The organism is Klebsiella sp. TF21-TM (genome assembly GCF_019753495.1).
In the GTDB taxonomy this organism is placed as follows: domain Bacteria; phylum Pseudomonadota; class Gammaproteobacteria; order Enterobacterales; family Enterobacteriaceae; genus Klebsiella; species Klebsiella quasipneumoniae.
The window spans coordinates 1-102,597 of sequence record NZ_JAIJYL010000019.1 but is presented as its reverse complement, the minus strand read 5'-3'; the positions used below and the strand labels follow the sequence as shown (position 1 = coordinate 102,597).

The 102,597-nt window shown below is 56.9% G+C and carries 93 protein-coding genes and 1 riboswitch; of the genes, 43 read left to right on the top strand and 50 right to left on the bottom strand.

Annotated elements, in window-relative coordinates:
• Positions 1 to 394: 394 nt before the first annotated feature.
• Both murI and btuB read right to left on the bottom strand, forming a co-directional pair.
• Positions 395 to 1,246 carry a glutamate racemase gene (gene murI / locus K5R89_RS18090; protein WP_044520945.1) on the bottom strand — a complete coding sequence of 284 codons (852 nt, stop codon included), beginning with the start codon at positions 1,244 to 1,246 and terminating at the stop codon, positions 395 to 397.
• Positions 1,191 to 3,029, bottom strand: coding sequence for a TonB-dependent vitamin B12 receptor BtuB (gene btuB, locus K5R89_RS18085; RefSeq protein ID WP_032454489.1), 1,839 nt, complete (start codon positions 3,027 to 3,029; stop codon positions 1,191 to 1,193). Before btuB ends, murI begins: the two co-directional genes overlap by 56 nt.
• Positions 3,030 to 3,093: 64 nt before the next feature.
• A riboswitch (cobalamin riboswitch) is annotated at positions 3,094 to 3,281 on the bottom strand.
• A 114-nt stretch (positions 3,282 to 3,395) separates the two neighbouring features.
• Here btuB and trmA point away from each other — a divergent pair.
• Positions 3,396 to 4,496: a tRNA (uridine(54)-C5)-methyltransferase TrmA gene (gene trmA / locus K5R89_RS18080; RefSeq protein WP_004203692.1), complete on the top strand. Its 1,101-nt coding sequence runs from the start codon at positions 3,396 to 3,398 to the stop codon at positions 4,494 to 4,496.
• Between the two features lie 51 nt (positions 4,497 to 4,547).
• On the opposite strand, the gene K5R89_RS18075 is transcribed toward trmA, so the two are convergent.
• Positions 4,548 to 4,907: a YijD family membrane protein gene (locus tag K5R89_RS18075; RefSeq protein WP_004203691.1), complete on the bottom strand. Its 360-nt coding sequence runs from the start codon at positions 4,905 to 4,907 to the stop codon at positions 4,548 to 4,550.
• Between the two features lie 15 nt (positions 4,908 to 4,922).
• Positions 4,923 to 5,558 carry an HTH-type transcriptional repressor FabR gene (gene fabR, locus K5R89_RS18070; protein ID WP_004151856.1) on the bottom strand — a complete coding sequence of 212 codons (636 nt, stop codon included), beginning with the start codon at positions 5,556 to 5,558 and terminating at the stop codon, positions 4,923 to 4,925.
• A 196-nt stretch (positions 5,559 to 5,754) separates the two neighbouring features.
• On the opposite strand from fabR, the gene sthA reads away from it, so the two are divergent.
• Positions 5,755 to 7,155, top strand: coding sequence for a Si-specific NAD(P)(+) transhydrogenase (gene sthA / locus K5R89_RS18065; protein ID WP_002883016.1), 1,401 nt, complete (start codon positions 5,755 to 5,757; stop codon positions 7,153 to 7,155).
• On the opposite strand, the gene oxyR is transcribed toward sthA, so the two are convergent.
• The 4 genes from oxyR to argC all read right to left on the bottom strand — a co-directional run bounded on the left by oxyR (position 7,138) and on the right by argC (position 11,576).
• Positions 7,138 to 8,055 (bottom strand): DNA-binding transcriptional regulator OxyR, encoded by a 918-nt coding sequence (gene oxyR, locus K5R89_RS18060; protein WP_002883015.1) that lies wholly within the window; start codon positions 8,053 to 8,055, stop codon positions 7,138 to 7,140. The genes sthA and oxyR overlap by 18 nt on opposite strands.
• Positions 8,056 to 8,314: 259 nt before the next feature.
• On the bottom strand, positions 8,315 to 9,688 hold the full coding sequence (gene argH, locus K5R89_RS18055) for an argininosuccinate lyase (protein ID WP_044520936.1): 1,374 nt from the start codon (positions 9,686 to 9,688) through the stop codon (positions 8,315 to 8,317).
• Between the two features lie 100 nt (positions 9,689 to 9,788).
• Positions 9,789 to 10,565, bottom strand: coding sequence for an acetylglutamate kinase (argB, locus tag K5R89_RS18050; protein WP_085955164.1), 777 nt, complete (start codon positions 10,563 to 10,565; stop codon positions 9,789 to 9,791).
• Between the two features lie 6 nt (positions 10,566 to 10,571).
• On the bottom strand, positions 10,572 to 11,576 hold the full coding sequence (argC, locus tag K5R89_RS18045; protein WP_025710967.1) for an N-acetyl-gamma-glutamyl-phosphate reductase: 1,005 nt from the start codon (positions 11,574 to 11,576) through the stop codon (positions 10,572 to 10,574).
• A gap of 113 nt (positions 11,577 to 11,689) precedes the next feature.
• On the opposite strand from argC, the gene argE reads away from it, so the two are divergent.
• Entirely contained in the window at positions 11,690 to 12,841 is a 1,152-nt protein-coding gene (gene argE / locus K5R89_RS18040; protein WP_023291537.1) for an acetylornithine deacetylase, read from the top strand.
• Between the two features lie 258 nt (positions 12,842 to 13,099).
• Complete coding sequence (gene ppc / locus K5R89_RS18035; RefSeq protein WP_023291536.1) at positions 13,100 to 15,751, top strand: phosphoenolpyruvate carboxylase; 2,652 nt, start codon at positions 13,100 to 13,102, stop codon at positions 15,749 to 15,751.
• 47 nt (positions 15,752 to 15,798) lie between these two features.
• On the opposite strand, the gene zinT is transcribed toward ppc, so the two are convergent.
• A complete protein-coding gene (gene zinT / locus K5R89_RS18030) occupies positions 15,799 to 16,449 on the bottom strand; it encodes a metal-binding protein ZinT (protein ID WP_023291535.1) in 651 nt (216 codons plus the stop codon).
• Between the two features lie 69 nt (positions 16,450 to 16,518).
• Between zinT and K5R89_RS18025 the strand changes: the two genes are divergently transcribed.
• The 3 genes from K5R89_RS18025 (at position 16,519) to K5R89_RS18015 (ending at position 19,486) form a co-directional block, all read left to right on the top strand.
• Entirely contained in the window at positions 16,519 to 17,460 is a 942-nt protein-coding gene (locus K5R89_RS18025; RefSeq protein ID WP_223825690.1) for an AraC family transcriptional regulator, read from the top strand.
• A 205-nt stretch (positions 17,461 to 17,665) separates the two neighbouring features.
• Positions 17,666 to 18,328 carry a fructose-6-phosphate aldolase gene (gene fsa / locus K5R89_RS18020; protein WP_044520931.1) on the top strand — a complete coding sequence of 221 codons (663 nt, stop codon included), beginning with the start codon at positions 17,666 to 17,668 and terminating at the stop codon, positions 18,326 to 18,328.
• A gap of 54 nt (positions 18,329 to 18,382) precedes the next feature.
• On the top strand, positions 18,383 to 19,486 hold the full coding sequence (locus K5R89_RS18015) for a glycerol dehydrogenase (RefSeq protein WP_032454483.1): 1,104 nt from the start codon (positions 18,383 to 18,385) through the stop codon (positions 19,484 to 19,486).
• A gap of 89 nt (positions 19,487 to 19,575) precedes the next feature.
• Here K5R89_RS18015 and metF read toward each other — a convergent pair whose 3' ends face one another.
• Both metF and K5R89_RS18005 read right to left on the bottom strand, forming a co-directional pair.
• Positions 19,576 to 20,463: a methylenetetrahydrofolate reductase gene (metF, locus tag K5R89_RS18010; RefSeq protein WP_023291532.1), complete on the bottom strand. Its 888-nt coding sequence runs from the start codon at positions 20,461 to 20,463 to the stop codon at positions 19,576 to 19,578.
• A gap of 194 nt (positions 20,464 to 20,657) precedes the next feature.
• Positions 20,658 to 21,599: a LysR family transcriptional regulator gene (locus K5R89_RS18005; protein ID WP_087826987.1), complete on the bottom strand. Its 942-nt coding sequence runs from the start codon at positions 21,597 to 21,599 to the stop codon at positions 20,658 to 20,660.
• Positions 21,600 to 21,690: 91 nt separating this feature from the next.
• Between K5R89_RS18005 and K5R89_RS18000 the strand changes: the two genes are divergently transcribed.
• On the top strand, positions 21,691 to 22,062 hold the full coding sequence (locus K5R89_RS18000) for a carboxymuconolactone decarboxylase family protein (protein ID WP_023291530.1): 372 nt from the start codon (positions 21,691 to 21,693) through the stop codon (positions 22,060 to 22,062).
• Between the two features lie 38 nt (positions 22,063 to 22,100).
• On the opposite strand, the gene K5R89_RS17995 is transcribed toward K5R89_RS18000, so the two are convergent.
• Complete coding sequence (locus tag K5R89_RS17995; RefSeq protein WP_087826988.1) at positions 22,101 to 24,533, bottom strand: bifunctional aspartate kinase/homoserine dehydrogenase II; 2,433 nt, start codon at positions 24,531 to 24,533, stop codon at positions 22,101 to 22,103.
• 2 nt (positions 24,534 to 24,535) lie between these two features.
• On the bottom strand, positions 24,536 to 25,696 hold the full coding sequence (metB, locus tag K5R89_RS17990; RefSeq protein ID WP_004203678.1) for a cystathionine gamma-synthase: 1,161 nt from the start codon (positions 25,694 to 25,696) through the stop codon (positions 24,536 to 24,538).
• A gap of 267 nt (positions 25,697 to 25,963) precedes the next feature.
• Here metB and metJ point away from each other — a divergent pair, with 267 nt between their 5' ends.
• Positions 25,964 to 26,281 carry a met regulon transcriptional regulator MetJ gene (metJ, locus tag K5R89_RS17985; RefSeq protein ID WP_002882924.1) on the top strand — a complete coding sequence of 106 codons (318 nt, stop codon included), beginning with the start codon at positions 25,964 to 25,966 and terminating at the stop codon, positions 26,279 to 26,281.
• A 101-nt stretch (positions 26,282 to 26,382) separates the two neighbouring features.
• Here the strand turns inward: metJ and rpmE are convergent, their stop codons facing one another.
• Positions 26,383 to 26,595: a 50S ribosomal protein L31 gene (gene rpmE / locus K5R89_RS17980; protein WP_002882922.1), complete on the bottom strand. Its 213-nt coding sequence runs from the start codon at positions 26,593 to 26,595 to the stop codon at positions 26,383 to 26,385.
• A 252-nt stretch (positions 26,596 to 26,847) separates the two neighbouring features.
• On the opposite strand from rpmE, the gene priA reads away from it, so the two are divergent.
• The 7 genes from priA (at position 26,848) to rraA (ending at position 34,812) form a co-directional block, all read left to right on the top strand.
• On the top strand, positions 26,848 to 29,043 hold the full coding sequence (gene priA, locus K5R89_RS17975) for a primosomal protein N' (RefSeq protein ID WP_087826989.1): 2,196 nt from the start codon (positions 26,848 to 26,850) through the stop codon (positions 29,041 to 29,043).
• A 150-nt stretch (positions 29,044 to 29,193) separates the two neighbouring features.
• A complete protein-coding gene (gene cytR, locus K5R89_RS17970; RefSeq protein WP_004203676.1) occupies positions 29,194 to 30,222 on the top strand; it encodes a DNA-binding transcriptional regulator CytR in 1,029 nt (342 codons plus the stop codon).
• Between the two features lie 93 nt (positions 30,223 to 30,315).
• Positions 30,316 to 31,278 carry a cell division protein FtsN gene (gene ftsN, locus K5R89_RS17965; RefSeq protein ID WP_087826990.1) on the top strand — a complete coding sequence of 321 codons (963 nt, stop codon included), beginning with the start codon at positions 30,316 to 30,318 and terminating at the stop codon, positions 31,276 to 31,278.
• Between the two features lie 91 nt (positions 31,279 to 31,369).
• Positions 31,370 to 31,900: an ATP-dependent protease subunit HslV gene (hslV, locus tag K5R89_RS17960; RefSeq protein WP_002882918.1), complete on the top strand. Its 531-nt coding sequence runs from the start codon at positions 31,370 to 31,372 to the stop codon at positions 31,898 to 31,900.
• Positions 31,901 to 31,909: 9 nt separating this feature from the next.
• Complete coding sequence (gene hslU, locus K5R89_RS17955; RefSeq protein ID WP_002882917.1) at positions 31,910 to 33,244, top strand: HslU--HslV peptidase ATPase subunit; 1,335 nt, start codon at positions 31,910 to 31,912, stop codon at positions 33,242 to 33,244.
• Between the two features lie 69 nt (positions 33,245 to 33,313).
• Positions 33,314 to 34,234 carry a 1,4-dihydroxy-2-naphthoate polyprenyltransferase gene (menA, locus tag K5R89_RS17950; protein ID WP_004203673.1) on the top strand — a complete coding sequence of 307 codons (921 nt, stop codon included), beginning with the start codon at positions 33,314 to 33,316 and terminating at the stop codon, positions 34,232 to 34,234.
• Between the two features lie 92 nt (positions 34,235 to 34,326).
• Positions 34,327 to 34,812 (top strand): ribonuclease E activity regulator RraA, encoded by a 486-nt coding sequence (gene rraA / locus K5R89_RS17945; protein ID WP_002882913.1) that lies wholly within the window; start codon positions 34,327 to 34,329, stop codon positions 34,810 to 34,812.
• Positions 34,813 to 34,873: 61 nt separating this feature from the next.
• Here rraA and pfkA read toward each other — a convergent pair whose 3' ends face one another.
• The 3 genes from pfkA to cpxP all read right to left on the bottom strand — a co-directional run bounded on the left by pfkA (position 34,874) and on the right by cpxP (position 37,597).
• Positions 34,874 to 35,836, bottom strand: coding sequence for a 6-phosphofructokinase (gene pfkA / locus K5R89_RS17940; protein WP_002882911.1), 963 nt, complete (start codon positions 35,834 to 35,836; stop codon positions 34,874 to 34,876).
• 196 nt (positions 35,837 to 36,032) lie between these two features.
• Entirely contained in the window at positions 36,033 to 36,935 is a 903-nt protein-coding gene (gene fieF / locus K5R89_RS17935; RefSeq protein ID WP_008807873.1) for a CDF family cation-efflux transporter FieF, read from the bottom strand.
• Between the two features lie 158 nt (positions 36,936 to 37,093).
• Complete coding sequence (gene cpxP / locus K5R89_RS17930) at positions 37,094 to 37,597, bottom strand: cell-envelope stress modulator CpxP (RefSeq protein WP_023291526.1); 504 nt, start codon at positions 37,595 to 37,597, stop codon at positions 37,094 to 37,096.
• Positions 37,598 to 37,746: 149 nt separating this feature from the next.
• On the opposite strand from cpxP, the gene cpxR reads away from it, so the two are divergent.
• Both cpxR and cpxA read left to right on the top strand, forming a co-directional pair.
• A complete protein-coding gene (cpxR, locus tag K5R89_RS17925; protein ID WP_004203671.1) occupies positions 37,747 to 38,445 on the top strand; it encodes an envelope stress response regulator transcription factor CpxR in 699 nt (232 codons plus the stop codon).
• Positions 38,442 to 39,815, top strand: coding sequence for an envelope stress sensor histidine kinase CpxA (gene cpxA / locus K5R89_RS17920; protein ID WP_008807874.1), 1,374 nt, complete (start codon positions 38,442 to 38,444; stop codon positions 39,813 to 39,815). The genes cpxR and cpxA overlap by 4 nt, the downstream gene beginning before the upstream one ends.
• Before the next feature lie 113 nt (positions 39,816 to 39,928).
• Here the strand turns inward: cpxA and yiiM are convergent, their stop codons facing one another.
• Positions 39,929 to 40,603 (bottom strand): 6-hydroxyaminopurine reductase, encoded by a 675-nt coding sequence (gene yiiM / locus K5R89_RS17915; RefSeq protein ID WP_044520917.1) that lies wholly within the window; start codon positions 40,601 to 40,603, stop codon positions 39,929 to 39,931.
• A 72-nt stretch (positions 40,604 to 40,675) separates the two neighbouring features.
• On the bottom strand, positions 40,676 to 41,296 hold the full coding sequence (gene sodA / locus K5R89_RS17910; protein WP_004203668.1) for a superoxide dismutase [Mn]: 621 nt from the start codon (positions 41,294 to 41,296) through the stop codon (positions 40,676 to 40,678).
• A gap of 289 nt (positions 41,297 to 41,585) precedes the next feature.
• On the opposite strand from sodA, the gene rhaT reads away from it, so the two are divergent.
• Positions 41,586 to 42,620 carry an L-rhamnose/proton symporter RhaT gene (gene rhaT, locus K5R89_RS17905; protein WP_023291524.1) on the top strand — a complete coding sequence of 345 codons (1,035 nt, stop codon included), beginning with the start codon at positions 41,586 to 41,588 and terminating at the stop codon, positions 42,618 to 42,620.
• A gap of 32 nt (positions 42,621 to 42,652) precedes the next feature.
• Here rhaT and rhaR read toward each other — a convergent pair whose 3' ends face one another.
• Both rhaR and rhaS (K5R89_RS17895) read right to left on the bottom strand, forming a co-directional pair.
• Complete coding sequence (gene rhaR, locus K5R89_RS17900; RefSeq protein WP_004203666.1) at positions 42,653 to 43,498, bottom strand: HTH-type transcriptional activator RhaR; 846 nt, start codon at positions 43,496 to 43,498, stop codon at positions 42,653 to 42,655.
• 73 nt (positions 43,499 to 43,571) lie between these two features.
• The gene (gene rhaS / locus K5R89_RS17895; protein ID WP_004203665.1) at positions 43,572 to 44,408 is read right to left on the bottom strand and encodes an HTH-type transcriptional activator RhaS; all 837 of its coding nucleotides are present in this window, start codon (positions 44,406 to 44,408) and stop codon (positions 43,572 to 43,574) included.
• Positions 44,409 to 44,718: 310 nt separating this feature from the next.
• Here rhaS (K5R89_RS17895) and rhaB point away from each other — a divergent pair, with 310 nt between their 5' ends.
• The 9 genes from rhaB to rhaM all read left to right on the top strand — a co-directional run bounded on the left by rhaB (position 44,719) and on the right by rhaM (position 54,740).
• The gene (rhaB, locus tag K5R89_RS17890) at positions 44,719 to 46,185 is read left to right on the top strand and encodes a rhamnulokinase (RefSeq protein WP_217259505.1); all 1,467 of its coding nucleotides are present in this window, start codon (positions 44,719 to 44,721) and stop codon (positions 46,183 to 46,185) included.
• A complete protein-coding gene (locus K5R89_RS17885; RefSeq protein ID WP_124074429.1) occupies positions 46,182 to 47,441 on the top strand; it encodes an L-rhamnose isomerase in 1,260 nt (419 codons plus the stop codon). Before rhaB ends, K5R89_RS17885 begins: the two co-directional genes overlap by 4 nt.
• 149 nt (positions 47,442 to 47,590) lie before the next feature.
• Complete coding sequence (rhaD, locus tag K5R89_RS17880; RefSeq protein WP_217259504.1) at positions 47,591 to 48,421, top strand: rhamnulose-1-phosphate aldolase; 831 nt, start codon at positions 47,591 to 47,593, stop codon at positions 48,419 to 48,421.
• Positions 48,422 to 48,502: 81 nt separating this feature from the next.
• A complete protein-coding gene (gene rhaS / locus K5R89_RS17875) occupies positions 48,503 to 49,489 on the top strand; it encodes a rhamnose ABC transporter substrate-binding protein (protein ID WP_004203661.1) in 987 nt (328 codons plus the stop codon).
• Between the two features lie 113 nt (positions 49,490 to 49,602).
• Positions 49,603 to 51,114 carry a sugar ABC transporter ATP-binding protein gene (locus K5R89_RS17870; RefSeq protein ID WP_135719589.1) on the top strand — a complete coding sequence of 504 codons (1,512 nt, stop codon included), beginning with the start codon at positions 49,603 to 49,605 and terminating at the stop codon, positions 51,112 to 51,114.
• Positions 51,111 to 52,118 (top strand): ABC transporter permease, encoded by a 1,008-nt coding sequence (locus K5R89_RS17865; RefSeq protein WP_072096694.1) that lies wholly within the window; start codon positions 51,111 to 51,113, stop codon positions 52,116 to 52,118. The genes K5R89_RS17870 and K5R89_RS17865 overlap by 4 nt, the downstream gene beginning before the upstream one ends.
• Positions 52,115 to 53,119: an ABC transporter permease gene (locus K5R89_RS17860; RefSeq protein WP_217259503.1), complete on the top strand. Its 1,005-nt coding sequence runs from the start codon at positions 52,115 to 52,117 to the stop codon at positions 53,117 to 53,119. Before K5R89_RS17865 ends, K5R89_RS17860 begins: the two co-directional genes overlap by 4 nt.
• 161 nt (positions 53,120 to 53,280) lie before the next feature.
• Positions 53,281 to 54,429, top strand: a complete 1,149-nt coding sequence (gene fucO / locus K5R89_RS17855; protein WP_217259502.1) for a lactaldehyde reductase — start codon at positions 53,281 to 53,283, stop codon at positions 54,427 to 54,429.
• On the top strand, positions 54,426 to 54,740 hold the full coding sequence (gene rhaM / locus K5R89_RS17850; RefSeq protein ID WP_023291515.1) for an L-rhamnose mutarotase: 315 nt from the start codon (positions 54,426 to 54,428) through the stop codon (positions 54,738 to 54,740). The genes fucO and rhaM overlap by 4 nt, the downstream gene beginning before the upstream one ends.
• A gap of 47 nt (positions 54,741 to 54,787) precedes the next feature.
• Here rhaM and K5R89_RS17845 read toward each other — a convergent pair whose 3' ends face one another.
• From K5R89_RS17845 to K5R89_RS17805, 9 genes are all read right to left on the bottom strand, one after another.
• The gene (locus K5R89_RS17845) at positions 54,788 to 56,167 is read right to left on the bottom strand and encodes a carbohydrate porin (RefSeq protein WP_032429039.1); all 1,380 of its coding nucleotides are present in this window, start codon (positions 56,165 to 56,167) and stop codon (positions 54,788 to 54,790) included.
• A 157-nt stretch (positions 56,168 to 56,324) separates the two neighbouring features.
• Complete coding sequence (locus tag K5R89_RS17840) at positions 56,325 to 57,686, bottom strand: NosD domain-containing protein (RefSeq protein ID WP_023291513.1); 1,362 nt, start codon at positions 57,684 to 57,686, stop codon at positions 56,325 to 56,327.
• 59 nt (positions 57,687 to 57,745) lie between these two features.
• Positions 57,746 to 59,434: a glycoside hydrolase family 32 protein gene (locus K5R89_RS17835; protein ID WP_048296389.1), complete on the bottom strand. Its 1,689-nt coding sequence runs from the start codon at positions 59,432 to 59,434 to the stop codon at positions 57,746 to 57,748.
• Entirely contained in the window at positions 59,418 to 60,839 is a 1,422-nt protein-coding gene (locus tag K5R89_RS17830; protein ID WP_217259501.1) for a glycoside-pentoside-hexuronide (GPH):cation symporter, read from the bottom strand. Before K5R89_RS17830 ends, K5R89_RS17835 begins: the two co-directional genes overlap by 17 nt.
• A gap of 70 nt (positions 60,840 to 60,909) precedes the next feature.
• Entirely contained in the window at positions 60,910 to 61,920 is a 1,011-nt protein-coding gene (locus K5R89_RS17825) for a LacI family DNA-binding transcriptional regulator (protein WP_101997128.1), read from the bottom strand.
• Between the two features lie 459 nt (positions 61,921 to 62,379).
• The gene (locus K5R89_RS17820; RefSeq protein WP_217259500.1) at positions 62,380 to 63,645 is read right to left on the bottom strand and encodes an MFS transporter; all 1,266 of its coding nucleotides are present in this window, start codon (positions 63,643 to 63,645) and stop codon (positions 62,380 to 62,382) included.
• A 41-nt stretch (positions 63,646 to 63,686) separates the two neighbouring features.
• Positions 63,687 to 65,810, bottom strand: a complete 2,124-nt coding sequence (locus K5R89_RS17815) for an alpha-galactosidase (RefSeq protein WP_217259499.1) — start codon at positions 65,808 to 65,810, stop codon at positions 63,687 to 63,689.
• Positions 65,811 to 65,924: 114 nt separating this feature from the next.
• Positions 65,925 to 66,920, bottom strand: a complete 996-nt coding sequence (locus K5R89_RS17810) for a substrate-binding domain-containing protein (protein WP_032454463.1) — start codon at positions 66,918 to 66,920, stop codon at positions 65,925 to 65,927.
• A gap of 90 nt (positions 66,921 to 67,010) precedes the next feature.
• Positions 67,011 to 67,559, bottom strand: coding sequence for a helix-turn-helix domain-containing protein (locus K5R89_RS17805; protein ID WP_002882865.1), 549 nt, complete (start codon positions 67,557 to 67,559; stop codon positions 67,011 to 67,013).
• A 100-nt stretch (positions 67,560 to 67,659) separates the two neighbouring features.
• Here K5R89_RS17805 and K5R89_RS17800 point away from each other — a divergent pair, with 100 nt between their 5' ends.
• The gene (locus tag K5R89_RS17800; RefSeq protein WP_044520898.1) at positions 67,660 to 68,319 is read left to right on the top strand and encodes an AzlC family ABC transporter permease; all 660 of its coding nucleotides are present in this window, start codon (positions 67,660 to 67,662) and stop codon (positions 68,317 to 68,319) included.
• Complete coding sequence (locus tag K5R89_RS17795) at positions 68,319 to 68,642, top strand: AzlD domain-containing protein (protein WP_008807893.1); 324 nt, start codon at positions 68,319 to 68,321, stop codon at positions 68,640 to 68,642. Before K5R89_RS17800 ends, K5R89_RS17795 begins: the two co-directional genes overlap by 1 nt.
• Here the strand turns inward: K5R89_RS17795 and K5R89_RS17790 are convergent.
• From K5R89_RS17790 to fdhD, 9 genes are all read right to left on the bottom strand, one after another.
• Positions 68,639 to 69,232, bottom strand: coding sequence for an ATPase AAA (locus K5R89_RS17790; protein WP_044520894.1), 594 nt, complete (start codon positions 69,230 to 69,232; stop codon positions 68,639 to 68,641). The genes K5R89_RS17795 and K5R89_RS17790 overlap by 4 nt on opposite strands.
• Positions 69,229 to 69,666 (bottom strand): PTS sugar transporter subunit IIA, encoded by a 438-nt coding sequence (locus tag K5R89_RS17785; RefSeq protein ID WP_004203645.1) that lies wholly within the window; start codon positions 69,664 to 69,666, stop codon positions 69,229 to 69,231. The genes K5R89_RS17790 and K5R89_RS17785 overlap by 4 nt, the downstream gene beginning before the upstream one ends.
• Positions 69,667 to 69,675: 9 nt before the next feature.
• Entirely contained in the window at positions 69,676 to 69,945 is a 270-nt protein-coding gene (locus K5R89_RS17780) for a hypothetical protein (RefSeq protein WP_017899833.1), read from the bottom strand.
• A 59-nt stretch (positions 69,946 to 70,004) separates the two neighbouring features.
• Positions 70,005 to 70,847, bottom strand: coding sequence for a class II fructose-bisphosphate aldolase (locus tag K5R89_RS17775; protein ID WP_177335917.1), 843 nt, complete (start codon positions 70,845 to 70,847; stop codon positions 70,005 to 70,007).
• Positions 70,834 to 72,201 carry a PTS sugar transporter subunit IIC gene (locus K5R89_RS17770; RefSeq protein WP_023291503.1) on the bottom strand — a complete coding sequence of 456 codons (1,368 nt, stop codon included), beginning with the start codon at positions 72,199 to 72,201 and terminating at the stop codon, positions 70,834 to 70,836. The genes K5R89_RS17775 and K5R89_RS17770 overlap by 14 nt, the downstream gene beginning before the upstream one ends.
• Positions 72,194 to 72,508, bottom strand: coding sequence for a PTS sugar transporter subunit IIB (locus tag K5R89_RS17765; protein WP_004203640.1), 315 nt, complete (start codon positions 72,506 to 72,508; stop codon positions 72,194 to 72,196). The genes K5R89_RS17770 and K5R89_RS17765 overlap by 8 nt, the downstream gene beginning before the upstream one ends.
• Positions 72,509 to 72,519: 11 nt before the next feature.
• Positions 72,520 to 73,500 carry a 6-phosphofructokinase gene (locus K5R89_RS17760; protein ID WP_023291502.1) on the bottom strand — a complete coding sequence of 327 codons (981 nt, stop codon included), beginning with the start codon at positions 73,498 to 73,500 and terminating at the stop codon, positions 72,520 to 72,522.
• Positions 73,501 to 73,889: 389 nt separating this feature from the next.
• Positions 73,890 to 74,102: a YdgH/BhsA/McbA-like domain containing protein gene (locus K5R89_RS17755; protein ID WP_023291501.1), complete on the bottom strand. Its 213-nt coding sequence runs from the start codon at positions 74,100 to 74,102 to the stop codon at positions 73,890 to 73,892.
• A gap of 128 nt (positions 74,103 to 74,230) precedes the next feature.
• Positions 74,231 to 75,067 (bottom strand): formate dehydrogenase accessory sulfurtransferase FdhD, encoded by an 837-nt coding sequence (gene fdhD / locus K5R89_RS17750; RefSeq protein ID WP_023291500.1) that lies wholly within the window; start codon positions 75,065 to 75,067, stop codon positions 74,231 to 74,233.
• A gap of 156 nt (positions 75,068 to 75,223) precedes the next feature.
• On the opposite strand from fdhD, the gene fdnG reads away from it, so the two are divergent.
• The 5 genes from fdnG to K5R89_RS17725 all read left to right on the top strand — a co-directional run bounded on the left by fdnG (position 75,224) and on the right by K5R89_RS17725 (position 81,942).
• Positions 75,224 to 78,274 carry a formate dehydrogenase-N subunit alpha gene (gene fdnG, locus K5R89_RS17745; RefSeq protein ID WP_109548395.1) on the top strand — a complete coding sequence of 1,017 codons (3,051 nt, stop codon included), beginning with the start codon at positions 75,224 to 75,226 and terminating at the stop codon, positions 78,272 to 78,274.
• Positions 78,275 to 78,286: 12 nt separating this feature from the next.
• Complete coding sequence (fdxH, locus tag K5R89_RS17740; RefSeq protein WP_002882822.1) at positions 78,287 to 79,189, top strand: formate dehydrogenase subunit beta; 903 nt, start codon at positions 78,287 to 78,289, stop codon at positions 79,187 to 79,189.
• Positions 79,186 to 79,821 (top strand): formate dehydrogenase cytochrome b556 subunit, encoded by a 636-nt coding sequence (gene fdoI, locus K5R89_RS17735; RefSeq protein ID WP_004203632.1) that lies wholly within the window; start codon positions 79,186 to 79,188, stop codon positions 79,819 to 79,821. The genes fdxH and fdoI overlap by 4 nt, the downstream gene beginning before the upstream one ends.
• The gene (fdhE, locus tag K5R89_RS17730) at positions 79,818 to 80,747 is read left to right on the top strand and encodes a formate dehydrogenase accessory protein FdhE (protein WP_004203631.1); all 930 of its coding nucleotides are present in this window, start codon (positions 79,818 to 79,820) and stop codon (positions 80,745 to 80,747) included. Before fdoI ends, fdhE begins: the two co-directional genes overlap by 4 nt.
• 277 nt (positions 80,748 to 81,024) lie before the next feature.
• A complete protein-coding gene (locus K5R89_RS17725) occupies positions 81,025 to 81,942 on the top strand; it encodes an alpha/beta hydrolase (RefSeq protein WP_110238352.1) in 918 nt (305 codons plus the stop codon).
• A gap of 10 nt (positions 81,943 to 81,952) precedes the next feature.
• On the opposite strand, the gene fabY is transcribed toward K5R89_RS17725, so the two are convergent.
• From fabY to typA, 5 genes are all read right to left on the bottom strand, one after another.
• Positions 81,953 to 82,894: a fatty acid biosynthesis protein FabY gene (gene fabY / locus K5R89_RS17720; RefSeq protein WP_004178031.1), complete on the bottom strand. Its 942-nt coding sequence runs from the start codon at positions 82,892 to 82,894 to the stop codon at positions 81,953 to 81,955.
• Between the two features lie 44 nt (positions 82,895 to 82,938).
• Complete coding sequence (gene dtd, locus K5R89_RS17715) at positions 82,939 to 83,376, bottom strand: D-aminoacyl-tRNA deacylase (protein ID WP_004203627.1); 438 nt, start codon at positions 83,374 to 83,376, stop codon at positions 82,939 to 82,941.
• Positions 83,373 to 84,233 carry a virulence factor BrkB family protein gene (locus K5R89_RS17710; RefSeq protein ID WP_004203625.1) on the bottom strand — a complete coding sequence of 287 codons (861 nt, stop codon included), beginning with the start codon at positions 84,231 to 84,233 and terminating at the stop codon, positions 83,373 to 83,375. Before K5R89_RS17710 ends, dtd begins: the two co-directional genes overlap by 4 nt.
• A complete protein-coding gene (gene yihX / locus K5R89_RS17705) occupies positions 84,227 to 84,826 on the bottom strand; it encodes a glucose-1-phosphatase (protein WP_017899838.1) in 600 nt (199 codons plus the stop codon). Before yihX ends, K5R89_RS17710 begins: the two co-directional genes overlap by 7 nt.
• A gap of 135 nt (positions 84,827 to 84,961) precedes the next feature.
• Positions 84,962 to 86,785, bottom strand: a complete 1,824-nt coding sequence (gene typA, locus K5R89_RS17700) for a ribosome-dependent GTPase TypA (protein ID WP_023291496.1) — start codon at positions 86,783 to 86,785, stop codon at positions 84,962 to 84,964.
• 378 nt (positions 86,786 to 87,163) lie between these two features.
• Here typA and glnA point away from each other — a divergent pair, with 378 nt between their 5' ends.
• The 4 genes from glnA to K5R89_RS17680 all read left to right on the top strand — a co-directional run bounded on the left by glnA (position 87,164) and on the right by K5R89_RS17680 (position 91,450).
• Positions 87,164 to 88,573, top strand: a complete 1,410-nt coding sequence (gene glnA, locus K5R89_RS17695) for a glutamate--ammonia ligase (protein ID WP_004203622.1) — start codon at positions 87,164 to 87,166, stop codon at positions 88,571 to 88,573.
• Between the two features lie 188 nt (positions 88,574 to 88,761).
• Positions 88,762 to 89,811, top strand: coding sequence for a nitrogen regulation protein NR(II) (glnL, locus tag K5R89_RS17690; RefSeq protein WP_004203621.1), 1,050 nt, complete (start codon positions 88,762 to 88,764; stop codon positions 89,809 to 89,811).
• Between the two features lie 8 nt (positions 89,812 to 89,819).
• The gene (glnG, locus tag K5R89_RS17685) at positions 89,820 to 91,229 is read left to right on the top strand and encodes a nitrogen regulation protein NR(I) (protein ID WP_002882749.1); all 1,410 of its coding nucleotides are present in this window, start codon (positions 89,820 to 89,822) and stop codon (positions 91,227 to 91,229) included.
• Between the two features lie 110 nt (positions 91,230 to 91,339).
• The gene (locus K5R89_RS17680) at positions 91,340 to 91,450 is read left to right on the top strand and encodes a YshB family small membrane protein (protein ID WP_004152951.1); all 111 of its coding nucleotides are present in this window, start codon (positions 91,340 to 91,342) and stop codon (positions 91,448 to 91,450) included.
• A 35-nt stretch (positions 91,451 to 91,485) separates the two neighbouring features.
• Here the strand turns inward: K5R89_RS17680 and hemN are convergent, their stop codons facing one another.
• A complete protein-coding gene (hemN, locus tag K5R89_RS17675) occupies positions 91,486 to 92,859 on the bottom strand; it encodes an oxygen-independent coproporphyrinogen III oxidase (protein ID WP_050534191.1) in 1,374 nt (457 codons plus the stop codon).
• Positions 92,860 to 93,047: 188 nt separating this feature from the next.
• On the bottom strand, positions 93,048 to 93,554 hold the full coding sequence (yihI, locus tag K5R89_RS17670; RefSeq protein WP_048296382.1) for a Der GTPase-activating protein YihI: 507 nt from the start codon (positions 93,552 to 93,554) through the stop codon (positions 93,048 to 93,050).
• Positions 93,555 to 94,138: 584 nt separating this feature from the next.
• On the opposite strand from yihI, the gene yihA reads away from it, so the two are divergent.
• Complete coding sequence (gene yihA, locus K5R89_RS17665) at positions 94,139 to 94,774, top strand: ribosome biogenesis GTP-binding protein YihA/YsxC (protein ID WP_023291493.1); 636 nt, start codon at positions 94,139 to 94,141, stop codon at positions 94,772 to 94,774.
• Positions 94,775 to 95,134: 360 nt separating this feature from the next.
• Here yihA and polA read toward each other — a convergent pair whose 3' ends face one another.
• The gene (gene polA, locus K5R89_RS17660) at positions 95,135 to 97,927 is read right to left on the bottom strand and encodes a DNA polymerase I (RefSeq protein WP_182962360.1); all 2,793 of its coding nucleotides are present in this window, start codon (positions 97,925 to 97,927) and stop codon (positions 95,135 to 95,137) included.
• 396 nt (positions 97,928 to 98,323) lie between these two features.
• On the opposite strand from polA, the gene K5R89_RS17655 reads away from it, so the two are divergent.
• Positions 98,324 to 99,232 carry an acyltransferase gene (locus tag K5R89_RS17655; protein ID WP_049014350.1) on the top strand — a complete coding sequence of 303 codons (909 nt, stop codon included), beginning with the start codon at positions 98,324 to 98,326 and terminating at the stop codon, positions 99,230 to 99,232.
• Positions 99,233 to 99,271: 39 nt separating this feature from the next.
• Here K5R89_RS17655 and dsbA read toward each other — a convergent pair whose 3' ends face one another.
• The 3 genes from dsbA to K5R89_RS17640 form a co-directional block, all read right to left on the bottom strand.
• A complete protein-coding gene (gene dsbA, locus K5R89_RS17650) occupies positions 99,272 to 99,895 on the bottom strand; it encodes a thiol:disulfide interchange protein DsbA (RefSeq protein ID WP_004203613.1) in 624 nt (207 codons plus the stop codon).
• 27 nt (positions 99,896 to 99,922) lie between these two features.
• Positions 99,923 to 100,909, bottom strand: coding sequence for a serine/threonine protein kinase (locus tag K5R89_RS17645; protein WP_004203612.1), 987 nt, complete (start codon positions 100,907 to 100,909; stop codon positions 99,923 to 99,925).
• Between the two features lie 75 nt (positions 100,910 to 100,984).
• A complete protein-coding gene (locus K5R89_RS17640; RefSeq protein ID WP_002882612.1) occupies positions 100,985 to 101,254 on the bottom strand; it encodes a YihD family protein in 270 nt (89 codons plus the stop codon).
• A gap of 71 nt (positions 101,255 to 101,325) precedes the next feature.
• Between K5R89_RS17640 and mobA the strand changes: the two genes are divergently transcribed.
• Together mobA and mobB are read left to right on the top strand one after the other, a co-directional pair.
• Entirely contained in the window at positions 101,326 to 101,907 is a 582-nt protein-coding gene (gene mobA, locus K5R89_RS17635) for a molybdenum cofactor guanylyltransferase MobA (protein WP_023291489.1), read from the top strand.
• Positions 101,904 to 102,410: a molybdopterin-guanine dinucleotide biosynthesis protein MobB gene (mobB, locus tag K5R89_RS17630; RefSeq protein WP_023291488.1), complete on the top strand. Its 507-nt coding sequence runs from the start codon at positions 101,904 to 101,906 to the stop codon at positions 102,408 to 102,410. Before mobA ends, mobB begins: the two co-directional genes overlap by 4 nt.
• Positions 102,411 to 102,597 lie beyond the last annotated feature (187 nt).

Genomic DNA, 102,597 nt, shown 5'->3' with positions numbered 1-102,597 from the left:
GTTTGATGCTCAAAGAATTAAACTTCGTAATGAATTACGTGTTCACTCTTGAGACTTGGTATTCATTTTTCGTCCGAAGACGTTAAGAATCCATGTCACTTTGAGTGCCCACACAGATTGTCTGATAAATTGTTAAAGAGCAGTTGCAACGCGGCTTTCAGCTCACCGTTGCGAGGTCCCGTATAATACGTTTTCCTCATTCAGAGTCAAGCCCTTATTTTGCTTTTCTCTGTCGGTTTTCAGCGCTGAACTTCATCGCCGAAACCCTGCTGACCCGGCGGCTTGCTTGCCGTTGTTCCGTGTCAGTGGAGGCGCATTATAGGGAGTTCTGAGACGTTGACAAGCCCTGTTTTCAAAAAATTATTCAACCGTCTCTTTTTTGTGCAAAACGCCGTTAAAGCGGTAATTTTTCCAGCGTCGAGAAGCCATAGCGATGCAAAACGGGTAAAAGTTGTTCCGTTTCTGCCGTCAACGCCATGCAGAATGCTTTATTCTCGTCGCTGGACTTCGCATCCGGCGCTTCATGCTCTAACAGCCAGGCGGTGCGACGGGCAATCGCCGCGCCGGAATCGATCAGCCGCGTGCCCTCGGGCAGAACGCGCTGCAGCTCCTCCTGTAAAAGAGGAAAGTGGGTGCAGCCCAGCACCACCGTATCCGGCGGCTCCTGCATCCGCAGCCACGGGCGCAGGATACGGCGCAGTTCTTCTAACGGCACAGGCTCGCCGTGCAGCTTCGCTTCCGCCAGCTCCACCAGCTCCGCCGACCCCAGCATTTCAATCCGACATTCATTGGCAAAGCGGTCGATCAGCTCACGGGTATAAGGACGCTTTACGGTGCCGCGCGTCGCCAGCAGGCCGACAATGCCGTTCGCCGTTAAGCGGGCGGCGGGCTTGATCGCCGGCACCACGCCGACAACGGGGAAGGCGAACTTTTCACGCAGAGCAGGCAGGGAGACGGTACTGGCGGTATTGCAGGCGATCACCGCCAGCGCCAGGGGATAACGCTGCTGGACAGCGGTGACGATTTCCACAACGCGCTCAACGATAAACGCCTCGCTCTTCTCGCCATAGGGGAAGGCAACGTTATCGAAAGCATAGATGTAATGCAGATTCGGCAGCAGCTGCCGAATCTCATTATAAACCGACAACCCACCGACGCCGGAATCAAACACCAGCACGGTGGGACGTGGATCAGAAGGTGTAGCTGCCAGACAAGGTGTATTCCCGTCCTGCAGATTGGTAGCCATAAACTGTCTCGTAATCTTTATCGAACAGGTTGGCTATTTTACCACGAACTGTCAGGTGTGAGGTGACGGGATACGATAAACCGACATCCCAGAGGCTCAACCCACCCATATTGACGGTACGCGAGTTGTCGTAATCATAATCGTAGCGCTTGCCGATGTAGTGATACGTCACATCCCACCCCAGATCGTAGACCTGGCCGTTCAGCTCGTATTTCACCTGCTGCTTCGCCCGGCGATAGAGGATCTTGTTAGTTTCATCATCGCGAGGGTCAACATACTGCAGCGTCAGATGGTGCTCCACCGGCCCTGTGGTGACATTCCCCGTCCACTCCAGCCCCTTGATCGTCGCAGACTTGACGTTGTAATAGGCGTTGTTGTCGTAATCGATGAGGTTTTGAATCTCATAGCGATACGCGGAGAGACGCCAGTCGACCGGCCCCGTCAACCCTTCGAGGCCCGCTTCCCACTGCTTCGACTCCTCTGGCTTCAGGTTCGGGTTAGAGGCGATGCCAAAACGTTCCGCGCCGTACTGCTGTCCGAGGGAGGGGGCGAGGAATCCTGTACCGTACGAGAGCGTTGTCCGATAACCCTCGATAAATTCCCAGCCTGCCGCCGTCTGCCAGGTACCGTGCCAGCCAAACTGCTCGTCATGATCCTCACGGCCGGAAGCTTCCAGCGTCACGCTGTCAATCTGCTGCTGGCCCGTCAGATAAAGACCGGTGGTATCGCGCTTATACACGTCGGTACTGGTCGTTCCGCTGGATTTCAGCTTCTCCTGTTTCCAGTCTACGCCACCGCTCACTGCGCCATGGCCCACCACAACATTATTTCCCCATTGGATATAGCGTTGTTCCATATCATCCAGGGTGGTGCCCGCGGCATAGCGGCCAGCGTCGCTGCTGTAGTTGTAATCTTTAATGCGCTGATAGTTCGCAATCAGCTGGGAGGAGTAAATTCCGGAATGGTAGTGCAGACCGGTGTCCCAGGATTGGGTATAGGACTGATCTTCATCGTTTCCACCTGCGTAGCCCCAGTTACCCTGGTCATAGTCAGCATTGGCGGAATAACCATAGCCGCGGAAGAACCCCGAGAAGTTGTCATCGAACTGATGCTGTACCCCGCCCCATAGCATTTTATTGCGGTAGCCGTCGCGATCGCTGTCGCCGCTATAAGAGGAGTTCGGCTGGACGTTAAACCCTTTGGTGGTCTGATAGGCGCCGGCAGCGGTAACCAGCGTATCGCCAAACCGCTTGTTAAAGGCGCCATCGTAGGACTGATAGCCGTTCGTTCCCGCGCCGGCGTTGATCTGCGAACGCTCAGCATCGGTCATGGTGATGATGTTCACCACCCCGCCGATCGCCCCGGAGCCGTACACCGCGGAGCGCGGGCCGCGAATGTATTCCACCCGCTGGACCAGAGAGATAGGGATCTGACTGATATCCACGCCGTTGGAGATCCCCGGACGCGCCATCGGCACGCCGTCGATCAGCACCAGCACGTGGCGAGCCTCCGTCCCCCGAACATACAGCGAAGCGCTCTGCCCCATGCCGCCGTTGCGGGCAATATCGACCCCGGGAAGACGACGCATGACATCGTTTAAATCTTTGGACTGCCAGCGGTCGATGTCATCGCGCGTCACTATATCGGTCGGCGCCAGCACGGTATTGACCGGCTGTTGAAAACGGTTTGCTGTCACCACCAACGTGTCTGAATTGCTGTCCTGCGCCCAGCCGGAAAATGCCGTGACGGATAAGGCCGTCATCAGCGAAGCTTTTTTAATCATTGTAAAAGCATCCGAAACAGAAAAAGGATGCCGCAGGTTTTATCAGTTGCTCGCGACGATAAAACCCAGTGCGACGTATTCCGGCAGGTCTTCGGGCTTGGAGGCTGTTTCAAGAAATAATGACTTCCCACGGCTAACCGCAGTGTCTGCACCGAGTGCGCTCATTTCTCACCTTCCTTACCGCTGCGCGTCAGCCCCAGATTTCCACTGGGTTCCCTTTTAACTCACAGGACCGGTAGGCGAATGCTACAATCAGAAACATATAGATGTCCAGACTGCTAATTATATTTCCCGCGGCATTCGAGGCTGGACATCCCCGGCGCTTTCCCTACAATCCCCGCGTACTTATTTTATTCAGGATACATCATGACCCCCGAACACCTTCCTACCGAACAATACGAAGCGCAGCTGGCAGAAAAAGTCGTCCGTTTGCAAACCATGATGGCGCCTTTTGCCGCGCCGGTTCCGGAAGTGTTTCGTTCGCCGGTCAGCCACTACCGTATGCGCGCCGAGTTCCGTCTGTGGCACGATGGCGACGACCTGTACCATATTATTTTCGATCAGCAGACCCGGTCGCGGATTCGCGTTGACAGCTTCCCGGCCGCCAGCGCGCTCATCAATCAGCTGATGACCGCTATGCTGGAGGGCGTGCGCAACAATCCCGTGCTGCGCCATAAGCTGTTTCAGATTGACTATCTGACCACCCTCAGCAACCAGGCGGTCGTCTCGCTGCTGTATCATAAAAAGCTCGATGATGCCTGGCGTGAGCAAGCGGAGGCGCTGCGTGACGCCCTGCGAGCCCAGGGGCTCAATGTGCATCTGATTGGTCGGGCGACTAAAACTAAAATCGAGCTCGATCAGGATTATATAGATGAACGCCTGCCGGTTGGCGGTCGGGAGATGATCTACCGTCAGGTGGAAAACAGCTTTACCCAACCGAACGCGGCCATGAACATTCAGATGCTGGAGTGGGCGCTGGATGTCACCAAAGGGGCGACCGGCGACCTGCTGGAATTGTACTGCGGCAACGGTAACTTCTCGCTGGCGCTGGCGCGTAATTTCGATCGCGTACTGGCCACCGAAATCGCCAAACCGTCGGTGGCGGCGGCGCAGTACAACATCGCCGCCAACCATATCGACAACGTGCAGATTATCCGCATGGCGGCTGAAGAGTTTACTCAGGCGATGAACGGCGTGCGTGAGTTCAACCGGCTGCAGGGTATCGATCTGCAAAGCTATCAGTGCGAGACTATTTTCGTCGATCCGCCGCGTAGCGGGCTGGACAGTGAAACGGAGAAAATGGTGCAGGCCTATCCGCGCATACTGTACATTTCGTGCAACCCGGAAACGCTGTGCCGTAATCTGGAAACGCTAAGCCAGACGCACAACGTTACCCGGCTGGCGCTGTTCGACCAGTTCCCGTATACCCATCACATGGAGTGCGGCGTTCTGCTGACCCGGAAATAGGCCAAAAAAAAACCGGCAACGTCATATTGCCGGTTTTTTATCACTGGCGGCTTATTCAGCGGCGGTATTTTTGCGGTTACGCATCTTGTAGCCAATCCAGAAGACCATCGCGACGGACAGAACGGCCGGGAAGAAGTTAGAGCCGATATCCGGGTACTCCGCACGCACGACGGTGCTGTACAACAGCACCCCGAGAATAAAAAAGGCGGCGGCCAGGCCCGGTAGCCCGACGGGCATACTGCGATTCTGATAGCGCTGATGCAGACAGTAGACCGTCAGCAGCAGGGATAAGATGGGGAAGACGGAAAACGGAACTATCGAACTGAACAGCGCCGCAAAGGCGCCATTAATAGATAACCCGGCAATCAGCGCCAGCAGCAGCGTACCTTTATCTTGAACTGAGTGTTTCATTGCTCGTCCTTCACGTTATTCGGAATGATGTGACATTTTTTCTTGTTCACGGCGATACCAGTAATACGCGCCTTTAGAGATCATTCTGAGCTGCAGTACCAACCGTTCTTCCAGCTGTCGGCGCTGTTCAGGGCCGACATCCAGCGCTTCAGCGCCAGCGCTAAAAACGATGGTGACCATAGCTTCAGCCTGCGCTTCGGTAAAGGCGCGCGGCATATGGTTTTCGAGTTCTAAATAGTCGGCGAGTTCCGCAATAAAATGCTGGATTTCGCGTGCGACGGCGGCGCGAAACGCCGCAGACGTTCCCGAGCGCTCGCGCAGCAGCAGGCGGAAAGCGTTCGGGTTGTTACCGATAAACTCCATAAAGGTCGAGACCGAGGTGCGGATCACGCTGCCGCCTTTGGCAATCCGCTGGCGCGCCTGGCGCATCAGCTGGCGCAGCATCAGTCCGCTCTCATCGACCATCGTCAGGCCTAACTCATCGACATCGCGAAAATGACGATAAAAGGACGTCGGCGCGATCCCTGCTTCCCGCGCCACTTCACGCAAGCTCAGGCTGGCGAAACTCCGCTCAGCGCTAAGTTGGCTGAATGCCGCTTCCACCAGCGAACGGCGGGTTTTTTCTTTTTGTTGTGCTCTTACGCCCATCACGATGTATGAATCCTTCCAATAGCCCTGCTGGCACTATACCAGAGATTAAAACTAATCGGTTTGCCCTGGATTGTGAATGATTGTTTACGAGCCGTTTCTGCTTTTATGCCGCAAAAAAGCACAACGATAATTGGGTTAAAGCGCAGCGAATGTTATCATCGTGTTTATTTTATGTATAAAACAGGTGAGTAATGCCATGTCACACTCTTGGGATTATGATGCAATAGTGATTGGTTCCGGTCCTGGCGGCGAAGGCGCAGCCATGGGACTGGTGAAACAGGGAGCACGCGTTGCCGTCATCGAGCGCTACCATAATGTCGGCGGCGGTTGCACCCACTGGGGCACCATCCCGTCGAAAGCCCTCCGCCATGCCGTCAGCCGTATTATCGAGTTTAACCAAAACCCCCTCTACAGCGACCACTCCCGCCTTCTTCGCTCTTCTTTCGCCGACATCCTTAACCATGCCGACAGCGTCATCAACCAGCAGACTCATATGCGCCAGGGATTCTATGAGCGCAACCACTGTGAAATTCTGCAGGGCAATGCCCACTTCGTTGATGAGCATACTCTGGCGCTGGAGTGCCATGACGGCACGGTCGAGACGGTGACCGCGGAGAAATTCGTTATCGCCTGCGGATCTCGCCCCTATCATCCGGCGGATGTCGATTTCCACCACCCGCGCATCTATGACAGCGATTCGATTCTCAGCCTGCAGCATGAGCCGCGCCATGTGATCATTTACGGCGCCGGGGTAATCGGTTGTGAATATGCGTCGATCTTCCGCGGCATGGAGGTGAAGGTCGATCTGATCAACACCCGCGATCGTCTGCTGGCCTTCCTCGATCAGGAGATGTCAGATTCGCTCTCCTATCACTTCTGGAACAGCGGCGTGGTCATTCGCCACAACGAGGAGTACGAAAAGATTGAAGGCGTTGATGACGGCGTCATCATGCATCTGAAATCCGGGAAAAAGCTCAAAGCGGACTGCCTGCTGTACGCCAACGGCCGCACCGGCAATACCGACACTCTGGCGCTGGAAAACATCGGACTGCAGACCGACAGTCGCGGCCAGCTGAAGGTCAACAGCATGTACCAGACCGCCCTTCCGCACATCTATGCGGTTGGGGATGTCATCGGCTATCCGAGCCTCGCCTCCGCGGCGTACGATCAAGGACGCATTGCCGCCCAGGCGCTGGTGAAAGGCGAAGCCTCAGCGCATCTGATTGAAGATATCCCGACCGGGATCTACACCATTCCGGAAATCAGCTCCGTCGGGAAAACCGAGCAGCAGCTGACGGCGATGAAAGTGCCGTATGAGGTGGGTCGCGCTCAGTTTAAACACCTGGCGCGGGCGCAAATCGTTGGCATGAGCGTGGGAACCCTGAAGATCCTGTTCCACCGGGAAACCAAGGAGATCCTCGGCATTCACTGCTTTGGCGAACGCGCAGCCGAAATCATTCACATCGGCCAGGCGATCATGGAGCAGAAAGGTGGTGGTAACACCATTGAGTACTTCGTCAACACCACCTTTAACTACCCGACCATGGCGGAAGCGTACCGGGTTGCCGCGCTGAACGGCTTAAACCGCCTGTTTTAACGCCTTGTCGAAATGGCCATCCATCGTGCCGCGGATGGCCTCCGCCAGATGTTCATAGCGGCTGCGCAGCGGTGAGCCCGGACGGTAAACCAGACCGATGGTGCGTCTTGGCTCTGGCTTAATGCACGGCAGGTAGACCACGCCATCGCGTTTTCTTTCTTGCGGCACTGCCAGCGCAGGCAGCAGGGTAATACCGCTGCCTGCCGCCACCATATTGCGCAGCGTTTCCAGGCTGGTCGCGCGGAAGTGGGTATCCTCATCCGCCCCCGCTTCAAAGCAGAAGCCCATCGCCTGATCGCGCAGGCAGTGGCCATCCTCCAGCATCAGCAGCTTTTCACCGGCCAGATCCGACATCGGCACCCGGTCGCGGTTTGCCCACGGATGATCTTCATAGATAGCCAGCATCATCGGCTCATCGAACAGCGGCACCTCGATAAAGGCCTCGCTCTCTTTGACCAGCGCCAGGATGGCGCAGTCGAGCTTACCGCTGTCGAGCTGAGCCAGCAGCTGATGGGTCTGCGCTTCGTGCAGATACATTTCCAGCTTCGGGAAGGTCTGATGCAGCATCGGAATGATGTGCGGTAGCAGGTACGGGCCAATTGTCGGGATCAAGCCGATATGCAGCGGCCCGGACATGGTTTCCCCTTGTTGGCTTGCCATCTCCTTGAGCACTTTTACTTCGCGTAACACGGTACGCGCCTGATCCACCAGCAACAGCCCCGCCTGGGTAAACAGAACCTTACGGCTGGTGCGCTCCAGCAGCATGACGCCAAGCTCATCCTCCAGCTTGCGGATCTGTCCGCTGAGCGTCGGTTGGCTCACATGGCATGAGTCAGCCGCCCGCCGGAAGTGGCGGTGTTCGGCGAGCGCTACCAGGTATTCAAGATCGCGAATATTCATTATTCATCCTCCATCGCCACGATAGTCCATGGCGATAGATAGCATAGCAACGAACGATTATCCCTATCAAGTTTTCTGTTCAATAATACGCCCATAAAGACGGTGAACCTGTGAAAACCACTGACTCGTCACACTGTTTCTCTACCCGAACAACTAAAGCCAACGTGAACTTTTGCGGACCTTGCGTCCGCTTTTTTTTTGCATAAAAAACCCGGCGTCGCTGGACTCGGCCGGGTCAGGGAAGGCAGATATCTGTGGATTAGCTCAGACGGGCCTTCGCCTCGTCGATAGCCTGCGCCACCTGCTGCGGCGAGACGCCGCCTTTTGCCGCACGTTTATCAAGGCAGGACTGCAGCGACAGAATCGGATAAACATCGTCCGCAATCACCGGGCTGAATTTCTGCAGGTCGGCCAGGGCCAGCGCTTCCAGCGGTTTCCCTTGCGCAATGGCTTCCACCACCGCTTCACCGACAATATGGTGCGCCTCGCGGAACGGTACGCCTTTCGCCACCAGATAATCCGCCAGCTCAGTGGCGTTGGCATAGCCCTGCTGCGCCGCTTCCGCACAGCGCGGACGTTTCACCTGGATACCATCCAGCACCAGGGTCGCCATATGCAGGCAGTCGAGCCAGGTATCCAGAGCGTCGAAAAGTCCCTCTTTATCTTCCTGCATATCTTTGTTGTAGGCCAGCGGCAGCCCTTTCAGGGTCATCATCATGCCGGTCAGCGCGCCCTGCACGCGGCCGCATTTGCCACGGATAAGCTCCAGGGCGTCCGGGTTTTTCTTCTGCGGCATCAGCGAGGAGCCTGAGGTTACGCGGTCGGAAAGCTCGACGAAATTCGCTTCGCCAGAGTTAAAGAAAATCAGATCTTCCGCAAAGCGCGACAGATGGACCATGCCGATAGAGGCATCGGAAAGCAGCTCCAGAACATGGTCGCGGTCGGACACGCTGTCGAGGCTGTTGCGGGTGGCGGAGGCAAAGCCCAGCCAGCCGGCCAGCTGCTCGCGGTCGATTTCATACGCCGTCCCCGCCAGCGCGCCGCAGCCCAGCGGGCTAACGTCGAGGCGCTTCAACGCGTCCTGCAGGCGGCTTTCATCGCGCGCCAGCATTTCGACATAGGCCAGACACCAGTGCGCGAACGTCACCGGTTGGGCGCGCTGCAGGTGGGTGTACCCCGGCATCACCGCGTCCTGGTTCTGCTGGGCCGTCTCCACCAGCGCGCTCTGCAGCTGGCGGTTCGCCGACAGCAGTTCGACAACGGTATCTTTGCACCACAGTTTAAGATCGGTAGCGACCTGGTCGTTACGGCTGCGGCCGGTATGCAGTTTCTTGCCCAACTGACCCACTTTGTCGATCAGTTTGCCTTCCACCCAGCTGTGAATATCTTCAGCATCGCTGGCGAGGATTTGCTGCGGATTGGCGCGCACCTCTTCCAGTAGCACGTTCAGCGCTTCTTCCAGCTGCTGTTGTTCATCGGCACTCAGTACGCCGACCGTTACCAGCGCTTTCGACCAGGCGACAGAGCCAACGATATCCTGCTCCGCCAGACGATAGTCGAAGCGCAACGAGTCGTTGAACTGTTTGAACCGTTGATCTGCTGCCTGTGTAAAACGCCCGCCCCAAAGTGCCATAACATGCTTCCTTTATTCGTTAGTTCCGCCGGTGGCGTTGTGCCTCCCCGGCCTACGGTCTTGTAAGCCCGGCAGACAACGCGCCGCCGGGCATGAAATCTTAAGCCAGAATACGAGTGCCGATAGGCGTGCCGTTAAACAACGCCGGCAGCTGCTCGGCGTGACGCCAGGAGGCGATATCCACCGGACGGCCCAGAGCACGCGCCGCGTCGAGGGCCGCATTCACTTTGACAATCATGCCGTCAGTGATAATCCCCTGCTCGATCAGCTGCTCCGCTTTCTCGGCGGTCATCTCGGCAATACGCTGCCCTTTACCGTCGAGGATACCGCTGACGTCAGACAGCAGGATCAGATCCGCCCCCAGGGTAGCCGCCAGCGCCGTCGCCGCCTGGTCAGCATTGACGTTCATCAGCTGGCCCTCGTCGGTCACGCCGATAGAGCTCACCACCGGCAGGTAACCGCCCGCCAGCAGGGTGTTGATCAGCGTCGGAGAGCCCGGCTGCGCCAGCCCGACATGACCCAGCTCAGCATCCAGCTGTGTCACCTTCACGCTATCGCCATCGCCGAGGAACAGGCCGACAGAGGCCAGACCGTGCTTTTTCGCCCACGCCAGCAGCGTCTTGTTGGCGGTTCCCGCCAGCGCGCCGGTGATGATGTCGATTTGCTCAGCCGGCGTCACCCGCAGACCATTTTTCTTCTGCACCGGCAGGTTGAGCTGCTTCATCAGCTCATCCACCACGCAGCCGCCGCCATGGACGATAATCAGCGGACGCTGGTGCGCTTCACGGTAATTGACCAGCGCGGTAAACAGACGCTCCAGCGCTTCTTCGCTATCGAGTAATACGCCGCCGAGTTTGATAATTAATGGGTTCATCATCACACCTTAAATAAGAGACTGCGTCTCAGCGAAGCCGAAACGAATATTCGCGCACTGCACCGCCTGCGCTGCGGCGCCTTTCAGCAGGTTATCTTCTGCCGCGACGACGATGAGATGGTCGTCCTGCACGGCAAAACCGATATCACAGAATGGCAGACCTTCGACGCTTTTCAATGCGGGCACGCCTTTATCATATAAACGTACCAGCGGTTTATCGGCGTAAGCCTGCTGGTAAACCGCCGCGATCTGCGCATGGCCAACGCCCGGCTTCAGGCGGCAGGTAATGGTTTCCAGAATGCCGCGCTTAAAATTACCCAGATGCGGGGTAAAAATCACCTTCGCTCCGAGGTGGCTGGCAATCTCCGGCTGATGACGATGGTTAAAGATGCCGTATGGCTGCAGGCTGACTTCACAGAAGCTGTTGCCGATCGCGGCTTTGCGTCCCGCGCCGCTCACCCCGCTGGTGGCGTTGATCACTGGCCACTGGTTGAGATCCAGCAGACTGGCATCAATCAGCGGCTTCAGCGACAGCTGCGCCGCCGTCGGGTAGCAGCCAGGCACCGCAATTAACTGCGCTTCTTTAAGCGCATCCGCGCTCCACTCCGCCAGACCATACACCGCCTGTTTGAGCAGGTCGGGATGCTGATGAGTGAAACCATAATATTTTTCGTAGAACGCCCCATCGTTAACGCGGAAGGCACCGGAGAGATCGAACACCACGCAGCCGGCGGCAAGGAACTGCGGCGCCAGATCGTGACTCACTTCGTGCGCGGTGGCGAGAAACACCACGTCCACGCCAGCGCTGAATTCGCTGATATCGGACATCGGCTGCAGCGGCATATCGACAATGCCTTTGAGCTGCGGATGCAGGTCGGAAATTAATTTTCCCGCATCATTACTTTGCGCGGAGACCGTCAAAGCGGTTATGTTCATATGCGGATGACGATTGATATAGGTCACCAGCTCTGCGCCGGCATAACCACTGGCACCCACAATCAGCGTATTTAACATTGGAAGCGCATCTCCTTACATTCGATGGGTTTTCTTACGCTCAACGATATTGTATTTTTATTCACAATAAATGCATGAATATTGATACTATCACGACCCAAGGTGTGTCAACAATGAAAAACAATTTACCGCCCTTTATCGAGATTTACCGCGCGTTGATCGCCACACCGTCCATCAGCGCGACCGAAGAGGCTCTCGATCAGAGCAATGAGTCTTTAATCAATTTGCTGGCCGGCTGGTTCCGCGATCTCGGCTTTAATGTCGAGGTACAGCCGGTGCCGGATACGCGCCATAAATTCAACCTGCTGGCCAGCACCGGACACGGCGCCGGCGGCCTGCTGCTCGCCGGGCATACCGATACCGTGCCGTTCGATGACGGCCGCTGGACGCGCGATCCGTTCACCCTTACCGAACACGATAACAAGCTCTACGGCCTCGGCACGGCCGATATGAAAGGCTTCTTCGCCTTTATTCTCGACGCCCTGCGCGATGTCGACGTCACCACGCTGAAAAAACCGCTGTATATTCTGGCCACCGCCGACGAAGAGACCAGCATGGCCGGCGCGCGCTATTTTGCCGAAACCACCCGGCTGCGCCCCGACTGCGCCATCATCGGCGAGCCCACCTCCCTGCAGCCGATCCGCGCCCATAAAGGACATATGTCCAACGCGATCCGTATTCAGGGCCAGTCCGGCCACTCCAGCGATCCGGCGCGCGGGGTCAACGCGATCGAGCTGATGCACGACGCCATCGGTCGGATTATGCAGCTGCGCGATTTGCTAAAAGAGCGCTACCACTTCGAGGCGTTCACGGTCCCTTACCCGACCCTCAACCTCGGCGCCATCCATGGCGGCGATGCCTCAAACCGTATCTGCGCCTGCTGTGAACTGCATATGGACATCCGCCCGTTGCCGGGGATGACCCTCAACGACCTCAATGGTCTGCTGGACGAGGCGCTGGCCCCGGTAAGCGAACGCTGGCCGGGCCGCCTGACGGTCTCGGAGCTGCATCCGCCGATCCCCGGCTACGAGTGCCCGCCGGACCATAAGCTGGTGCAGGTGGTTGAGAAACTGCTTGGCGCCCAGACCGACGTGGTGAACTACTGTACCGAAGCGCCGTTTATCCAGACGCTGTGCCCAACGCTGGTTCTCGGCCCGGGCTCGATCAATCAGGCCCATCAGCCTGACGAGTTTCTGGAGACGCGCTTTATCAAGCCGACGCGGGAGCTAATTAGCCAGGTGGTTCACCACTTCTGCTGGCACTAAAATCGCCCTCTTTTTCCGCCCCGCTCTCCCGGGGCGGAACGGTGACGATCGTCACATTTCCATAAGCGATGCTTATCCAGCGCCCCCTGAGTTAAATTTCGCAAATTACGGGTATTTACTCGTTTGCTGAAGCGATTTCGCAGTAATTGACGTGGGGGTATTTACGTGGCTTTATAAAAGACGGGTTGCTTATCCGTTGCTCACGTTCCAGCGCAGCGGATATAACAAAATAAAATGAGATGGGGTGTCTGGGGTAACATGAACGAACAATATTCCGCATTGCGTAGTAATGTCAGTATGCTCGGCAAGGTGCTGGGCGATACCATCAAGGATGCATTGGGAGAAAATATTCTTGATCGTGTCGAAACTATCCGTAAGTTGTCCAAATCTTCACGCGCCGGCAACGAAGCTAACCGCCAGGAGCTGCTGACCACGCTGCAGAATTTGTCTAACGACGAACTGCTGCCGGTGGCCCGTGCCTTCAGCCAGTTCCTGAATCTGGCCAACACCGCTGAGCAGTACCACAGCATTTCGCCGAATGGCGAAGCGGCCAGCAATCCGGAAGTCATTGCGCGCACCCTGAGAAAGCTCAAAGACCAACCCAATCTCAACGAAGACACCATCAAAAAAGCGGTGGAATCTCTGTCCCTGGAGCTGGTGTTAACCGCCCACCCGACCGAGATCACCCGCCGGACGCTGATCCATAAAATGGTGGAAGTGAACAACTGCCTCAAGCAGCTGGATAACAAAGATATCGCGGACTACGAGCACCACCAGCTGATGCGCCGCCTGCGCCAGCTGATCGCCCAGTCCTGGCATACCGATGAAATTCGTAAGCACCGCCCTTCCCCGGTCGATGAAGCCAAATGGGGCTTCGCGGTGGTGGAAAATAGCCTGTGGGAAGGGGTGCCTAACTACCTGCGCGAGCTGAACGAACAGCTGGAAGCCAACCTCGGCTATCAGCTGCCGGTGGACTTTGTCCCGGTGCGTTTCACTTCGTGGATGGGCGGCGACCGCGACGGCAACCCGAACGTGACCGCCGATATCACCCGCCACGTGCTGCTGCTCAGCCGCTGGAAAGCGACCGATCTGTTCCTCAAAGATGTGCAGGTGCTGATCTCCGAGCTGTCGATGGTGGAGTGTACTGACGAATTGCGCGCCCTGGCCGGCGCCGAGGGCGCTCAGGAACCGTACCGTTACCTGATGAAAAAACTGCGCACTCAGCTGATGGAAACCCAGGCCTGGCTGGAAGCGCGTCTGAAAGGTCAGAAGCTGCCGAAACCGGCGGGACTGATCACTCAGAACGAGCAGCTGTGGGAGCCGCTATACGCCTGTTATAAATCGCTGCAGGCCTGCGGCATGGGCATTATCGCCAACGGCGAGCTGCTCGACACCCTGCGCCGCGTGAAGTCTTTCGGCGTACCGCTGGTGCGTATTGATATCCGTCAGGAAAGCACCCGCCACACCGAAGCGCTGGGCGAAATGACCCGTTACCTCGGGATCGGCGATTACGAAAGCTGGTCAGAAGCCGACAAACAGGCTTTCCTGATCCGCGAACTAAATTCCAAACGTCCGCTGCTGCCGCGCCAGTGGGAGCCAAGCGAAGAGACCCGCGAAGTTCTCGACACCTGTAGAGTGATCGCCGAGGCGCCGCGCGGATCGATCGCCGCCTACGTGATCTCGATGGCCAAAACGCCGTCCGACGTGCTGGCGGTTCATCTGCTGCTGAAGGAGGCCGGGATTGGCTTTGCCCTGCCGGTGGCCCCGCTGTTCGAAACGCTGGATGACCTGAACAACGCCAACGACGTCATGACCCAGCTGCTGAATATCGACTGGTACCGCGGCTTTATCCAGGGCAAACAGATGGTCATGATCGGCTACTCTGATTCCGCGAAAGACGCAGGCGTGATGGCCGCCTCCTGGGCGCAGTACCAGGCGCAGGACGCGTTGATCAAAACCTGTGAGAAAGCCGGGATCGAACTGACGCTGTTCCACGGTCGCGGCGGCTCCATTGGCCGCGGCGGCGCGCCGGCCCACGCCGCGCTCCTCTCACAGCCGCCGGGAAGCCTGAAGGGCGGCCTGCGCGTTACCGAGCAGGGTGAGATGATCCGCTTTAAGTACGGCCTGCCGGAAGTCACCATCAGCAGCCTGTCGCTCTATACCAGCGCGATCCTCGAAGCCAACCTGCTGCCGCCGCCGGAACCAAAACCGCAGTGGCGCGACATCATGGCCGAGCTGTCCGACGTGTCGTGCAAGATGTATCGCGGCTACGTGCGTGAAAACAAAGATTTCGTGCCTTATTTCCGCTCCGCCACTCCGGAGCAGGAGCTGGGCAAACTGCCGCTGGGTTCGCGTCCGGCAAAACGTCGTCCGACCGGCGGCGTCGAGTCGCTACGCGCCATTCCGTGGATCTTCGCCTGGACCCAGAACCGCCTGATGCTTCCAGCCTGGCTGGGCGCTGGCGCTGCGCTGCAGAAGGTGGTTGAAGGCGGAAAACAGAGTGAACTGGAAGCGATGTGTCGCGATTGGCCGTTCTTCTCCACCCGCCTCGGCATGCTGGAGATGGTTTACTCGAAGGCCGACCTGTGGCTGGCGGAGTACTACGATCAGCGCCTGGTGAAACCAGAGCTGTGGGCGCTGGGTACCGAGCTGCGCAAGCTGCTGGCTGCCGATATCAACGTCGTGCTGGCCATCGCCAACGACTCTCATCTGATGGCTGACCTGCCGTGGATCGCCGAGTCTATCCAGCTGCGTAATATCTATACCGACCCGCTGAACGTCCTGCAGGCGGAACTGCTGCACCGTTCGCGCCAGGCTGAAGAAGAGGGCAAAGACCCGGATCCGCGCGTTGAACAAGCGCTGATGGTCACCATCGCCGGCGTCGCCGCCGGGATGCGTAACACCGGCTAATCGCTATCTTTCCCCCGGCCGCCCGGCCGGGGGATTTTTCACCCGTTCTAGTGGTGCAGCATCTCATCAACGATCTGCTCTTTATGCAGCGCATACGGATAATAGGTCGGCCAGTTATCCATCTCTTTCAGCAACGCTTCCTGTGATTCATTGCCCATGAAAATATGGAAATGCTGCGATTTACGCGGGCCAATGATGTGGTCGCTGAACTGGACATATTTTGGCGCGCTGGCATCGCCCTGCTGGCACTCGAACAGATAACGTACGCCCTTCTTACCGGAGGCGTAATGCAGGATTTTGTAGCCTGAATAGCGGTATTTGCAGCTGTTGACGGTCTCGCCAATGTGGAACTCAATCACGTCATCTTCAATGCCAATCTGTTCCACATCGGTGGCATAGCCCTTCTTATAATAGGCGCGATACTCCTCCACGCTCTTGCCGCCGGGCTTTTTCGCCTTCTGCTCCAGCACCGGATCGAGATCGCCGTTGAGCAGATACGGGTTCACCGACTGCCAGACGCCCTCCCAGTCGCTCAGCGCGCGGTCCTGCACATCTTTATCCGCAAAAATGCCTTCGCTGGCCTGACGCTCCACTTCGGTTAGCGCCGGCCCATGGCTATGGTTGCCGTGGGCGAACGCCTGGGCGCTGGCTAGCGCCATGCCGAGTCCCAAGGCCAGCAGGGGGATCTTTCTGGTCATTACTCTCTCCTGAGTTTGCTATCAATGGTGACAAATTGTTACGATATAACATATCGTAACTGAGAAGCAATAGCGACAGGCTGGCGCTTTTACCGCTGGAATAATGTCCGGTATGATGAAAAGGGTGATGCGCGGGGCGGAACAATGATGGACAACGATATCAATCAACTTATTGATGCATTGCTAAAAAAGCAGACCAGCCTCGGACGGGTTTATTTCGCCGGCGAGACGCGCTCGCCTGCTGAACCGGTGGTGCAGGTTGATTTTCCCCGTCTGAATATCCTCCTCGATGGGCAGCTGCGCGACCAGGCGCTCGGCGATAACGCCCCGCTCCTGGAGGCCCATGACGTGCTCTATATTCCTGGCGATAGCTGGAACTGCCCACAGTGGCAGGCGCCCTGCCTGCTGTTAAGCATCCTGTTCGCTAAGCAGCAGTTGGAGTGCTCGCTGCAGCGCTGGAATGGCAAGACGATCGCCGTTGTTGAAAAGCTACAGGCGCTGCGTCGCGGGCCGCGCGTCGGTTCCTTCCTGCTGCAGGCGCTCAACGAGATCCGGATGCAGCCGCAGGAGCAGCAAACCGCCCGCAGCATCGTCATCAGCCTGCTCAGCCACTGCCATGATCTTCTCGGCAGCCAGGCGCAAACCTCCTCGCGCAGCCAGGCGCTGTTCGAGGCAATCCGTCAGTACATCGAAGTCCATTACGCGGAGCCGCTGAGCCGGGAATCGGTCGCCCAGGCGTTCTATCTCTCTGCCAACTATCTTTCCCATCTGTTCCAGAAATGTGGGCCAATGGGCTTCAATGAATATCTAAACCACATTCGTCTCGAACAGGCCCGTATGCTGCTGAAGGGCCACGATATGAAAGTGAAAGACATCGCCCACGCCTGCGGCTTCGCCGACAGCAACTACTTCTGCCGCCTGTTCCGCAAAACCACGGAACGCTCGCCATCTGAATACCGCCGCCAGTACCATAGCCAGCTGACGGAAAAATCGTCCGCGGCAAAAAACTAGATTTTTGTGTGTTAACCCTGACTTTTGTGCGCGCTATAGTTTCCTGCCATCCCAGCCAGCGCCGATAAATGTGATCTAAATCATCCTTAATCGCGATGCGTACATTTATCCAGTTTTTGGCAAATTTGTCATCTGGCGATCCTTCGAACGAAAGCCGTATGCTTACCTCAACGACAGCACCGAATTAAGCATTGAGGAAAACACTATGGAACTCTATCTGGATACCGCCAACGTCGCCGAAGTGGAACGCCTGGCCCGCATCTACCCGCTGGCCGGGGTGACCACCAACCCGAGCATTATCGCCGCCGGTAAAACCCCGGTGTGGGATGTACTGCCGCGCCTGCAAAAAGCCGTTGGTCCGGAAGGGATTCTGTTCGCGCAGACCATGAGCCGCGATGCGCAGGGCATGGTGGCAGAAGCCAAACGCCTGAGCAACGCCGTGCCGGGCATCGTGGTCAAAATCCCGGTCACCGCCGAAGGCCTCGCCGCTATCAAGATGCTGAAGAAAGAAGGCATCCCGACCCTTGGCACCGCCGTCTACAGCGCTTCACAGGGTCTGCTGGCCGCGCTGGCTGGCGCAAAGTACGTCGCGCCTTACGTTAACCGCGTCGACGCTCAGGGCGGGGACGGCATCCGCATGGTGCAGGAACTGCAATCCCTGCTGGAAATGCATGCGCCCGAAAGCAAAGTGCTGGCGGCAAGCTTCAAAACGCCCCGTCAGGCGCTGGATTGCCTGCTGGCTGGCTGCGAAGCAATCACCCTTCCACTAGATGTAGCGCAACAAATGCTCGGCACCCCTGCGGTAGAGTCAGCTATAGAGAAGTTTGAACAGGACTGGAATAACGCCTTTGGCACGCTGAACCTGTAACCGGACCCGCGCGCCGCCTGCGGGCGGCATCACGGTCATCGAGGAGGAATCGAAATGGATCGCATTATTCAATCACCAGGCAAATACATCCAGGGCGCAGGCGCCATCAAGCGCCTTGGCGACTACCTGAAACCGCTGGCCGAACGCTGGCTGGTCGTTGGCGATAAATTCGTGCTGGGATTCGCGGAAGAGATGCTACGCAAAAGCCTGGCTGACGCCGGCCTGGCGGCGGAAATCGCGCCGTTCGGCGGTGAATGTTCGCATAATGAAATCAATCGCCTGCGCGATATCGCCGGCAGTGCGAAATGCACCGCCGTGCTGGGGATCGGCGGTGGTAAAACCCTGGATACCGCGAAAGCGCTGGCCCATTTTATGAAGGTGCCGGTGGCGATCGCCCCCACCATCGCCTCCACCGATGCGCCGTGCAGCGCGCTGTCGGTGATTTACACCGACGAAGGCGAGTTCGACAGCTATCTGATGCTGCCGCACAACCCTAATATGGTCATTGTCGATACGCAGATCGTTGCTGGCGCGCCGGCTCGCCTGCTGGCCGCCGGGATTGGCGATGCGCTGGCCACCTGGTTCGAAGCCCGCGCCTGCTCACGCAGCGGCGCCACCACCATGGCGGGCGGGAAATGCACCCAGGCGGCGCTGGCGCTGGCCGAGCTGTGCTACAACACCTTACTCGAAGAGGGTGAAAAAGCGATGCTGGCCGCCGAACAGCACGTGGTCACTCCGGCGCTGGAGCGGGTGGTGGAAGCCAACACCTATCTGAGCGGCGTCGGTTTTGAAAGCGGTGGCCTGGCGGCAGCCCACGCGATTCATAACGGCATGACGGCCATCCCTGACGCCCACCACTATTATCACGGTGAAAAAGTGGCGTTCGGCACCCTGACGCAGTTGGTGCTGGAAAACGCGCCGGTGGAAGAGATCGAGACTGTCGCCGCGCTGTGCCACAGCGTTGGGCTGCCGATCACGCTGGCGCAGCTGGATATCAAAGGCGACATCCCGACCAAAATGCGCCTGGTGGCGGAAGCCGCCTGCGCTGAAGGCGAAACCATCCACAATATGCCGGGCGGCGTCGACGCCGACCAGGTCTACGCCGCGCTGCTGGTCGCCGACCAATATGGCCAGCGCTTCCTGCAGGAATGGGAATAATCCAGAGCAAAACACCCGGCGTCAGCCGGGTGTTTTTTTATGTTTATCAGCCGGACGCGTCGCCCACTGACGGCGGAAACGGCAAGCACTCAGGCCGGACGCACGCCCAGCGTATGACAGATGGCGTAGCTCATTTCGGCGCGGTTAAGGGTGTAGAAGTGGAAATCTTTTACCCCTTCCCGACTTAAGATCTTCACCATGTCCATGGCGATATTCGCCCCCACCAGCTGACGGGTTTCGGCGTCATTATCCAGCCCTTCGAACATTTTCGACATCCACACCGGGATACGAACGTTGGTCATATCCGCAAACTTTTTCGCCTGTTTAAAGTTGGAAACCGGCAGGATACCCGGAATAATTTCCACGTCGATGCCCGCCGAGACGCAGCGATCGCGAAAACGCAGGTAGCTTTCCACATCGAAGAAGAACTGGGTGATCGCGCGGTTGGCGCCTGCCTCGACTTTGCGTTTCAGGTTGAGCAAATCCGCCTGCGCGCTTTTCGCTTCCGGATGCACTTCCGGATACGCGGCGACGGAGATATCAAAATCCCCCACCTCTTTCAGCAGAGTGACCAGATCGGCGGCGTACATCTCCGGTTTACCGCTGCCCGGCGGCAGGTCGCCGCGCAGAGCGACGATATGGCGGATGCCGTTGTTCCAGTAATCCTGGGCGATAGTGCGCAGCTCATCGCGAGTAGCATCGATACAGGTCAGGTGCGGCGCCGCTTCCAGACCGGTTCGCTCTTTAATACCTTTGATGATGCTGTGGGTGCGATCGCGCTCGCCGGAGTTCGCGCCATAGGTCACCGAGACAAACTTCGGTTTCAGACTGCTCAGGCGATCGATGGATTTCCACAGGGTTTGCTCCATTTCACTGGTGCGCGGCGGAAAGAATTCAAAGGACACATTAATCTGGCCCTGGACTTCCGCCAGGCTCTGATTCAGGGCTTCCCGCTGATTGGCGTGAAAAAAGCTCATACCTTACCTCATCAATCGCATGTAATGGCTGTTGTGTTGCGAACTTCTATACGTTTAGACGTCCAGATGTAAAAATGACGGAAAAGCGCCCGGGCGTCAATAGAAAAATCTGCGTAAAGAGTGAGGAAAAGGCTGCCAACATGAAAAAACTTCATCTACCGGCGCTTTGCCAGCCGAAAGAGCCCGCTCTGCGGTCAACATGAGGTAGAACGATGTTCAGCATGAGACGAGCGAGCCGTCAGGTGATCATCCAGCAGTGAGAGCCATTGCCGCACGGCTCCTGCCTGGTGAGGCGCGTAGATCACCCCAAGGCTTAACGGCATGCTGTCGCCTTCAGCGACAGGACAGAACACCACCCCCTGACGCTGGATCGCGGAAAAGGACGCCGGCAGGAGGATCATGCCTTCCCCACGCGCGATTCGCGCCAGCAGCACATCATGTTCGGCGGGCTCTTCCACATAAGCGGGGGTATAGCCAGCCCGGTCGAAAATGCGCCGCGTGTAGTCAAAGAAATCGGGGTTACGCTCGCGTTTAAACCAGAATAGCGGCCGATGATTGAGCGCGCTTAGCGTTAACGCTGGTGTGACGGCTTCCGGCCAGGAGGCTGGCACTGCCGCGATGAGCGGCTCCTGATACGGCAATGGATGCAGGTGCAGCCCTTCAGTATTGAGCGGCAGCGCGACCAGCGCCGCATCGAGTTTGCCTTTGCGCACCTGCTGCGCCAGCGCCGGTGAGGCGTGGCGGGTGATATGCAACCCGCGGGTATGTTCGCTCAGCGCAGATTCAACAGCAGCGAAAATGCCTTGTTCGAAGGCGGTGGTCACGCCCAGACGCAGAGACGGCGGCGAGTGAACGGAGAGCTCACTCAATGCCGCCAGCGTGCGTTCCTGGAGCGCCAGCATGGGCCGAATGATCGCCAGCACCTCTCTGCCCGCGTCGGTAAGGATCAGGCCTTTGCTATGGCGCTGAAACAGCGTCACCCCCAGCTGCGCTTCCAGATAGCGCATATGGCGACTCAGCGGCGGCTGCGAGATAAATAACCGCTGCGCCGCCCGGCTGATGTTATTTTCCTCCGCCACCACGGCAAAGGCACGCAGCAGGCGGATATCGAGAGAATGTAATCGCGAAGTTGTCATACTGAAAAGGTATCACGAAAAGGGTATTACTCAAGTCCGGTAAACTTCCCTACCCTTCCTCTCAACGCATCATCACAGAGAGGAAAAAACGATGTCCAGCGAACGTTATACCACCGGTCAGGAAATGCTTCAGCGCGTGGACGGTAGCGGCGGGGAGGCCGTCGTTAACAGCCTGCGGGATATCGCCCCCGACTTCGCCCGCTATCTGATTGAGTTCCCCTTCGGCGATATTTACGCCCGGCCAGGGCTTGATTTGCGTAGCCGGGAAATCGCCACCATCGCCGCGCTCACCGCGCTGGGTAACGCCGAGCCGCAGCTGAAAGTGCATATTGCCGCGGGATTAAATGTCGGTCTGACGCAAGAGGAAATTACGGAAGTGATCATGCAGATGGCGGTCTACGCCGGCTTCCCGGCGGCGCTAAACGGCCTGTTTGCCGCTAAAGCAGTTTTTGCGGCGCACTAACAAAAAAGACCAGGCCGCGCCTGGTCTTTTTCCCGGGACTACAGCAGCTGCGCCAGACGGTTAATATCCGACTGGATCGCCCCGGCGGTCACATCGCGCCCGGCGCCGGGCCCGCGGATCACCAGCGGATTATCGCGATACCAGCGGCTTTCGATAGCGAACACGTTATCGCACGGCAGCAGCGCCGCCAGCGGGTGCTCTTCGCGTACCGCTTCCACGCCGACGCGTGCTTTGCCGTTGGCATCAAAACGCGCCACGTAGCGGAGCACCAGCCCCATCTCGCGGGCCGCCTCCAGGCGCTGCAGCATCTGCTCGTTCAGCTCTTCGCCATTCTCAAAGAAGTGATCGACCGAACCCTCTTCACAGTGCGCCGGGACCAGTGATTCCACGCGCACCTGATCCGGCTCGATGTCGTAACCCGCTTCCCGCGCGAGGATCACCAGCTTGCGCATCACATCTTTACCGGACAGATCGACGCGGGGATCCGGCTCGGTCAGACCCTGCTGCCACGCCTGATCCACCAGATCGGTGAACGGCACAGTGCCATCAAACTGCAGGAACAGCCAGGAGAGCGTTCCCGAGAAGATACCGCTCAGGCCGAGGATGGTATCGCCGCTGTCGATCAGATCGCGCACCGTATGGTTCACCGGCAAGCCGGCGCCCACGGTGGCGTTATACAGCCAGTGGCGCCCTGTCTTCTCAAACGCGTCGTGGATCTGGCGATACTTATCGCTGCTGCTGGCCCCCGCCAGCTTGTTGGCGCTGATCACGTGGAAGCCATGGCTGGCGAAATCAAGATACTGGTCTGCCAGCTGCTCGCTGGCGGTGACGTCCAGCACCACTAAATCATCATACGGGTGCGCGCGCATCCACAGGAACAGCGACTCTTCATCCTGCTCCACCGCTTCATCGTTGAAGAAAGCCAGCGCCCGGCTGGCGTCCAGCCCGTCGTAGTTCAGCAGACTGCGTTTACTGTCGACCACGCCGGCGAGCACAAACTCAAAGCCGGTGCGCGCCGAGAGCGTGGTTTGTTCACGGGCGAACAGCTCCAGCCAGCGGGAACCGATGTTCCCTTTGCCGAACAACATCAGGCCGATACGCTTTTCGGCACGAAACAAGGACTGGTGCAGCCCCTGGATCAGGCTTTCCGTCGGCCCGGCGCGCAGGACGGCCACCAGGCTGATCCCCTCTTCCGACTGCCAGGTGAACTCCACCGGCTGCCCTTTCAGCTGCTGCCAGAAACGGTGGCAGTGCAGTGGGTTGCGGGTGACGCCCGCGCCCACCATCGCCACCAGCGCCAGCTTCTGACGCAGACGCAGCTCGCCCGGCAGACCTGCCTCATCGAGCAGCTTCAGCGCGCTGTCGGCCACCTCGGAGGTATAGCAGAACTGCAGCAGTTTGCGGTCTGCATGGACGCCAACGGCTAACGGGCGCAGCTGGGCGCGTTTGAGCAGGGCGTCCAGCTCTTTATGCGCCAGTTTGAAATCGTGACCGGCCGGCACCTGAAACTCCACCAGGCAGACATCGTCATGGCTGGTGACAATCCGGGCGCCAGTACCGGAGGCCAGCACGCGCTCAATGCGCGTGGAACCCTGTTCCGGCGTATAGCTGCAGCGTAACTGCAGATCGATATCGCTGGCGGAAACCGGCTGTAGCGTGCGGGCATGGAGCACCGGCGCGGCCAGACGCGCCAGCTCGCTGGCTTCGTCCAGACGCAGCAGCGGCAGCAGACAGGCGTCTTTCACCTTGCGCGGATCCGCGCTGTACACCCCGGCGACGTCGCTCCAGATAGTGACGCGGGAAGCGCCCGCCAGCGCGCCGATCTGGGTGGCAGAGTAGTCAGACCCGTTACGGCCCAGCAGGACGGTTTCACCGGCTTGGTTGCGGGAGATAAAGCCGGTCACCACCAGACGCTTGTTAGGATGCTGCGCCATCAGCTGCTGCAGCAGTGGATAGGATAATCCTTCATCCACCTGCGGCTGCGCGGCGCGTTCCGCGCGCAGGAACGCGCGCGCGTCCAGCCAGGCGGCTTCCATTCCCAGCTGGTTGAGAACCGCCGCCATCAGGCGCGCGGACCACACTTCCCCATGGCCGACCACTTCCGCATAGACCGCTTCGGAAACCCCGCCGTCCAGCAGACCAGCCAGACGCTCAAGTTCGTGGATAAAGGCGGCGATCAACGTATCCGCCGCCGCAGGCTCCACCAGACCGCCAATCAGCTCGGTGTGATAGCGGCGAAGCGACTGCTGAACCTGATGCGCAGCAAGGCGATCGCTCTGGCTAAGCTTAAGCCAGCTAATCAGCTGGTTGGTGGTGCTGCCAGCGGCGGAGACGACCATCATGTCCCCCGCCTGCGAATACTCCTTCATGATCCCCGCGACGCGCAGGTAACATTTCGCATCCGCTAAACTACTCCCACCAAATTTGTGCAGCTGACGACCCTTCGCCCCTGCCTGCGCAATCACACTCATCTTTATTCCTCGTTTGCTGCCCGGAAGCCATTTTCCAGGTCGGCAATTAAATCTTCACCATCTTCGATACCGGTCGAAATACGCAGGAGCGTTTCTGAAATTCCGGCGGCGGCACGCGCTTCAGGCGCCATGCCGGCATGCGTCATCGTTGCCGCATGGGAAATCAGGCTTTCAACGCCCCCCAGCGATTCCGCCAGTGTAAACAGCGACAGCCCGCTCAGGAAGCGGCGCAGCGTCTGCTCGTCACCGTCCAGCTCGAAGCTTAACATTGCGCCAAAACCTTTTTGCTGACGCGCCGCAATTTCATGCCCCTGGTTTTCGGGCAGCGACGGATGATACAGCTTTTTCACCAGCGGCTGGGTTTTCAGATACTCGACGATCGCCAGGGCATTACGTTGCGCCACTTCCATGCGGGGAGAAAGCGTCCGCAGCCCGCGCAACAGCAGATAGCTGTCGAAGGCGCTGCCGGTGACGCCAATGTTATTCGCCCACCATGCCAGTTCGGTGACAGTCGCCGGATCGTTGGCAATCACCACCCCGGCCACCACATCAGAGTGACCATTAAGGTATTTAGTACAGGAGTGCAACACCAGATCGGCGCCCAGCGCCAGCGGGTTTTGCAGCGCCGGACTCAGGAAGGTGTTATCGACCACGCTGATCGCCCCGGCTTCGCGCGCCAGACCACAGATTTTCGCAATATCCACCACCCGCAGCAATGGATTACTTGGGCTTTCGACCAGCACCAGCTTCGGTTTTTCCGCCAGCGCCGCCCGCAGCGCCTGCTCATCGTTTTGATCGACGAACTGAACGCGATAGCAGCCGCGCTTCGCCAGGCTATCGAACAGACGGTAGCTGCCGCCGTAGCAGTCGTGCGGCGCCACCAGCAGATCGCCAGGCTTAAGGAACACCGTCGTCACCAGTAGGATCGCCGACATACCGGTATTGGTCAGCACCGCGCCAGCGCCGCCCTCCAGCTCCGCTAAAGCGCGCTGCACCACATCACGCGTCGGGTTGCCGCGGCGGGAATAGTCGTGAGCGCGAGGTTCATTAAAGTCGGTGAAGTTATAGGTACTGGAGAGGTGGATCGGCGGGACAACGCAACCGTACTGCTCGTCGTCATTTAAACCGCTACGCACTGCGATGGTGGCCTGTTTACGCGTCATGTTGGGAAGTTCCTGGGCTGAATCGGTGAAAAGTCAGGCTTCAGAGTAAACATTGTCACAATAGACGTCAATACATCTGGACATCTAAACTTCTTTGCGTATAGATTGAGCAAAGTGCAAATAGCCGTTAAAATTATATGCATTAGCGCACGTCGGCGGCGGCTTATCTCATGTCAGAAAGCCCGCGCATACGGTAAACTACGCGCGATTATAGCCCGGGCGGAATATTCTGGCCCTTCACTAATAAACAGAGGATTAAGGTATCTCATGGCTGAATGGAGCGGCGAATATATCAGCCCATACGCTGAGCACGGTAAGAAGAGTGAGCAAGTAAAGAAAATTACGGTTTCCATTCCTCTGAAGGTGTTAAAAATCCTCACCGATGAACGCACGCGTCGTCAGGTGAATAACCTGCGTCACGCGACCAACAGCGAACTGCTGTGCGAAGCGTTCCTGCATGCCTTTACCGGACAACCGTTGCCTAACGATGAAGACCTGCGTAAAGAGCGCAGCGATGAGATCCCGGAAGCGGCGAAAGCGATTATGCGTGAACTGGGTATCGACCCGGATACGTGGGAATACTGAGACGATAAAAAGGGCGGAAGCACGCTTCCGCCCTTTTTCTTTCCCGCCCAGGCAGGCGAGAGACACAAAAAAGCCGCCCTGAGGCGGCTTCTTCTGGCAACTTACTTGCTGCCCGGGATGCTGAAGCGCTTGTTGAAGCGGTCAACACGGCCACCGGTAGCAACATCACGCTGTTTGCCGGTGAAGAACGGGTGGCATTTGCCGCACACGTCGAGGTTCAGGTCGTGACCTACGGTGGAGCGGATTTTCATGACATTACCGCAAGAACAGGTAGCAGTAATTTCGTCGTAATTTGGGTGAATACCTTTTTTCATGGGAGAACCTCAGTTAAGGCCGCGTCGCTCTTCCAGCCCTAACGCCAGACACCACGCGATATTAGTAATTTCCCGTCGCCCTCTACGCTGTTGACAGCGTGAAGCACGCGGTAATGGTCAATCTTCAATGCGATATAAAGCGCATCAAAGGCGGCGAATCATACAGAATTTGACCAGCATATGCAAACTGATCCGCGCCGCCTTATCGTAATGTGTATACTATCCCGCCAGATTTCAAGTCAGGAAGATGACATGCCCGTCGCCCACGTTGCCCTACCCGTTCCGCTACCGCGCACTTTTGACTATCTGCTGCCTGAAGGCATGGCGGTCAAAGCGGGCTGTCGGGTGCGGGTGCCGTTCGGCAAACAGGAGCGGATCGGTATTGTCGCGGCGGTCAGCGAACGCAGCGAGCTGCCGCTGGACGAGCTAAAACCGGTCGCGGAAGTGCTGGACGACGAACCGGTCTTCTCCGGTACCGTCTGGCGGCTGCTGATGTGGGCGGCTGAGTATTACCATCATCCGATTGGCGATGTGCTGTTCCATGCGCTGCCCATTCTGCTGCGCCAGGGCAAACCCGCCAGCGCGACGCCGCTGTGGTACTGGTTCGCCACCGAGCAGGGGCAGGCCGTCGACCTTAACGGTCTGAAACGCTCGCCGAAGCAGCAGCAGGCGCTGGCGGCGCTGCGCCAGGGAAAAATCTGGCGTCATCAGGTTGGCGAACTGGAATTTAATGAAGCGGCGCTGCAGGCGCTGCGCGGCAAAGGGCTGGCGGAGCTGGCCTGCGAAGCGCCCGCCCTCATCGACTGGCGCAGCGCGTATTCGGTTGCCGGCGAACGCCTGCGTCTTAATACCGAGCAAGCCACCGCCGTCGGGGCGATCCACAGCGCCGCCGATCGCTTCTCCGCCTGGCTGCTGGCGGGTATTACCGGCTCAGGGAAAACGGAAGTCTATTTGAGCGTGCTGGAGAATGTGCTGGCGCAGGGGCGCCAGGCGCTGGTGATGGTGCCGGAGATCGGTCTGACGCCGCAGACCATCGCCCGCTTCCGCCAGCGCTTTAACGCGCCGGTGGAAGTGCTGCACTCCGGACTCAATGACAGCGAACGTCTTTCGGCCTGGCTGAAGGCGAAAAACGGCGAAGCGGCCATTGTGATCGGCACCCGCTCCTCGCTGTTTACCCCTTTTAAAGACCTCGGCGTCATCGTTATCGACGAAGAGCATGACAGCTCCTACAAGCAGCAGGAGGGCTGGCGCTACCATGCCCGCGACCTGGCGGTATGGCGCGCCCACAGCGAACAGATCCCGATTATTCTCGGCTCGGCGACGCCGGCGCTGGAGACCCTGCATAACGTCCGCCAGGGCAAATACCGCCAGTTAACCTTAAGCAAACGCGCGGGCAATGCGCGCCCTGCCCAGCAGCACGTGCTCGATCTCAAAGGGCAACCGCTGCAGGCGGGTCTGTCTCCCGCGCTGATTAACCGTATGCGCCAGCATCTGCAGGCGGATAACCAGGTGATCCTGTTTCTTAACCGCCGCGGCTTTGCGCCAGCGCTGCTGTGCCACGACTGCGGCTGGATAGCGGAATGTCCGCGCTGCGACAGCTACTACACGTTGCACCAGGCGCAGCACCATCTGCGCTGCCACCATTGCGACAGTCAGCGCCCTATCCCGCGCCAATGTCCCTCCTGCGGCTCCACGCACCTGGTGCCGGTGGGTATCGGCACCGAACAGCTGGAGCAGGCCCTGGCGCCGCTGTTCCCTGACGTGCCTATCTCGCGTATCGACCGCGATACCACCAGCCGCAAAGGGGCGCTGGAGGAGCATCTCGCCGCCGTCCATCGCGGCGGGGCGCGTATTTTAATTGGCACCCAGATGCTGGCCAAAGGCCACCACTTCCCGGACGTCACCCTCGTCTCCCTGCTGGACGTCGACGGGGCGCTGTTTTCCGCGGATTTCCGCTCCGCCGAGCGTTTCGCTCAGCTCTATACCCAGGTCTCCGGGCGAGCGGGACGGGCAGGAAAACAGGGCGAAGTGATCCTGCAAACCCACCATCCTGAACACCCTCTGCTGCAGACCCTGCTGTATAAAGGCTACGACGCCTTCGCCGAACAGGCGCTGGCAGAGCGGCAGACAATGCAGCTACCGCCGTGGACCAGCCATGTGCTGATTCGTGCGGAAGACCATAACAACCAGCAGGCGCCGCTGTTTTTACAACAGCTGCGCAATCTGCTGCAGGCCAGTCCGCTGGCCGACGACAAGCTATGGGTGCTCGGTCCGGTTCCGGCGCTGGCGCCGAAGCGCGGCGGCCGCTGGCGGTGGCAGATATTGCTGCAGCATCCTTCGCGGGTACGCCTGCAGCATATCGTCAGCGGTACGCTGGCGCTGATCAATACGCTGCCGGAGGCGAAAAAAGTGAAGTGGGTGCTGGATGTCGATCCTATTGAAGGGTAAGCCTTCTCTTGCGAGCCGGATCGAAAAATTTAACAAGCATCACGTTTTTCATGAAAATTCTGTAACTCACTGCCGCGACTATCTGATAAAAATGATGCAGCAGTTAGCGCGCAAGGGAAATGCCAGCGCCATTCAGCGAGGAGAAACCAGGTGAAGCCCAAAAAACAAGTGGTTGCCGCCACCATGAAAGACGTCGCCTTAAAGGCAAACGTTTCCACGGCAACCGTGTCCCGAGCGTTGATGAACCCTGATAAGGTGTCGCAAGCCACCCGTAACCGGGTCGAGCAGGCGGCGCTGGAAGTCGGCTATTTACCGCAGTCGCTCGGACGCAATATGAAGCGCAACGAATCGCGGACGATCCTCGTGATCGTCCCGGATATCTGCGATCCCTTTTTTAGCGAAGTGATCCGCGGTATTGAAGTCACTGCCGCCGAGCACGGATATCTGGTGTTAATCGGCGATTGCGCCCACCAGAATCAGAAAGAAAAAACCTTTATCGACCTTATCATCACCAAGCAGATTGACGGCATGGTGCTGCTCAGCTCGCGCCTGCCGTTTGACGCCAGCGTGGAAGAGCAGCGCAATTTGCCGCCGATGGTCATGTCGAACGAGTTCGCGCCGGAGCTGGAGCTGCCCACCGTCCACATCGATAACCTGACGGCGGCTTTTAACGCGGTAAACTATCTTCACGAGCTGGGACACCAGCGTATCGGCTGCATCGCCGGCCCGGAAGATATGCCGCTGTGCCATTATCGCCTGCAGGGTTACGTGCAGGCGCTGCGCCGCAGCGGTATCACCGTTGACCCGCACTATATCGCTCGCGGCAACTTTACCTTCGAAGCTGGCGCCAATGCGCTGGAGCAGCTGCTGTCGCAGCCGGTACCGCCCACCGCGGTCTTTTGCCATAGCGATGTGATGGCGCTGGGCGCCTTATCGCTGGCGAAACGCCGCGGTCTGAAAGTGCCGGACGACCTGTCGATCGTCGGCTTCGATAACATCGCGTTGTCTGAATTTTGCGATCCGCCATTGACCACCGTGTCACAGCCGCGTTTTGATATCGGCCGTGAAGGAATGCTGCTATTACTTGAGCAAATGCAGGGTCATAACGTGAACAGCGGCTCGCGCCTGCTCGATTGCGAACTGATTGTTCGCGGCAGTACGCAAAAAATCAGACGATAACCATCAGGCTTTCGGGCCTGCTCTTCTGGTCAAAGGCCCGCCGCTTAAGTAACATGGCGGGCTGACGAACGAATATAAGACAGCGAAACGATAGTGGCACAACGAGATTATGTACGCCGCAGCCAACCGGCTTCTTCGCGGCGCAAAAAGAGCACTACCCGAAGCTCAAGGAATAAGCAAAGCAGCCTCCCGGCAATTTCACCGGCTATGGTGGCGATCGCGGCGGCTGTGCTGGTGGCCTTTATCGGTGGACTCTATTTCATTACGCACCATAAGAAAGAAGAAGCGGAAGCGATGCAAAATCGCCAGGCCGCCGGCAACGGCTTGCCGCCAAAACCGGAAGAGCGCTGGCGCTATATTAAAGAGCTGGAAAGCCGCCAGCCGGGCGTTCGCGCGCCGACCGAACCGACCGCCGGCGGCGAAGTGATGAAACCGGAGCAACTGACCGACGAACAGCGTCAGCTGCTGGCCCAGATGCAGGCCGATATGCGTCAACAGCCGACTCAGCTGACCGAAGTGCCGTGGAACGAACAAACGCCGGCCCAGCGCCAGCAGACGCTGCAGCGTCAGCGTTTAGCGCAGCAACAGCAGCAGGCGCAACAGCAACAGTGGGCGCAAACTCAGCCGCAGACCGCGCAGCAGCCGCGCGTTCAGCAGCCGAAGCCGGTCCAGCAGCAACAGCCGAAGCAGACCGCGTCAAACCAGCAGCCGTACCAGGATCTGCTGCAGACGCCGGCGCACACTACGACTACGCAGCCGCGCGCGCAGGCCGCAGCGCCGGTGACTCGAGTGGAGGAAGCGCCGAAAACGACCGCCGAGAAAAAAGACGATCGTAGCTGGATGATCCAGTGCGGCTCCTTTAAAGGCGCCGAGCAGGCCGAAACCGTCCGCGCTCAGCTGGCTTTCGAAGGGTTTGCTTCGCACATCACCACCAACAACGGCTGGAACCGCGTGGTCATTGGCCCGCTGAAAGGCAAAGAAAGCGCCAACGAGATGATCACCCGCCTGAAGATGGCTGGACACGCAAACTGCATTCGTCTCGCCGCCAGGGGTTGAAACCCTCAAAATCCCCCCCATCTATAATTGCATTCGGCCCCGCGGAAAGCGCGGGGCCCCTGTTCCGCTTTTGCAACCAAGGGGTCTGCTCGTGACTACAATTGTAAGTGTTCGCCGTAACGGCCATGTTGTTATTGCCGGTGATGGCCAGGCCACGCTGGGCAACACCGTAATGAAGGGCAACGTGAAAAAAGTGCGTCGTCTGTACAACGACAAAGTGATTGCCGGTTTCGCTGGCGGCACCGCCGACGCCTTCACGCTGTTCGAACTGTTTGAACGCAAACTGGAAATGCACCAGGGCCATCTGGTGAAGGCCGCCGTTGAGCTGGCTAAAGACTGGCGAACCGATCGGATGTTGCGCAAGCTGGAAGCGCTGCTGGCCGTCGCGGACGAAAACGCGTCGCTTATCATCACCGGTAACGGTGACGTGGTACAGCCGGAAAACGATTTGATTGCTATCGGCTCCGGCGGTCCTTACGCCCAGGCCGCGGCCCGCGCGCTGCTGGAAAACACCGATATGGGCGCGCGCGATATCGCCGAGAAAGCGTTGGATATTGCAGGTGATATCTGCATCTATACCAACCATTTCCACACCATCGAAGAATTACCTTCTAAAGCGTAAGGATCTCCCATGTCTGAAATGACCCCACGCGAAATTGTCAGCGAACTGGACAAACACATTATCGGCCAGGACGCCGCCAAGCGTTCTGTTGCTATCGCCCTGCGTAACCGCTGGCGCCGGATGCAGCTTAACGAAGAGCTGCGTCATGAAGTCACGCCGAAAAACATTCTGATGATCGGCCCAACCGGCGTCGGTAAAACCGAAATCGCTCGTCGTCTGGCGAAACTGGCCAACGCGCCGTTTATTAAAGTTGAAGCGACGAAGTTCACCGAAGTGGGCTATGTCGGTAAAGAAGTGGACTCTATCATCCGCGATCTGACCGATGCGGCGATCAAAATGGTTCGTATGCAGTCCATCGATAAGAACCGTTACCGCGCGGAAGAGCTGGCGGAAGAGCGCGTGCTTGACGTGCTGATCCCACCGGCGAAGAACAACTGGGGCCAGACTGAGCCGTCGCAGGAACCGTCTGCGGCGCGCCAGGCGTTCCGTAAGAAACTGCGCGAAGGCCAGCTGGACGATAAAGAGATTGAAATCGATCTCGCTGCGGCGCCAATGGGCGTTGAAATCATGTCCCCTCCGGGCATGGAAGAGATGACCAGCCAGCTGCAGTCCATGTTCCAGAACCTTGGCGGCCAGAAGCAGAAACCGCGTAAGCTGAAAATCAAAGACGCGATGAAGCTGCTGATTGAAGAAGAAGCGGCCAAACTGGTCAATCCGGAAGAGCTGAAGCAGGAAGCCATCGACGCTGTTGAGCAGCACGGTATCGTCTTTATCGACGAAATCGACAAAATCTGTAAGCGCGGCGGCAACACCTCCGGCCCGGACGTCTCCCGTGAAGGCGTACAGCGCGACCTGCTGCCGCTGGTGGAAGGCTGCACCGTCTCCACCAAGCACGGGATGGTCAAGACCGACCACATCCTGTTTATCGCCTCCGGCGCGTTCCAGGTGGCCAGCCCGTCCGATCTGATCCCGGAACTGCAGGGGCGTCTGCCGATCCGCGTTGAGCTGAAGGCGCTGACCACCCATGACTTCGAGCGCATCCTGACCGAACCGAACGCCTCCATCACCGTGCAGTACAAGGCGCTGATGGCGACCGAAGGGGTGAATATCGAATTCACCGAAGACGGTATCAAGCGTATCGCTCAGGCCGCATGGCAGGTAAACGAAACCACCGAGAACATCGGCGCGCGCCGTCTGCACACCGTGCTGGAGCGCCTGGTGGAAGATATCTCCTATGATGCCAGCGAGATGAACGGCCAGACCGTCACTATCGATGCCGAATATGTGAGTAAGCACCTGGATGTTCTGGTGGCAGATGAAGATCTGAGCCGTTTTATCCTATAATCCGGTGCAATGCATTTTCATCACTGTTGATGGGGGCTATCGCCCCCATTTTTATTGGCTAAAATAACTATGACTGATATCAGCCGTTCTCAGGCGTGGCTGGAAAGCCTGCGTCCTAAAACGTTACCGCTGGCGTTTGCCGCGATTATTGTTGGCACCGTCCTTGCCTGGGAGCAGGGGCATTTTGATCCCTGGGTCGCCCTGCTGGCGCTGATCACCGCCGGCTTGCTGCAAATTCTTTCCAACCTCGCCAATGACTACGGCGACGCGGTCAAGGGGAGCGATAAACCGGACCGCATCGGGCCGCTGCGCGGGATGCAGAAAGGGGTGATTACCCCCCAGCAGATGAAGCGCGCCTTGATTGTCACCGTCGCGCTGATCTGTCTGTTTGGTCTGGCGCTACTGTGCGTCGCCTGGCAGAGCGTCGGCGATTTCATCGGTTTCCTCGCGCTGGGTGGCCTGTCGATCGTGGCCGCCATCACCTACACAGTGGGCACCCGCCCGTATGGTTATATTGGCCTCGGTGATATTTCGGTACTCGTTTTCTTCGGCTGGCTGAGCGTCCTCGGCAGCTGGTATCTGCAAGCCCACAATGTGGAAGCGGCCATTTTTCTGCCGGCAACGGCCTGCGGTCTGCTGGCGACCGCCGTACTGAACATCAATAACCTGCGTGATATCGACAGCGACCGGCAGAACGGGAAGAACACCCTCGCCGTGCGCCTGGGGCCGGTCAATGCCCGCCGCTATCATGCCTGCCTGCTGCTCGGCGCCCTGCTGTGTCTGGCGCTGTTTAACCTGCTGGCGCTGCATTCTGCCTGGGGCTGGCTGTTTATTCTCGCCACGCCGCTGCTGGTCAAACAGGCGCGTTACGTCCTGCGCGAATCCGATCCGCTGGCGATGCGGCCGATGCTCGAAAAGACGGTCAAAGGGGCTTTGCTGACCAACCTGCTGTTTGTTATCGGGATTATTGCCAGTAAGCTGGCGGCTTAACTGACAAATATCAATTAACAATTGATGATTTTGCCAACAATGCGATTCGCGGGATATACTAAAAACTCTCGCAGCAACTGAACGTTAAGCCTATGAAATACGATACTTCCGAGCTTTGTGACATCTACCAGGAAGATGTCAACGTCGTGGAACCGCTGTTCTCTAACTTTGGAGGACGGTCGTCGTTTGGTGGACAGATCATTACGGTAAAATGTTTCGAGGATAACGGGTTGCTCTACGATCTGCTCGAGCAGAATGGCCGTGGTCATATTCTCCTGATCGACGGCGGCGGCTCAGTACGACGCGCGTTAATTGACGCTGACCTGGCGCGTCTGGCCGTACAGAATGAATGGGAAGGGTTGGTGGTCTATGGCGCGGTGCGCCAGGTTGACGACCTTGAGGAACTGGATATCGGCATCCAGGCGCTGGCGGCTATTCCGGTCGGCGCGGCTGGCGAAGGCATCGGCGAAAGCGACGTGCGCGTCAATTTCGGCGGCGTGACCTTCTTCAGCGGCGACCATCTGTATGCCGATAACACCGGGATGATTCTGTCGGAAGACCCGCTGGATATCGAATAAACCTTGCGCCATAAAAAAGGCCTTCTCCATGAGAAGGCCTTTTGTTTATCCGGCGCGTAACTTAGTACAGTTTCTTCGCGCAATCCAGCCAGTCGTTCTTGAACGGACGCTTCATGTTCTCGATGGCATCGATGATGTCGTGGTGCACCAGCTTCTCGTTCTGGATGCCGACGCAACGGCCGCCATGGCCCTGCAGCAGCAGCTCAATCGCATAGGCGCCCATGCGGGAAGCCAGGATACGGTCGTAAGGAACCGGGGAACCGCCGCGCTGAATGTGGCCGAGGACGGTAGCGCGGGTTTCACGGCCGGTCTCTTTCTCGATGTAGCTTGCCAGCTCGTCAACGTCGCACATGTGCTCGGTGATCGCCACGATAGCGTGTTTCTTCCCTTTTGCGATGCCGGCTTTGATTTCCGCTACCAGATCGTCACGGGTATATTCCACTTCCGGCACCATGATGAACTCACAGCCGCCGGCAATCGCCGCCGCCAGAGTCAGGTCGCCACAGTAACGGCCCATCACTTCCACCACGGAGATACGCTGGTGCGAAGAGGAGGTGTCGCGCAGACGGTCAATCGCTTCCACCACGGTGCTCAGAGCGGTGAAGAAGCCGATGGTGTAGTCAGTGCCTTTGATATCGTTGTCGATGGTGCCCGGCAGGCCGATGCACGGGAAGCCCATCTCGGTCAGGCGCATCGCCCCCATATAGGACCCGTCACCACCGATAACCACCAGCGCGTCCAGGCCACGCTTCTTCATGTTTTCGATAGCCACTGCGCGGATGTGTTCTTCGCGGAATTCCGGGAAGCGAGCGGAGCCCAGGAAGGTGCCGCCGCGGTTGATCATGTCGGAAACGCTGTAACGGTCGAGCTGAACCATACGGTCTTCGTACAAGCCGAGGTAACCGTCATAGATTCCAAAAACTTCCAGACCTTCCGTTAATGCCGCGCGCACAACGCCACGAATTGCTGCGTTCATGCCCGGCGCATCACCGCCACTTGTCAACACACCGATTTTCTTAATCATGACTACCTCTGAACTTAGGAAGCAAAAAATAATTCTGTTGCCTGAAGCGCTCCCTCACCAGGAGTGCACGACGCTAATGACAATAGTATATCAAACGCCTCAAGCTGAATTGATTCAGGTCAGACCAAACGGCGGTAATTTATACAAAAAATGCCGAGCTGACCCACATTTTTACATCGAGTTTACAGACTATAACCTAACGCTCAAAAAAGCCCTGCTGCGCCGCCGGCACCACAGAACTGGGATCCTGATGGATAATGACATCGGAACCCGGGAAACGGCGCAGAATCGCCTGCTCCACCTGGTCTGCAATCACGTGGGCTTGCACCAGCGGGAGGTTATCTTCCATTTCCAAATGAATCTGAATAAAGCGGGTCGGCCCTGACTGCCGCGTTCGTAGATCGTGCGCCCCGCGGATGCCGGGCCATGCGGTCACGATGGTGATAATGTCCTGACGCTCCTCGTCAGGCAAAGCGCGGTCGAGTAACGACTGAACCGCCTCATAGCCCATCCGCAGCGCGCTATATAAAATATAGATGCCAATTCCTAAGGCAAACAACGCATCGGCGCGATGCCAGCCGTACCAGGAGAGGCCCAGCGCCACCAGAATGGCGCCGTTCATCATAACATCAGACTGATAATGAAGCATATCCGCCCGCACCGCCTGGCTTTGGGTTTTTCGCACCACCCAGCGCTGGAAGGTCACCAGCGCCAGCGTGCTGAACAGGGCAATCAACGTGACGACAACCCCGACGCCGGCGGCCTGTAGCGGCTCCGGACGCACCAGGTGCTGAATACCGGTAAGAAACAGAAACAGCGCCGAACCGGAGATAAACATGCTTTGCGCCAGCGCCGCCAGCGACTCCGCTTTGCCGTGGCCAAAGGTATGTTCTTCATCAGCAGGCTGCAGCGAATAGCGCACCACCAGCAGGTTGGTCAGCGAGGCGGCAATATCCACCAGCGAATCCACCAGCGCGGCCAGAATACTGACTGAACCGGTATACCACCACGCAAAAATTTTGATCAAAAGTAACGCGGAGGCCATCGCCGTCGCAGCGATAGCGGCGCGGCTGACCAACCGGCCATAAGATTGATTCATATAGGCTCCTTCTCCTGCACTGCGCTTAGTATAACCTGAACTGGTGACGCTCACGGGACAGGCGAAGAAGTTGATTTGCCGAAAAAAGGACAAAAAAAACCCCCACATCATGTGGGGGAAGACAGGGATGGTGTCTATGGCAAGGAAAACAGGGTTTGTTACTGGGGTTGCAGGGTGTTGCTACTACTCGAAAGCATCATCGCTGAGCCTTTCTGCGTCCTTGCAACCTCACGCAACTGATCCATACGTTGCTGGTGCTTAGCATTTAAAACCGCTTGCTGCTCTGGCGTAAGCAGGTGGTACATCTGGTTGCGGACCTTAGCCATCTCGACCTGGCGAGCAACCTGTTCCTGCGCCATCTTTTCTGCCTGAGCGCGCACAGCGTTTTCATCAAAATTTTCTGCGGTGACAAGGCGATGCATTGTCTCCATTTCGCTAACATTAACGGGGAGCCTGTCGTGGCGTGCCCGTTGCATAAGATCCCGTAACTGCTGACGTTGCTGCTCGGTTAAACTTATGCCGTCAAACATATGGCTCTGGCTACCGCGCTGTCCCCCTTCGTCTCCGGGGAGCCAGTTAACGCTGGTAACGACTTCAGCGGCCTGGCTATATGCACTTAGCGCCAGCGTTGAGGCCATGACGGCAGCGATAACATTGCGCATCACATACTCCCAAAACGTTTGTGTCGCGATTCAACGAGAGACAGTCTACGATTCAGGCTGCAAACATGCGTCAGGGGGTGTAAAACAACGTAAAGTCATGGATTAGCGGGCCTTGATGACGTAATTTCTGCCTCGGAGGTATTTAAACAATGAATAAAATCCTGTTAGTTGATGATGACCGGGAGCTCACCTCCCTGTTAAAAGAGCTGCTCGATATGGAAGGTTTTAACGTGCTGGTGGCCCATGATGGGGAACAGGCGCTGGCCCTTCTGGACGACAGCATTGATTTATTGCTGCTCGACGTAATGATGCCGAAGAAAAACGGTATCGATACGCTTAAAGAGCTGCGTCAGACACACCAGACTCCGGTTATCATGCTAACAGCGCGCGGGAGCGAGCTGGATCGCGTTCTCGGCCTCGAGCTGGGCGCAGATGACTATTTGCCTAAGCCGTTCAACGATCGCGAACTGGTGGCGCGTATACGCGCGATTCTGCGCCGTTCCCACTGGAGCGAACAGCAGCAGACGACCGAAGCCGGCTCGCCGACCCTGGAAGTGGATGCCTTAAGCCTCAATCCGGGCCGTCAGGAAGCCAATTTCGATGGCCAGACGCTGGAGCTCACCGGCACCGAGTTCACCCTGCTCTATCTGTTAGCGCAGCATCTCGGCCAGGTGGTGTCACGCGAACATTTAAGCCAGGAAGTGTTAGGCAAGCGCCTGACGCCGTTCGACCGCGCCATCGATATGCATATTTCCAACCTGCGGCGTAAGCTGCCGGAGCGCAAAGATGGCCATCCGTGGTTTAAAACGCTGCGTGGCCGCGGGTATCTGATGGTTTCTGCTTCATGATTGGAAGTTTGACTGCACGCATCTTCGCCATCTTCTGGCTCACGCTGGCGCTGGTGTTGATGCTGGTGCTGATGCTGCCCAAACTGGACTCCCGGCAGATGACCGAGCTGCTGGAAAGCGAGCAGCGTCAAGGCATCATGATCGAGCAGCACGTCGAGGCCGAGCTGGCCAACGATCCGCCAAACGACCTGATGTGGTGGCGTCGTCTGTTTCGCGCCATCGATAAATGGGCGCCTCCGGGTCAGCGCCTGCTGCTGGTCACCAGCGAAGGCCGCGTGATCGGCGCAGAACGCAACGAGATGCAGATCATTCGCAACTTTATCGGCCAGGCCGATAACGCCGATCATCCGCAGAAAAAACGCTATGGCCGCCTGGAAATGGTGGGCCCGTTCTCCGTCAGGGATGGGGAGGATAACTATCAGCTGTATCTGATCCGTCCCGCCAGCACCTCACAATCCGACTTTATCAACCTGCTGTTTGACCGGCCGCTGCTGCTGCTGATCGTCACAATGCTGGTTAGCGCCCCGCTGCTGCTGTGGCTGGCGTGGAGCCTGGCGAAACCGGCGCGTAAGCTGAAAAATGCCGCTGACGAGGTCGCCCAGGGCAACCTGCGGCAGCATCCGGAGCTGGAAGCCGGACCGCAGGAGTTTTTAGCCGCCGGCGCCAGCTTTAACCAGATGGTGACGGCCCTGGAGCGGATGATGACCAGCCAGCAACGGCTGCTGTCCGATATCTCGCACGAGCTGCGCACGCCGCTCACGCGCCTGCAGCTGGGTACCGCCCTGCTGCGCCGCCGCAGCGGTGAGAGCAAAGAGCTGGAGCGTATCGAAACTGAAGCGCACCGGCTGGACAGCATGATCAACGACCTGCTGGTGATGTCGCGCAATCAGGCGAAAAACGCCCTGGTGAGCGAGACGGTCAAAGCCAATCAGCTGTGGGGCGAAGTGCTGGACAACGCGGCGTTTGAAGCCGAGCAGATGGGTAAATCGTTCACCGTTGAGTATCCGCCGGGTCCGTGGCCGCTGTACGGTAACCCCAATGCGCTGGAAAGCGCGCTGGAGAATATCGTCCGCAACGCCCTGCGCTACTCGCACACGAAGATTTCCGTCAGCTTCTCAGTGGATAAAGACGGGATTACGGTTAACGTCGATGACGACGGCCCGGGAGTCAGCCCGGAGGATCGCGAGCAGATTTTCCGGCCATTCTACCGGACCGACGAGGCGCGCGACCGCGAGTCCGGCGGCACCGGCCTGGGGCTGGCGATTGTCGAAACCGCTATTCAGCAGCACCGTGGCTGGGTGAAGGCCGACGACAGCCCGCTGGGCGGTCTGCGCTTAACCCTCTGGCTGCCGCTGTATAAGCGGACCTGACGCTGACCCGGCCTGCGCTGCGCCGGGTTACCGCCAGGAACGGTCAGGTCGCCCGGGTAAGGCGCTTGCGCCGCTACCCGGGAGACGCTGCGGAAAGCGCCAATATGGGGGAATTATTTCCCCCACAATCGCCGCGAATTATCCTCGATCTTGCCGCTTAAACGGCGCTTCTGCATGGTTCGACTCCAGCTTACCGACAGGCCCGCTGCCGACAATAAGCGGTGGTACTGATCGTCATCAAACGGCATCTGCCAGGCAATCGCCCCGGCCTCATGGACGCTGACATCGCTCAGGCGAGAGACCAGTTCGAGCGGCGCATCGCTGGAGACTTGCCCCCCGGCGATCACCCGGTACAACCAGCCGGTCTTCCCGCTGTTTTGCATCAGCTGCGCCATATCACCGATCGCAAAATGAAAGTTGAGCTTGAAGCACGGAGAGCGCGGCTGGGTGACCTGGATCAGCGCCTCGCCCCAGCGAAAGATATCGCCAATGTAGACGTTTTGTTCGGTGAGGCCGGTAGTGGAGAGGTTTTCGCCGAACGCCGGGGCGCAGAACCGATCGGCCTGCTGGGGGAATTCACGGATCCAGTCGGCATAGTGTTCGCGCGGATAGTGACACAGCGCGCGGTCCGGCCCGCCGTGTATTTTCTTCTCCGCCTGCTCATCCCCTTCGAGACCGAGATCGCCGAGCTGCAACTCGCCGTCAACCTGAATTTTGCCGATCGCGCTGGGACGACTGCCCGTGTAGTCCCTGATTTTGCCGACAAAGACATTCACCGGATAATGCATGTCTGCTCTCCTTGCTACCGATATAAAAAAAGCGAGCCATCAGACTCGCTTCTCTCTTAGCACATTGCAACCTTATTTTTTGGCGGCAAAACGCGCTGCAGCTTCGTCCCAGTTCACCACGTCCCAGAAGGCTTTGATGTAGTCCGGGCGACGGTTCTGGAATTTCAGGTAGTAAGCGTGTTCCCACACGTCCAGACCCAGGATCGGGAAGCCGGAAGCGCCGGAAATGGCTTCGCCCATCAGCGGGGAATCCTGGTTTGCGGTGGAGACAACGGCCAGTTTGTCACCTTTCAGGACCAGCCACGCCCAGCCGGAACCGAAACGGGTCGCAGCGGCTTTTTCGAATTCCGCTTTGAAGTTGTCCACAGAGCCGAAATCGCGCTCGATAGCCGCTTTCAGGTCGCCCTGCAGGGTGGTACCGGTTTTCAGGCCTTTCCAGAACAGGCTGTGGTTCGCGTGGCCGCCGGCGTTGTTACGCAGTACGGTTTTTTTGTCAGCCGGCAGCTGATCCAGCTTGGTGATCAGCTCTTCAGCGGACAGGTTAGCGAACTCCGGCAGGCTTTCCAGCGCGGCGTTGGCATTGTTCACGTAGGTCTGGTGGTGTTTGGTGTGATGGATCTCCATCGTCTGCTTGTCGAAGTGCGGTTCCAGAGCATCGTAAGCGTACGGCAGGGATGGCAGGGTATAGCTCATAATCATCTCCATTATTGTCGAGCGGCTCAAGTGTTAACGCCGCGTAAGCAGTTTGTCCATTATAGTTAATTAAATGGTATTGAAAATGCTTATCAATGCCGTATTTTTCATATGGATATAACCAGAAGAAATACCCGTCGTTTTGTGATGTAGAACAACTAATTAAGCCCATGGTTGCCAGAGTTCGCCATCCTGTGGCAACGTCCTGAAGGCGGCCAAAGCGGCTAATTTTTACACTCATCGCATCGGAAGCCGCCGTCTCCGATAAAAAAAGATGAGGATAAAATCAATGAACCACGCGATTACGATGGGTATTTTTTGGCATTTGATAGGGGCCGCCAGTGCCGCCTGTTTCTATGCCCCGTTCAAGAAAGTAAAACACTGGTCGTGGGAAACCATGTGGTCGGTCGGGGGGATCGTCTCCTGGCTGATCCTGCCCTGGGCCATCAGCGCCACCCTGTTACCCGATTTCTGGGCCTACTACCGCTCCTTTAACGCCTCCACGCTGCTGCCGGTCTTTCTGTTCGGCGCCATGTGGGGCATCGGTAATATCAACTATGGCCTGACCATGCGCTATCTCGGCATGTCGATGGGGATTGGCATCGCCATTGGCATCACGCTGATTGTCGGTACGCTGATGACGCCGATTATTAACGGTCAGTTTTCGGTGCTGATGCACACCCAGGGCGGTCAAATGACGCTGCTCGGCGTGCTGGTGGCGGTGGTTGGCGTTGGCATCGTCACCCGCGCGGGCCAGCTGAAAGAGCGCAAAATGGGCATCAAAGCCGAAGAGTTCAATCTGAAGAAAGGGCTTCTGCTGGCGGTGATGTGCGGTATCTTCTCGGCAGGGATGTCGTTCGCGATGAACGCCGCCAAACCGATGCATGATGCCGCCGCGGCGCTCGGCGTCGACCCGTTATATGCGGCGCTGCCAAGCTACGTGGTGATTATGGGCGGCGGGGCGCTGGTCAACCTTGGCTTCTGCTTTATTCGTCTGGCGAAAGTGAAGACTCTGTCAGTCAAAGCCGATTTCTCACTGGCCAAACCGCTCATCATCAGCAACCTACTGCTTTCCGCCCTCGGCGGCCTGATGTGGTATCTCCAGTTCTTCTTCTATGCCTGGGGCCACGCCAGCATTCCGGCGCAGTATGACTATATGAGCTGGATGCTGCACATGAGTTTCTACGTACTGTGCGGCGGTCTGGTGGGTCTGGTGCTGAAAGAGTGGAACAACGCCGGTCGTCGTCCGGTGAGCGTCCTGAGCCTCGGCTGCGTGGTGATCATCATCGCCGCCAACATCGTCGGTCTGGGAATGGCCAGTTAAGCACCGGATCATCTGCCTGACAAAGACGCTCTTCAGGCGGCGGCGCGACTGCGCTGCCGCCACTGCCCCGGCGACATGCCGATTTCCCGGCTGAACACCACCGAAAAGTAGTTACTGTCCTCAAAGCCGCACTGCATGGCGATATCGCCGATTAAGCGCTCGGTATGCTGCAACAGATACTGCGCATGGCAGATCCGTAGCTGGCGTAAATAGTGATTGATGGTCATGCCGGTTTGCTGGCGAAATTGCTGCCGTAGCGCCCGCTCGCTGCCGCCCTCCTGCTCGCAGAAACGCTCCAGGACAAAGGGTCGGCTCAGGCTGGCCGCCAGCGCGGCCAGCAGTTTGTCCAACAGCGCTTCGCGCTGCGTCGCCGCCAGATTATCCGTCGCGTAGCGATGGCGCTGGAGGGTCAGCGCCAGCTGAGCAAACAGCAGCTCGGCCATCGCATTCCCCTGCGCATCGTGCCGGGAACACTCATGCTCAAGCTGGCTAATTACCTGGCGCGCCTGCGCCATACCGGTGCTGCCCATGCGCCAGTGGGGCTTCCACGGCGTGCCGAAGAGGCCAGGGATCGCCCCCGCCCAGTCGAAATTGAGCTGCAGCCGCTCCGGGCAATAGATGATGTTCTGCAGAACCAGATCGTTAACGGAAGCATAGGAGTGTTTATCTTCGGCGCGAATATAGAACAGATCGCCACGGGTAATGCGCCAGGGACGGTCGTTGAGAACGTGCAGCCCGTTGCCCCGCCACACCAGCACCAGCTCGCAGAACTCATGAGTGTGTTCAGCGAAGACGTTTTGCGGGTAGCGGTCGGCCACCGCCACCGCCTGCGTGGCGGAAGGGAAAAACTCCTCTTTACGTAGAATCAGACCGGCCACGGCTCACACTCCCAACGCGGATAACGGCGCATTATTCGCGTTTTTGGTCCGCAATACGTTGACTCCTCTCGCGTTACTGAAGAATAGCGTCGCGCCCCTGGCGGATATCGCGCGGCGACCAGGAAAACTCGCGGCGAAAAAGCGTCGAAAAGTGGTTACTGTCGCCGAATCCGCAGCGATAGGCGATATCAGTCACGCTTTCATCGCTGTGGCGCAGCAGGTGGCGGGCTTTCATCAGGCGCACCCGGTTGAGATAGCGCTGCGGCGTCAGGCCGGTCTGCTGCTTCAGCTGGCGGTGTAGAGTACGCAGCGACAGCGAAAACTGCGCCGCCACCTCCTCCCAGCAGATCTCCTGCGCAAAATGGTCTTCCAGCCAGGCCAGCAGCTGATTCAGCCGCGCATCGTTGTTGGTGGCCTCTTCCGCAAGGCTGCTTTTCCGCAGCAGCACCAGCAGCTGCATAAACAGGATCTCACGGCTGGCGACGGCATGGGTATCCGTTTCGCTCCCCATGGCCTCCATCTGCGCCACGATATGCCGCACCTGCTGCAGGACCGTCTGGTTCACTCGCCAGTGCGACGGGTAGTTGCCCTCCTGCTCCTGGGGCAGCAGCTGGCTGACCCCGGCGAGAAAACGAAACGCATCCGGCGCGCGATAGAGCACGTTGGTCAGACACAGATTGTCCGTGTGCTCGTAAAGATGCCGGTCGTGATCGCGAATAAAGCAGACCGATCCGCCGCCAATGGTATAGGGCTGGCCATTGAAGACGTGAATGCCCGTGCCCTGCTCCACGATGACAATTTCATGGAAATCATGGTGATGCTCCGGAAAGGCCGACTGAGGGAGGCGGGGTTCAATAGCCACCGTCGAGATCCCGGCCTTAAAGAAATCCGTACTGTGCAATATGGTCATGATGCCACCCTCGTAATGAGAAAAATTATCAGTCACCGGCTGATAGTAATGAAGGGTTGGCTATCCGGCCTTCAATTTTTGACCGCGAAATTCGTAAATCCTGCCGCTTTTTCAAGAATCAGCCGGAAAGATGCGGAACTGCGGACCCCATCACATCCTCCTCACCACCGCCCAAAACCGCAATTTGTGATTTTCCTCACGGTCACCTTTGCTTTCTTGCCAGCGGCCAGTTTCGGCTGTCCGTAGCGAGAAGGTGTTAGTCAGCGCCCTTTTTTAGACTGCGGACAATGATTTTAAGAAGGGTCGTTCCATGAGTATTCGTCATTGTGTCGCCGTCGATTTAGGCGCCTCCAGCGGGCGGGTCATGCTCGCCAGCTATCAGTCCGGGCCGCGCGCCCTGACGCTGCGTGAAATTCATCGCTTCACCAACAGCCTGCAGAAGGTGGATGGCTTCGACTGCTGGGATCTCGATAGCCTCGAAGGCGAGATCCGCCGCGGGCTGGAGAAAGTGTGTGAGCAGGGCATCCTGATCGACAGCATCGGCATCGATACCTGGGGCGTGGATTATGTCCTGCTGGATAAGCAAGGTCAGCGCGTCGGGCTGCCGGTCTCCTATCGTGACGACCGCACCCAGGGCCTGCTACGTCACGCTGAAGAACAGCTGGGCCGGGCGGAGATCTATCGCCGCAGCGGCATTCAGTTTCTGCCGTTTAACACCCTTTATCAGCTGCGCGCCCTGGTGGAGCAGCAGCCGGAGCTGGTCAGTCAGGCCGCCCATGCCGTGCTGATCCCCGACTATTTCAGCTTCCGCCTGACCGGCAATCTGAACTGGGAATATACCAACGCCACCACTACCCAATTGGTCAACATCCACAGCGATAGCTGGGATGAGACGCTGCTGAACTGGACCGGCGCGCCGCGCGAATGGTTCGGTGCGCCGACGCATCCCGGCAACGTTATCGGCCACTGGATTTGTCCGCAGGGTAATAACATCCCGGTGGTCGCCGTCGCCAGCCACGACACCGCCAGCGCGGTGATCGCCTCCCCGCTGGCCGACCGCCACGCCGCCTATCTCTCCTCCGGGACCTGGTCGCTGATGGGGTTTGAAAGCCTGACCCCGTACACCTGCGACGCGGCGCTGCAGGCCAATATCACCAACGAAGGCGGGGCCGAAGGCCGCTATCGGGTGCTGAAAAATATTATGGGGCTGTGGCTGCTGCAGCGGGTGCTAAAAGAGCAAAACGTCAGCGACCTGCAGGGGCTAATCGCCCGCACCGCCGCGCTGCCGGCGTGCCGCTTCATCATTGACTGCAATGACGACCGCTTTATCAACCCGGCCAGTATGAGCGCCGAGATCCAGGCCGCCTGCCGCGGATCCGGTCAGCCGGTGCCTGACAGCGACGCCGAACTGGCGCGCTGCATTTTCGACAGCCTGGCGCTGCTCTACGCCCGGGTGCTTAACGAGCTGGCGGCGCTGCGCGGCCAGCCCTTCAGCCAGCTGCATATCGTCGGCGGCGGCTGCCAGAACGAACTGCTCAACCAGCTGTGCGCCGACGCCTGCGGGATCGCCGTTGTGGCCGGCCCGACAGAGGCCTCCACCCTCGGCAATATCGGCATCCAGCTAATGACCCTCGACGAGTTGGCCAGCGTCGATGAGTTTCGTCAGGTGGTGCGCGGCAACGCGTCCCTCACCACCTTTACCCCCAATCCTGATAGTGAAATTGCCCGTTTCGTGGCGCAGTTTCAGCCACAACAGACCAAGGAGCTTTGCGCATGACCACTCAACTTGAACAAGCCTGGGAAATTGCTAAGCAGCGCTACGCCGCCGTCGGCGTGGATGTCGAGGAGGCCCTGCGCCAGCTGGACCGTCTGCCCGTATCCATGCACTGCTGGCAGGGTGACGACGTCGCCGGGTTCGAAAATCCGGCGGGAAGCCTGACCGGCGGCATCCAGGCCACCGGCAACTACCCGGGCAAAGCGCGCAATGCTCAGGAGCTACGCGCCGACCTTGAGCAGGCGCTGAGCCTGATCCCGGGGCCAAAGCGTCTCAACCTGCACGCTATTTATCTGGAATCCGACGCGCCGGTGGCGCGCAATGAGATTAAGCCGGAGCACTTTAAAAACTGGGTTGAGTGGGCGAAAACCAACAAACTGGGGCTGGATTTCAACCCCTCCTGCTTCTCGCATCCGCTGAGCGCCGACGGCTTTACCCTGTCGCATGCCAACGCTGAGATCCGCCAGTTCTGGATCGACCATTGCAAAGCCAGCCGCCGCGTATCCGCTTATTTTGGCGAACAGCTGGGCACCCCGTCGGTGATGAATATCTGGGTGCCGGACGGCATGAAGGACATTACCGTTGACCGCTTCGCGCCGCGCCAGCGGCTGCTGAACGCGCTGGATGAAGTCATCAGCGAAAAATTCGACCCGGCGCATCACATTGACGCTGTGGAGAGCAAGCTGTTCGGTATCGGCGCCGAAAGCTACACCGTCGGCTCCAACGAGTTCTATATGGGCTACGCCACCAGCCGCCAGACGGCGCTGTGCCTGGATGCCGGCCACTTCCACCCGACGGAGGTCATCTCCGACAAGATCTCCGCCGCCATGCTCTACATCCCGCGTCTGCTGCTGCACGTCAGCCGCCCGGTGCGCTGGGACAGCGACCACGTGGTGCTGCTGGATGATGAGACCCAGGCCATCGCCAGCGAAATCATTCGCCATAACCTGTTTGACCGCGTGCACATCGGCCTCGACTTCTTCGATGCCTCCATCAACCGCATCGCGGCCTGGGTAATTGGTACCCGCAATATGAAAAAAGCGCTGCTGCGCGCCCTGCTGGAACCGACCGATCAGCTGCGCCAGCTGGAGAACGACGGCGATTACACCGCCCGCCTGGCGCTGCTCGAAGAGCAAAAATCCCTGCCGTGGCAGGCCATCTGGGAGATGTACTGCCAGCGTCACGACACGCCGGCGGGCAGCCAGTGGCTGGACAACGTGCGGGCTTATGAGAATGCGGTTCTGAGCCAGCGCGGGTAATGCACGGGCTTCCCCGGGTCGCGGCTGACGCCTTACCCGGGCTACGAACCGGTAGCCCGGATAAGCCGTTTACGGCGCAATCCGGGGGCACGCACATATTTAGGGTGAGGGGGTCAACCCCTCACCGAATCAACAGGAAAGACAAGACTATGCAGAACATTATCGACGCCTGGTTCGTCCAGGGCATGATCAAAGCCACCTCCGACGCCTGGCTGAAGGGCTGGGACGAGCGCAACGGCGGCAACCTGACGCTGCGTCTGGATGAGGTGGATATCGAACCTTACGTGGCGGATTTCCACGCTAAACCGCGCTATATCGCCCTCAGCCAGCCGATGCCAACCCTGGCTAACCAGCCGTTTATCGTCACCGGCTCCGGCAAATTCTTCCGTAATGTCCAGCTCGACCCGGCCGCTAACCTTGGCGTGGTGAAAGTCGACAGCGACGGCGCGGGATACCATATCCTGTGGGGTCTGACGGAGGATGCGGTGCCGACCTCCGAGCTGCCGGCACACTTCCTGTCGCACAGCGAGCGCATCAAACTGACCGACGGCAAGGACCGGGTGATCATGCACTGTCATGCCACCAATCTGATCGCCCTGACCTACGTCCTGGAGAACCACAGCGATCTGTTCACTCGCAAGCTGTGGGAAGGCAGCACCGAATGTCTGGTGGTCTTCCCGGACGGCGTCGGCATTCTGCCGTGGATGGTGCCAGGCACCGATGAAATCGGCCAGGCGACTGCGGAAACCATGCAAAAACACTCGCTGGTGCTGTGGCCGTTCCACGGCGTCTTCGGCAGCGGCCCAACCCTGGATGAGACCTTCGGTCTGATCGACACCGCCGAGAAGTCCGCCGAAGTGCTGGTGAAAGTCTTGTCCATGGGCGGTATGAAGCAGACCATCACTCGCGAAGAGCTTATCGCCCTTGGCAAACGCTTCAACGTGCAGCCGCTGCAGTCCGCGTTAGATCTTTATCCATAACAACATCGCGCCCCGCTCACCGAGACGGGGCGAAGCCTCACCTGCAAACCCTACAAAACTGACTCATGTGGAGTAAAAGCAATGAAAACAAAGACAAGCTTGATCCTCACCGTTGCCGCCCTGGCGTTGTCCGGTTCCGCCTTAGCAGAAGTCAAAATCGCCCTCGTGGCGAAATCGCTGGGAAATGGCTTCTTCGAAGCCGCCAACGTTGGCGCCCAACAGGCCGCCAAAGAGTTAGGTGATGTCAAAGTGATCTACACCGGCCCGACCACCACTACCGCCGAAGCGCAGATCGACGTGCTGAACGGGTTGATCGCCCAGGGGGTGGATGCGATCGCCATTTCCGCTAACGATCCGGACGCGGTGGTGCCGGTGCTGAAAAAAGCGATGCAGCGCGGCATCAAAGTGGTTTCCTGGGACTCCGGCGTGGCGCCGGCAGGCCGCCAGATCCATCTTAATCCTTCCAATAACGCCTTAATTGGCGAGACCAACGTCAAGCTCGCCGCCGATGCGCTGAAGGCGCTGAACGTGGAGAAGGGGGATGTGGCGGTGTTAAGCGCCACCCCGACCTCCACTAACCAGAATATCTGGATTGAGGAGATGAAAAAGGTGCTGCCGCAGTATCCGTCCGTCAATCTGGTGACCGTCGCCTACGGTGACGATCTGTCGGATAAAAGCTACCGCGAAGCGGTGGGCCTGCTGAAATCATATCCGGATCTGAAAGTCATAGTTTCGCCTTCGTCGGTGGGAATTGTTGCCGCCGCGCAGGCGGTGAAGGACCAGGGAAAAATTGGCAAAGTCTATGTCACCGGGCTGGGGCTGCCGTCGGAAATGGCCGGCGCGATCAAGTCTGGCGCCAGCAAAAGTTTCGCCATCTGGAACCCGATTGACCTGGGCTACGCCGCCACCTATCTGGCCGACGATTTAGTCAAAGGCACCGCGACCAAAACCGAAGCCAGTATGGGCAAGCTGGGCAAAGTGAAGCTGGATGCCGAGGGGAACGGCGCGATGGCCGAGCCGTTTGTCTACGATGCGAGCAACATCGATAAGTTCTCGAAGATTTTCTAACCCTTGTTCCCTCACCCCGGCCCTCTGCGCGATGCGGCCAGCGGGCGCCGGACCGTTCCCTCTCCCCTTTGGGGAGAGAGTTAGGGTGAGGGGCGATTTTACGGAGAACTATCATGTCAGCATCAACGCCACTGCTGTCGCTGAAGGGCATCACCAAGATTTTTCCCGGTGTGCGTGCCCTTGAGAACGTACAGCTTGATCTCTGGCCCGGCAAAGTGACCGCCCTCATCGGCGAAAACGGCGCGGGGAAATCCACGCTGGTCAAAGTCATGACCGGTATTTATCAGCCCGAAGAGGGGGAGATCCTCTATAAAGCGATCCCCATTCATCTGCCGACGCCGGAATCGGCGCACAAGGTGGGGATCACCGCCATTCACCAGGAAACCGTGCTGTTTGACGAACTCTCGGTCAGCGAAAACATTTTCGTCGGCCAGTATCTGTATAAGGGGCTGTTCAAAACGCTCGACTGGCCCGCGATGCATCGCCGGGCTGGCGAGATCCTCGCCCGGCTTGAAGTTCTGATCGACCCGCGCGCCACGCTGAAAACGCTCAGCATCGCCCAACGGCACATGGTGGCGATTGCCCGGGCGCTGGCTTTCGACGCCCAGGTGGTGATCCTGGATGAGCCGACCGCCGCGCTCTCGCAACATGAAATTCTGGAGTTTTATCAGATCGTTGAGCGTCTGAAGCAGGACGGCAAAGCGATCCTGTTTATCTCGCATAAGTTCGATGAAATTTTCGAGCTGGCCGACTATTACACCATCCTGCGCGATGGCGTGTACGTGAGCTCCGGGGCAATGAGCGATATCACCGAAGAGCGGATGGTGTCGATGATGGTGGGCCGGGCGATTACCCAAACCTACCCGAAAGTTGACTGTACCCCAGGGGAAACGGTGCTGGAGGTAAACGATCTTTGTCATCCTACCGAGTTTGCCCATATCAGCTTCAGCCTGCGCAAGGGAGAAATTCTCGGCTTTTACGGCCTGGTGGGCGCCGGACGCACCGAGCTGATGCAGGCGCTCTCCGGCGTAACGCATCCCTCCTCCGGCGAGATCCGGCTGAACGGCAGCCCCATGCGCTTTCGCCAGCCCGCCGACGCCATCCGCGCCGGCATCGTCTGCGTACCGGAAGAGCGGCAGAAACAGGGGGCGATCATCGCCCTGCCCATCGCCCAAAACATCAGTCTGCCGCAGCTCAGTAAGCTCAACCCTAACGGCGTCCTGAACGACGCCCGGGAATGGCGGCTGGCGGACGAGTACGCCTCGCGCCTGCAGGTTAAAGCCTTCAGCTGGCGGCAGCCGGTGGAGACCCTCTCCGGCGGCAACCAGCAGAAAGTGGTGATCGGCAAATGGCTGGCGACCCATCCCGAGGTGATTATCCTCGACGAGCCGACCAAAGGCATCGATATCGGCTCAAAAGCCGCCGTGCATCAGTTTATGTCCGAGCTGGTCAGCCAGGGGCTGGCGGTGATTATGGTCTCGTCAGAGTTGCCGGAAGTGATGGGCATGGCCGACCGGATTATCGTGATGCACGAAGGGCTGATGGTCGCCGAGTACCGGGCCGGGGAAGCGACGGCGGAAACCATCGTTAGCGCCGCCAGCGGCATTGGCCAGGAGGCAGCATGATGGGACACGCATGGCTGAAGCATCGCGAAGCGCTGCTGGCGGTGGTCATCATTTTGATGATCGGCGCCATTGGCAGCCGGGCGCCATCGTTCGTTTCACCGGGCAATCTGGTGGAGATGTTTAACGATACCGCCATCCTTATCATCCTCGCCCTCGGGCAGATGATGGTGCTGCTCACCAAAGGCATCGATCTGTCGATGGCCGCCAACCTGGCGCTGACCGGGATGATCGTCGCCCTGCTTAACGCCCACTATCCGGGTATTCCGGTGGTGGCGCTGCTGGCGCTGGCAACCCTGCTGGGCCTGCTGATGGGGGTGATTAACGGCCTGCTGGTCTGGCGCCTCGGCATTCCCGCCATCGTGGTGACCCTGGGCACCATGAGCATTTATCGCGGCATTATCTTTCTGCTGACCGACGGCGGCTGGGTTAACTCACATCAGATGAGCGCTGATTTCCTCAGTCTGCCGCGCAGCGCCCTCCTGGGATTGCCGCTGCTGAGCTGGTGCGCCATCGCCGCACTGCTGCTGGTGGGTTATTTCCTGCGCTACAGCCGCACCGGCCGGGCCTTATACACCGCAGGCGGCAACGCGACGGCGGCGTACTACACCGGTATTAACGCCGGGAAAATGCAGTTCGTCAGCTTCTGTCTCTCCGGCGCGCTGGCCGGCTTCTGCGGCTATCTGTGGATCTCGCGCTTCGCCGTCGCCTATGTCGACGTAGCGAACGGCTTTGAACTGCAGGTGGTCGCCGCCTGCGTGATCGGCGGTATCAGCACCATGGGCGGAAGCGGACGGGTGCTGGGCTGCCTGTGCGGCGCGCTGTTCCTCGGCGTCATCAATAATGCCCTGCCGGTGATCGGCATCTCGCCGTTCTGGCAAATGGCGATTTCCGGGGCGGTGATCGTCATGGCGGTGCTGCTTAACGAGCGCGGCAATCGCGGTCACGGGCGGTTAATCCTGCGTAACGCGGCGCTAGCCCGGCAGAAACAGGGGGTGAAATCATGAGCAAGATGATGGTATCTGAAGAGATGAAAAACACCCCGGCCGCGCCGTCGCCGCTGCGCCGCCTGCTGTGCTGGGAAGGGTTTTTACTGGCGGTCACCCTGGCGGTATTTATCGGCAACGCCCTGGCTTCCCCTTATTTCCTTAATATCTGGAACCTGTCGGACGCCACCTTCACCTTTACCGAGAAGGCGATCGTCGTCCTGCCGATGGCGATGCTGATTATCGCCCGGGAAATCGATCTGTCGGTAGCCTCGACGATGGCGCTCAGCTCAACTGTGATGGGCTTCTGCGCGGCGGCGGGGATGGATACGCCGCTGCTGGTATTGGTCGGGTTGGGGGTGGGTCTGCTGTGCGGCCTGTTTAACGGTATCCTGGTGACGCGTTTTAACCTGTCGTCGATCGTGATCACCATCGGCACCATGAGCCTGTATCGCGGCATCACCTATATCCTGCTGGGCGATCAGGCGCTCAACCACTACCCGGAGAGCTTTGCCTGGTTCGGCCAGGGGTACGTGTGGGGCGCGCTCTCTTTTGAGTTTGCGTTGTTTATCCTCCTCGCGGCCGCCTTCACCTTCCTGCTGCATAAAACCAACTTTGGTCGCCGGACCTACGCCATCGGCAATAATCCGACCGGCGCCTGGTACTCCGGGATCAACGTGAAGCGCCATAACCTGGCGCTGTTCGCGCTGGTCGGGCTGATGGCCGGACTGGCGGCGGTCCTGCTGACCTCACGGCTCGGCAGTACCCGCCCTACCCTGGCGATGGGCTGGGAGCTGGCGGTTGTCACCATGGCGGTGCTCGGCGGTGTCAATATTCTCGGCGGCTCCGGCAGCATGCCCGGAGTGATCATCGCCGCCTTTCTGATGGGGCTGGTGACCTTCGGCCTGAGCCTGCTCAACGTCCCCGGCATCGTGATGTCGGTGATTATCGGCGCGATGCTGATCGTGGTTATCTCCCTGCCGATTATGACCCGGCGGATGCTGCAGCGAAGACGATGTTAATTTCCCCCCTCGCCCTAAATCCCGGAGGCGGTGCTACGCACCTGTCCTGGCTACCGGCCTGCAGACGCCAGTGAACCTGTAGCCCGGGTAAGGCGCCAGCCGCGACCCGGGAGCGGGTGAAGGGAAACGGATTACCCAAATCAACATTAAGGAGAATTATCATGAGTTTTATGTTGGCACTACCTAAAATCAGCCTCCACGGCGCAGGCGCTATCGGCGATATGGTCAAGCTGGTAGCGGGTAAACAGTGGGGCAAGGCGCTGATCGTCACCGACGGGCAGCTGGTGAAGCTGGGCCTGCTGGACAGTCTGTTTTCCGCGCTGGATGAACAGCAGATGGCATATCAGCTGTTTGACGACGTGTTCCCCAACCCTACCGAAGCGCTGGTGCAGCAAGGCTATGCGGCATACCAGGCGGCCCGCTGCGATTACCTGATCGCCTTCGGCGGCGGCAGCCCGATTGATACCGCCAAGGCGATAAAAATCCTCACCGCCAACCCTGGCCCCTCCACAGCCTATTCCGGCGTCGGCAAAGTGAAAAACGCTGGCGTGCCGCTGGTGGCCATCAACACCACTGCCGGCACGGCGGCGGAGATGACCAGCAACGCAGTGATTATCGATAGCGAGCGTCAGGTAAAAGAGGTGATTATCGACCCGAACCTGATCCCGGATATCGCCGTCGACGACGCCAGCGTGATGCTCGACATCCCGCCAGCCGTTACCGCCGCCACCGGCATGGACGCCCTGACCCACGCCATTGAGGCCTTTGTCTCCGTTGGCGCCCATCCCCTGACCGACGCCAACGCCCTCGAGGCCATCCGCCTGATCAACCTGTGGCTGCCGAAAGCGGTAGACGATGGACACGATCTGCAGGCCCGCGAGCAGATGGCGTTTGGCCAGTACCTGGCGGGCATGGCGTTCAACAGCGCCGGCCTCGGGCTGGTACACGCCCTGGCCCATCAGCCTGGCGCCACCCACAACCTGCCGCACGGGGTGTGCAACGCCATCCTGCTGCCGATCATCGAAAACTTTAACCGCCCGAACGCCGTGGCGCGCTTCGCCCGCGTGGCGCAGGCGATGGGTGTCGATACCCGCGGCATGAGCGATGAAGCCGCCAGCATGGAGGCCATCAACGCCATTCGCGCGCTGAGCAAACGCGTGGGGATCCCCCAGGGCTTCAACCAGCTTGGCGTCAGCAAAGCCGATATCGAAGGCTGGCTGGACAAAGCGCTGGCCGACCCGTGCGCGCCATGTAACCCGCGCCCCGCCAGCCGCGATGAGGTCCGCGAGCTCTATCTGGAGGCATTATGATCCGTAAAGCCTTTGTCATGCAGGTGAACCCCGACGCGCACGAGGAGTACCAGCGCCGTCATAACCCCATCTGGCCGGAGCTGGAGGCTACGCTGAAAGCCCACGGCGCGCACCACTACGCCATCTATCTCGATAAAGAACGCCACCTGCTGTTCGCCACGGTGGAGATTGAATCCGAAGCGCGCTGGAACGCCGTCGCCGGGACCGAGGTATGCCAGCGCTGGTGGCAGCATATGCGTGATGTGATGCCTGCCAATCCGGACAACAGTCCGGTGAGCGCGGAGCTTAAAGAGGTGTTTTATCTGGAGTAAAACTACGGCTGCCCCGTAGTGCTGAGCGGGGCAGCCGTTTCAAGCTCTTAGAAGAAGTACTTAAAACGCACGCGCGCGCCGTAGCGATCGTCGTCATCGCTCTGGCTCAGCTTATTGTCGCTATCCAGAATGGAGTAATAGGCGCCGAGATAGATATTAAAGTTCTGCATATTCATCACGTTCGGAATTTGATACGACGCGTGGAAGGTATGAATATTGTAGGTGCCTTCATCCTTAATCCAGCAATCGTTATCGCAAATCACCCCGGCATAATCGCTGATTTTGTTATGCGCGTAGATATATCCCAGCTCGAAGCGCCGCCACAGCGCGTTCACCCCGGCGGTCAAATCCTGTTCGTTGCTGGCGTCCATATAAGCGGTGTTCAGATTCACCACCACCCCGTCCTCCGGGTCGCGCTTCAGGCCGTTCCAGGTCATGGTCAGGCCATAGCCGGTGCGCCCCGACTGATCGATAAAGTTGCCCTGGGCATCTTTATAGCCGTAGGCGTTCTGCACCACGTTCGCTTCCATGGCCGCGGCAACGGAAAATTCGTCTTTCGCCCATGACACCACCGGACGCAAATAGGCGACGTTCTTTTTCTGCTCCATATCTCGACCATGGTAGCCATCGTTGTCGTACAGCGACGTACCGTCTTCCAGCAGGGTGTTGAGCTCAAAATACCAGTTATCAAGCTGCTTGCTCAGCAGAAAGTTGCCGCCTGCGTCAGAGCGGCCGCGCCCCTCTTTCATCATATAGATATAGCCATGGCCGTCGCTGTAGAGGTCGTTGGCGGTATTACCGGAGTGCTCGACGAAGGTGTCCTGGTTCAGCGGGAACATATCGTACGCTTCAAAGCGCCCCACTTTCACCTTCCAGTCGTTCTCCTGACCAAAGAAGAAAACCGCGTCGTCGAGGTTCATCGAGCCGGTCATATCCGCCAGCGGCTGGACAGAGAAACCGGCAAAATAGCCGTTATCCGTTTTGCGGATACCGTCGAAGCCGAGCAGGATACGGCCGTTTAAATCCCACTTATCGTAGGTGGGATCGCTGCCGACATCGGCGTTGGTCATCGCCAGCAGACCGTGTTTGCTTTCCGCGTCCATGTTGAACTCCACGTCGCCGTAGATTTTCAGATCGCCATAGCCGGATAATTTCAGCTCCGGGACGCTAAGATTCTTTTTACTCTCCGCGGTTGCTGCCGCGCTGTTTACCGGCACACGAGTTTGCGCCGCCTGAATCGCGGCATTCTGCTTCGCCTGCAAATCCCGCACCTGGCCTTCCGCTACCGTCGCCCGGCTTTCCGCGGCGGCTAGCCGCGCTTCAAGCTGTTCCATTCGTTGTTCCAGCGTCAGTTGATTATTTTTTCCGACCGCCGATCCCGTCATTAAACACAAGCCTAGCGCTATTGATAATGTTGTTTTATTCATTTTTATTTTCCCAGAGGTAAAAGGTGGGATAAGGTGAATAAAAATATTCACCTTTTATATTTTGATTTTTATTTAGCAGAAGAATGAATGAAATAACGTGTAATCTGCCTCCTTAAATAACGTCATTCGCTATACGGATTAACAAACAGAGTGAATATTAATTTCCAGCAACCGGTGTCGCCCTGAAGGCATTACGCGCTCTGTCTATGACCACCTGTGCGTCACTGCCGCTATCAAGTATCGTGTTTTGCGCGGATTCTTTTTCTACCTGTACGGCGACCGCATCGAGTTCTTTTAACCTGGCCGTCGTCAGCAAAGCGCTGACCTGCGCCGCAAAGCAGGCATCCTCTTCAGAGGGCTGCGCCTGCGCCGCTGACGTCTCCGTGGTCGCCACGATATGGTTATTCACAATATAATTCCCTTTGCCGGAAACAAGGCGGATGATGACCGGTTTTATTCCCAGCGGCTTGAGATACTGGACATCAATCGTTTCGGAAATATGATTGGCAATAACCGAATTATTGCTGCCGTTTATATGCAGCAAGCCATAGGCGTCATCCAGGCCGTTGTCATAGGCCTGCATCGGCGGCCAGGGTTCACGATCGCGCAAGAAATGGTTTGCCGAGATCAGATTCTCCGCGCAGTTGTTCTCGAGAACGAGCATTCCCGGATAAAATGAATGGAATCGATTGCTGGTGATGCTAGAGCGGACCACGCCCGATAAGTGCACGCTGCTCGCGCCACGGGGAAAAATATTGTTGGTAGAAATCAATAACCCCCCGAAGTTTTGCGCGTAAATAGAATAGCCTTTATAGCCCGCGCCAATCAGGTTATCGGTTATTTTTGAAGCCTGCCCGGCGCCACGCAGCTCGATACAGTTACCGCATTCGGCGATAAAGTTATTATGGATCGCCATTGCATCGCTATTGTACGTGGTGAGGCCATGCTCCAGATAGATAAATCCCATCCCGGTAATGCGGAAAGCGTCCTGCGCGCTGGCGATATAAATGCCGGTTTTGCCGTTCGTATAGGTATTTTCCGGGTCGTTGTTTCCCAGCCCATCATCAACAAAGTGCAAACCATCAATACAGAAGTTTTCGAACGCCACCGAACTGATACGCGGCGCCCCGCTGCGTTTCACGTAAAATGCAGCGCCAGCATGTTCTTCATCGCCGGGCTGCGGGCAGAGATCGACCAGGATACGGCTCCCGCCCGGCCATATATCGTGCAAATTCGCCCACTCGTCCGCCGGCGTATTAAAGCGAATGCTCGAGGAGACAAAACCATGCCCGGAGCCCATAATTTTTAAATAACTGATATCAATTAAGACCTGCGTCTTCAGATGATAATCACCGGGCGGAATATAAATCGCGGCGCCCGGTTTACCCCCGTCGTTAATATCGGTTTCAGTTTGTCGCGATTTAATATCGGCGAGAATACTGTTAATGACTTCGCCAATATCCTCATACGGGTTGCCGACGTGCCACTGCGTAACATCATAATAATTTTTACGTACCATGAAAAACCGCCTCTAATGATAATAAGAAATCGAACATCAACGCTTAAATTTGACTTTGCTTATTCCTGCGAATACGTCGAGCGATATTGCGTAAGCTGTGCCGGCGCGCCGGAGAGCTGGATCCGGGTGAGCTGACTGCATGAGTAATAGCGTCGCGTACCGCATACGCTGCCCTGATTTGCGAAGACCTCAACAATCCCGGCATCAAAACACAGCGTGACGTCGCTGACGCCGGCCACCGGCGCGCGGTAACGCCCATCGTCCCGGCCTTTTTCATATAGCGTCAGATTTTTACCGTCCTGTTCGAGGATGATTTGCTGGCCGCTATCGCCCGTTAACGTCAAACGGAAACCATCGGCAGGCATAAAGGTTACAATGCCGGCTTTACAGCCTTTCTCATTAACCCAGATATCACCGTCATCCAGCGCATGGCGGCTGACGACCAATGATTCCGGCGGCAGCTCCGGCATCATGCATAGCCGCTGCTGCGCATTGAGATGAAAGCGACGCGGGAGCGACATTTCCCCCGAGTAAGCGGAGTCCACCGGTTTCTGCGTCGCCCAGTTATATAACCAGGCAAAGCCGATTCTTCGGTCGTCCTCACCCCAGGTTTGCAGGGCGTAGAAATCCGTACCGAAATCTAAAGTCTGCAGCGGCTGCTCGGACGGCGTGAAATAGCCGTTCCGGAAAGTACCGGTCTGGGCAAAAAGCAAATTATGTCGCCCGGTTGTCGGCTCCGTGTAGCCAACGACGCCGATAATTAATACCCATACGCCATCCAGGCAGAAGAAATCCGGGCATTCGACGCAGCGACCGCCGTTTTCGCGAAAATAGCCGGGAGCGACATACAGCACATGATGGAACGTCCAGCGTTCACTATCCGCCGAGTGAAATAGCAGCATCGCCGGATCGCCATTTACCGACGCGCCGAGGATCATATAAAAGGTGGCATCGGCCTCTTCGTACCAGACTTTTGGATCGCGGAAATCGCAGTCCACGCCCGCAGGCAGGTCGGTTAAGACGGTTTTTACCCATTCCGGCTTATCGTAGTCGTCGTGCGCAACGGCCATTTTCTGCACTTCCCGGTATCCGCGATACAGATCGTAAGCCGGGAGTCGTTCGGTATACCAGAAGCGGGTTTTTCCTTGTTTATCAATATACGCGCTGCCGGAAAACGCACCGCCCGTCGCGCCTAACGCGGAAAGATTCTGCTCTGGCTGCAGGAAAACCGGATAATGCCGCCAGTGATACAGATCGCGGCTCACCGCATGATTCCAGTGCATTGGGCCCCATTGGCTGGAGTGCGGATGATACTGATAAAACAGATGCCACTCGCCGTTCTTGTAGTGCAGCCCGTTAGGGTCGTTCATCCAGCCGGTACGCGGCGAGAAATGCAATGCCGGACGCAGCGGCTCCTGCAGATACTCGTCAGCAATATCCTGACCGCTCATCAGGCGCAAATCCTGCCCGGCTGTCGCGATAAAGGTGACGCCGCTCGCGCGCAGTGAATCCGGATGCCAGGTGTAACAAAGCGATATCTCGCTATATTCCGACTGCCACTCCAGGGTGGCAACGCCGTCCTGAAACGAGGTCCAGGTAAAATACTGGAAATAGCCCGACGCCTCCTGAATCTTAAATATAACCTGACCGTTCACGCGAATAGAAAACAGGGGTTGCGCCGCCGGTTTGGACGCTTTCAGCCACAAATCAATGCGCTGACCTTGTTTTATATTAAATGACAGGGACATCCTGAACCTCCTGTGGTTGACCGCGACCTTTTTCCAGCTCACGTTTTGCAAGATCCGTTTTGATTTTCTCAAGGAACGCGTTATTCAGCTTGAAGTAGCGCACCAGATACGCGCTGATGAAATAACTCACCATCGGCAACAGTGAGAACATCATGATAATTCCTTGAATAGTCCGAGAATTCTGCTGCGGCTCATTCGCGACATAGCCGGTAAATGCCAGAATCCAGGCGACGATTGCGCCAGCGACCGCCAGCCCCATTTTGAGCATAAACAGGTTTCCCGCAAAGGAGATGCCGGTCAGGCGTTTACCAAATTTCCAGTCACCGTAGTCATCGACGTCGGACATCATCGCCCACAGGATGGGGCCAGACTGAATTAAATGCAGAATGTTAATGACGATAAATAGCGCCATCAGCGGGGTCAGTGATTGCGGATCGATAAACCACAGCGCAAATGACAGAATACCGAGAATAATGTTAATAATGCGGAATAGCGCCAGCTTATCAAAGCGATCGGTAAGCGGTTTGGCAAGCACGCTGCCCAGCATATTACAGGCCACGCCCAGCGCCATAAAGAAGGTAATAAATCCGACAGACGCCTTCATGACATAAGTCGCATAATAAATAGTGACGCCACCGCGGATAAATGCCGGAAAAACGTTCAGGAAAGTAATAGAGATCATTAAGAGCCACTGATCGTTTTTGATAATGTCCCGTAGGTCTTTTTTCAACGACTCGTTTTGCTTAACCGATACCACCCGCTCTTTAATGCTGGAAAAGCAGAACAGGAACATCAGCGTTGCCGCACCACCCATAATGACCATGGTCAGCTGGAAACCGGAGGCGCGGTCGCCATTACCCAGCCAGTCCGTTAACGGCAGAATAGAGGAGGAGATAATTAATGTTGCCAGGCCATTCAGGAAAAAGCGCCATGACAAACAGCCCATACGCTCTTTCTGATTGAGGGTAATGACGCCGCCGACCGAGCAATAGGGAATATTAATCGCGGTATAAATCAGCGACATAACCAGATAGGTAACCCAGGCATAAATAATCTTGCCGTTCATGCTGAGCTCTGGGGTCGTGAACATCAGTACCGCCCCCAGACCAAACGGAAATGCCATCCATAATAGCCATGGACGGAATTTTCCCCAGCGCGACACGGTGCGGTCGCAGATTGCCCCCATCAGCGGATCGCTAAACGCGTCGAAGATGCGAATCACCAGGAATAATGTGCCCACCACTCCGGCATTGAGGCCATAGACATCGGTATAGAACCACGTCAGATAGAGCGCCAGTACGCTCCATATCATTCCTGAACCGGCGTCACCCATGCCGTAGCCGATCTTCTCCCTCAGCCCCAGCTTTTCATAAGCGCTTGGCTTTTCCATTGCGGTAGCAGACATAAATACACCTATTTTTTGTTAAAAGGAGCCCATGGCGCCAAATTTCGCGCCATTTCTAAACATAAATCCCTTACAGGGAAGTAATATTAATTTTTACGCTGCTCTCACGAATAATTAACCGAGAGACAATTTCGTGCATTTCAATACTGTCCGGCTGCTGTTGATGTTTCACCATCTGAAACGCGAGGTGAGCAATTTCATTTACCGGCTGTGCAACGCTGGTGATTTTTTTAGTTTGCGCCAGCAGGGTATTGTCAAAGCTGGCAATCGCAATATCTTCAGGAACGGAGATGCCTTTTTCTTTTAGCCCATCGATAATATAGTTTGCCGCAATGTCGTTATACACTAACAGGCATGTACAGGTTCGCGTCGGCTCGCTGAGTTTCTCGATAATGTCATCAAGAATACTAATATGGCCTGATATCTTTTCACCCTCGCCTTTGGCTATCCAGAACGAATTATCTTTAGCAAGCTTTAAACCGTGACTCGCTATTTTTTTGCTGTACGACGAAACCTTACGGCTATCCACCCCTTCCTGGGCCACAAAGCCAAATGAAAGATGGCCTGTATGAATAAAATGTTCCGCAATACTTTCTGCGCCCCGGTCCTGATTAATCGATACGGAATTAAAGAACCGGGATACCTGGGTGACGACGGCGACCGGGATCCGGGTAATGCTTAACCATTCTGAAAGTTCGGCTTCTGCTTCTGTCGGCACCCATAGCAAACTGTCAATGCCCATCCCCACTAAGGCCTGAATAATATGTTTATCCTGCTGCGGCTGATTCTGATGCGTTTTAACGATCACCGATTTGCCGATATACCGGGCCTCTTCTTCCACCGTCGCCAGCAGTTCACAGAAGTGAGGATTCACCAGATTAGGCAAAACCACACCAATCAGCCCTGAACATTTCCCGCTAAGCTGAAACGAACTTTTGCTGGGAACATAGCAAAGATAATCCATCGCCTCCCGCACCGCCTTACGCGTTTCCGCGACTACGCTGGGGTGATTATTCAGGACTCGTGATACGGTCGCCGTCGAGACCCCAGCTCTTTTCGCTACGTCTTTAATCGATGCCATGGTGATTGATCATACCCTCTAACAATGGTGTTCACTATAAATTGTGAACTCTGCCAGGAATGTAATCCAGTTCACATGTTGCTGCGTTACATAGATCCATACTCTAGCCTCGCATTTTTATTTTACTGGTCATCTTTATTAAGATACGTTAATTGAGAAAAATAAAATAATAAAAAGATATCAAGCTTTCCAGACAGGAAATAAAGAGGTGTGATGATATCATTACAGCTCATCACGAGTATGAGGGAGTTAACTTTTATTGACCGAAAGGATTATCTCTTTTTTACAAAAAGAAGAATAAGTTATAGCCCTTATATAGGGTAAAGCCGGGTACAATTCTGGCGGTTATTGTTCATTCCTTATATTTTAATGCCTACCGCTGCTTATGCGCTCTTTCATTTTCACCATAAAAATATTCTTATCTTTCAGTCACATCCATGTGATCTTACCTTCCAATGATTAAACCGTCATCGCATTATCGCGCAGCGGCTCAGTTTTCGTCTTACCCGCTAACGTAAACGCCGATATTAAAGTGACGGTGAGGGCAATACCGCCGAGGATCATATAGGTCTCCTGGAAACCAATCCGATCATACATATTCCCGGCGAAGGCGGAGAGGAAGATCGCCGCCACCTGCTTGGCGAACTGGAAGCCCACCAGGTAAATGGTCGCCGACAGCCGGACGTCAAACACGCCGGTAATATATTTAAAGGCGCCCACCAGCAGGAACGGCACCTCCAGCGCATGGAGCATTTTCAGCGCCACCACTTCCGCGGCGGTAGTGGCGAAGGAAGAGCCAATCATTCTTGCCGCCATCACCATCCCGGCAATCAGCAAGGTATTCTTCGCCCCGATGCGGTTAATAATCCACGGCGAGCTGAACATAATGATGGCGTTACAAATTTCTCCCGCGGTGGTGGCGAAACCAAAGGCACGGGTGCCTGCTTCCGGGGTCGCGAAGAACGATTTGAAGAAGGTGGCGAACTGCTGATCGAAAACGTCATACACGCAGGCTACGCCGATGACGTACAGAATAAACATCCACATCTTCCGCTGGCGGAACATGCGCACCGCCGTTTTTAAATCGATCGCCGGGCGATTGGCGCCGAGCGAGTCCATTACCTGCGCGGACTGACTGGCCTGCGGTTTAGCGATAGCCACCAGCACCACCAGCAGCAGCGCGGCGGCTGAGCCCATCCAGAACACCCACTCCGGGTTAACGCTGAACAGCATCCCCGCCGTGGTGGCGCACAGCGCCCAGCCGAGGCAACCAAAGGTGCGCGCCTTGCCGTATTCAAACCCGCTGTTGCGGCTTACCCGTTCGATATAGGCCTCCATCGCGCCGGCGCCGGCGGAGAACACAAAGCCAATGTAAGCGCCGCCGCTCAACGCCCCGAGCCAGATATTGGTTTTCAGCAGCGGAGCGAAAACATAAAGGAAGAAGGGAGCAATCAGCACCAGCAAAACGGTCACGATCCACATCAGGTGTTTTTTCAGCCCCAGCTTGTCAGAGATCATCCCGAGGATCGGCTGGAAACAGATGGCGAACAGCGACAGGCTGGAGAAAACGAGGCCGGTTTCGGTTTTATTCAGGCCGATGACGTCCGACAGCCAGATCGGCAGAAACGGAAAGCAGGTGGCCATGATGAAGAAGTAGAGAAAGAAGAACAGCCCGAAAATCCAGAAGTTGGGGTTGTTTTTGTGGGTACAGACGGTCGGGTTCATTATATTTTCCTCAAGAAGGGCCGCGGCGCGGCCCGGTACCATCACACGCGTTGCAGGCCAATCAGAATGGCGCTTTCCGGGTCGAGGATGGGCAGCGCCAGCCCCGCCTGCTGTAGCCACTCACCGCTTACGGTCTGCGGCGTCGTCATCCATGCCGGCAGCTTCCGCATGGTGTGGCCGCCCTCGCCGGTGATCTGTATGTTCGGATGATCGAGGAGCGTCACCTGATAGCGGGCGCTCGCCTCCAGCCCCGCCAGGCGCAGCGGCGCCATCAGGGTGTAGTCCGGCATCGCCAGCTGGCTGACGAGGAAAATCGCCTGCGCTTTATCCGGGCTGACGACGCCATGGGCAAGGGTGGTGGCGTCCGGCATATCCATCCGCCACTGCACGCCGTGATGGATCACGTCGCGCCACTGCTTATGCAGGGCCGCGTATTTCCGGTACCCGGCGCGTTCTTCTTCATCGGCGCTCACCGGATCCAGCTCAAGCCCCATATGACCGAACAGCGCCGTCAGGCCGCGGAAGGCGATACTGTGCTGGCGGAAGGTGGCATGACAGTGGCGATTACCGATGTGCGCGCCCATCACCTCCGGCGGGAAGAAGTAGCTCATGCCGCGCTGGATGGTATTGCGTTCAAGGGCGTCATTGTTGTCAGAAGCCCAGAAGCGATGGCTGCGCTTGAGGACTTCATAATCGATACGACCGCCGCCGGAGGAGCAGGATTCAAATTCAATATGCGGGAAGCGGGCCACCAGCGTATCCAGCAGGCGATAGAACTGGCGGGTTTGCGCATCGGCGGCAGCTTTACCGTTATGCCCGGGCTGTACCAGCTCGCGGTTCATATCCCACTTCACATAATCCACCGCGTGCTCGCCCAGCAGCCAGCTCATCCGCTCCAGCAGATAATCAAAAGCTTCCGGAATATTCAGGTTCAGGACAAACTGATGACGCCCGGGAAGCGGCGTATAGCCCGGCAGCGCCAGCAGCCAGTCGGGATGGGCGCGGTAGAGATCGGAGTTCGGGTTAATCATCTCAGGCTCCACCCAGATGCCGAACTCCATCCCCAGCGATTTCACGTGGTCGATAACCGGCGTCAGGCCGTGGGGATATTTGTCCTCATCGAGATACCAGTCGCCGAGCGCCGCCCAGTCGTCGTTGCGTCCTTTAAACCAGCCGTCGTCAATAATAAAACGCTCCACGCCCAGCGCCGCTGCTTCATCCGCCATGCGCATGATGTAGTCCGGATCGTGGTCGAAATAGATCCCCTCCCAGGTGTTGAGATGCACCGGGCGCGGCTTGTTGCCCGGGAAGCGAATAATCCGTTCGCGCAGATAACGATGGAACTGCTGGCTCATACCGTTCAGCCCGTTCGCCGAGTAGCTGGCATACAGGTACGGCGTCCATAAGGTTTCCCCTTCCGCCAGCGCCATTTCGCCAGGCAGATAGAGCGCCTCGGCCTGCAGATAGCGGCGGCCATCGGTTTTCACCTCCGCCCGCAGGCGATGGTTGCCGCTCCAGCCCAGATGCACACCCCAGACTTCACCCTGCATCTCGCTAAAGGCGTGGCTGCCGGTGATCAGGGCCGGGAAATGTTCGTGAGAGGTACGCCCGCGGCGGTTCTCCAGCACAAAGCTGTCGTGTTCAAGGAGCAGACGATGGGGCTGGAATTCGCGGATCCAGCGGCCGTGAAAAGCCATTACCTCGCGAGCGCGTTCGGCGACCGGCAGCGTGACCGCCAGGCGATCCACCTGCCATGGGCTGGCGCGCAGATTGGTCACGCCATGGCGCACGCTCAGCACGCCGCTGCTATCAAGCTGGATTTCACTGCACAACCGCAGGCCGGCCTGCGAGTCTTCGCTGACCAGGGTCAGCGTCTGGCCCTCGTGCCGCACTTCGCTGGTGGCGAAAATCGGCGAGGCATCCAGCCCCTGGCGATGGCCTTCAATGCCCGGAGCGCCAAACAGACCATGGCCCAGCTCCGCCATTAAGGTGACCGGGGAATCGACGTCGAGGCGGCCATTGGCGACCGGCCGCGTCAGGCTGTCGGCATCCTGCGGCGAAAAGTGGCTTAAATGCGGCCCCCAGTAGATAATTTCGGCGAAAGGGTGGGTTTTGATCACCACGTCAGCCGCTGCGCTTTGCAGGCGTATAATCGAATCAGACATTAGACATCTCCACTTCAAGGAATGCCTTACTGTTGATCCGAAACGTTTCGGACGCCAACCAAAACGTTTCGGATCCGTGATCGAGTTCAGGAAATTAATCTGTGGAGAGCGGTATCAGGCGGTTTCGCCGGGGATGAATTCGGGCTGCCAGAGCACCTGGAGCGAGGCCAGATCCTCGCCGGCGATTAAGCGGCGGACCATCGTGGCTATCTGGCGTCCCACCCCCTGTCGGGTGGACTGAACCACTGCGCCTACCGGGGTGTCGATGATGCTGTCCTGCGGCAAACCGTCGTAGACCACCAGTGAGACGCGATCGGCGCCGGTAAGACGCCCAAGCTGAGCCAGGGCCATCGCCGCGCCGTCGCCATGGGTGTTGCAATCGGTGACAATCGCCGTTGGCGGTTCAGGCAAGCGCAGCAGTTCCATCGTTGCCTGAAACCCGCCGCGGCGGGTGGGCGGCACGCTGCGCAGCCAGGTTTCCGCCAGGCCCGCTTCGCGCAGCGCTTCCAGGTAACCGTTGCGCCGTTGGGTAATAAACGCCTGATTATTATTTTCACTCAGCAGCGCGATGCGCCGATGCCCCTGGCTAATCAGATGGCGGGTGGCGCGGTAGGTGCCCGCCTGGTTATCGAAATCAAACCAGGCGTAGGGCTGCGGCAGGCGGCTACGGCCCAGCGCGAGGAAAGGAAAGCCGGAAGAGAGCAGCTGAATCAGGCGCGGGTCGTCGTCCAGGGTATGCGCGACGATCAGCGCATCGACGCGACGGCTCTGCACCATGCGCATATACCCGTGCTTATCGGCCTGTTCATCATCGGCGATCAGCAGTAAATCAATCTCATAGCGCGCCAGTTCGTGGCTGATTTCTCCCACCATTTCGAGAAAGACGTTGTTATTCAGCGGCGCGGGGCGCACGGGGAACACGAGGCCAACGGCGTCGATTTTGCCCATTTTCAGGCGACGCGCGAACGTGTTTGGCCGATATCCGCGACGCTGCGCTTCAGCCTCGACGCGAGCACGGGTCTCCTGCGACACATCATCATAGCCGTTTAACGCGCGGCTGACGGTCGTAACCGAGATCCCAAGTTCTTTAGCAATGGCTTTCAGCGACATAGGTATGCCTGTCTTCGCGGAAGAATGCGGCTAGTGTCCCGCAATACGGCTATGGCGTCCAGCGAGAGCGCGACGCCCGCCGGTGCGATGTCAGTTTTGCTCAGCGATCAGCAGCGCCTGCGTATCCGGCTCCAGGGCCTGAAACACATGCTCCTGATCCGCCGGGTAGCAGATATAGTCGCCCTCGCCGAGCTCTTCCGGCGCCGACGTCAATCCTACCCGCGCGCGCCCCTGAGTGACGATAATATGTTCCACTGACCCTGGCGGATGCGGATGCGAAATGCGGTCGGCGCCGGGCTGGGTGAGCAGCAAATAGATGTCCCTACGCGCGCCGGGCGGACAGGCGGCCAGCAAAATAGCCTGATAGTTCGCCTGCTCCGCCACCACTTTTGTCCCCTCGCCGCGGCGGATCACCTGCGTTTTGTTCACCTGCGGCTCAAGCAGCCGGGCAAATGGAATATCCAGCGCCACGCAGAGCGACCACAGCGTTTCCAGACTAGGATTACCGTTGCCGGACTCCAGTTGCGATAGCGTGGATTTGGCGATACCCGCCCGACGCGCGACTTCCGCCAGCGAAAGCCCGGTCCGCGCCCGCTCCCGCACCAGACTTTTGGCGATAACGCTGATTGGCTGTGTCATACCCGCCCCTTTGTTTTTTATATCGAACGATTCGTTCGCCTTGAAAAACGATTATTATGTGTTCATTATAATGGAAATTCGTTCGATATGGCTAAGTGATATGAAACAAACTCTCTCCAGTCTCAGCGGAGACACGATAAAAGCGATTGCTTTAGTTTGCCTCGCCGTCGGGGTGGTGGGCATGTCCTATGGGTCGCTGGCGGTGGCTTACGGCTTCCCCTTATGGGTGCCGCTCGTGCTTTCGGTGTCCGTGCTGGCGGGCGCCTCTGAATTTATGTTTATCGGCATTGTCGCCAGCGGCGGTAGCCCACTGGCCGCCGCCGCCGCTGGCCTGTTAGTCAACGCGCGTCATATCCCTTTCGGGGTGACCGTGCGTGAACTGGTGGGTCAGCGCGCCTTAAGCTTTATCGGGTGCCACATTATGAACGACGAGAGCGTGGTCTTTGGCTTGTCGCAGCCCACCCCCGCGCAGCGCAAAGCGGCCTACTGGCTGTGCGGCGCCGGCGTGGCGCTGATCTGGCCTTTGGGTACGCTCACCGGCGCCGCCGTCGGCAAACTGCTGCCGGCGCCGGAGACCATCGGGCTTGATGCGGTCTTCCCGGCAATCCTGCTGGCGCTGGTGATCCCGGCCTTTAAAAACCGTACCACGCTGATCCGCGCCGCCAGCGGCGCCGCGCTGGCGCTTGCCGCCGTGCCGTTTGCGCCTACCGGGCTGCCGGTGCTGCTCTCGCTGTTTGGTTTACTGTCGAGGAAAAAATAATGGGCAATATGACGCTGTTTATCGCCGGTATCGCCATCCTGTCGCTGGGAACCTATCTGATGCGTCTTGGCGGCGCGAAGCTTGGTAATCGGCTGGCCTTTTCCGAGCGCTCGCAGGCGCTGCTTTCCGATGCGGCGACGGTGCTGCTTTTTTCCGTCGCCCTGGCCACCACTTTCTATGAAGGCGCGCATTTCGCCGGCATGGCGCGCGTTCTGGGCGTTGCCGTCGCGGTGTTCCTCGCCTGGCGCAAGGTGCCGCTGATCGGCGTAATTATCGCCGCGGCGGTGGTGACGGCGCTGCTGCGGCTGGCGGGTATGCCCTAGGACGGGTATGCGAAATTCGCCAGACCGGTGCGTTGTCCGCTAATTGTGCCTTCAAGCCAGTGAATAACCGGCGTTATCTCCAGCGGGCGCCGCTGGTCTATCGTCAGAAGGGGCCCTAAAGACATAGGCTGCGCACGCCCGGCCAGTTGGGCCAGCTCCGGCAGATACTCTTCGCCGGGGTGGCCCGGCGACCGCGTCGCCAGCCGCGAGGCATAGCGCGCGACCGCCAGCTCGGGGGAGATATGGTTCCAGATCTCAATCACCTGCTCCACGCCCGCCTGCTGCAGCAATTTTTGCAAGGTCTCCCGGGGCTGGAAGCCGAACCAGGCGTCGATCAACCAGACCATGCTGGCAGGCGATGCGCCGACAATCGACCAGATCACCTCATACGCCGCACAGCCCAGTTGGCGATTCATTGGCCGGTCGACCGGGGCCAGACGCGCCATAAACGGCTCTTTGATGCCGTCGATCGTCAATACCGGCAGGCTGAAGGTCTCCGCCAGCAAACGGGTGATGGTACTCTTCCCCGAAGCCGGAATGCCGTTGATTAAAATAGCCGTTTTGCAGACTGGGGTCAGATGTCTGTTCATAGTAATGCGACAACCTCCTCCCGGCTGCGGGCCATCCGCAGTTTGGCCATCGTGTCATTGTTATCCAGCAGCGCGACGATGGAGCGGATCCCCTCCTCGATATGCGCATTGCTATCCCGGGCGCCAAACATAATGACGATGTCGGCCTTTTCACTGTCTGCAAAGGGAATCGGCTTTTCCAACAGCACCAGGCTAAAGCAGTTGCGTCTGACGCCGCACTCGGGTCGGGCATGGGGGATAGCAATACCTTCATCGAAAACGTAATAGGCGCCATGGTTCAGGGTATTGTCGATCACCGCCTGGCTATATTCGGTCGAAATAAAGCCTTTTGCCTCCAGCGGGCGGGCAGCCAGCTTTATTACCCGCTGCCAGTCGGACTCCACAACGCCAACCTGAATGGCATCGGCCTCAATAAGCAGTTCTTTTATGGTCATTCTGTATTCCTAAATATTGCGGCGAATAATATTGCGTAAATTATCAATCTGTAGAAACAGCGTATCAATATCCTGCCGGTGGGTGGTGCTTTTGGCATATATGGATAGCGCCCGGTTGTAAGTCAGCATCAATGTTTTTTGCACCTCGCTATTGCCAGGCTGGCGCTGTAGTTCGCCTTCCAGCCTGGCAATCTCCTCCGCCAACTGACGGGACTGTTGATCATAATCCTGCAGCGGGGTTTGCTCTTTTTTCCACAACGTTTTCAATGATTCAAACATAGCAAGTTCCCTCCCTGGCGGAAGACAGGGCAACGAAATAGAGTGTGACGGAGAAAACGTTATTTAAATAACGCCATTTTTTCCATTAAGACTTCAGTGACAGCCTGGTTGGCGGGAATTAAGAATTTCCGTACGCTGTCATTCACTTTCCCTTTCTCAAACGTCGTTTTACAGCGGTCAACCCACTGCACGTTCATTTCCGTCCCGACGTTCACTTTATTAATCCCTTCGGTGACGGCCAGCCGCATATCCTCATCGCTGACGCCGGTACCGCCGTGCAGTACCAGCGGCACGCCGGTCGCCGCGCTAATCTGTTTCAGCCGCTGGTGCTGTATCTGCGCTTTACCGGTGTAGAGGCCATGCACAGTGCCCACCGAGACGGCCAGCATATCGACCCGGGTCTCCTCCACAAAGCGTTTCGCGTCTTCGACGGTGGTAAAGCAGATATCTTCCGCCGCCACCGCTTTTCCATCCTCTGACCCGCCGATCGCCCCCAGTTCGCCTTCTACCGTAATATTGCGCGGGCGGGCCATCTCCACCACTATTCGCGTATTACCGATATTTTCCTCAAGGCTTAAATGTGAGCCGTCGTACATCACCGACGAAAAGCCCGCGTTCATTGCCGTCTCGATGGCCTTAATATCTGAGCAGTGGTCAAGATGCAGACAGGTTGGAATATTTTCACTGTCCGCTAATGAACGCACGGCGTCGACCAGCAAACGATAGCCGAGGTACTCCGCGGTCCCGGTTGAAATTTGGATCATTAACGGGCTGTGGCTGTTTTGCGCGGCTTTGAAAAATGCCGGTAGCATCTCAATACAGTGCAAGTTAAACGAGCCAATCGCTTTAAAATTTCTCTCTTGGGCGATTTTTAAAATCTCATTGAAATTATACAGACTCATGAACATTTTCCCCTTTCGGCTTAGCGGATTTCCCGTTGACAAACCATGCCAGTGCGGCGACAAACACAATAAATAAGGCGACAAAGAGCCAGTTATTCTGGAAGGCGTGGCCTAATACCAGACCCGAGCTGATGACGTCAGAGTCGCTGAAGGTGACGCCCGTAAAGCCGTAACTCTCCAGCATGGGCACCAGAATGGCCGGCAGAAACGTGATAAACAGACCGTGAATAACCCCGCCGATCATTGCCCCGCGGCGTCCGCCCAGCGCGTTGCCAAATACCCCTGCCGTGCCGCCGGCGAAAAAGTTGGTTAACAGCCCGGGGAGGATCATCGCCAGACCGAACATTGGGAAGATCAGCATGCCGATAATCGAGCCGACGGTCGTCGCCAGAAATCCGACAATCACCGCATTCGGCGCATAAGGAAACAGTACCGGGCAATCGAGAGCCGGCTTCGCATCCGGGACAATACGCATCGCGATACCGCGAAAGGCCGGCACCAGCTCATTGAGCAATAAACGCACGCCGCTATAGAGGACAAAAACCCCGGCGACAAACTGAATGGACTGCATAAAGGCATACATCAGGTAGTTAATCCCGCCGGAGAACTGCGCGATGTACTGCGGGCCTGCCGCGATAGCCGGGATGAGATACATCGGCACCATCACCACCGCCATGGCCAGATAGGTATCCTGCAGAAACTTAAAGTTATCAGGCAGCTCGAGATCTTCCGTGGAGCGGGAACCTTTGCCGACGACCTTCGCGACGGCGGCCTGCACCAGATAACCGATGGTACAGAAGTGCCCCAGGGCTACGTCGTCAGACCCGGTTATGCGCCTGACCACCGGCTGCGCCAGGGCCGGCATTAACACCGCCATCACGCCGCCGAAGATGCCCCCGGTTAAAATCAGCGGTACGCCGGTGAGCCCGGATTTATAGCCAATCACGGCGCCGATCGTCGCCATCCACAGCAGCGCCTGACCGGTCAGGAAAATATATTTTAGCGGCGTCAGACGGGCGATAATTATATTGACGGCAAAGATCACCAGCAGCGTCAGCGCCACTTCCGAACCTAATTCCCGATTCGCTAACCCGGCGATGGCGGCCACATCGGTAATGTAGCCCTTCATGCCAAACCCCTGGGTGAAGATATCGTTGAGGAAGGTTAGCGTGGCGACAATGATGTTGATCCCGGCCATCATAATTAAGAAGCCGAGCAGCGTTTTAAACGTCCCTTCCGCGGTTTTGCCCGGAGATTTCTTTTGCAGGATCAGGCCAAGCATGGCAATAAAAGCAATAAGAATAGATGCCTGACCAAGTAAATCCTTAACGATAAACGCAACGAAGCTATTCATAATCAGCCACCTTCAGATGACGTTCTTTTAAGAATGCGACGATTTTGGTTTCAATTTCCTCTTTATCCGTAAGTTTATTGAGCACCACGACGCGTTTAATTTCCTCTTCAGTGGCATCGGCGGTTAAGATGTCGGCAAAGGTTTTTTGCGTCAAAATCATATCCGATTTAAAGGCTCCGGCTTCGGATACGGTGGTGTGTTCAATATGAGCGGGAATTTCCAGCTTTTTTAAAACTGCCTTCGCCGTCATTTCAATGGCAAAGCTTGAACCGAGGCCGCAGCCACATACGCATAAAATTTTCAGCATGGAGGGTCTCCTCAAATAATATTGAGTTGCTTGGCAAGTTTATAATGATGTCCTTCAGTATCGACCAGACGTTTTTTCATACTGACTAAATCAATCGGAATAGGTTTATTACTGGAATTAATTATTATGGCTTTATTTTTCATACCTGACTGAATACAGCGAACCACCTCACTGGCCATAATGGTGCCCTGATAAATCTCTTCACAGGTCGGGTCACCGCTGCGTAAGCCATAGCCGACAATCGTTTTACGGATACGAACGCCAATTTGCGGTTCCAGCTGTTTGATCATGGTATCAATCGCTCCCTGAAAGCCGGGAGAGTACTCTTTGGTGTAGCCTTCTGAGCAGAGGATAACGACGCTGTTCTGCATGCTCAGCTTCCGGGTAATCCGTTCCGCAAGCATGGCCAGCGGCATCTGCGCCTCCGGGATCAGGGCAATATCCGCATTGCATTTAATGGCGGACTGTAACGTTAGTTCTCCACAATAACCTCCTAATATCTCAACCATAAAAACCCGCCCCGGCAGCGCTCTCCCGGTATTTCTTAAACGGGAGACTTCTTTAATAATCTGCTCGCAGGCCGTGGAAAAACCAATCGTATAATCACTGCCATACACATCATTATCGATAGTCATTCCCACGCCAAAGCAATTAATATCAAATTCACTTAGGGTATTGAGAAACTGCAGGCTGCCATCCCCCCCGGCCATAATAAGCACATCAATACGCAACGATTTAAGTTTTTTAGCAATCATTTCATATTCGCTGCGCTGCAGTTTGCGACTGGTGCGTCCGGAGGTAATGATCGGCACAGCGGTAATAGAGAAATCAACCAGATCGCGCCACGCGATATCCTGATGATTTTTCTCCAGCAGGCCAGGAATACCGCCATTAAACAGGGTGATCTCGGCATCAGCCTGCCTGGCAATCTGGAATATAAAATTATTCATTCCCGAAACATCCCCGCCGCTAATAACGATGCCAATTTTCATGACGCTTCCTCGCTCATTTGCCTGACGACATTTTTCCCTGACTGCAAGACTTCTATTTGCAATGGAGATCACATAATGCGTATTAAATTAGGTCCGTGAATAGTTGACAGGAGTGATATCACGCTTATTTTTGTGATAAACATCTCATTAAAAGAGAGTGATCTTCATCGCTTTCTGGTTTTAATATCTTTATATTTCATAGCGTTAAAACATCGAGATATTCAGCATTGAAGATGTTTCATTTGCGGTAATAATGGGGATTTAAGAAAAGAACGGAAACGTGAGTACTGCCACATTTTTTTCGCGGCGGTGGGAAATAGTGACTGTTTTTTGCCAAAGCGGAAACAAAAAAAGCGCCCTGAGGCGCTCTTTCGACAGTAGCGTTACGCTTATTTGTTCAGTTCCGCAGTCATATGCACGCGGTTGCCGGTAAACGCTTCGGTAATTTTGTAAGACGAAGCGCCAGCAGCCTGGGCCTGAGCGGCGATTTTCGCTTCCGCGCCGTCCATCGTTGTCGCGGTAGCGGTGACGGTTTCAGCAGCGAAGGAAGCAAAAGAGGCGGCCATAGCGATTACTGCGACAAAAGTTTTGATGCTTTTCATGAGATAAACCCTTTCATTTAGTTGTTTAGATAAGGCGTTGTGCCTTGATGTGTTAAATAGTAGCCCGCACATCACCAAACAAAAAGCGGAAGGATTTACTGTCATTGTTCAAATTTACTGATCAACTTTTAACCCGCATTCAAACGCTGCGGGTGGGTGTAGATCGTCGCCCTGCCCGGCTTGCAAAAGCCCACCAGCGTCAGGTTGCAGCGCTCGGCGACTTCCACCGCTAAGGTGGTAGCTGCTGATACCGCGAACAGGATCTCGACGCCGCACATCGCGGCTTTCTGCACCATTTCATAGCTGGCGCGGCTGGATACCAGCGCGGCGCCAGGCAGCCAGCCCTCGCCGATTTCCGCCCGCCGGCCGAGCAGTTTATCCAGCGCCACATGCCGGCCGACGTCTTCAAAACCGCCCGCCAGTTCGCCCGTCGACCGGACCCAGGCGGCCGCGTGGGTGCAGCCGGTGAGTCGGCCGATCGGTTGAAAGTCGTTAAGATGCGCCAGAGCCTGGTCGAGGTTGGCGAGATCGAACGTCTGGGTGAACGGCAGCGGCTGGACCGGCTTACCAATATCATTGAGCTGCTCGACGCCGCATACCCCGCAGCCGGTGCGCCCGGCCAGCGCGCGTCGCCGGGCTTTGAGCCCCATAAAACGCCGGCTGGAGAGTTCAATCTGCACCTCAAGGCCGTTGCACATCGACACCACGTCCATGCCGAAAATCTCCCGCCGATGCTCAATAATCCCTTCGGATAAGGAGAAGCCGACGGCGAATTGCTCGAGGTCTTTCGGCGTGGCCATCATCACTACGTGGGAGATACCGTTGTAGACCAGCGCGACGGGGACCTCTTCCGCTAACTCATCTGGCTGAGGGTGTTGCAGATCCTCGCGCTTCCAGAGGGAGACCTGGCGATATCCTGTGATATTCGTCACATTTTCGATTTGTTCGAGAGGCTTCTTGTTCACTTTGCTTTAACCGTATTGGAACAGGCATACACACAATGTGGTATTCTGTTTTTATCCCTTCAGGAATGAGGGAAATATGCCCTAATTCTGAACCTTTGCGGCTTTCACCGCAAAGCAAATAACTACATGTGACAATGTCGAAACAAGGAGCGAACCATGCAGGTCAGCAGAAGGCAGTTCTTTAAGATCTGCGCTGGCGGTATGGCGGGAACCACGGCAGCAGCGCTGGGCTTTGCCCCGGCAACTGCGCTCGCGGAGACACGGCAGTACAAATTGCTGCGCACACGCGAAACCCGTAACACCTGCACATACTGTTCTGTCGGCTGTGGGCTGTTGATGTATAGCCTCGGCGACGGCGCAAAAAACGCCAAAGCATCCATTTTCCATATCGAAGGCGATCCGGATCATCCGGTTAACCGTGGTGCGCTCTGTCCGAAAGGGGCCGGTCTGGTGGACTTTATCCATTCTGAAAGCCGCCTGAAATTCCCGGAATATCGCGCGCCAGGCTCCGATAAATGGCAGCAAATCAGCTGGGACGAAGCGTTCGATCGCATCGCGAAGCTGATGAAAGAGGACCGCGACGCCAACTTTATCGCGCAAAACGACGCCGGCACCACCGTCAACCGCTGGTTGACCACCGGGATGCTGTGCGCCTCCGCTTCCAGTAACGAAACCGGCTATTTAACGCAAAAATTCACCCGCGCCCTCGGGATGCTGGCGGTGGATAACCAGGCGCGTGTCTGACACGGACCAACGGTAGCAAGTCTTGCTCCAACATTTGGTCGCGGTGCGATGACCAACCACTGGGTGGATATTAAGAACGCCAACCTGGTCGTGGTGATGGGCGGTAACGCCGCTGAAGCGCATCCGGTGGGATTCCGCTGGGCGATGGAAGCCAAAATCCATAACGGTGCCAAACTCATCGTTATCGATCCGCGCTTCACGCGTACAGCGTCGGTGGCTGATTTCTATACCCCGATTCGTTCCGGTACCGACATTACCTTCCTGTCGGGCGTGATCCTGTACCTGCTGAATAACGAAAAATTCAACCGCGAATACACCGAAGCCTACACCAACGCCAGCCTGATCGTGCGTGAGGACTACAGCTTCGACGACGGGCTGTTCAGCGGCTATAACGCAGAAAAACGCCAGTATGACAAAACCAGCTGGAACTATGAGCTGGACGAAAACGGCTTCGCCAAACGCGATACCACGCTGCAACATCCGCGCTGCGTCTGGAACCTGCTGAAGCAGCACGTTTCCCGTTATACCCCGGATGTGGTCGAAAACATCTGCGGTACGCCGAAGGCCGACTTCCTCAAAGTCTGTGAATACATTGCCGAAACCAGCGCGCCGGATAAAACCGCGTCGTTCCTGTACGCTCTCGGCTGGACCCAGCACTCCATCGGCGCGCAGAACATCCGCACCATGGCGATGATCCAGCTGCTGCTCGGCAACATGGGGATGGCAGGCGGCGGCGTCAACGCCCTGCGCGGCCACTCCAATATCCAGGGTCTGACCGACCTCGGCCTGCTCTCTACCAGCCTGCCGGGCTACATGTCGCTGCCTAACGAAAAACAGGCCGACCTGCAGACCTACCTGACGGCTAACACGCCGAAGCCGCTGCTGAAAGACCAGGTCAACTACTGGGGCAACTATCCGAAGTTCTTCGTCTCCATGATGAAAGCCTTCTTCGGCGATAAAGCGACAGCAGAAAACAGCTGGGGCTTTGACTGGCTGCCGAAGTGGGATAAGAGCTACGACGTTCTGCAGTACTTCGAGATGATGAATCAGGGCAAAGTGAATGGCTATATTTGCCAGGGCTTTAACCCGGTCGCCTCGTTCCCGAACAAAAACAAGGTCGTCGCTTCCCTGTCGAAGCTGAAGTTCCTCGTGACCATCGACCCGCTCAATACCGAAACGTCCACCTTCTGGCAAAACCACGGTGAGTCGAACGATGTTGACCCGTCGAAAATCCAGACCGAAGTGTTCCGTCTGCCGTCCACCTGCTTCGCCGAAGAGAACGGGTCTATCGTCAACTCCGGCCGCTGGCTGCAGTGGCACTGGAAAGGCGCGGACGCCCCGGGGATCGCTGTCACCGATGGCGAAATCCTCGCCGGTATCTTCACTCGCCTGCGTAAGATGTATGCCGAAGAGGGTGGCCCGGCGCCGGATCCGGTGCTCAACATGACGTGGAATTACTCCACACCGCATGAGCCGGCGTCGGAAGAAGTGGCGATGGAAAGCAACGGTAAAGCGCTGGCGGATATTACCGACCCGGCGACCGGCGCGGTGATCGTCAAGAAAGGGCAGCAGCTGAGCTCCTTCGCACAGCTACGCGACGACGGCACGACCTCCAGCGGCTGCTGGATCTTCGCCGGAAGCTGGACGCCGGAAGGCAACCAGATGGCGCGCCGCGATAACGCCGATCCGTCCGGTCTGGGCAATACGCTGGGCTGGGCCTGGGCATGGCCGCTCAACCGCCGCATCCTGTATAACCGCGCCTCCGCGGACCCACAGGGTAAACCGTGGGATCCTAAACGTCAGTTGCTGAAGTGGGACGGCGCGAAATGGGGCGGCGTGGATATTCCGGACTACAGCGCCGCCGCGCCTGGCAGCGACGTCGGTCCGTTTATCATGCAGCCGGAAGGGATGGGCCGTCTGTTCGCTATCGATAAGATGGCGGAAGGACCGTTCCCGGAACACTACGAGCCGTTTGAAACGCCGCTCGGGACTAACCCGCTGCACCCGAACGTGGTCTCTAACCCGGCCGCTCGCGTCTTCAAAGGCGATCTCGAGCAGATGGGCAAAGCGGAGAAATTCCCGTACGTCGGCACCACTTACCGCCTGACCGAACACTTCCACTACTGGACCAAGCACGCGCTGCTTAACGCCATCGCGCAGCCGGAGCAGTTTGTGGAGATCGGTGAAAAACTGGCGAATAAGCTTGGCATCAGCCATGGCGATACCGTCAAGGTCTCCTCCAACCGCGGCTACATCAAGGCCAAGGCGGTGGTGACCAAACGTATTCGCACGCTGAAAGTGGACGGTAAGGATATCGATACCATCGGCATTCCTATTCACTGGGGCTATGAGGGCGTGGCGAAAAAAGGCTTTATAGCCAATACCCTGACGCCGTTCGTCGGTGATGCGAACACGCAGACGCCGGAGTTCAAAGCTTTCCTCGTGAACGTGGAAAAGGTGTAACGGAGACGACTTATGGCTTATCAATCGCAAGATATTATTCGTCGTTCCGCGACTAACGGTTTCACTCCCGCGCCTCAGGCGCGGGACCACCAGCAGGAGGTGGCGAAGCTTATCGACGTCACCACCTGTATCGGCTGCAAAGCCTGTCAGGTGGCCTGCTCCGAATGGAACGATATTCGTGATGAAGTCGGTCACAACGTCGGGGTGTATGACAACCCGGCGGACCTGACCGCCAAGTCATGGACGGTAATGCGCTTCTCGGAAGTGGAGCAAAACGACAAGCTGGAATGGCTCATCCGCAAAGATGGCTGCATGCACTGCGCCGATCCGGGCTGCCTGAAGGCCTGCCCGTCAGAAGGCGCGATCATTCAGTACGCCAACGGCATCGTCGATTTCCAGTCCGAGCAGTGCATCGGCTGCGGTTACTGTATCGCCGGCTGTCCTTTCGATGTGCCGCGTCTGAACCCGGAAGACAACCGCGTCTACAAATGTACCCTGTGCGTAGACCGCGTCACCGTCGGCCAGGAACCGGCCTGCGTGAAAACCTGCCCAACCGGCGCCATCCACTTTGGCTCCAAAGAGGATATGAAAACGCTGGCCGGCGAGCGCGTGGCTGAGCTGAAAACCCGCGGTTACGACAATGCGGGCCTGTACGATCCGGCCGGCGTCGGCGGCACCCACGTCATGTACGTGCTGCACCATGCCGACAAGCCGAATCTGTACCACGGCCTGCCGGAAAACCCGGAGATCAGCCAGACCGTCAAGTTCTGGAAAGGCATCTGGAAACCGCTGGCGGCCGTCGGCTTCGCCGCGACCTTCGCAGCCAGTATCTTCCACTACGTCGGCGTCGGTCCGAACCGCGCGGAAGAGGAAGAGGACAACCTGCATGAAGAGAAAGACGAGGTGCGCAAATGAAACGACGTGACACCATCGTGCGCTACACGGCGCCGGAACGCATCAACCACTGGGTCACCGCCTTCTGCTTCATCCTGGCGGCGGTAAGCGGGTTAGGCTTTTTCTTCCCGTCCTTTAACTGGCTGATGCATATCCTCGGCACGCCGCAGCTGGCGCGAATTCTCCACCCATTCGTCGGCGTGGTGATGTTCGCGTCGTTCATCATCATGTTTTTCCGTTACTGGCACCACAACCTAATCAATCGGGATGATATCTTTTGGGCGAAGAATATTCGTAAGATCGTCGTCAACGAGGAGGTGGGCGATACCGGGCGCTATAACTTCGGCCAGAAATGCGTATTCTGGGCGGCGATTATCTTCCTGGTACTGCTGCTGGTGAGCGGTGTGATCATCTGGCGTCCGTATTTTGCGCCGGCTTTCTCAATCCCGGTGATCCGATTTGCGCTGATGCTGCATTCATTTGCCGCAGTGGCGTTAATTGTGGTTATCATGGTGCATATCTACGCCGCCCTCTGGGTGAAAGGCACCATTACCGCGATGGTGGAAGGCTGGGTCACCAGTACGTGGGCGAAGAAACATCACCCGCGCTGGTACCGAGAGGTCCGCCAGAAACAGGAAAAGTCATCTGAATGAGTATTCGCATAATCCCGCAAGACGAGCTGGGTTCGAGCGAGAAACGCACGGCGGAAGCCATTCCGCCGCTACTGTTCCCCAGACTGAAAAATTTGTATAACCGCCGCGCTGAACGCCTGCGCGAGCTGGCCGCCAACAACCCGCTGGGCGATTATCTGCGCTTTGCCGCGCTGATCGCCCATGCCCAGGAAGTGGTGCTGTACGACCATCCGCTGCAGATGGATCTCACCGCCCGCATTAAAGCGGCCAGCGAACAGGGCAAGCCGCCGCTGGATATCCACGTCCTGCCGCGCGACAAACACTGGCACAAGCTGCTGCACTCGCTGATTGCCGAGCTGAAGCCGGAGATGAGCGGCCCGGCGCTGGCGGTGATTGAGAATCTGGAAAAAGCCTCTGAGCAGGAGCTGGAGCAGATGGCCAGCGCGCTGTTTGCTTCCGACTTCGCCTCGGTCAGCAGCGATAAAGCGCCGTTCATCTGGGCCGCGCTGTCGCTCTACTGGGCGCAGATGGCCAGCCTGATCCCCGGAAAAGCGCGCGCCGAATACGGCGAACAGCGCCAGTTCTGCCCGGTGTGCGGCTCGATGCCGGTCTCCAGCATCGTGCAGATCGGTACCACCCAGGGGCTGCGCTATCTGCACTGCAATCTGTGCGAAACCGAGTGGCACGTGGTACGCGTCAAATGTAGCAATTGCGAACAGAGCCGCGACCTGCACTACTGGTCACTGGACAACGAGCAGGCTGCGGTGAAAGCTGAAAGCTGTGGCGACTGCGGAACCTACCTGAAGATTATGTATCAGGAGAAGGATCCAAAAGTCGAAGCCGTCGCCGACGATTTGGCATCCCTGGTGCTCGACGCCCGCATGGAGCAGGAAGGCTTCGCCAGAAGCTCAATAAACCCGTTCATGTTCCCTGGCGAAGGGGAGTAAGTTCTCATCAAACCGGGAAGCACTTGCGACCCGGTCTTTCAATGCGTTTCTATAAAGATCATCTTGCTACGCCATTGGCTTACAGTAATCGAATCAGGCTCGTACAGCTACCAGTCACACATTACAAGTGCCAAACCGCAGTATCCAGCACCTCGGCCGGCGTTCACGCATTTTTGCGAGCCGCTTTCCAGAACGTAAAGGCGATCTCATCAAGTCTGTCTTTTCGCCATAATCCAGGCTATAACACTGGATATTAAAACAGTATAAGGAACTTCACATGGCGCTGGAAAAAGGAATTGCTTCGCTGGTTGAGGCGTTTATTGCGGCAGAGCGTCCGTCATCACGCGTTCAACATATTGATGATCGGAGAGCCGGCTATATCGCCAGCGCGGTGCTCGCCGGGGAGATGGAAACCAGAGTGCGGGTGGAGGATATCACGCTGGAGGGGATGAACTTCCGCATCGTTTCACCGCCCACCGCCAGCGGCTTGTTGCCGACACTTATCTACTACCACGGCGGTTGTTTTGTCAGCGGCGGCTTTGCCACCCACGACAATCAGCTCCGTCAGCTAGCCTGGTTCAGCGGCTGCCGGGTGATCGCCGTGCAGTACCGCCTGGCGCCGGAGCATACCTTTCCGGCAGCGCACGATGACGCAGAACAAGGTGTCATGATTATCCACCGACACGCGGAGCAGCTTGGCGTTGACGCATCACGCATCACCCTGGCTGGCGACAGCGCCGGCGGGCACCTCGCTCTGGTAACGGCCCTGCGCCTGAAAGCGAATATGGCGTGGCAACCCGCGCAACTGATTCTGATTTATCCCATGCTTGACCCCACCGCCAGCATGGCAAGCTACGTCAGCAACGGCGCTGACTATGTGATTACCCGGGACACGCTGCTGAGCGGCTATGAAATGTACCTCGCCTCGACGCCGGCGAACCATCCGGATGCCAGTCCGCTCTGGCGCGACGATTTTCACGGTCTGCCGCCGGTGCATATTCTGACGGCGGAGTTCGATCCTTTACGCGACGAGGGCGAAGCGCTGCATCGAAGGCTGATGGCGCAAGGGGTGGAGAGTTCCTGTCAGCGCTATCTGGGGGTGATCCACGGCTTCTTTCAGCTGGGGGGGATCAGCCGCGCCGCGCGAGAGGCCATGCGGGATATCGCCTGGCGCGTAGCATCGCCAGGACGATAACCGCCCGGGGCTACTCTTCCTCGTTGCCGCCCTCTTCGTAAGAGCCAAAGGGCTTCGCCGGCAGCACGATGTAGATCCCCTCGAATACGGCGCCCTGTTTATCGTCGCCAAAAAGCTCCACCTGCATTTGCACGCGGGCTTTACGCCCACGCGCCAGACGGTCAAGATCGCCGCTCAGAGAACCGAGGTCGGCAATGGCGCTGGGACGGCCGCTAATGGGCTGACTGTAGCGGATGTGCGCATCCGCCAGAATGATGGTGCCCCCCAGGTGCCGCTCGCGCAGCATCAGCCAGATAAGCCCCCATCCGGTTAAGGTGGCGAGCGAGAACAAGCTGCCGGCAAACAGCGTGTGGTGCGGATTCTGATTCCCCGCTTCCGGCATGGTAGTAATAAATTTCTGCCCGGTGTACTGCTGAATGCGCACGCCCATCTTTTCACTCAGCGGGATATGCTGATACCACGCCTGCTGTAGCTGCGCGCACCAGTCGCCGCGGTGGAGAATGTCGTCCAGCGACGCGACCGGTTTAATCATCAGGAAATGACGGATCGGCGTGGTGGTCGGGGTAGTAATCTCCCCCTGATTGACAAAGCCGAGCTTGGCGAAAAACTCCACCGCATCTTCGCGAGCGCTACAGGTGACCCGCTTAACCCCTTCCTGACGCGCGACGGACTCGAGGGTCATCGCCATCAGCGTACCCAGCCCTTTATCCTGCACCGAGGGATGAACGGCCATAAAGCGAATGGAAGCTTCATTCTCCGCATTGATATATAGCCGGCCGACGGCCACCAGGTTGCCCTCTTCATCCACCACCATCTGATGATGCGCCATCGCATCCCAGGCGTCACGTTCCGAACCCTTAGGCTGATGCAGCGGCTTACGCAGCATTTCCCAACGGAACTGATAGTAGCTCTCTAACTCTTCTGCTGTTTGCGGTACACGAAGGTGATACATAGTCGTACTCTCTTTTGTTACCCGCAGCCTGCCCGGAAGCTGGGTCATACCTGCAACCAAAAGGTCACGGGACCATCATTGACCAAAGAAACCTGCATATCCGCAGCGAATCTTCCGGTCTGGGTGTTCATTTCCTGCTGGCGACAGCGGGCGACAAAATACTCATACAGCGCCTCAGCGCGGTCCGGAGCAGCACCTTTCGAGAAGCTCGGCCGCATCCCCCGCTCGGTATCGGCCGCCAGCGTAAATTGCGAAACCACCAGCACGCTGCCGCCCGCCTGCTGAACATTCAGGTTCATTTTCCCCTCCGCATCGCTGAAGATGCGGTAGCCCAGCACGCGCTCGCAGAGGCGATTCGCTTTTTGTTCATCATCGTCTTTTTCGACCCCCAGCAGCACCAGAAGCCCTGGGCCAATTTCGCCCGTCACTTCGTCCGCCACGGTAACGCTTGCACGGGATACGCGTTGAATTAATGCAATCATGGTTGTTCTGTTTCTTCTGTTTTAAGTTTGCGGTATTCACCGAGAGTGACAGTAATTTCAGCGCCAAGCAAGACGATACACCAGGTCCAGTACACCCAGACGAACAAAATCGGCACCACCGAAATCACGCCATAAATGAGCTGATAGGACGGAAAGGTGGTGATATAGAGGGCAAACGCTTTTTTACCTGCCTCGAACAGCAGCGCCGCCACCAGCGCCCCGATCACCGCGTCGCGGTTACGCACCTGGGTGGTGGGTACAATACTGTAGAGCAGCCAGAATGCTGCCCAGGAGAGGATCAGCGGGAAAAGGCGGAGCAGATTATCAATTACGCCGTCCAGGTCGCTTGCCCAGCGCAGCGACAGCAGATAGGAACTGATCGCCAGGCTGGCGCCCGCCAGCAGCGGACCAAGGGTCAGGATCATCCAGTAGACCGCAAAGGAGTAAACTTTGGGCCGGCTGCGCGTGCTGCGCCAGATGGTGTTTAGCGCGCTGTCGATCGAGTACATCAGCAGCAGCGAGGTCACGATCAGGCCAAAGGCGCCTACGGCGGTCATGCGGCTGGAATTGGCGACGAACTGCTCGATATATCCCTGGATCACATCCCCGGTCGCCGGAATAAAATTGGCGAAGATAAAATGGCGGATCTGCACGCTGACTTCCGAGAACATGGGGAAGGCCGCAAACAGCGCGAACACGACGGCAATCAGCGGCACCAGGGACAGTAATGACACATAGGCGAGGTTCCCCGCCAGGGTGGTCATATGGTCTTCATCAATACGCCGCCACAGCAGCTTAAGCCATGCCAGCAGCGGCCGAGTATGGTGGAGTAATTTTTGATGAACGGTTCTTAGCATAGCTGTTTCGCGAAATAGTCAGGGATGGTCTTCTTCCCGGTCACCAGAATACTGGTGATCCCCAACCGGTTAGCCCCTGCTATATTATCGACGTTATCATCAAAAAAGACCGTATCTGCGGCGGAAAAACCCTCTTCTTCCAGTACTCGCTGATAAATTTGCGCTTCAGGCTTACGCATTCCCATCTCCTGAGACAGATAGATGCGATCGGCGGCAGCGCGCACTTCCGGGTATTCATCCGGCCAGAACGTGGTGTGAAGACGATTGGTATTGGAGAGCACCACCACGCGATGGCCCTGGGCACGCAGTTTTTGCATGATCGCAATCACTTCCGGACGCAGCGCGACAAACACCGCCTGCCAGCCGTGAGCAAACTGCTCATAGCTGAGGGACATATTCATTTCATGGCACATGGCGGCGGCAAAATCTTCATCGCTGAGCTCGCCGCGCTCATGCTGATGGAATGCCTCTCCCATGGTGAAATGCTGCTTCAGCGTCGCCAGCGGGATGCGGGTTAAATCGCTCCAGGCCCCCAATACCCGGTTGAAGTCAATGTCGACAATCACATTACCTAAATCAAAGATATAGAGCATTTTCGTCTCCTTCCGCGCCGTGGAAAATTAACTTTAGCGGGAAAGGCAGGATTTGACTATTGGCGTGTGATGCAGGAATCAAAAAAAGAAACCCCGCCGGAGAGGCGGGGTTTTACGAACAACAAGAAGAATAAATTACTCTTCTTTTGCACCGCGCATTGCGCGTTTACGGTCGTTCTCGGTCAGGTGACGTTTACGGATACGGATAGAGGTCGGAGTGACTTCTACCAGTTCGTCGTCATCGATGAACTCCAGAGCCTGCTCCAGGGTCATCTTAACCGGCGGAACCAGAACCGTGGCTTCGTCAGTACCGGACGCACGCATGTTGGTCAGTTTCTTACCGGTCAGGCAGTTTACCGTCAGGTCGTTAGAACGGCTGTGAATACCGATGATCTGGCCTTCGTAAACTTCCGCACCGTGACCGAGGAACAGCTTACCGCGATCCTGCAGACCGAACAGGGCGAACGCTACCGCTTTACCCTGACCGTTGGAGATCAGCACGCCGTTGTTACGCTGGCCCACTTCGCCCGGACGAACGTCGTCGTAGTGGCTGAAGGTGGAGTACAGCAGACCGGTACCGGAGGTCATGGTCATGAACTCTGAACGGAAGCCGATCAGACCGCGGCTTGGGATCACGTAGTCGAGACGTACGCGGCCTTTTCCGTCCGGATTCATGTTTTTCAGGTCGCCTTTACGCTCGCCCAGCGCCTGCATAACAGAACCCTGGTGCTGCTCTTCGACGTCCAGCGTCACGTTCTCGAACGGCTCTTGTTTACGGCCGTCGATTTCACGGAAGATAACTTTCGGACGGGAAACCGCCATCTCGAAACCTTCACGACGCATGTTTTCAATCAGAACGGACAGGTGCAGTTCACCACGGCCGGAAACGCGGAACGCATCAGCGTCTTCGGTTTCTTCAACGCGCAGCGCCACGTTGTGCACCAGCTCTTTGTTCAGGCGGTCCAGAATCTGGCGAGAGGTAACGAACTTACCTTCTTTACCGCAGAACGGAGAGGTGTTGACGTTGAAGAACATGGAAACGGTCGGTTCATCGACGGACAGGGCCGGCAGCGCTTCGACATTCTGCGGGTCGCAGATGGTGTCGGAGATGTTCAGCTCGCCCAGACCGGTGATCGCGATGATGTCGCCAGCTTCAGCTACGTCGCTCTCGATACGCTCAAGACCCAGGTGGGTCAGTACTTTACCGACTTTACCGTTACGGGTTTTGCCTTCGCTATCGATGATAGTGACCTGCTGGTTCGGCTTCACTTTACCGCGTTTGATGCGGCCGATGCCGATGACGCCAACGTAGTTGTTGTAGTCCAGCTGGGAGATCTGCATCTGCAGCGGACCGTCAAGGTCAACGTCCGGCGCCGGCACGCGATCGACAATCGCCTGGTACAGCGGGGTCATGTCTTCAGCCATGTCTTCGTGGTCCAGACCCGCGATACCGTTCAGCGCGGACGCGTAAACGATCGGGAAGTCCAGCTGTTCGTCGGTCGCGTCGAGGTTAACGAACAGGTCGAACACCTGATCGACAACCCAGTCCGGACGTGCGCCCGGGCGGTCAACTTTGTTGATGACCACGATCGGCTTCAGACCGTGGGCAAAAGCTTTTTTGGTCACGAAGCGCGTTTGCGGCATCGGGCCATCAAAGGCATCTACCACCAGCAGCACAGAGTCAACCATGGACATAACACGCTCAACTTCACCTCCGAAGTCGGCGTGCCCTGGGGTATCAACGATGTTGATACGGTAATCATTCCATTTGATTGCGGTGTTTTTCGCGAGGATGGTAATCCCACGCTCTTTCTCCAAATCGTTGGAGTCCATCACACGTTCTTGTGCTTCAGTACGTGCGTCGAACGTACCGGATTGCTGTAGCAGCTTGTCAACCAGGGTAGTTTTACCATGGTCAACGTGCGCGATGATGGCGATATTACGCAGATTTTCGATCACAACTTTGCCTCAGGCATTAGAAATAGCGCGTTATTGTACACGTATTAAGCGAAGGACTGAACAGGATCACAAACATCCTCCGCAAACAAGTATTGCAGAGTTTCTTTGTGACCGCTTTCACGGAGCGATAAAAGGGCACCGTAACAAAAATTGCACCAAAATGGTGCTCAATGTTCACACTGAGGCACTATTTTGGTGCATTATCTCCATCATGGTGCAGTCCTTTTGCACTATGGTGCGCATGATACAGCGTTTTATAGGGCATTTAAAAGTTGGCACAGATTTCGCTTTATATTTTTTAAGGCAACAACGCCACTTTTAAGCAGTATGAAGTTTTCGTTACCACGACGACAATGACCAATCCGGGAGAGTTTAAGTATGTCCGCTGAACACGTTTTGACGATGCTGAACGAGCACGAAGTGAAGTTTGTCGATCTGCGCTTCACCGATACCAAAGGTAAAGAACAGCACGTCACGATTCCGTCTCATCAGGTAAATGCCGAATTCTTCGAAGAAGGCAAAATGTTTGATGGCTCCTCGATTGGTGGCTGGAAAGGTATCAACGAATCTGACATGGTCCTGATGCCGGACGCTTCCACCGCGGTCATTGACCCGTTCTACGAAGAACCGACCCTGATCATCCGCTGCGATATCCTCGAGCCAGGCACCCTGCAGGGCTATGACCGTGACCCGCGCTCCATCGCGAAACGCGCTGAAGAGTACCTGCGCGCCACCGGCATCGCTGACACCGTCCTGTTTGGGCCAGAACCAGAATTCTTCCTGTTCGACGACATCCGTTTCGGCGCCTCTATCTCCGGCTCCCATGTCGCGATCGATGACATCGAAGGTGCGTGGAACTCCTCCACCAAATACGAAGGCGGTAACAAAGGTCACCGTCCGGGCGTGAAAGGGGGTTACTTCCCGGTTCCGCCAGTAGACTCTTCTCAGGATATCCGTTCCACCATGTGTATGATCATGGAAGAGATGGGCCTGGTTGTTGAAGCTCACCACCACGAAGTGGCTACCGCAGGTCAGAACGAAGTGGCAACCCGCTTCAACACCATGACCAAAAAAGCGGACGAAATTCAGATTTACAAATACGTTGTTCACAACGTCGCTCACCGCTTCGGTAAAACCGCGACCTTTATGCCGAAACCGATGTTCGGCGACAACGGTTCCGGTATGCACTGCCATATGTCTCTGGCGAAGAACGGCACCAACCTGTTCTCCGGCGACAAATACGCAGGTCTGTCTGAGCAGGCGCTGTTCTACATCGGCGGCGTAATCAAACACGCTAAAGCCATCAACGCCCTGGCGAACCCGACCACCAACTCCTACAAGCGTCTGGTCCCGGGTTACGAAGCGCCGGTTATGCTGGCTTACTCTGCCCGTAACCGCTCTGCCTCCATCCGTATTCCGGTGGTGACCTCTCCGAAAGCGCGTCGTATCGAAGTGCGCTTCCCGGACCCGGCTGCCAACCCGTACCTGTGCTTTGCGGCGCTGCTGATGGCTGGCCTCGATGGTATCAAGAACAAAATCCATCCGGGCGAAGCAATGGACAAAAACCTGTACGACCTGCCGCCGGAAGAAGCGAAAGAGATCCCGCAGGTTGCCGGTTCTCTGGAAGAAGCCCTGCAGGCCCTGGATGCTGACCGCGAGTTCCTGACAGCTGGCGGCGTATTCACTAATGACGCTATCGATGCTTACATCGCCCTGCGTCTGGAAGAGAACGACCGCGTACGTATGACTCCGCATCCGGTTGAGTTCGAACTGTACTACAGCGTCTAATTTTGCTGTAAATCCAGGGTATGTCGTGTTGTGGCGCGGGATGCCCGGGATATTTTGTTGCCGTGGAAACTTTCAGCCCATCTCAGGATGGGCTTTTTTCTCCACCAACACGCTGATCTCGCGAGCTTTTTACCGATAAAAAGCTATACTGCACTAAATTGGTGCACTCTTTTTCAGGAGACTGTCGAATGGCAACAGGCACACTGCCCGATGCTGGGCAGATCCTTAACTCTCTTATCAACAGTATCTTACTGGTCGATGACGACCTGGCGGTGCACTTTGCCAATCCTGCGGCCCAGCAGCTGCTGGCGCAGAGTTCGCGCAAACTGTTTGGCACCCCGTTACCTGAGCTGTTGAGCTATTTCTCATTGAATATCGGGCTGATGCAGGAGAGTCTGCAGGCGGGCCAGGGTTTTACCGATAACGAAGTGACGCTGGTTATCGATGGCCGCTCGCATATCCTGTCGCTGACCGCCCAGCGGCTGCCGGAAGGCTTTATTCTGCTGGAAATGGCGCCGATGGATAACCAGCGCCGCCTGAGCCAGGAGCAGCTACAGCACGCGCAGCAGGTCGCCGCCCGCGATCTGGTCCGCGGCCTGGCGCACGAGATTAAAAACCCGTTAGGCGGCCTGCGCGGCGCGGCACAGCTGCTCAGCAAAGCCCTGCCCGACCCGGCGCTAACGGAATATACCAAAGTGATCATCGAGCAGGCCGACCGGCTGAGAAATCTGGTCGATCGCCTGCTCGGGCCACAGCATCCGGGCATGCACGTTACCGAAAGCATCCACAAGGTCGCCGAACGGGTAGTGAAACTGGTCTCGATGGAGTTGCCGGACAACGTGAAGTTGATCCGTGATTACGACCCCAGCCTACCGGAACTCCCCCACGACCCGGATCAAATTGAACAGGTGTTGCTGAACATCGTCCGTAATGCGCTGCAGGCGCTGGGGCCGGAAGGGGGCGAAATTGTTCTCCGTACCCGGACCGCTTTCCAGCTCACGCTGCACGGGGTGCGTTATCGCCTCGCCGCCCGTATTGACGTCGAAGATAATGGCCCGGGTATTCCGCCCCAGCTCCAGGATACGTTGTTTTATCCGATGGTCAGCGGCCGCGAAGGCGGTACCGGCCTGGGCTTATCTATCGCCCGCAGCCTTATCGATCAGCACTCCGGCAAAATTGAATTCACCAGCTGGCCGGGTCATACCGAATTTTCGGTATACCTGCCTATTCGGAAGTAGAGGTGTTTATGCAACGAGGGATAGCCTGGATCGTTGATGACGATAGCTCCATCCGCTGGGTGCTTGAACGCGCGCTCACCGGAGCCGGCTTGAGCTGCACAACGTTCGAAAGCGGCAATGAGGTGCTAGATGCCCTCACCACCAAAACCCCGGATGTACTGCTGTCAGATATCCGTATGCCGGGAATGGATGGCCTGGCGCTGCTCAAACAGATTAAGCAGCGTCATCCAATGCTTCCGGTCATCATAATGACCGCGCATTCCGATCTGGACGCCGCGGTCAGCGCTTATCAACAAGGCGCGTTTGATTATCTGCCCAAACCTTTTGATATCGATGAAGCCGTCGCCCTCGTCGACCGGGCGATTAGCCACTATCAGGAGCAGCAGCAGCCGCGAAATGCGCCGATAAGCAGCCCCACCGCCGATATCATTGGCGAGGCGCCGGCCATGCAGGATGTCTTTCGCATTATTGGCCGTCTGTCGCGCTCATCCATCAGCGTGCTGATCAATGGCGAATCCGGTACCGGTAAAGAGCTTGTCGCTCATGCCCTGCATCGTCATAGCCCGCGCTCAAAAGCGCCATTTATCGCGCTGAATATGGCGGCGATCCCCAAGGACCTGATCGAATCGGAACTGTTTGGGCATGAAAAAGGGGCCTTTACCGGCGCCAATACCGTCCGTCAGGGTCGCTTTGAACAGGCTGACGGCGGCACGCTGTTCCTGGATGAAATTGGCGATATGCCGCTGGATGTCCAGACTCGCCTGCTGCGCGTTCTGGCGGATGGCCAGTTTTATCGCGTGGGCGGTTACGCGCCGGTGAAGGTCGATGTGCGGATCATCGCCGCCACCCACCAGAATCTGGAGCAGCGGGTGCAGGAGGGGAAATTCCGTGAAGATTTATTCCACCGCCTGAACGTGATCCGGGTGCATTTGCCGCCGCTGCGCGAGCGTCGGGAAGATATTCCTCGTCTGGCCCGCCATTTTCTGCAGATTGCCGCCCGCGAGCTAGGTGTTGAAGCCAAACAGCTGCATCCGGAAACGGAGACAGCGCTGACCCGCCTGGCGTGGCCGGGCAACGTTCGCCAGCTGGAAAACACCTGTCGCTGGCTCACCGTCATGGCCGCCGGCCAGGAGGTGCTGACGCAGGATCTGCCGAGCGAACTGTTTGAGACCACCATTCCTGATAGCCCGACGCAGATGCAGCCAGACAGCTGGGCGACGCTGCTGGGTCAGTGGGCCGATCGGGCGCTGCGCTCCGGTCATCAAAACTTGCTCTCAGAAGCGCAACCCGAAATGGAACGCACGCTGCTGACAACCGCCCTGCGTCATACTCAAGGACATAAACAGGAGGCTGCGCGCCTGCTGGGATGGGGTCGTAATACCCTGACGCGTAAGCTAAAAGAGTTGGGTATGGAGTAGGGTTTAACGGCATGATGAAAAATAGCCGATCAGCGCAAAGTGCTGCTATTTTGTACTTTACTGTTCCGATGAGTTGAGTATGATCGTGCCCGGCATTAGGGGAGAGCATCATGTTTGAATCACTGGTGAGTATGATATCGAGCGGCGCCGCTGCGAGTCACACGCCACAAACGGCAGTCGCTGCCGTGCTGTGCGCTGCGCTGGTCGGGCTGTTCAGCTAATTGTTCCCCCTCTCCTGCGGGAGAGGGGGAAAACATTAAATCACCCGTGAGAACTGCTGCATCCGAGCCTTTTGCCGGAGATAGGCATCAAAGCACATGCAGATGTTGCGGATCAGCAGGCGGCCTTTCGCCGTTACCTGGATAGCCTTACTCTCCACCACCACCAGCCCGTCATGCGCCAGCGGCGCCAGCAGTTTCAGGTCCTCGGCAAAATAAGTCTGAAAATCCACGGCCCACTGCGCTTCGACGGCATCAATATCCAGACGGAAGTTACAGATCAACGCCTTAATCACGTCGCGACGCAAACAGTCGTCACGGGTTAACGCGATCCCGCGCCACAGGGCGTTCCCTTGCTCTGCCACCTGCTGGTAGTACTGCTTCAGCTCTTTTTGGTTCTGAGCGTAGCTGTCGCCAATCATGCTGATCGCAGACACGCCCATCCCCAGCAAATCGGTATCGCCCTGAGTGGTGTAGCCCTGGAAATTGCGATGCAGTACGCCGTGACGTTGTGCGACCGCTAATTCATCATCAGGACGCGCGAAGTGGTCCATGCCGATAAACTGATAGCCCGCCGCCGTCAGCGAGCCGATGGTCTCCTGGAGGATCTCCAGCTTCTGTTCAGCGGAGGGCAGATCGGCATCTTTAATTTTGCGCTGTGCGGCAAAGAGCGTGGGCAGATGCGCGTAGTTAAACACGCTCAGGCGGTCAGGGTTGAGCTCGGCGACCTTTTGCAGGGTGAAGGCAAAGCTCTCCGGCGTTTGCTTCGGCAGGCCGTAGATGAGGTCGATATTGGTCGAAGTAAATCCAATCTCCCGCGCATGGCGAAGCAAGTCAAAGATGAACGCTTCGTCCTGCTCGCGGTTAACCAGACGCTGAACCTCTTTATTGAAGTCCTGCACGCCCATACTCAGGCGGTTGAAACCCTCAGCGCGTAAATGATCGAGGACATCCAGCTCGATTTCACGCGGATCGACCTCGATAGAGATCTCGGCTTCGGCGCTGAAATGAAAATGGGTACGCAACAGATCCATCAGGCGACTGATTTGCGCCTTATTGAGATAGGTCGGCGTGCCGCCTCCCCAGTGCAGTTGCTTAACCTGACGGTTGGCAAACAGCGGCGCGCGGTGGATGATCTCCTGTTCAAGGAGATCGAGATACTGATCGGCCTTATGCTGCTGGCGGGTGACGATCTTATTGCAGCCGCAGAAATAACACAGCTTATGGCAAAACGGGATATGCACATACAGCGACAGGGGGCGCTGTGGGTAACGGGCCACAGCGGCATCGAATTCCGCCGCGCCGAATTGTGGTGAAAACTCCAGCGCGGTGGGATACGAGGTATAGCGCGGCCCGGAATAGTTATATTTCTGGATCAGGGCCAGATCCCAGTCGATTATCTGCTCAGACATGCTCACTCCTTCCGATGGTGCCGCCGACGGGTACGCCGTCCCGGCCCCACCGCACCGCGGGTCATGAGCCGGTTGCGCAGCCATTTCTGACGCCGCGACAACCGTCGTAGTTTAACGAATAACCACAGCAGATAACATATAACCAGAAGGGTTATAAGCAGTACCGGGGATCCGATGGGATGCAAATGTTAGTTTCCACCCTTCAGCAGACGCATCATATCTTCCTGACGCTCTTCCTCTTCTTCATCTTCGTCATCGTAAGAGAGGCCGAGCTGCTGCATCAGCTCATCAATACGATCCAGTTTGGCATCCACCCAGCTCTGCTCTTCAGCATTCAGGGTACCGCCCTCTTCCAGACGTTCCAGCAGCGCGTCCAGGCGCTCATCATTCTCCAGCAACTCCAGCTCAGCCTGCGGTGAAAGCATAGGTTTCTCGCTCTTTGGTTTATGCTGCTTGGGAGCTGGAGCGCTGCTTTCGCTCGCGCCCAGCGGGATTGGTTTTTTGCTGCCCACGCGCGGATCTTGCGCCTGGCGCTGTTTTTTACCCGCTGAAGCCGCATCGCCGCCGTTCGCGCGACTTCCTGCCGCGTGGCCACGATGTTTCTTCTGCCGTTTGCGATCGCGAGCTTCCTGATTTAACTCTTCACGCGACTTGCGGCCGGATTTGCCACGGGTGGCGGATGTCGGTTTTTTCATGGTGTGTAATCTTCAGACAGTATTATTCAGTATAGAATTGAGGCGGAATCTAGCAGAAAGCAAGCAAAGAAAAAAGGCGACAGATTACTCTGTCGCCTTTTTCCTCACTGACCACCCTTAACGGGCTCTTCTTTCCCTGTTCGCTAACGACTTACCCTGTCTTTCCCTTAGCGTCCAACGGTCCCTGTTTCTTCCTTTTCCCTTTGAAACGTTTCCAAAACGCGTGTCATCCTGACAATCCTGTGGTCTTCGCCTCCTGGCGCTTCCTGACCCCTCGTCCTGAGTCCTCATCCTTTTCAGCATCCTCGCCGTTGTGTATTACTTTACCGTGTTGACAAAAATCGACAACCAGTCTGGCCGTTAAAAATCTACTTTCAGATTTCTCTATTTTTATAATTTATTTAGTTTCATATGGTTATGATTTATTGGCCTTATTTTTCTCAGGCATGTCCTATACGAAGAATAGCCAATGTCTCACAAAGTGCAGGGTTTTTACTTACAGAACCGGCGTGCGGTAAAAACAGCCTTTTTCTGCTGTTCAGGTATAATCCCTGCCATAGCCTGTTTTAACGGAGACGACCGTCTTGACCAACTGGAATTATCAACTGACGCACTTTGTCACCAGCGCGCCAGATATCCGCCATCTTCCTGCCGATACTGGTATTGAAGTGGCATTCGCCGGCCGCTCCAATGCGGGAAAATCCAGCGCACTGAATACGCTGACCAACCAGAAAAGCCTGGCGCGGACCTCCAAAACGCCCGGACGTACACAGCTGATTAACCTGTTCGAAGTTGCCGAAGGCAAACGCCTGGTCGACCTGCCCGGCTATGGTTATGCGCAAGTCCCGGAAGAGATGAAGATCAAGTGGCAGCGCGCGCTGGGAGAATACCTGGAAAAACGTCTGTGCCTGAAGGGCCTGGTGGTTCTGATGGACATTCGCCACCCGCTTAAAGATCTCGATCAGCAGATGATCCAATGGGCGGTAGAAAGCGATATTCAGGTGCTGGTGCTGCTGACCAAAGCCGATAAGCTCGCCAGCGGCGCGCGTAAAGCGCAAGTGAATATGGTGCGTGAAGCGGTACTGGCCTTCAATGGCGATGTCCAGGTTGAACCCTTCTCCTCGCTGAAAAAATCTGGCGTGGATAAGCTGCGACAGAAGCTGGATAGCTGGTTTAACGAAATCCCGCCGCAGGAAGAAGAGCGCGCCGCAGACGAGTAATCGTCACGAACAGCCGGATAAGAGCGTACCGCGCCTTATCCGGGTTCCTCTCCAGAATCAAGCACAAGCGTGTCCTGTCCCTTTGCCACTTTTCTTTCGCGCAATAAAAAACGCCCCGGTCATAAATGACCGGGGCGGCTAAAATATTCAGCCAAATCCGATTACGTGAAGTAAAAGGTCTGAAAGATAGAACATCTTACCTCTGTACCCTACGCGAATAACTCTACTCTTCTTTCGCTCACGGATAAAGCATTTTTTGTAGTTTTTTTTCACTATTTACATAGCAAATTCAAATGATCCTCACAAAACTCTATAAGTTATGTTGCTTACTTACAGAAAATCGCGTTGCGCTTTGTATACTTAGTGCGCTTGATCCCAGTTTTCTCCGCTGCCCACTTCCACCAGCAACGGTACCGCCAGCGTAGTGCTGTTCTCCATCAGTTCGTGGATCTTTTTCGATACGGCATCAAGCTCATCTTTATGCACTTCAAAGACCAGTTCATCGTGAACCTGCATGATCATCCGCACGCGAGGCTTCTCGCTGCGCAGCCATTCATCAACGGCAATCATCGCCCGCTTGATGATATCCGCAGCCGTCCCCTGCATCGGGGCGTTAATCGCCGCACGTTCCGCACCGGCGCGACGAGCGCCATTGCTGGACTTGATATCCGGCAAATAGAGTCGACGACCATCAAGCGTTTCAACATAACCTTGCTCCTTCGCCTGTGCGCGGGTGCGCTCCATATACTCCAGGACGCCCGGATAACGCTCGAAATAAAGATCCATGTACTTCTGCGCTTCTTTACGCGGGATGTTCAGCTGGCGGGCCAGGCCAAAGGCGCTCATGCCATAGATCAGACCGAAGTTGATAGCTTTCGCACTGCGCCGCTGTTCGCTGCTGACGCTGTCCAGCGGTAAGCCAAACACTTCAGCCGCCGTCGCCCGGTGAATATCCTTCCCTTCCGCGAAGGCGGTCAGCAGTCCTTTATCCCGCGACAGGTGCGCCATAATGCGCAGCTCGATTTGCGAGTAGTCCGCCGAGACAATAACGTAATCTTCTGGCGCGATAAACGCCTGGCGAATACGGCGCCCTTCTTCGTTACGCACCGGAATGTTTTGCAGGTTTGGATCGGTAGACGACAAACGGCCGGTGGCGGTAACCGCCTGATGATAGGAGGTATGTACGCGGCCCGTTTTGGGATTAATCATCAGCGGCAGCTTATCGGTATAGGTCGACTTCAGCTTCGCCAACCCACGGTACTCCAGAATCACTTTCGGCAACGGATAATCGAGCGCCAGCTCTTCCAGTACCTCTTCAGAGGTGGACGGCGCACCGCCCGGCGTCTTCTTCAGCGGCTTGATACCCTGTTTTTCAAACAGGATCGTTTGCAGCTGTTTGGTGGAGGAGAGATTAAACGCTTCCCCGGCGATCTCATGCGCCCGCTGCTCCAGCTCAACCAGGCGCTGGGCTATTTCCTGCGAGTGCGCATGCAGCACGGCGGGGTCGATTTTAACGCCGTTGCGCTCAACGCGTGACAGCACCGGCACCAGCGGCATTTCAATGTGCTGGAAGATATTCAGCGGACCTTCATGCTGCTGCAGCTTCGGCCACATTTTCAGATGCAACTGGAGCGTGACGTCGGCGTCTTCCGCCGCGTAGCGACCCGCCTCTTCCAGCGCAATCTGGTTAAAGGTGAGCTGATTCTTACCCTTGCCAGCGATCTCTTCGAAAGTAATCGTTTTATGCTTCAGCCAGCGGTCGGAAAGACTGTCCATATCATGGCGGCCCGCCACGCTGTCGAGAATGTAAGATTCCAGCATGGTATCGAACGCAATCCCGCGCAGCTCAATGTCGTAATTAGCCAAAATGCCGCGATCGTATTTGAGATTTTGCCCAACCTTGAGCAGCTTCTCATCCTCCAGCAGCGGTTTAAGCAGCGCCAGCACGCGCTCGCGCGGGATCTGATCCGGCGCATCAAGGTAATCATGCGCTACCGGGACATAGGCGGCCACGCCCGGCTCAACAGCGAATGAAAGGCCGACCATGTTGGCGGAGATGTTATCCAGGCTGTCGGTTTCCGTATCAAAGGCAAAGAGCGGCGCCTGCTTCAGCTTATCGATCCAGGTGAGCAGCGTGGCCTCATCAAGGATAGTGACATAGTGCTCTGCTGAAAGTGCAGTAGCGGCTTCAACCTCTTCTTCGGCTTCTGCCGCTGCTGCAGGCACTGCAGGTTTCGCAGCCGGTTTGCCCCCCTTCGCCTGCAGCCATTTCCCGGCTTCAACGTCGGTGGTCCAGCGCTTAAACTCATACTGTCTGAACAGCGCCAGCAGATCGTCTGCCGCCGGCGGCTGCACCTCAAGCTCTTCACAAGTGAGCTCCAGCTCGACGTCGGTTTTGATGGTCGCCAGCTGATAAGAGAGATAAGCTACGTCCTTGTTCTGCTCCAGCTTCGCCGCCATCGTTTTCGCGCCGCGGAAGCTCAGTTCAGCGATTTTCTCCGGTTCCGCATACAGCGTATCGAGGCCGCCAAGGCCTTGCAGCAGCGCCTGGGCGGTCTTTTCGCCCACGCCCGGCACGCCAGGAATGTTATCCGAGGAGTCGCCCATCAGCGCCAGGAAATCAATAATCAGCTCCGGCGGGACGCCGTATTTGGTAACCACCTCATCCGGCCCGAGGATAGTGTTGGTCATGGTATTGATCAGGGTGATCCCCGGCGTCACCAGCTGGGCCATGTCTTTATCGCCGGTACTGATCAGCACCGGACGTCCGGCCCTTTCCGCTTCCCGCGCCAGGGTGCCAATCACATCATCAGCTTCGACGCCCGGGACCGCCATCAGCGGCAGCCCCATCGCTTTCACCATCTTATGCAACGGCTCAATCTGCGCGCGCAGATCGTCCGGCATCGGCGGGCGATGAGATTTGTAATGTTCGAACAATTCATCACGGAAGGTTTTCCCTTTCGCATCAAAGACCACGACGGCATGAGTCGGTTGATACTGCAGAATCAAACTGCGCAGCATATTCAGTACGCCGTACATAGCCCCGGTGGGCTCCCCTGCGCTGTTAGTCAGCGGCGGAAACGCATGATACGCCCGATAAAGATAGGAGGAGCCGTCAACGAGGATGAGAGGGTTTTCTGGGATCTGAACCATAATTTCCGTGCCTGTTTATCAGATTATGGATAAAGGATGCCACAGACGGGCATGAAATCCTGAATTTTTCCCGCATTTCGCGGAAAAGATTCAACGATCGTCGCGATCGCGCGACAACTTAGCTTGTGGATAACTTTGTGCATAGTTTTACAACGTCAGCTTATCCGCCCCGGGAAATAAATGAATAAATAGTATTAATCACTATTTATCAATCACTTAAAAACAGATCAACGATCCTGGCATTAATTTGATGACCTAATCTTCCATGTGGATAGAAGATCCTTGTTTTTTTCTGTTCTGGTAAGACCCGTCATTTGCCGCGTTTTCTGGTAAAATCAGCCCCTTGCGCAGCTTAAAAGCGCTCTTTGTCAGCCTAACTTTCTGAATAAACTAACTATGTCGAGATTACTCGCTGCGATAACACTTCCGCTGAGTATCGCCTTAACCATCTTAGTCACCGTTATCTGCTCTGTACCGATCATCGTCGCCGGGCTGATTAAACTGCTGGTCCCCATTCCAGCGGTATGGCGCTCTATATCCGTTTTTTGCAATTTTATGATGTACTGCTGGTGCGAAGGGCTGGCGCTGCTGTTGCATCTCAATCCCTGGCTAAAATGGGACGTCCAGGGTCTGGAAGGCCTGAACAAAAAGAACTGGTATCTGCTGATCAGCAACCACCACAGCTGGGCAGATATCGTGGTGCTGTGCGTACTGTTCCGCAAGCATATTCCGATGAATAAGTACTTCCTTAAACAACAGCTGGCGTGGGTACCGTTCATCGGTCTCGCCTGCTGGGCGCTGGATATGCCTTTTATGCGCCGCTATTCGCGTAGCTATCTTATTCGTCACCCGGAACGCCGTGGTAAAGATGTCGAAACCACCCGCCGTTCATGTGAGAAATTCCGCTCACATCCGACGACTATCGTCAATTTCGTGGAAGGCTCGCGTTTTACCGACGCAAAAAAGCGTGAGACGCGCTCCCCTTACCACAATCTTTTACCACCGAAAGCGGCAGGTATTGCCATGGCGCTCAATGTTCTCGGTTCGCAGTTCGATAAACTGCTGAACGTTACGCTGTGCTACCCGGAAAATAATGCAAGGCCGTTTTACGACATGTTAAGCGGCCGACTGACGCGCATTGTGGTTCGTATCAATCTGGTACCGATTGGCGAGGAGCTACACGGCGATTACGTCAACGATAAGAACTTTAAGCGTGGCTTCCAGCGCTGGCTGAATGGGCTGTGGGAAGAGAAAGACCGTCAGTTAACTGACATTATGCGGGACAAAGAAGGGGCGCCACGGTAAAGCAGATAGAGTAACGCCGGTCAGTGACCGGCGCCTTTTTTATTTCTTCTCAACCAGCTGCTTCACGGTATCCGCATACTGAGCGACGAAGACATCCATATTGCTGGTGTCCATCCCCTGCGGGTTCAGCTGGTACTTACCATTGACGTACATAGCCGGTACCCCCTGCAGCTGCAGATCGGCTGCCGCTTTCTCCTGCTGAGCGACCAGAGATTTCACCACGAAGCTGTTCCATGCGGCATCGTAGTCTTCCCCTTTCACGCCAGCGTCGACGAACACTTTACGAATGTCAGCCAGGCTCTGCACGGTCTGGTTTTTCTGCACCGCTTCGAACATCGGCGCCGTAATTTTATCTTCAACGCCCAGCGCGATGGCAACAGCCCATGCCTGCGTCAGCTCCTTGCCCAGCGGCCCCAGGAACTCGACGTGGTATTTGGTCATTTTGGTGCCTTCTGGCAGTTTCTGGCGCACGCTGTCAGAGACATGCAGCACTTCTTCAAACTGATAGCAGTGCGGGCAGTAGAATGAAAAGAACTCAAGCACCTGTGGCTCGCCAGCAACCGGCTTATCAAGGGTGATGTACTGCTTGCCGTCGGTGATCTGGGCAGCGGATGCACTAAAAGCCAGAATCATACCAGCCAGCGCCAGCCAAACTTTTTTCATGATTTACTCTCTCCTGGATATATCACATTAATACATTGGCGTTAACTGAAGCGGGGGTTCCTGTAGAACCTTCACCTGCTCGAGAAAAGTAGACGTCTGCCCTCGCCAGTAATCCTCCCCGGTTAACCAGGGGAAATTAACCGGGAAAGCCGGATCGTCCCAGCGTCTGAGCAACCACGCCAGATAATAAACCAGTCGCATGGCGCGTAAAGGTTCAATAAGCGCGATTTCATCGCTGTTAAAGGGGCTGAATTCCTCATAGGCCTCGACGATGGTCTCCAGCTGCATACGCTGTTCAGCCTTATCGCCGTTGAGCAGCATCCACAGATCCTGAATCGCCGGGCCGGTTCGCGCATCGTCTAAGTCAACAAACAGCGGCCCATCGCGCCAGAGGATATTGCCTGCATGGCAGTCACCATGCAGGCGCAAAGTAGTCCCGCCACCGTGCCATTGGGTCATGACGGCAGCGATAAGTTTATCGGTCGCCTTCAGGAAATCGGCCTTCAGGCCTGACGGGATAAGCGTCGACTGTTCAAATACCTGGCGCGGTTCCAGCAGATACTCCTGCACGCCAATCTCCGGACGCGCAGAAAAGCGCTGTTTGCGCCCGGTCTGGTGCAGGCGCCCAAGATAACGGCCAACCCACTCCATCTGATCAAGGTTATCCGCCTCGAACTGTCGGCCGCCAAGGCTTGGGAAAACGGCAAAATAAAATCCCTGATGCTGATGAAGCGTACTGTCGTTAAATAACAGCGGCGCAGCAACGGGCACTTCATCTTCTACAAGCTGAAGCGCAAACTGGTGTTCTTCAAGGATCTGCGCTGCCGACCAGCGCTCAGGACGATAGAACTTCACCACATAGCGATGACGCTCTTCGTCCTGGAACTGATAAACGCGGTTCTCATAGCTGTTCAGCGGGGTAAGACCGGAGTCCACCCGCATACCCAGATCGAATAATCCATCGATAATGGTATCCGGGCGAAGCGTCTGAAAAGTAAAAGCCTTATCGTGCATCCTGACATCCGATAATCGTACGAATAGTTCAGGATATCATCTCATTGCGCTTTACGCGGCAGCGCTTACAACCTTTTACTCTTTTATTACGCCGCGGGCGCGCAACAGCGCGGTTTTAAAGTCCTCTTCATAATCCTTCTGAATACCCGGGATGACAGCATCTTTTGAAGAGTCACGCATCTTCAGGTGATAGATCAGAATATCGTCGGAAAGATCGCTCAGTTCGCCATCATAGCCGGCCTCTTTCGCCAGCTTCTGCAAAAATTGCATCAGGTTCAGTTCAGGCTCTTTCTGCCAGGCGGGCTGGAGGAGTTCAATTACTTCATTCAGACGTTTACATTTCATGGTCATGCTCCTTACTCTTGATAGGGACAAGTTAACAGGGTCAATCCCACAATGAAAGAGGCGATATTCATATGCAAAGCGAGGCGATAACCGGCGTCGTGCTGGCGGGCGGCAGGGCCACGCGAATGGGCGGCATTGATAAAGGATTACAGTTGCTCAATGGACGTCCTCTCTGGCGACACGTCGCGGAGGCATTAGCTCCGCAGGTAGATGAGTTAGTGATTAGCGCCAACCGTCACCTTACGCAGTGGCAAGCCAGTGGATATCCGGTGTTTCGTGATACGCAGGCGGGGTACCCGGGTCCTTTAGCCGGTATGCTTGCCGTGATGCAGCAGGTCGCGAGTCCATGGTTTGTTTTTTGCCCCTGCGACACGCCCTTCATTCCGTCATTTTTAGTTGAGCGCTTTATCCAGCAAAAAAGCGCTGCGCCGGTGGTTTGGGCCCATGACGGCGAACGGGATCATCCCGCCGTTGCGCTGGCGCATCGTCAAATTATTCCGCATCTGGAGGCCTATCTTGCCAGCGGCGAACGCCGGGTAATGGTGTTCATGCGCCAGATGGGCGGCCATCCGGTTAGCTTCAGCGAGGTAAAATCGGCTTTTATGAATGTGAATACGCTCGAGGATTTGCAACGTATGCAGGAGCCATCATGATCCCGCTATTAGCGATTGCCGCCTGGAGCGGTACAGGGAAAACGACATTATTAAAGCGTCTCATTCCTGAGCTGTGCGCTCAAGGATTACGCCCTGGTCTGATCAAGCATACCCATCATGATATGGACGTGGATAAGCCGGGCAAAGATAGCTATGAATTGCGCAAGGCGGGCGCTGCGCAAACCATTGTCGCCAGCGAACAGCGGTGGGCGCTGATGACCGAAACACCCGAGAAGCCGGAATTAGATCTCACATGGCTGGTCAGTCGAATGGATGCCAGCAGACTGGACCTTGTTTTGGTCGAGGGTTTCAAGCATGAAGCAGTGCCTAAGATCCTGCTTTTTCGGCAAAACAGCGGCCATCGTGTGGAAGAGTTAACGATGGATGATCATACGATCGCCGTGGCCAGCGATGTATCGATCGCGACCTCACTTCCGCTGTTGGATTTAAATAATATTCCGCAGATTGCGACATTTATTGTCGGCTGGTTAGCGAAGCAGTAGCAGAACTTCACCCTGAGTCAGTGCTGCATAGCTTGTCCGCGCCACAGGGGCGTAGCCCCATGTCGGATCCGTAGCCCCGGTAAGCGCAGCGCCAGCGGGGGAGGCATACACCACACAGCAAAAAACCCCGCACCTTTCGGGACGGGGTTCTTTTTAAACGCAAAAACAAAAAGCTCAGTCTTTCGAC

Coding starts and splice junctions, on each gene's coding strand:
- murI (WP_044520945.1), bottom strand. CDS start 1,246: ATGGCTACCAATCTGCAGGACGGGAATACACCTTGTCTGGCAGCTACA.
- btuB (WP_032454489.1), bottom strand. CDS start 3,029: ATGATTAAAAAAGCTTCGCTGATGACGGCCTTATCCGTCACGGCATTT.
- trmA (WP_004203692.1), top strand. CDS start 3,396: ATGACCCCCGAACACCTTCCTACCGAACAATACGAAGCGCAGCTGGCA.
- K5R89_RS18075 (WP_004203691.1), bottom strand. CDS start 4,907: ATGAAACACTCAGTTCAAGATAAAGGTACGCTGCTGCTGGCGCTGATT.
- sthA (WP_002883016.1), top strand. CDS start 5,755: ATGTCACACTCTTGGGATTATGATGCAATAGTGATTGGTTCCGGTCCT.
- oxyR (WP_002883015.1), bottom strand. CDS start 8,055: ATGAATATTCGCGATCTTGAATACCTGGTAGCGCTCGCCGAACACCGC.
- argH (WP_044520936.1), bottom strand. CDS start 9,688: ATGGCACTTTGGGGCGGGCGTTTTACACAGGCAGCAGATCAACGGTTC.
- argB (WP_085955164.1), bottom strand. CDS start 10,565: ATGATGAACCCATTAATTATCAAACTCGGCGGCGTATTACTCGATAGC.
- argC (WP_025710967.1), bottom strand. CDS start 11,576: ATGTTAAATACGCTGATTGTGGGTGCCAGTGGTTATGCCGGCGCAGAG.
- argE (WP_023291537.1), top strand. CDS start 11,690: ATGAAAAACAATTTACCGCCCTTTATCGAGATTTACCGCGCGTTGATC.
- ppc (WP_023291536.1), top strand. CDS start 13,100: ATGAACGAACAATATTCCGCATTGCGTAGTAATGTCAGTATGCTCGGC.
- zinT (WP_023291535.1), bottom strand. CDS start 16,449: ATGACCAGAAAGATCCCCCTGCTGGCCTTGGGACTCGGCATGGCGCTA.
- fsa (WP_044520931.1), top strand. CDS start 17,666: ATGGAACTCTATCTGGATACCGCCAACGTCGCCGAAGTGGAACGCCTG.
- K5R89_RS18015 (WP_032454483.1), top strand. CDS start 18,383: ATGGATCGCATTATTCAATCACCAGGCAAATACATCCAGGGCGCAGGC.
- metF (WP_023291532.1), bottom strand. CDS start 20,463: ATGAGCTTTTTTCACGCCAATCAGCGGGAAGCCCTGAATCAGAGCCTG.
- K5R89_RS18005 (WP_087826987.1), bottom strand. CDS start 21,599: ATGACAACTTCGCGATTACATTCTCTCGATATCCGCCTGCTGCGTGCC.
- K5R89_RS18000 (WP_023291530.1), top strand. CDS start 21,691: ATGTCCAGCGAACGTTATACCACCGGTCAGGAAATGCTTCAGCGCGTG.
- K5R89_RS17995 (WP_087826988.1), bottom strand. CDS start 24,533: ATGAGTGTGATTGCGCAGGCAGGGGCGAAGGGTCGTCAGCTGCACAAA.
- metB (WP_004203678.1), bottom strand. CDS start 25,696: ATGACGCGTAAACAGGCCACCATCGCAGTGCGTAGCGGTTTAAATGAC.
- metJ (WP_002882924.1), top strand. CDS start 25,964: ATGGCTGAATGGAGCGGCGAATATATCAGCCCATACGCTGAGCACGGT.
- rpmE (WP_002882922.1), bottom strand. CDS start 26,595: ATGAAAAAAGGTATTCACCCAAATTACGACGAAATTACTGCTACCTGT.
- priA (WP_087826989.1), top strand. CDS start 26,848: ATGCCCGTCGCCCACGTTGCCCTACCCGTTCCGCTACCGCGCACTTTT.
- hslU (WP_002882917.1), top strand. CDS start 31,910: ATGTCTGAAATGACCCCACGCGAAATTGTCAGCGAACTGGACAAACAC.
- menA (WP_004203673.1), top strand. CDS start 33,314: ATGACTGATATCAGCCGTTCTCAGGCGTGGCTGGAAAGCCTGCGTCCT.
- rraA (WP_002882913.1), top strand. CDS start 34,327: ATGAAATACGATACTTCCGAGCTTTGTGACATCTACCAGGAAGATGTC.
- pfkA (WP_002882911.1), bottom strand. CDS start 35,836: ATGATTAAGAAAATCGGTGTGTTGACAAGTGGCGGTGATGCGCCGGGC.
- fieF (WP_008807873.1), bottom strand. CDS start 36,935: ATGAATCAATCTTATGGCCGGTTGGTCAGCCGCGCCGCTATCGCTGCG.
- cpxP (WP_023291526.1), bottom strand. CDS start 37,597: ATGCGCAATGTTATCGCTGCCGTCATGGCCTCAACGCTGGCGCTAAGT.
- cpxR (WP_004203671.1), top strand. CDS start 37,747: ATGAATAAAATCCTGTTAGTTGATGATGACCGGGAGCTCACCTCCCTG.
- cpxA (WP_008807874.1), top strand. CDS start 38,442: ATGATTGGAAGTTTGACTGCACGCATCTTCGCCATCTTCTGGCTCACG.
- yiiM (WP_044520917.1), bottom strand. CDS start 40,603: ATGCATTATCCGGTGAATGTCTTTGTCGGCAAAATCAGGGACTACACG.
- sodA (WP_004203668.1), bottom strand. CDS start 41,296: ATGAGCTATACCCTGCCATCCCTGCCGTACGCTTACGATGCTCTGGAA.
- rhaT (WP_023291524.1), top strand. CDS start 41,586: ATGAACCACGCGATTACGATGGGTATTTTTTGGCATTTGATAGGGGCC.
- rhaS (WP_004203665.1), bottom strand. CDS start 44,408: ATGACCATATTGCACAGTACGGATTTCTTTAAGGCCGGGATCTCGACG.
- rhaB (WP_217259505.1), top strand. CDS start 44,719: ATGAGTATTCGTCATTGTGTCGCCGTCGATTTAGGCGCCTCCAGCGGG.
- K5R89_RS17885 (WP_124074429.1), top strand. CDS start 46,182: ATGACCACTCAACTTGAACAAGCCTGGGAAATTGCTAAGCAGCGCTAC.
- rhaD (WP_217259504.1), top strand. CDS start 47,591: ATGCAGAACATTATCGACGCCTGGTTCGTCCAGGGCATGATCAAAGCC.
- rhaS (WP_004203661.1), top strand. CDS start 48,503: ATGAAAACAAAGACAAGCTTGATCCTCACCGTTGCCGCCCTGGCGTTG.
- K5R89_RS17870 (WP_135719589.1), top strand. CDS start 49,603: ATGTCAGCATCAACGCCACTGCTGTCGCTGAAGGGCATCACCAAGATT.
- K5R89_RS17865 (WP_072096694.1), top strand. CDS start 51,111: ATGATGGGACACGCATGGCTGAAGCATCGCGAAGCGCTGCTGGCGGTG.
- K5R89_RS17860 (WP_217259503.1), top strand. CDS start 52,115: ATGAGCAAGATGATGGTATCTGAAGAGATGAAAAACACCCCGGCCGCG.
- fucO (WP_217259502.1), top strand. CDS start 53,281: ATGAGTTTTATGTTGGCACTACCTAAAATCAGCCTCCACGGCGCAGGC.
- rhaM (WP_023291515.1), top strand. CDS start 54,426: ATGATCCGTAAAGCCTTTGTCATGCAGGTGAACCCCGACGCGCACGAG.
- K5R89_RS17845 (WP_032429039.1), bottom strand. CDS start 56,167: ATGAATAAAACAACATTATCAATAGCGCTAGGCTTGTGTTTAATGACG.
- K5R89_RS17840 (WP_023291513.1), bottom strand. CDS start 57,686: ATGGTACGTAAAAATTATTATGATGTTACGCAGTGGCACGTCGGCAAC.
- K5R89_RS17835 (WP_048296389.1), bottom strand. CDS start 59,434: ATGTCCCTGTCATTTAATATAAAACAAGGTCAGCGCATTGATTTGTGG.
- K5R89_RS17830 (WP_217259501.1), bottom strand. CDS start 60,839: ATGTCTGCTACCGCAATGGAAAAGCCAAGCGCTTATGAAAAGCTGGGG.
- K5R89_RS17825 (WP_101997128.1), bottom strand. CDS start 61,920: ATGGCATCGATTAAAGACGTAGCGAAAAGAGCTGGGGTCTCGACGGCG.
- K5R89_RS17820 (WP_217259500.1), bottom strand. CDS start 63,645: ATGAACCCGACCGTCTGTACCCACAAAAACAACCCCAACTTCTGGATT.
- K5R89_RS17815 (WP_217259499.1), bottom strand. CDS start 65,810: ATGTCTGATTCGATTATACGCCTGCAAAGCGCAGCGGCTGACGTGGTG.
- K5R89_RS17810 (WP_032454463.1), bottom strand. CDS start 66,920: ATGTCGCTGAAAGCCATTGCTAAAGAACTTGGGATCTCGGTTACGACC.
- K5R89_RS17805 (WP_002882865.1), bottom strand. CDS start 67,559: ATGACACAGCCAATCAGCGTTATCGCCAAAAGTCTGGTGCGGGAGCGG.
- K5R89_RS17800 (WP_044520898.1), top strand. CDS start 67,660: ATGAAACAAACTCTCTCCAGTCTCAGCGGAGACACGATAAAAGCGATT.
- K5R89_RS17795 (WP_008807893.1), top strand. CDS start 68,319: ATGGGCAATATGACGCTGTTTATCGCCGGTATCGCCATCCTGTCGCTG.
- K5R89_RS17790 (WP_044520894.1), bottom strand. CDS start 69,232: ATGAACAGACATCTGACCCCAGTCTGCAAAACGGCTATTTTAATCAAC.
- K5R89_RS17785 (WP_004203645.1), bottom strand. CDS start 69,666: ATGACCATAAAAGAACTGCTTATTGAGGCCGATGCCATTCAGGTTGGC.
- K5R89_RS17780 (WP_017899833.1), bottom strand. CDS start 69,945: ATGTTTGAATCATTGAAAACGTTGTGGAAAAAAGAGCAAACCCCGCTG.
- K5R89_RS17775 (WP_177335917.1), bottom strand. CDS start 70,847: ATGAGTCTGTATAATTTCAATGAGATTTTAAAAATCGCCCAAGAGAGA.
- K5R89_RS17770 (WP_023291503.1), bottom strand. CDS start 72,201: ATGAATAGCTTCGTTGCGTTTATCGTTAAGGATTTACTTGGTCAGGCA.
- K5R89_RS17765 (WP_004203640.1), bottom strand. CDS start 72,508: ATGCTGAAAATTTTATGCGTATGTGGCTGCGGCCTCGGTTCAAGCTTT.
- K5R89_RS17760 (WP_023291502.1), bottom strand. CDS start 73,500: ATGAAAATTGGCATCGTTATTAGCGGCGGGGATGTTTCGGGAATGAAT.
- K5R89_RS17755 (WP_023291501.1), bottom strand. CDS start 74,102: ATGAAAAGCATCAAAACTTTTGTCGCAGTAATCGCTATGGCCGCCTCT.
- fdxH (WP_002882822.1), top strand. CDS start 78,287: ATGGCTTATCAATCGCAAGATATTATTCGTCGTTCCGCGACTAACGGT.
- fdoI (WP_004203632.1), top strand. CDS start 79,186: ATGAAACGACGTGACACCATCGTGCGCTACACGGCGCCGGAACGCATC.
- fdhE (WP_004203631.1), top strand. CDS start 79,818: ATGAGTATTCGCATAATCCCGCAAGACGAGCTGGGTTCGAGCGAGAAA.
- K5R89_RS17725 (WP_110238352.1), top strand. CDS start 81,025: ATGGCGCTGGAAAAAGGAATTGCTTCGCTGGTTGAGGCGTTTATTGCG.
- fabY (WP_004178031.1), bottom strand. CDS start 82,894: ATGTATCACCTTCGTGTACCGCAAACAGCAGAAGAGTTAGAGAGCTAC.
- dtd (WP_004203627.1), bottom strand. CDS start 83,376: ATGATTGCATTAATTCAACGCGTATCCCGTGCAAGCGTTACCGTGGCG.
- K5R89_RS17710 (WP_004203625.1), bottom strand. CDS start 84,233: ATGCTAAGAACCGTTCATCAAAAATTACTCCACCATACTCGGCCGCTG.
- yihX (WP_017899838.1), bottom strand. CDS start 84,826: ATGCTCTATATCTTTGATTTAGGTAATGTGATTGTCGACATTGACTTC.
- glnA (WP_004203622.1), top strand. CDS start 87,164: ATGTCCGCTGAACACGTTTTGACGATGCTGAACGAGCACGAAGTGAAG.
- glnL (WP_004203621.1), top strand. CDS start 88,762: ATGGCAACAGGCACACTGCCCGATGCTGGGCAGATCCTTAACTCTCTT.
- glnG (WP_002882749.1), top strand. CDS start 89,820: ATGCAACGAGGGATAGCCTGGATCGTTGATGACGATAGCTCCATCCGC.
- K5R89_RS17680 (WP_004152951.1), top strand. CDS start 91,340: ATGTTTGAATCACTGGTGAGTATGATATCGAGCGGCGCCGCTGCGAGT.
- hemN (WP_050534191.1), bottom strand. CDS start 92,859: ATGTCTGAGCAGATAATCGACTGGGATCTGGCCCTGATCCAGAAATAT.
- yihI (WP_048296382.1), bottom strand. CDS start 93,554: ATGAAAAAACCGACATCCGCCACCCGTGGCAAATCCGGCCGCAAGTCG.
- polA (WP_182962360.1), bottom strand. CDS start 97,927: ATGGTTCAGATCCCAGAAAACCCTCTCATCCTCGTTGACGGCTCCTCC.
- K5R89_RS17655 (WP_049014350.1), top strand. CDS start 98,324: ATGTCGAGATTACTCGCTGCGATAACACTTCCGCTGAGTATCGCCTTA.
- dsbA (WP_004203613.1), bottom strand. CDS start 99,895: ATGAAAAAAGTTTGGCTGGCGCTGGCTGGTATGATTCTGGCTTTTAGT.
- K5R89_RS17645 (WP_004203612.1), bottom strand. CDS start 100,909: ATGCACGATAAGGCTTTTACTTTTCAGACGCTTCGCCCGGATACCATT.
- K5R89_RS17640 (WP_002882612.1), bottom strand. CDS start 101,254: ATGAAATGTAAACGTCTGAATGAAGTAATTGAACTCCTCCAGCCCGCC.
- mobA (WP_023291489.1), top strand. CDS start 101,326: ATGCAAAGCGAGGCGATAACCGGCGTCGTGCTGGCGGGCGGCAGGGCC.
- mobB (WP_023291488.1), top strand. CDS start 101,904: ATGATCCCGCTATTAGCGATTGCCGCCTGGAGCGGTACAGGGAAAACG.